The following is a 97825-nucleotide window of genomic DNA, read 5'->3' on the forward strand; positions in this document are numbered from 1 at the left end:
ACAACAACCCTCCCTCTATACCCGTCTTGGCGGCTATGACGCGATCTATCAGTTCGCCGGCGCAGTGTTGAGAAAGACAATGGGACACCCCGCCATCGGGCACATCTGGGCCCATATGTCGGAATCGACGTTCCAAAAGGAACACATCAATTTTGTCGATTTCCTTTCCGAGCACTGGGGTGGAAGCGCCAAATACAGGGGTAGAGACATGGTCACCGCGCATCGCGGGATGGGTCTGACCGAGGTGCACTGGCAAGCCGTGCTCGATTGTCTCGAGGCGTGCTACGACGACTACGGGCTGGCCCCGGATCTGCGCAAAGAGGTCAATGACTTCCTCATCAAGTTCAAACCGGCCGTGATCGGGAGCCCCTCCTATCGGGACGTCGTCCTCGCGCACCCGGAAATGGACCCCGCCAAAGGCATGAGAAGCGTTGGGGTTGTCTGGCCAAAACCCGGGAAGTCATCTCAGAAACAGGCCACGCCTGAATCCGAAGACTAATACCCTCGGCATAAGCCTAAGCCACACCAATGGAAGGCATATCCATAAGGAACCCTCCCTGCTGCCAGGGCTCGCTCTGGCCGCCGACGGCTACCGTGGTGTGGCTATAAAAAAACAGGAGCAAGCGAGTCCCGCTCAACCAAGCGACTGTCCTCCTCAGCCAAGCGCTGCTCAATCTGTGGAGATAGCTTGATACCAGCCCCGGCCACGGCTCGCCAATAGTGCACGCCGGGCCCGGGCATCCCCGAGATGACGTTTGAACAGACATTGCCAGCCCCTACGGGTTGGCACAGGACACAGGACACAGGACACCCCATGGCCATCATCCGCCCGACTCTCGAACAAGTGCAGGATCTCGCCAGCCGCCTGCACATACAGCTGACACCCGAGCAAGCCAGCGAATACCTGGCGCTTATGCAATCCAGTTTTGATGCCTACGATCTAGTCGACGAGTTGCCAGACTTCATCCCTTCAGTGCGCTACGAGCGCAGTGCTGGTTATCGCCCTTCAAGCACGGAAAATCCGCTGAACGCCTGGTACTACAGAACTGAGGTGATGGGCGCCAGCTCGGGCAAGCTTGCTGGCAAGACGGTCGCGCTCAAAGACAATATCTCTCTGGCCGGTGTCCCGATGATGAACGGTGCCGCACCACTGGAAGGTTTCGTACCGTCGTTTGATGCCACCGTGGTCACGCGTTTGCTCGACGCTGGAGCAGCGATCCTCGGCAAAGCCACCTGTGAACATTACTGCCTCTCCGGTGGTAGCCATACCTCAGACCCGGCGCCTGTGCACAACCCTTTTCGCCATGGTTTCACTACGGGCGGTTCGTCTTCGGGCAGCGCGGCGCTTGTGGCGACGGGCGCGGTCGACCTGGCTATCGGTGGCGACCAAGGCGGCTCCATCCGCATTCCTGCCGCATGGTGCGGCATTTATGGAATGAAGCCCACCTTCGGTCTGGTGCCCTATACCGGGGTCATGGCGATCGAGTCCACTTTCGACCATGTCGGCCCCATGACGAGCAACGTACGCGATAACGCGCTCATGCTCGAAGTGATGGCCGGAGCCGACGGGCTCGACCCTCGCCAGGCCGCCCCCAAGGTCGATGCCTATTGCGATTATCTGGAACGAGGCGTGACCGGACTCCGGATCGGGATCCTCCAGGAAGGCTTCCAACTCGCTAACCAGGATCCACGTATCGCAGAAAAGGTACGCAGCGCTATCGCCCGGCTCGAAGCTTTGGGCGCGCGGGTCGAGGAGGTATCGGTTGCCGAACACAACCTGGCGGGATCGTTATGGAGCCCTATCGGCTGTGAAGGCCTGACCATGCAAATGATGCACGGCAATGGAGCGGGTTTTAACTGGAAGGGGCTTTACGACGTGGGCCTGCTGGACAAACAGGCCGGTTGGCGCGATCAGGCAAACGCATTGTCGCCGTCACTCAAGCTTTGCATGTTCGTCGGCCAGTTCGGTCTGGAGCGCTACAACGGCCGCTACTACGCCAAGGCCCAGAACATAGCGCGCTTTGCCCGAGACGCCTATGACAGAGCGTTGAACACCTATGACCTGCTCGTCATGCCGACTGTGCCAATCACCGCTCAGCCGCTTCCTGAGCCGGGTTCTTCAATCACCGAGACCGTCACGCGTGCGTTGGAGATGCTTGGCAATACGGCCGCTCAGGACATTACCGGGCACCCCGCCATGTCGATCCCTTGTGGCCTGGTGGACGGACTGCCCGTGGGGCTGATGCTTGTCGGAAGACATTATGCCGAAGGCACCCTCTATCAAGCCGCAGCCGCATTCGAGGCCTCTGTCGATTGGCGGACGTTGTAAACCCGCGCATCGCATTGGCGAGCAAACACCGGCAAGTCGCACTGAACGTGAGTATCAACTTCAGAGGAGCCAATACATGAGCCACACCCACGAACATCATCACGACCACGACCACGACCACACCGAGCCCCCCGAGGCCATCGCCTTGCGGGTCAAGGCGCTCGAATCCCTGTTGATAGAAAAGGGCTTGGTCGACCCAACCGCCATGGACGCTCTGGTGGACACTTACCAGCACAAGGTCGGCCCGCGCAACGGCGCTCAGGTGGTCGCCAAGGCCTGGTTCGATCCCGATTACAAACATCGGCTGCTGGAAGATGCCACTGCGGCCATTGCCGAACTGGGTTTCTCCGGCGTGCAGGGCGAAGACATGGTGGTGGTGGAGAACACCGCGACCGTGCACAACGTGACGGTCTGCACGCTGTGCTCCTGCTACCCCTGGCCGACCCTGGGCCTGCCCCCAGCCTGGTACAAATCCGCGCCCTATCGGTCACGGATAGTCATCGATCCGCGCAGCGTGCTGGCCGAATTCGGTTTGATTATTCCCAATGACAAGGAAGTTCGCGTCTGGGACAGCAGTGCTGAGTTGCGCTACCTGGTACTGCCGGAACGTCCGGCTGGCACTGACGGCTGGAGCGAGGAACGACTGGTCGAGCTGGTGACGCGTGACGCCATGATCGGCACTGGCCTGCCCAGGACGCCGGGCGACGAAGCCTGAACCCGAGAAGGAGAAAACCATGAACGGTGTACACGACTTAGGCGGTATGCACGGTTTCGGCCCAGTGCTCACCGAAGAAAATGAACCCGTCTTCCATCACGACTGGGAGCGCAGGATCTTTCCGCTGTTCGCCTCGCTCTTCGTCGGCGGACACTTCAATGTCGACGAGTTCCGACACTCCATTGAACGCATGGAACCGGCTGAATACTTGCAGTCGAGTTACTACGAACACTGGCTTCACGCCTTCGAGACCCTGCTGCTGGAAAAAGGCGTGATCAGCGCTGCCGAACTGCAGGGCACGGTCAAGCCGACCTCACCGGCACAGCCCCCAACGGTGCTCACACCGGACATCGTCGAGGCGGTGATCCTCGGAGGCGCCTCTTCCCGGGCAAAGGAACCTGTCGGCGGCCGCTTCCGGGTCGGTGACCGGGTGCGGACCAAGAACCTCAATCCAACCACCCACACCCGACTGCCGCGCTACGCGCGCGGCAAGGTCGGGACCATCGAGATTGCACATGGCGCGTTTGCCACCCCAGACACGATGGCCCACGGTCTAGGCGAACAACCCCAACAGGTCTATGCCGTTCGCTTCAGTGCTACAGAACTGTGGGGAGTGGCGCGACCGGACAGTGTTTGCATTGATCTTTGGGACAACTATCTGGAGGCCGTATGAACGCCAACATGTCTCACATCCCCCCAATAGCCGGCCTGTCTCTCGACGATGAAGGCCCGGTATTCGACAAACCTTGGCAGGCCCAGGCTTTTTCCCTGCTGCTACACCTGCACCAAACCGGTCTGTTTCCCTGGAAAGACTGGGTGCAGGTATTCAGCGACGAGATCAAGGCGAGCCCGGCGCAACCCGGAGAAAGCGTCAACGACACTTACTACCGGCAATGGATCGCAGCCATGGAAAGAATGGTCACCACACTCGGTTTAGCGGGTATGGAAGACATCACCCAGCGCAGCGAGGAATGGCAGCAAGCTTACTTGAATACCCCCCATGGACAACCGGTAACGCTGCTCAACGCGAGTTGCCCACCGGCCCATGGAAACGGGCACGAACACCTGCCGCGGCACGAGCCAGTAGCGATCAGCCGTGCCACAAGCTGAGGACTGAGCCGTCCTGTTTTTTACTTTCGAGGTCGCGAAGCGGCCAAGGGGCAATCGTCATGCATATCGAACCTAATCTGGTGGAAGCTGGAAAACTCTGGCTGAGCTATGTCACTGCCGCAGGTGTCGGCGCCTACACCCTCAAACTCGCTGCGCAAGCCATAGGTGAGCGTGGTGTCTTCTCGCTGCTGGCTCGCACTGTCACTGCCACGGCCCTGGTATTCAGCTTCTTCGAGCTACTACCGCACTATCCAGTCGGTGTTTCCGAGGTGCATCTCATCCTGGGGTCAACCCTGTTTCTGCTGCTTGGCGCCGCACCCGCGGCAGCGGGGCTCGCCCTGGGACTGCTGATCCAGAGTCTGTTCTTCGCTCCATTCGACCTGCCGCAATACGGCATGAACGTCACCACCCTTCTGGTACCGCTGCTCGCAGTCGCCGCCCTGGCGAAACGCATCATCGCGCCAAACACACCGTATGTGGAACTGAGCTATAGACAAGCGCTGGGGCTGTCGACCGCCTTCCAGGCGGGCATTGTTGCCTGGGTTGCCTTCTGGGCCTTCTACGGGCAAGGCTTCACAGCGGAAAACGCACTGTCAATTCTGACCTTCGGCAGTGCCTACATGACCGTCGTCACCCTCGAACCGCTGTTGGACCTGGCCGTGCTGGCCGGTGCCAAGGCAACCCATCGCCTGCGTGGTAGCGCGCTGGTCGAGCGCCGTCTGTACCAGGCTGCCTGAGCCGACATACTCCAGTCCAGGTCAGACTGCCCCGGGCATTCGAAGACCGTGATGCCCGGGGCATCAAGAGCAAGAACCGCCCCGAAACCTCGTGAGTAAAACCAGAGGTATTTGATGTTTTTCAGAAATAGCACCCGCAAGGAATTGAAGCTCCTCGGCGACCGGCTGGAACAGCACGACGGCGAGAATGTATCGATAGCGGCGAAGGATTCGTCACTGCGACGGGTCTTGGCCGGCATCGAACGCCTGCTCGCCGATCGCACGGCGCTCCGGGCCAGCGTGGTCGACCTTAATGCTGAACAGCAACGCCTCAAGCTTCAGCTGGGTGAATACGAAACGCAGCTGCACGCTCAAGAACAACTTTGGCAATTGGCGGCATGCGGGTCGGGTGATTTGCTCTGGAAATTGCAGCTCGATGGCAGCCTGCAGCCCGCCCGCGACGCAGTACTGCAATGGTTCGGCAACCTGCCCATCCAAGCGGACCTCCCCGTCTATCTAGGCCCCTGGAACGATTGCCTTCACCCTGATGACCGCCAGGCCAACCTGGATGCCCTGGCTCATCACCTTGCCGATCGCAGCGGGCATGCTCCCTACCAGGTGGAGGTGCGCCTCGCGAACCACTCGGGAGAATACCGCTGGGTCCAGATCGCCGGCGAAACGCTCCGTGACAAACAGGGCATGCCACAGGTCAGCGTCGGTATTGTGCGTGACATCCACACGCAGCGTCTGCGAGACGAAGAATTCACGATGCTTTCAGCCCGCTTCGATATTTCCCGCGAATGCATTCAGGACGCACTCTGGGACATCAATATCATCGCAGGCGATCCAGCCAATCCGCACAACGTCATCTGGTTCTCGTCACAGATGCGTCGCCTGCTCGGCTACGAAACCATCGAAGAGTTTCCCAATGTGTTCGAAAGCTGGTTGTCCCGCCTGCATCCCGAAGACAGCCAGCGTGCCGTGCAGGCGTTTGTCGAACATGTCGCCGACCGCTCCGGCCAAACACCCTTCGATGTGACCTACCGCCTCAGGCACCGCAACGACGAGTACCGTTGGTTCAGAGGCAGAGGTCAGACCCAGCGAGGCAGCGATGGCACGCCCTTGCGTACTGTGGGGGCGATCACAGACGTGCACTCCTTCCGCGAGGAAAGCCAGTTGCGCCAGACTCAGGAACGGCAGCATCAAGCGATGCAGGAAAACCTCGCTCAGCTGACGCAGATAGTCGCCGCCATCCAAAGTATCGCCAAACAGACCAACCTACTGGCCCTGAACGCGGCCATAGAGGCGGCCAGGGCCGGTGAGGCCGGAAGAGGCTTCGCAGTAGTCGCCGACGAGGTCCGCAAGCTGGCGACCCGGACCAGCCAGGCGACCCAACAGGCGGCCGACATGATCGAGAGGTACTGAGTTCAAGCTGGGCCTGGACGTTAATCCAGCGGGTTGAAGGATCGGTTCATTGCTACAACATCGTCATGGCTTGGGTTTGCTCCAAGCCACTCGAAGTGTTGGGGCAGTTGATCTCGTTTCGCTGCTGCCTGCCCCTTAACTGCCGCCGCTAATGCCCTGCGCATGGTCTTGGCGTCGTAATCACAGCAGTAGCCAGGCGTGGACGGTTGTTGCCTCCAAGACTCTTCCAGAGAACCTCCGTCAACCGGATCGAAGCCAGCTTGGTTAACCAGGGACATTACCGTTTCCTTGGCCTTGTCATTATCGCCCGCTACCGCTGCCGCCAAGCGACCTTGAGTACCCTCTGGAAGACCTCGCTCTGCCAGTGTATAGGCCAGCACATTATTGAAAGCTTTGACAACAGGGCGCCCAACCTGCGTTGAAACCCAGACACTTTCCGTCATTCCTTGATCGATTTCAGCAATGCGGGGATCACGCAAACCAGGGTAGTAATTACTCGTGTCCACCACCGGGACGCTTTCGGGTACATAGCTAAACAGGTCAGAAGGGAGTGCGCTCACAGCAGGTAGAGGTATCGATAGCACGATTACGTCCACTCCATCCACCGCGCCTCGAATGTCTACAGGTTCCGCTCCAATTTCTTCGGCAAACGCTCGAACGCCATCGACACCTCCAGAGTTTGCTACACGAATTTCATGCCCAGCAGCTCCGAGCTTTCGGGCTATGGTGCCCCCGATATTACCGGTTCCGATAATGCCTATTTTCATGGGCCGGTCTCCTGAATTGATTGTCTTGCACCGATTTTAGAGTGCTCATGAGATAATGGTAAGTACACACTAAAAGGTGGGTAACCCACTTGAGGGAAAGAAATGGAACGGGAATGGAACTGCGGCGATCCTCAAAATCGACGAGCATGGGCTGAGGCAACGACCGAGACACTTCGTGTACTAGAGGGGAAATGGAAGATCATCATCCTCTGCCAGCTATTCGCGGCAAAGGGCGCGCTTCGCTTCTCGGATTTGGAAAAGCTTATCGAAGGGATCAATCAGAAAATGTTGATCCAACAGCTCAAGCAGTTGGAAAGGGACGGGATCGTGCTGCGGACGGTGTACCCGCAGGTTCCTCCCAAGGTGGAGTATCAACTGACGCCTATCGGCCATGCACTCGGGCCATCAATTCAGGCGTTGATTGAATGGGCGGAGTTGAGGCATGAGCAAAGCTGAGCGCCATCGAGTTGCGAACGGCACAATCCCGGCTTGTACGGAAAGTACAGCTGCATATCACGTAGCCTTCAGTGACCATGGCTGCAATGCGTCTTGCCTGCTTGTCGTAGCGAGTGCCGATTCTTCGGTTCTCTTCTAACCAGCCGACTCCACTTAGGCTATCGACTCACCGCCCATATCCTCTTCCGAACGACCAAGGATTTGCCAGATATGGGTTGCTCATCCCGTATGCGGAGACGCACTGAATACCAGTCACTGCCATAGCGCGATCAAGCTGGAGCACATGGCCCAGGCAGCCATGCAGAATCTAGCGCTACGTTCATTAGTGACGCTGTGTAGCCTGTGCGAAAACGCCCGGGCCACACTGCATGCAATCCTAATTTACGCGGATGTTGAGTGGCCTTAACACGTCCGGTCATTGAAACAGTAACAGTCATGGCGCACTCAACAGCAGATGACGATCTGGACCTCTCAGCATCGGAGGCTAGACCTCTGATTACTTCAGATTAAAACCTTTGTGGCATCGCACTCTGCACTCCGCAACAAGGCTCAAACCAATTCGGCTAAAGATGCCGGATTGAAACCCTTCAGATCCGCGTAATTGCCTTTTTCAACTTTGGCGGCCCAATCCTTGTCACTCAGCAGAACACGCCCTACAGCGATCAGATCAAACTCTTCGCGCTCCATGCGCTCGACAAGCCGATCCAGACTCGCAGGGGTTGAACCCTTGCCGGCGAAGGCATTAGTAACATCATTTTCTAGCCCAACCGAACCAACACTGATGGTCGCGGCCCCGGTTACTTTCTTCGCCCAGCCCGCGCAGTTCAGGCCGTTCTCACCGTCAATCTCGGGGAACTCGGGTTCCCAGAAGCGACGTTGTGAGCAGTGCAGGACGTCGACACCCGCCTCGACTAATGGCAACAACCAGTCTTCCATCACAGCTGGCGTTTCAGCGACGCGTACTCCGTAATCCTGCTGCTTCCACTGGCTGACACGCATGATGATCGGGAACTCAGGGCCAACAGCATGACGAACAGCAGACACTATCTCACTGGCAAAACGCGAACGTTCCTTGATCGTCGGGCCGCCGTAGCGGTCGGTGCGCAGATTGGTACCAGACCAGAAAAACTGATCGATCAAATAACCATGGGCTCCGTGGATCTCAACGGTATCGAAGCCCAGCCGTTTGGCATCCGCTGCGGCCTTGGCGAACGCTGCTACCGTGTCAGCAATGTCCTCTTCACTCATCGCCACACCACGCAGGTCACCTGGCGAATCAAGGCCCGACGGGCTTTCCACTGGCGCATCTGGCTCCCAGTCGTTGATGTAACGCGCGGCACCGGTGTGCCAGATCTGCGGTGCCATGCGCCCGCCAGCGTTGTGGACCGCATCGATCACGTTTTTCCACCCAGCCAGCGCCGCTTCGCCGTGAAAAAAAGGAATGCCGGAATCATTGCGCGATGCTGGGCGATCAATCACGGTGCCTTCCGACAAAATCAGCCCAACACGTCCCTCTGCCCGCCGCCGGTAGTAGGCAGTGCTCGCTTCACCCGGGATGCCTTCGGGTGAGAACAGACGCGTCATTGGCGCCATGACAATCCGGTTTTTCAGCTCAAGCGACCGGATGGAAAAAGGACGAAATAAAATGCTGGTATCAGGGTTTGACATTGGATGGACTCCGTTTGCTTTTGGAAGCCACATAAGTATATTTTGTAAACCAAATGTCAATTAGGCACCTAGAGTCGCCTAGGTATATATGAGGAAACTTCGATGCTGGAATTAAAGCCGCAATGTTTTTCGTCGGAGTGCCCAAGCCGGGCACTGTTCGACCAAATCGCAGACAAGTGGTCGATGATGGTTCTGGCGGTACTTGATGACGGGCCGCACCGTTTTAACGCCATCAGGCGTCGCCTGGAGGGCGTCACTCAGAAGGCGCTTACACAGTGCTTGCGGCGGCTGGAACGAAATGGTCTTGTCTCGCGCCAGGTCATCTCGTTTTCGCCCGTGGCAGTCCAGTATGAGATCACCCCACTGGGTCGAACACTGCAGCAGCCATTTCGCGAATTGCATAAATGGACACTCGACAAATTGCCCGAGGTTGAAGCGGCCCGGTTGAAGTTTGACGAGGCCGCGGAGGTAAGTTGACGGTGTGATTCTTTTTCATTGACTCGCCGCCACTGCTACCTGCAACGCATTACTTGATAGATCTGCTGGCGGTATTCCTAAACCCATCCTGGACGTTGAGTACGCACCAGCGGTCCTGCGACACGTCACCATCGCCAGCGTTTCGATAGCCCTGATACCGGGGCGCTCTAAGATCACAGCATTCCACCCCGACCACCACGACATCGACCTTGATGGCGTTTTCCAGCATGGGCATTTCGCCAGAATCAGGTAATCCACAGGGGTAGATACAAGCCTCGAGCGGGCGAGCGACGCGGGCGTTTTCTCCGTGCCGACGGGTGCCGATGGGCGGCCCTGTTATCGGTACGTTGGTACCCCAACCAACGCTTCTAATGATAAGCATTAGCATATAGTATGCTGCGGTTTTTCCTCCCCTCTCCTGCTCTGGATCGTCCTGTCGATGCGTCGTACGTTCGTTTCGCTTTGCCTGCTGCACGCCGTTTCCCCTGTTGTCTGGGCCGATCAATCCAGCGCTTCCTCACTCGAGTTGCAGGCCACCAGCATCACCGCCGATGCCGCTGCCGAGCGCGCCGACGGTCCGGTGCAGGGGTATCGCGCCACCCGTTCGGCCAGCGCCACGCGCACCGATACCGCCCTGCATGAAACCGCGCAGTCCGTCAGCGTCGTGCCCAAGGATGTGGTGGAAGACATCAGCGCAACGCGCTTGCAGGATGCGCTCGACTACGCAGGTGGCGTGGGCCGCGCCAACAACTTCGGCGGACAGGGCCTGACCACCTTCACCGTTCGCGGCTTTACCACCGGCGAGTTCTACCGCAACGGTTTCCCGATCAACCGCGGTTATCCCAACGCGCCGGACGCCAACACCATCGAGCGCCTGGAAGTCCTGCGCGGCCCGGCCAGTTCGCTGTACGGCCGTGGCGACCCGGGCGGAACCTTTAACGTGGTGAGTAAGCAGCCGCAGGCTGAATCCAAGGTGACCCTGGGCAGCCAGCTCGACGACCAAGGCATGCACCGCGCCACGCTCGACGCCACCGGCGCGCTGGATGAAAGCGGCGCCCTGGCCTACCGCCTGAACCTGCTGGGCGAAGGCGGCTCAAGCTTTCGCGATGATGTCAAAACCGAACGCTACGACGTCGCCCCGGTGCTGAGCTGGCAGGTCAACGACAGCACGCGCATCACCTTCGAAGGCGACTACATGCGCAACAACCATCCGCTGGACCGGGGCCTGACTCGCTACCCCAACCAGAAAGGAAGCGCCTCGCGGGACACCAACGTCTGGGAAAAGGGCCTGGACAATACCCTGCACAACGACAACAACATGACCCAGCTGCGTTTCGAGCATCTGTTGAACGAGGACTGGACCCTGGCCGGTGGCGTGCAATGGCTGGATGGCCAGCTGCAAGGCAATGCCGTGGAAGCCAATGCCCTGCAGGCCGATGGCCGCACCCTGGGGCGCAACTTCAACTACCGCAAGCTGGAGTGGAGCGACCGCGATATGCAGTTGAACCTGACCGGCTATTTCGACCTCGCTGGTTTCAGCCATACGCTGCTGACCGGTGTGGAATATGAGGACTACCACTACCAATCGCTGATCCAGCGCTCCGCCGCCGGTGCCGCTGCCTACCCGATCGACCTGTTCGACCCGGTGCTGGGCCAGCCGCGTCCGGCCCTCACCCGCACGACCACCCACGACAAGGAAAACCTCAAGACCTGGGCCCTCTTCGTGCAGGACCAAGTGGCCTTGACCGAACGCCTCAAAGCCCTGGCCGGCGTGCGTTTCGAGCGCTTCGAACACGACTATGACGACTACCTGAGCACCACCCGCGACTTCACCAAGAACCAAAATGCGGTCACCCCGCGCTTCGGCCTGATCTACGACCTTACCGACACTGTCGCGGTGTACGCCAACACCGCGCGCTCCTTCAAGCCGAACAACGGCGCCAGCCGTGAAGGGGGCGGGTTCGACGCGGAGAAAGGCAAGTCCTATGAACTGGGCGTCAAGTGGGAAGCGCTGGAGCATCAGCTGAGCGTGGATGCCGCGATCTACCACATCGTCAAACAGAATGTACTGACCGTCGACCCGGTCGACTCCAACTACAGCGTGGCGGCCGGTGAAGTCCGCAGCCGTGGCATCGATCTGAACATCGCCGGCAACATCACCCCCGAGTGGCGCATGCTCGGCGGCTACGCATACGTGGACGCCGAGGTGACCAAGGACAACACGCTGGCCGATGGCACACGCCTGGCAAACATCCCGCGCAACACCTTCAGCCTGCTCAACACCTACGAATTCCAGGACGGCGTGGCCAAAGGGCTGGGCCTGGGCATGGGCGTGAAGTACGTGGATGATCGCGCCGGCCAGACCGCCGCGACCACCTACACCATGGAGCGCTACAGCGTGGTCGACCTGTTGAGCTTCTACCGGCTCAACGAACACGTGCGCCTGAACCTGGACGTGAAGAACCTGTTCAACAAGGGCTATGACGAAGGCGCGTTCAATACCTACGTTTACCCGGGCGCGCCGCGCACGGTGCAGGCGGGGATTGCCTACACCTTCTAATTGAAAGGCTTGTTCCAAGGCGTGCACCGAAGAACTGCACGCCTGCCTGTGAGGGCTTTTGCAGATCCCCCTGCGAAGGCCCTTGCATTGGCCGCTCGCGCAGCCGCACCACCCCTGTCGACCTCCGCGCCCCTGGCGGCATTGTCCCGTCGCCCACAACCCAGCCGCCCAGCGTTCGCCATCCGTCATTCGGTCGCGGCTATTTCGCCACGCTTCACCGGGGGCGAGCCGTTCCCCAGGCTGCCGGGCGGCCCGGGCGCCTTGCGCGGCGTGCAACGCCTACCCAGCGAAAATATGCCCACTGCCGAGCAAAATCCGCTGCAGCGCCGGCCCGCGGAGCGGGTATCGTGGAGCAAAACCATCGGCCAGAGGTGCACTGTGGCGTCCTATTCCTTGCGTCAATTGAAGTATTTCGTCACCACCGTCGACTGTGGCAGCGTCGCCGAGGCGTCGCGCAAGCTGTACATCGCCCAGCCTTCGATCTCCACGGCGGTCAAGGGCCTGGAAGACAGCTTCGGCGTGCAGTTGCTGATCCGCCATCACGCCCAGGGCGTGTCCCTGACCCCGGGCGGCGCGCGTTTCTACCGCAAGGCCCAGGAACTGCTGCGCATGGCCCACGAGTTCGAGCAGAACGCCCTGGCCGACAACGATGTGGTGTGCGGGCAGATCGATATCGGTTGCTTCGAGACGGTCGCCCCGCTCTACCTGCCACGGCTGATCGCCGGCTTTCGCCAGCGTTTTCCGGGGGTGGAGATCCGCCTGCAGGACGGCGAGCAGCAGGAACTGGTGCAGGGCCTGACCGGCGGACGCTTCGACCTGGCGATCTTCTACGAACACGACCTGGACAGCACCATCGAGACCGAGGCGCTGATGGCGCCGCAACGGCCGTATGCCCTGGTGCCGGCCGGGCACCGTTTTGCCGGACAGGCCCAGGTGTCACTGCGCGACCTGGTGCTGGAGCCGATGATCCTGCTGGATGTGCAGCCCAGCCGCACCTACTTCGTGAGCATCTTCGAGGAGCTGCAACTGACGCCGAATATCGTCTTCGGCTCGCCGTCGATCGAGATGGTACGCGGCATGGTCGGCCAGGGGTTCGGCTTTGCCTTGCTGGTGACCAGGCCCCACGGCAACAGCACCTATGACGGCCAGGAAGTGGTCTGTGTGGAGATTGCCGAGGATGTCACCGGCTCGGCGCTGGTGGCCGGCTGGCTGAAACGGGCGCAGCTGACCAAGCCTGCGCAGTTGTTCGTCGATTACTGCAAGGAGCAGTTCAAGGCCTGGCTCGCCTGAGGGCCGGCGAGCAGGAGCGGATCGCCCCCCGATGCGTTGCCCACCACTGCCCCATACCGACGTCCTGGCCGCCAGGCCGCGACGCCCGGCCGGATGGCGCCAGCCAGCCGGGGCCGGCGCTGACAGGTGGGCTTAAGCTTGCGGATTGACCAGGAGTTGCGAAGCCCCAGGCCCCTGGTGCCGGACGTCGTGGGTACAGGCGACGAAGTCCTCCTTGCGCAGCACTAGCAGGGCCAGCAGCGACGCGACCCCGGTCGCCACGTAGAAGTACCAGGGCGCGGTGATGTCGCCAGTGAGCTTGATCAGCCAGGTGGAAATCAGCGGCGCGCTGCCGCCGAACACCGCCACCGGGATGTTGTAGGCCACGGCGATGCCGGTGGAGCGGATGCGGGTCGGCAGCAGCTCGCTCATCAGCGCGTAGGTCGAGGACGCATAGAGCCCGAACAGGATCGCCACGGCCATCAGCGGCCAGAACAAGGTGGCCGGGGTCGCGCTGGGCGCGGCCTTGAAGAACCAGTACATGGCCAGGGTCGCCAGGGTACCGATCACCATCAGGAACGGCTTGCGTCCGTAGCGATCGGTGAAGGCGCCGCCGAAGGGCATGACCACCGCCGCCGAGAGGCTGGCGACAAATACATAGAGCAAGGTGGTGCCGCTGTCGAACTTGAGGGTGTTGGACATATAGGTCGAGGCGAAGGTCAGCACCAGGTAAAAGATCGAGCTATGCAGGGTGATGATGAAAAACACCAAAGCGATAGGGCGCTTCCACTGCCAAACCTCGCGCAGCGGCGCCTTGGAGGTCTGCCCGGCCTGCAGCAAGGCGAGGAATTCCGGGCTGTCCTCCAGTTTCAGGCGGATATACAGCGAGATGAAGCCCAGGGGACCTGCGATCAGGAACGGGATCCGCCAGCCCCAATCCTGCATCAGCTCGGCGCCCAGGGCCCAGGTCATGCCATTGGCCACGGCGCCACCCAGGAGCAGGCCGAGCACAGCGGTGACCATCAGCCAGCAGGTGGCGAATCCCCGGCGCCCTGGGCTGGCGTATTCGGAAATGAAGCTGGTGATGGTGCCGATCTCGCCACCGGCAGAGAAACCCTGCACACAGCGGACCAGCACCAGGATCACCGGCGCGGCGATGCCGATGCTCGCGTAGGTCGGCAACAGGCCCAGCAGGCAGGTGGAGCCGGCCATCATCACCAGCACCGTGATCAGGGTCTTGCGTCGGCCGATCTTGTCGGCCAGGGGGCCGAAGAACAGGCCGCCCAAGGGCCGGATGAAGAAGCTCAGGGCAAAGGCCGCGAAGCTTGCCAGAAGGCTGCTGGTGGGATCGTCGGAAACGAAGAAGGCCTTACCGATGTACAAGGCCAGGAAACCGTAGACGCCATAGTCGTACCACTCGATCAAGTGGCCGGAAGTGGCGCCGATGAAGGCCCGGCGCCGCTGGCGCTGGGGGTTGGAAGGTGGCACGCCCATCGTGGGGACTCCTGTCGTAGTGCTATCCATGAAATGCCGCGTTTCAGAGGTTGCTCAAGGGCCCGGTGGGGTCCTGCAACCACTGACGCAAGCGGGTCTTGAGAATCTTGCCATAGCTATTCTTGGGCAGCTCGGCGCAAAACAGGTACTTCTTCGGTTTCTTGAACGAGGCCATGCGCGCCAGGAACCAAAGGTTGAGCGCCTGCGCATCGAGGTTTCCGGGCGAACGCGGGACCACGAAGGCCACCACCGACTCGCCCCACTGCGGGTCGGCCTCCCCCACCACGCACACTTCGAATACCTCGGGGTGCTGGATCAGCACTTCCTCGACTTCCCGCGGGTAGATGTTACTGCCGCCGGAGATGATCACATCCTTGCTGCGATCGGTCAGGGTCAGGTAACCCCGCTCATTCAGGAAACCGATGTCACCGGTGAGCAGCCAGCCGTCCACCAGGGCCTCCCGGGTGGCTTGCGGATTGTCCCAGTACCCCAGCATCACCACAGCCCCGCGCACGGCGATTATCCCCCTCTCCCCGGCAGCCAGGGGTTGGCCCGCAGTATCCACCACGCGCACCTCAACGCAAGCGTGGGCACGCCCTACCGAGGCAGCAAGGGTCGGCCAGTCAACATGCCCGCGGTCGGCAATGGTCTCCCTGGACAAGGCGCTGATGGTCATTGGGCATTCGCCCTGGCCGTAGATCTGCACCAGCCGCGGGCCGAAGGTGTCCAGGGCCTGGGCGAGATCCGCCAGGTACATCGGGCCGCCGCCGTAGACGATGGTCTTGATCCCTTCGCCGCAATAGCCCTGCTGCCGGGCCTGCTGCACCATGCGCTTGAGCATGGTCGGTGCGGCAAACAGGCTGACCTGGCCCAGCGCCTGCGCCAGCTCGAACAACTCCGCCGCCTGGAACCCCTGGGATGTCGGCACCACATGCCGGACGCCACAGCGCACATGGATGAAATTGTAGAGGCCGGCGCCATGGGACATCGGCGCGGCATAGACCACGGCGTCATCGCCGGCCACCGGATCCACGTCCAGCGGATAACACAAGGACATGGCGATCAGGTTGCCATGGGACAACATCACCCCCTTGGGGCGGCCAGTGGTCCCGGAGGTGTAGAACAGCCAGGCCAGGTCGCTGTCCTCCCGCAGGTGCGGCTCCACCAGTTCATCGCCCGGCACCCGGCCTTGCACGGTCAGCCCGGGCGCGGCCAGTTCACGGCAACCGGCAGGCAGGGCCACGGTGTCGAAGCTCTGGCCCTCATCGGTGTAGATCAGCCGGGCCCCGGCATTGCCGGCAATCCAGGCGGCTTCCAGTGCATGCAGCTTGCAGTTGATCGGAACCGCCACCGCCCCGCTCCACCAGATGGCGTACAACAGTTCGAGATAACCGCAGCTGTTCTTCAGCAGCAGCGCCACTCGGTCGCCAGGCTCGATGCCGTACTCATGTCGCAGTTGCAGGGCTCGTGCCCTGGCCTGCGCGGCAAACGCCTGGTAGTCGGCGACCTGGCGGCAGCCCTCGAACAGAGCTCCCCGCCGAGGCCAGCGCTGGGCTGCATCGCGCAGCCAATGGGCGATGTTCATCCTCAGACCTTGACCGCTTGCAGAACGCTGGCGTAGTTGGCCACCGCCATGCCGCCCATGTTGAACAGCAAGCCGAACTCGGCAGCGGGCACACCCAGGCCGATGGGTTTGCCGATCAGTTGGGCAAAGCCCAGGGCATGCATCGATACCCCGGTGGCCCCCACCGGATGCCCCTTGGCCTTGAGCCCGCCGGACAGGTTCACCGGCAGGCGTCCGCCCTGGCGCACGGTGCCGTCGTCGAGGGCCCGGTGCCCTTCGCCCCTGGGCGCCAGGCCCATGGCTTCGTAGATCAGCAATTCAGCGATGGTGAAGCAGTCGTGTACCTCGGCGAAACTCAGGTCGCCGAGGGTCACGCCGGCCTGGCGCAAGGCCCCGTGGATGGCCCGTCGCGGCCCCTCGAAGGCCAGCATGTCGCGGCTCGACAAGGGCAGGAAGTCGTTCACCTGGGTCATGGCACGGATCGCCACCTGGCGTCGCATCGAACGGGCGCGCTGGGGCGAGGCCAGGATGATCGCCGCCGCACCGTCACTGATCAACGAGCAGTCGGTCAGGCGCAGTGGCGGTGCGATCAGCGGGTTGCCCTGGGAAACGTTGTTGCAGTGTTCAAAATCCATCACTCGGTGCATCTGCGCCAGGGGGTTGGCCATGGCATTGGCATGGTTTTTCACCGCGATCATGGCCATCGAGGACATCGGGTTGTGGTAGCGGTCGGCGTACTGCTGCGCCACCCGGCCAAAAAGCTGGGCGAAACTCATGCCGGCCTCCTGGAGGGTGTTCTGGTAGCCGGCGCCGGCCAGGGCCCGGGTGACTTCGACGGTGCTGTTGCCGGTCATTTTCTCCGCGCCGACCACCAGTACCAGTTCGGCGGCGCCGCTGCGGATCGCGTTGATCCCGGCCTGGATCGCCGCCGAACCGGAGGCGCAGGCGTTCTCACAGCGAGTGGCGGGCTTGAAGCGCAGTTGCGGATCGGCCTGGAGCATCAGCGAGGCGGGGAAACCATCCGCCACCAGGCCGGAGTTGAAGTGCCCGAGAAACAGCGCGTCGATTTGTGCAGCCTCGATCTCAGCGTCGGCCAGGGCCTCGCGGGTAACCTGGACGATCAGGTCCTCGAGGTTCAGGCCGTCCAGGCGACCGAAAGGGCTATGGGCGGCAGCGACGATGGATACGGAATCGTGAATCATGTGATTTTCTTCTTCCTTGAAGCGGGTATTCCATACAATGATTCAACACCCGAATCACACGCTAGTTGGGGGAACTACGTACGGCAGTAAGTAGTCCCCCGCCCCCAAAAAAAAGAGACGCGCCGATAAACCCGAGGCAGGATGCCCGATGACTCTACACGCCCAGCAATTCCAGGACCTCGAGCGCCTGGCCTTCCAGGTTTCCCCCGCGCCGCAGATGATCACCGGGCATCGCCGGATGCTCGACTGCAACCAGGCCTTCGTACGCCTGTTCGGCTACGAGCGCGAACACTTGCAAGGCCACCTGACCCTGCTGTTGTACCCCTCCCAGGCCGACTACCAGAGCATCGGCGAACGCAGCGAGCACTGGCTGCGCAACGGACCCGGCACCTTCTACTCCGACGAACGCTTCATGCAGCATCGCAACGGCGAGGTGTTCTGGGCCCGCGCCCACGGTTTTTCCCTGACTGCCGAGGATCCGTTCAAGCTGATGGTCTGGCATTTCGAGCGCCTGGACCGCCAACCGGCGCCGATGATCCAGTTGACCCCGCGCGAACGGGAAATCTCGCTGCATATCGTCAATGGCCTGACCTGCAAGGAAGTGGCACGCAAGCTGGGCATTTCCCACCGTACCGTGGAAGTCCACCGCGCCCGGCTGATGAAGAAGCTTCAGGCCAAGAACAGCGCAGAGCTGGTGTCGAAGATCATCTTCATCAGCTGAGCGCCTGCCCAATCCTGTCGCGGGCACTGATGCGCAGCAGCTGCAATGGCCCGATATTCACGCCCTCCACCCTACCGCCCTCAGCCAGGATCTGGTTGACGGCATCCATCTCGACACTGCGTCTGGAGACGGTTTTGCTTCTGCAGGCCTCATCCACAAAAAAATCCGATGCCTTGCGACATCGGATTTTCATTGCTTGCCCTCAGCGATCAAGTCAACAGGCTTGACTGTCGAGCATCCGGCACGTCTGCCGGATGCCTCCTTGATCGAGCGCTAGTGGGCGGTCTGCGGGTGGGGCTCATCCTGGGTTGAGGAAGACTGCTTGCCACCGTTGATCAACGGCCCATAGCGCCGGCTGAATTCCTGGTTGTAGGGCACGTGGTCCTTGCTGAACCCATTGTCCCAGTTGACCGACCAGGTCATCAGGCCCTTGATCGACAGCCCTTTGGCGTGGAGGCGTTTGAACGCATTGGCAACGGCCGTCGGGTTGACCACGTATCCGGTGGCCGCCGCATCGACGTTGGCGGGCAGGCCAATGACGAATTTGTCAGCGGCAATCCTGGTGAAACCGCGAGTACCACTGACCAGGCTTTCGGTCAGGTAATAGAGGAAGTCCTCTTTCATGGCGTCGTTGTTCTGGGCGATCCAGGCCCCATTGCCGTTGTTGGCCTCCTGAACCCAGAGGCCATCGCCGCCCTGGTTGTAGAACTGCGGCGCGATGAAGTCGTAGTAGCCTTCCAGCGCCTTGAGGTAGTCGACGTATCGACCGGCAGCGGTCAGGTAGGGGAACTCCGGCGCCATGCTGATGATGAAATGCTTGCCTTCGGCAGCATAGTGATCCTTGACCAGCTTCAGCGCGGCCGGCAGGACGATCTTGTTGCTGGCGAAGTCAATCGCGCTCTGTTCAAGATCGATGTCCAGCCCGTCAAAACCGTAGGTTTCCACCAGGCGGATGATTTCATTGGCCAGAGGCTGTTCGTGGCCCGGGTTCAACGCGATATGAGCGTCGGCGCCCCCCAGGGACATCAGCACCGCCCTGCCCTGGCTGTTCAGCACGCCCACCTGGCGACGAAACTCGGCATCGGACAGGTTGTACGGCTTGAACGTCGGAATACCGCTGCCTTTCATGAACGCCACGGCCACCACGTTGTAGTCGCGGGGCACATCCTCCAGGTTCATATTGGCAAACTGCCCGCGCTGGTAGCCGTCCGAGGGGCCGGCCGGCCAGTTGTGCCAATAGCCCATGAGGATTTTCTTGCCATCCAGGCTCGGCATCCGCGACGCGGCATCATCGAGCGGCGCTTTCAGTTGGGTAAAGTCAATCTGTGACATGTTCTAGTCCTTCAGAACGTTTTAATGATCCGCAGACTTATTTGAAGTCGACGTCGAAGGCCTGATAGAAGGCGTTGCCGGTATTGGCCACGATCCACATCAGGACAATCACGTGACGGCCCTTTTTATTGGCCGGCAGCTTCACTTCATGATCGACCTTGGCCTTCAGTTCGCCGGCATGGCTGTAGTAAGGCACCTGCGGATAGAAGTCCTCGGCGAAAGGTTGAGCCTCCAGTTGGGCGCGGGTGATGCGCTGTTTCGGGTCCCAGCCGTCCTTGGTGATCAGCCAGCGATAGCCGCGGGTGGTATGCGGTGCGGTGTACTGCCAGGTCACCTTGAAGATCTGGCCAGGATCGACGTTGAGCGTCGGCCAGGTGAAGGCGCGGCCGAGTTTCTTGCTCATCTCCTCATCGGTGAAGTTGACGCAGTCCCGGGCATCGGTCTTGCCACCGCTGAGGATGAAGCCATCGGCCGGCGGCACGTCGCTCGGGTTGTCCGTGTTGAACGGTGCAGGGAACGGACCCGCCGCCAGGGCCGGGAAGTTCTTGCCGCCTTCCATTTCATTGACCTGCCAGCCGCCCAGCAGGCCGAGGTCGATGGCGACTGCGCCGCGGGAGGCTGGGGAGGTGACGCGACCGTGGCGAAGCGGTGATTGGGTTTGTGGTTGGTTCATGTTTATTGCTCCATTGATTTAAGAAACTCTCCCTTTCCAAAGGAGAGGTCTGCAAATTAACCGAGCTGGAATTTCTGTCCACGGGCCCATTTTTCGGTCTGCATCACGCTGGCAGAGGAATCTCCCGAGAATACTGGATATATAACCAGTACCACTAGATTTCTCCTACCCAACTTGAAGCAAAAGTCCTACCTGTCCAGGCGGCGCTTGCCGGCGATGCGGCCAATACCCAATCTGCATCTGCAGGAGTGCAGCTTGCTCGCGAAGCGTCGCATCAGGCACACCGCGTTGCCTCTATCGCCAGCAAGCTGGTTCCTACAAAGAACGGGTGCCCTCCTTTACGACGCTGGCTGCCATTGACCTCAGCGCGCCGCCCAGGCGTTGAAGCGCTGCTCCAGCTCCTCGCCATGGTCCACCCAGAACTCCGCGTCCACCGCCCGCGCGCCGGCCAGGTTGGCCTCGGCGGTGGGCAGCTGCCGTTGCACCGCCGCCGGCAGCAGCGCCAGCGCGTCACGGTGCACCGGCCCGTAGGGGATCTCCTCGGAGAACACCTTCTGGGTCTGCGGCTGGCTGGCGAAGGCGATGAAGTCTTCGGCCAGCGCCTTGTTCGGCGTGCCCTTGACCACCGCCCAGTACTCCGGGTCGTACAGGCTTTGCGGCCAGACGATGCTCAGCTTCATGCCTTCCTTCTGCGCCGAGGCGATCCGCCCGTTGTAGGCCGCGCTCATCACCACGTCCCCGGCGATCAGCCATTGCGGTGGCTGCGCGCCCGCCTCCCACCACTGGATATTGCCCTTGATCTGGTCGAGCTTGGCGAACGCCCGGGTCACGCCCTCGGGAGTCCCCAGCACCTGGTACAGCTGGTCCGGCTTGACCCCGTCGGCGAGCAAGGCGATTTCCAGGGTGTACTTGGCGCCCTTGCGCAAGCCGCGCTTGCCGGGGAAGTCGGCGACGTTCCAGAAATCCGCCCAGGAGGTCGGCGCCTTGGCCAGCTTGTCCTGGTCGTAGGCCATGACCATCGACCAGACATAGGTGGCCACCCCGCATTCGCTCAGGGTCCCCGGCACGAATTGCGCCGGGTCGCCGAAGCGCGCCGGGTCGAGGCGTTCGAACAGGCCTTCATCGCAGCCGCGCAGCAGCTCCGGGCTTTCGACTTCGACCACGTCCCAACTGGTATGGCCGACATCGACCATGGCCTTGATTTTCGACAGTTCCCCGTTGTATTCGCCGGCGACCACGCGTCCTGCGCCGCTGGCGGTGAAAGGTTGGAAGTAGGCCTTGTCCTGGGCCTGCTTGGTGGCACCGCCAAAGGAGATGACGGTGAGGCTCTGCGGCGCGGCCGCAACCGCGGTGCACAACAGGGCCAGGGTAAAGGGAACACAGCAACGCAAGGATCTGGACATGAAGCGGTTCCTCTCAATAGGCCGACGCGCCCGCGCGCGCCGGCCGCTTTGGGCTCACAGGCGACCGTATTCGCGGGCGGTCCGATCTACAGCGGTACGGGTCTTGTCGACCAGTTCATCAATGTCGGCGTGGCTGGCCACCAGGGCCGGGGCCATGATCATTCGGCCCAGGGTCGAGCGAATGATCAGGCCCTCTTCGAAGCCGATGGTGCGGCAACGCCAGGCCATGTCGTTTTCGTTGGCGAAGCGCTTGCGGCTGGCCTTGTCTTCGGCGAACTGCAAGGCGGCGACCAAACCTGCACCCTGCACTTCGCCAATCAACGGGTGGTTGTCGAAGACTTCGCGCAGGCAGCGCTGCAGGTACGGCCCGGTCTCGTGCCTGACCCGGCTGACGATGCCTTCGTCGCGCAGGGCCTTGAGGTTGGCGATGGCCACCGCCGCCGCCACCGGGTGGCCGGAATAGGTCAGGCCGTGGGCGAACACCCCGCCCTGCTCCACCAACACCTCGGCCATGCGCTTGGAGAGGATCAGCCCGCCCATGGGGATGTAGCCGCTGGTCAGGCCCTTGGCGATCGACAGGGTGTCGGGCTCGAAGCCGAAATGCTGGTGGGCGAACCACTCGCCGGTACGGCCGAAACCGCCGATCACTTCATCGGCGCACAGCAGCACGTCGTACTGGCGGCAGATGCGTTGGATTTCCGGCCAGTAACTCTCTGGCGGGAAGATCATGCCGCCGGCGCCCTGGAACGGCTCGGCGACGAAGGCCGCGACATTCTCGGCGCCCAGTTCGAGGATCTTCTCTTCCAGCTGGCGCGCAGCGCGCAGGCCGAACTCGGCCGGGGTCAGGTCGCCTTCGTGGGCGAACCAGTACGGCTCGTCGATGTGCGCCACGTCCGGGATCACCCCGCCCATGTCGTGCATGAACTTCATCCCGCCCAGCGCCGTGGCGCCGAGGGTCGAGCCGTGGTAGCCGTTCCAGCGGCCGATCATGATCTTCTTCTGCGGCTTGCCGAGGATCTGCCAGTAGCGGCGCACGGTGCGGATCAGCACCTCGTTGGCCTCGGAGCCGGAGTTGGTGTAGATCGCGTGGCTGTAGTGCGCAGGCAACAGGCTGAACAGCAGCTCCGACAGCTCGACCACCGCCGGGTGGGTGGTGTGGAAGAACATGTTGTAGTACGGCAGTTGTTCGAGCTGCTGGCTGGCGGCGGCGGCCAGGTCCTTGCGGCCGTAGCCGAGGTTGGTGCACCACAGGCCCGACATGCCGTCCAGGTAGCGCTGGCCGTCGTTGTCCCAGAGCGCCAGGCCCTCACCGCGCACGATTACCCGCGGCCCTTCGGCGTTCAGCGCCTTCTGGTCGAGGAACGCATGAATGTGGTGCGCGGCATCCGCGGCCTGGTAGTCGCCGGTGCTGCGCACGGGTTTCATCTGAACGGTCATTGCGAGTCTCCTTGCGGGTTTTTATCGAGGGTGCCGAGCACGCTGGCCAGCGGCTCCGGCTTGAACAGTGGCTTGCCCATCACGCCCTTGATCCACAGCACGGCGATGATCGAGACGATCAGCAGCACCAGGCCCGCGTAGGCAAAAATCGAGAAGGTCATCTCCGGGCTGGGCGACACGTTCCAGATCGCAAACAGCATGCCGACGATGCCGAACACCTGCGGCAAGGGGTAGAACGGCGTACGGAACGGCCGCGCCACCTGCGGGTAGCGCCGACGCAGGGCGATGACGTTGACGTGGGTGATGATGTAGGCCAGCAGCCAGGCCAGGGCCGCCGAGAGCAGCAGCTGGTTGATCGCGTCGGCATGGTCGTGCATCAGCAGCAACGGCAGGCCGGTGACCGCGGCGATGAACAGCACCGCGACCCAGGGCGCGCCGGTGCGCTTGCCCTGCAGCTTGAACACGCCGAAGGCCTGGCCATTGCGAGCCATGCCGAACAGCATGCGCGGGATCGCCGCCAGCGAACTGTTGAGGGTGCTGCAGGTGGCGGTGATCGCGGCGGTCACCAGGAACACCTTGCCCGCCTCGCCGAACACCGTGGTGGCGAACAGGTAATGCGGCAGGCCGTTACTGGCCAGTTCCGCCTGGGGCACGGTAAGCAAGGCGCCCAGGCCATACAGGCTGATGATCACGAAAATGATGGTCAGGCCGAGCATCATCGAGCCCGGGATATTTCGCTCGGGGCGCCGGGTTTCTTCCACCAGCGGGCAGACGAACTCGGCGCCGACAAAGCCCCAGACCGCCATCGCCGTCAGGGCGATTACCCCCAGGCCCAGGGGGTTCCAGTGGGCGCTGTCGAACAGCGTCGGGTTGGGCGCGACGATGTCGCTGTTCATCGCGCTCAGGCCCATCACCAGCAACACCACAGTCATCACCACCGCCAGCACCGTCTGCAGGCGGGCGAAGATGTCGATGTTGAACAGGTTGAGCACTGTGAACAGCGCCAGTACTCCCAGGGCCACGGTCAGCGGCGGCATGGCGTGCGGGTAGACCTTGTCGATGATGAACTCCATCAGCAACAGCTCGGCCGACAAGGCGAACATCGCCACCACTATGTAGCCGGAAAAGGTCGCCAGGATCGCCGGGAACTGGCCGATGGCGACCTCGGTGTAAGTGCTCAGGCTGCCGGCGCGGGGGATCATCAGCGCCAGTTCGGAGAACGAGCAGGCGTAGCTCAGGGCCAGCAGGTAGGCCAGGCCCAGGGGCACGATAAAGCCCAGGCCGGCGATGCCGACGCCTTGCAGCATCAGCACCATCACGCCTTGTGAGACCACCAGGCCGATGGCCACCGCCAACAGCGCGGTGAGGCCGAGTTTCTTGTGACTCGCGGACGGCGCCAGGGCGCCGGTTTGCACGCTTGCATTGCTGTTCATCGGTTGCTCCGTCTTGTTGTTCTATTTTTTTGAAGATCGGTGCCGCGCTCCGAGGCCTCAGCCGCGCAGTTGAATCCAGGTGGTTTTCAGCTGGGTGTACTTGTCGAACGAATGCAGCGACAGGTCGCGGCCAAAGCCCGACTGCTTGCCGCCGCCAAAGGGCACGGTGACATCCAGCGCATCGACGGTATTCACCGACACGGTCCCGGCATTCAGCCGCCGCGCCACTCGATGCGCGCGATTGAGGTCGTCGGTCCACAGCGACGCGGCCAGGCCATAGATGTGCTGGTTGGCCAACGCCACCGCCTGGTCTTCGTCGTCGAACAGCGTGACCGCCAGCACCGGGCCGAACACCTCTTCGCGGGCCAGGGTCATGTCGGCGGTCACGCCCGTGAAGAGGGTCGGCTCGATAAAGTTGTTCGAACCGTCGATGCTCAGTTGCCGACCGCCGCACACCAGCTGCGCGCCCTCGGCCTGGGCCTGCTCGATGTAGCGCTTGATGCGCTGAGTCTGCCGCGCATCGACGATGGCCCCGGCCCGGCTCGCCGGGTCCAGCGGATTGCCCGGCTGCCACTGGCGCGCCTTGGCCACCAGGCGCTCGATGAAGCCGTCGGCGATCGAGCGCTGCACCAGCAGGCGCGAGTTGGCCGAGCAGACTTCGCCCTGGTTGAAGAAGATGCCGAATGCGGCTTTCTCGGCCGCCAGGTCCAGGTCCTGGCAATCGGCGAACACCAGGTTCGGGCTCTTGCCGCCGCACTCCAGCCAGACCTGCTTGAGGTTCGATTGCGCGGCGTACTGCATGAAGTACTTGCCGACCTCGGTGGAACCGGTGAATACCAGGGCATCCACCTCCATGTGCAGGCCGAGGGCGCGACCGGCCTCCTCGCCCAGGCCCGGCACCACGTTGAGCACACCCTTGGGAAGGCCGGCTTCGATGGCCAGCTCGGCCAGGCGCAGGGCAGAGAACGGCGACTGTTCGGCCGGCTTGAGCACCACGCTGTTGCCGGCGGCCAGGGCCGGGGCCAGCTTCCAGGCGGCCATGTCCAGCGGGAAATTCCATGGCACCACCGCGCCGATCACTCCCAGCGGCACCCGGGTGATGGTCGCCAGGACATTGCTGGCGCTCGGCGCCACCTGGTCATAGAGCTTGTCGAGGCTTTCGCCGTACCAGGCAAATACATGGGCGGCGCCCGGCACATCGATATTCCAGGCATCCATCACCGGCTTGCCCATGCTCAGGGAGTCGAGCAAGGCCAGTTCGTCGCGGTGCTCCAGCATCAGCCGCGACAGGCGCAGCAGGATCGCCTTGCGCTCGCCGGGCGCCATCCTGGCCCAGGGGCCCTGCTCGAACGCACGGCGGGCGCTGCGCACCGCCCGGTCGACCTCGACCGCACCGCAGGCGGCCACTTGGGCCAAGCGTTTCTCGGTGGCCGGGTTGACCACATCGAAGCGTGCGCCGCTCTCGGCCTGGCACGCCTCACCGTCGATAAAGGCGCTGTCGATCAGGCGTTGGCGCTGCGCCAGGGCTGTCCACTCGTTGAAATCTTTCACCGCGAGTTCCTTGTTCTTATGAAGGGTCGTTTATCAGTGCTTGCAGAGGTATTCGGCCAGGCGCTCCATCAGCCGGTCGCAGGCCGCCATCTGCTCGACGCTGACGAACTCGTCCGGCTTGTGGCCCTGGTCCATGCTGCCGGGGCCGCAGACCACCGCCGGGATGCCGGCCTGCTCGAACAATCCGCCTTCGGTGCCAAAGGCCACGGTGCTGAAGTCCACGCTGCCACAGAGTTGCGCTACCAGCCGCGCGGCGGCGCTTTCAGGGGCAGTCGCCAACCCCGGATAGGCCGAGATCGCTTCGAAGCGGATCGCCGTATCGGCCTTGATTGCCTGCATCGCCGGCAACAGTTCCTGTTCGGCATAGCCTTGCAGTTCGTCCACCACCGCCCGGGGTTCGAAGGCTGGCAAGGCACGCACCTCGAAGTCGAAGCGGCAGTCGGCCGGGACGATATTCAGCGCCGTGCCGCCCTGGATCACCCCGACCTGCACGGTGGAGAACGCCGGGTCAAAACGGGCGTCGTGATGCTCGGGGGCCGCCAGGCGCCGGCCGATCTCCCCCAGCCGGCCGATCAGCCGCGCCGCCTGCTCGATGGCGTTGACCCCATAAGGCGCATAGGCCGAGTGGCATGGCGCGCCGTGCACATGGCAACGCATAGCCAGCTTGCCTTTGTGCCCGAGCACCGGTTTGAGCTCGGTGGGCTCGCCGATCAGGCACAGCATCGGCTGCGGGATGCGCTGTGGCAGCACTTCCAGCAGGCTGCGCACGCCGAGGCAACCGACCTCCTCGTCATAGGAGAACGCCAGGTACACCGGCCGGCGCAGCGGGCTTTCGAGAAACAGCGGCACCGCGGCCAGCACCGAGGCCAGGTAGCCTTTCATGTCGGCGGTGCCGCGCCCGTAGAGCTTGCCGTCGCGCTCGGTCAGGCTGAAGGGTTCAAGCGTCCAGGGCTGGCCGTCCACCGGCACCACGTCGGTGTGCCCGGACAGCACGATGCCGCCTTCCAGCGCCGGACCGATGCTGGCCAGCAGGTTGGCCTTGGTCCGTTCGGCGTTGTAGATCAGCTCGCAGCTCACGCCCAGGCCGTGCAGGTAGTCGCGCACGAACTCGATCAAGGCCAGGTTCGAATCGCGGCTGACCGTGGCAAAGCCCACCAGCCTGGCCAGCAAGGCGCGGCTGCGCAGCTCACTCATCGCCCGGCACTCCGTAGCTCGGCGCCAGGGTCGGATTGAGGGCGCGGGTCAGGTAATCCTGCAACTGCGGCTCGTAGGCGCTCCAGAGCCTGTGCAACTCGCCGATGGGGTTGGCCTCGGCCCAGTCCACCCGCAGGTCGACGATCGGCCAGACCAGCTCGCCGACCACCGACAGCGCCGCCGAATGCACCGCGCCCGCCTCGCCCCCGGCGTCCTGCCCGGCCTGCAGCGCGCTGAGCAGCCGCGCCGCCAGGCAGCCCTCGCTGCTTTCGAAGGCCTCGACCATGCGCTCGATCACCGCGCTGCTGGCCAGCAGGTTGCCGGCCGCCACGCATTGCTCACCGGCCACCGCGTTGTTAATGCCCAGCGCGTGATTGCCGCTGAACACCGCCGTGCGCCCCCGGGCATCCACCACCGCCACCTGGCGGTACTGGCTGTAGCCATTGCGGGTCAGCGCCTGGTCCAGGGCCTGCGCCGGCGCCAGGCCGTCGCCCAGGCCGTCGAGCACCTGGGGGCCGAGGGCCGGCAAGGTGATGTTCTGGCTCGACACCGCGCCCACCCCGCTGCGCAGCCAGGGACAACGGGCGCCGACGGCGATGCTCGACGAGCTGATGGCAATGCCCAGCTGGCCGGTTTCGGCGCAGCGGCCGACGATGGAAAAAGTCATGGCGCACTCCTTATTCGGGGATCACCGCGATCACGTCGATTTCCATCAGCCACTGCGGCTGGCCCAGGGCGCTGACCACCAGCCCGGTGGAGATCGGGAACACGCCCTTGAGCCACTTGCCGACCTCCTGGTAGACCGGCTCGCGGTAACGCGGGTCGATCAGGTAGGTGGTGGTCTTGACGATATGGCTGAGGTCGCTGCCAGCCTCTTCCAGCAGTTGCTTGACGTTGCGCATGGCCTGCTCGGCCTGGGCCCGCGGGTCGCCGAGGCCGACCAGCTGGCCATTGAAGTCGGTGCCGACCTGGCCGCGCACATACACGGTGTTGCCGGCACGCACGGCCTGGCACAGGTCGTTGTCCAGGCTTTGATTCGGGTAGGTGTCTTTGGTGTTGAACATGCGGATACGGGTATGCGTAGGCATCAGCGGGCTCCCATGCGGCTGGCGGGTTGAGTGGCGGATTCGCGCTCGGCTTGACGCTGCGCGGCGTCGCGGTAATCGAAGTAGAGGCGCTGTTTGACGATGTGCTCGGCGATGTGCCGGGCGTCGTGCCACACGCCCCAGATAAACGCCGAGCCACGGCGCGACAGCCACGGCAGGCCGACGAAATAGACCCCGGGCTCGCTGGACACACCGCGCTGGTGACGAGGCTTGCCGTTGTCCTTGAAAGCGTCGACCTGCAGCCAGCTGTAGTCCACCGAATAGCCGGTGGCCCAGATGATGGTGCCGACGCCAGCCTTGGCCAGGTCGAGTTCGAGGAGCGGCTGGGTCAGGCATGGCGGGTCCGGCAGCATCACCCGCGCTTCGGGCTCTTGCGGCAGGTCCAGGCCGTTGCGGGCGATGTAGGCGTCGGCGGCGTCGAGCAGCGCCAGGTAGTTTTCGTCGCCGCGGGCAATGTTCTCGGCCAGGTTGGCCTCGAAGCTGACCACACCGTTATCGAAGGCCTTGGTCAGGCCGACCAGGGTCATGCCCTGGTGGGCCAGCCGGCGGAAGTCCACGGTATGCCCGCCACGGGCGCCGCTGACGGCAATGGTCACGTGCTCCTTGCCTGGCTGCATGGTCTCGGCATCCCACTCGCCCAGTACCCCCAGCCACCAGCAGAAATCACGGTTGCGGTAGGCCCGCGGCGGACGGTCATGGGCGCCGACCGAGAGGTAGACCTGCTTGCCGGCACGTTGCAGTTCATCGGCGATCTGCACCCCCGACGAACCGGCGCCCACTACCAGCACCGCGCCTTCGGGCAGCTGTTGCGGATTGCGGTAGGCCGCCGAGTGCATTTGCAGCACACGCTGATCCTGCGGGGCGATCGGCGGGATCACCGGGCACTGGAACGGACCGGTGGCCACCACCACTTGCCGGGCTTCGATCACGCCGTCGCTGGTGTCCACGGTGAAGCCCGGGCGGTTGGCGTTACGCACCACCTTCCTGACTTCGACGCCGGTGCGGATCGGCGCATTGAACTTGCGGGCGTAGGTTTCGAAGTAGTCGGCGACCTGGTCCTTGCCCGCGAAGGCATCGGGGTCCAGTCCTTCGAATTCCAGGCCCGGAAAGCGGTCGTGCCAGGCCGGGCCGTTGGCCACCAGCGAATCCCAGCGCCCGGTGCGCCAGGCTTCGGCGATGCGGTTGCGCTCCAGCACCAGGTGCGGCACGCCCAGGCGGCTCAGGTGTTCGCTCATGGCCACGCCGGCTTGGCCGGCGCCCACTACAAGCGTGTCGATTATTGTTTTATGGGTTGTCATGTCTGCGCCCTGTTGAGTGATCCCACGTAGGCAGCCGTGGGAGGTGTAGGACGCATTCTGGGAGAAGGCGGGAAATGCCGAAATTATGATTTTTGTGGTTGCTAGAGAGTAAAAAACTGTCTGGCTATCGGGGGGCTCTGCATCAGCCCTACAACCGAATCAGCCACTGCCCAGCCTCTTGCAGAATCCTCCTAAATCCCTGCCCCAGCATTCCCGGTACGGTTTCCAGCGACCCTTTCGCTTGAACCAGGACCCGTCATGGCCAGCAACGGACCCGGGCCGATGCCCAGTGTTTTACGGCCCGCCAATCCTAACCAGAGCCCCGCCGAATGCGCCGCTGAAACCGAACAACCCAGCTACGGCGAACAGCTCTGGGCCCAGTACGAGAAGTACGCCAAGGAACCTGCGCCACCGCCTGAAAAAGTCCAGGTGGCGCTGCGCATTGGCGTGTTCTTTGACGGTACCGGAAACAATGCTGGCAACTCGGCTATGGGTGAGTTGTGTGGGGCTCAGCATCCTGTTGAAGCCAGGGATATCGATGGTAGTTGCAAGCCATATATGAGCGATCCGCAGAGCAGTTATGGGAATGGGGTGAGCAATATAAAACTGTTGAGAGAGCTGTACCACGCCCCCCAAAAAGTCGAAGGTGAAGGTCTACATAAGCAAGCCTTTCGCTCAATCTATATCGAGGGCATCGGCACAAAGACAGGCGAGAAAGACAGCGTGATTACCTCTGGAACCGGGCGTGGTGAAAGAGGTGTCTTGGGGTGTGTACAAAGGGCATTTCGGGAAATAGAGGAACTTGTCCGTGAAACCCATGAAGATAATCTCGAAAGTGAAATCACTTCACTGACCTTCGATGCCTTCGGCTTTAGCCGAGGCGCGGCAGCAGCCCGGCACTTTGCCAATGAGGTCGTGCGCTGGCTCGGACCGCTGCAACTGATTTTGCATAGCCATTCCGAGGCCCTCAGTCCCAACTTCAACCGGCAGTACGGCCACGATGTCGATATGGGTTTTATCGGTCTGTTCGACACCGTGCCTTCGATTGCCGGCTTGAGCAATCTGGGCAATGTGCGCAGTGCCATTGCTCCCGGTATCAAGCTCCACCTCGACCGCCGCTACTTTCGCTCGGTGGTGCAACTGGTCGCCCGCGACGAGTATCGGGCCAACTTCGCCCTGAGCCAGGTCAAACCTGATCATGCCGAGATCACGCTACCCGGCGCGCATTCGGATATCGGCGGCGGTTATCTGGAGGAGATGCAGGAGTGTGTACTGGTCACTCCGATGCAGGCGCTGGAAGTCTCAATCAATACCGATGTGACCCACACCTCGATTTACCGGGATGCGCTCCAGGCAAGAGCACACTGGCTGGCCAAGGGTTGGCCCGCGCAATGGCTGGAAATCGTCACACCGGAGCCGCTGTTGCTGCCCCAGGATCCACAGAATCGCCTCGGACCACGAAGAAAACGGGTATATGCCGGCCTGCAACTCAATAGGCCAATGAGCAATAAGCTGGCGGGAGTCACTTTGCGCGTCATGTATGAGCTGGCCAGGCAGAACGGTGTGCAATTCGAGGAAATCCCGGAGACACCCGAGTACGCGATTCCAACGGAGCTTCAAGCACTATGTGACAGGTTTGTCGCCGGTGACTACAGTACGACTCCAGCTGAGGAGATCATGCTCAAGCTGCGCTATATCCATCTCTCGGCCCACTGGAACCACCCGCTGGGTAAACGGGACGGCGGCAGTCTTAAAGTCGTCTACATCAATGCCCCCACGGTGGATGCCGTGCGTGTGCAACACCCTCACGTACCTGACTGGACACTTTGGTAATGAGAGCATTTATCGCACTGCTGGGCGCACTGCTGCTAAGTGGCTGCCAAGCCACTGATCCACTTTCTGGAAAGAATGACCCGAAAGCCCCCTGGTGGCAGCTTGGCTTTATCGAGCCGTTCTACATGAAAGTCTGGGTCGAAGACAGCGCCGTTGAAGACATCAATGGCCAGCTATTCACCCACACTGGCAGCGGCTCCGCGGCAGGTGGCGACCTCGGTTATGACACAGAGTGGGCCCGGGGCTGGGAAGATAAAGTTGGAGGCAATGGATGGTCAGTGGTGGGAGCCGACCTGCCCAAGCGTATTTACGTACGTTGGCAATCCATCGTGGAACCACAGACTTATCGGGCGTGGGTGGAGATCCCCGAAGAGGCCCGAAAAATCATGCGGGCCTCAACTAACCGACGCTGCTCGGAAACACCGGACCAGACCGCCCGCTATATGGCGTCCGTCTATCTGGGTTTGGCGCCGGGCGGCATTGTTCAAGTGTGGGTAAGAGATGAATGCCGCCACACAGTCAAAGTCGCTCGAGCTCAAGCTGAAGTCGAACCATTGGGACCCAGCCAAGGAAAAAACAACGGCCGTTATGCCTATAAGGTCAGCGAGAAATCCAAACGCTATATAGAGAAGTACGGCATCCCCTATGGCAGTTGGTAGACAGAGTTCTCTTGGTATCGACACCCTTTACGATGTGAACACATCCCCCACCCACCTGGCTGAACCCGTTGGTAATGAGAGTATTCATCGCCCTGCTGGGCGCACTACTGCTAACTGGCTGCCTGACCACCGATCCGCTATCCGGAAAAAACGACCCCAAAAATCCCTGGTGGGATCTAGGTTTCACCGAGCCCAATTACATGAAGGTCTGGGTTGAAGACAGCGCGGTAGAAGATATCAATGGAAAACTGTTTCGCCGCACCGGCGGCGGAACTGCAGCAGGCGGACAACCGGAGGACAACAGAGAGTCTGCAAGGGGATGGGCAGGAGTTGGTGTTGGTGGCAAATCCGTAGTCGGTGCCGACCTGCCGAAACGCATTTTCGTACGCTGGCAATCGGTGGTTGAACCGCAAACCTATCGAGCATGGATCAACATCCCGGAAGAGGCCCGACAGATCATGCGCAAGGCGACCGACCGTCGTTGCCCTGAAACGCCAAAACAAACCGCCAGCTATATGGCCTCGATCAATCTGGGCCTGGCCCCTGGCGGCATTGTCCAAGTGTGGGTAAGGGATGAATGCCGTCATCCGATCAAAGTAGCCCGGACCCAAGCCGAAGTTGAGCCTCTAGGCCCGGACCAAGGAGAAAACAACGGCCGTTACGCCTATAAGGTCAGCGAAAAATCCAAACGCTATATAGAGAAGTACGGCATCCCCTATGGCAGTTGGTAATGAAAGCACTCGCCTCCCTGCCCGGCAGACCGCAACCTGGGCGACAATCCTTGCGATAACACCTTATGCCGTCACCACCCTCGCCGTCCGACCCTTGCAATCGCGGAAACAATGAAATTCCGTTTAGGGAATTGATAGCCCCCTAACGAAAGGTGCATGCTAGAGGGCTTTCATCGCGCTTATATCATTCCGAATGATAGTTACCTTCGTCTCATTCGATTCGTGCGATACAACCCTGCCGAGCATCATCCGCCCATCTCAAATACATTGGCGGATGATCCATGGAACAGTCACTCAAACACTTACGCTTCCCTCTCGCACTCCTGGCCGTGCTGGTGATGAGCGCTTGTGGCAAGGCGCCGGAAACGGCCGCCAGCATGCCCGCCGCCAAAGTCAGCGTGGCCAAGGTGCTCGAACAGCCGGTCAACGAATGGGACGAGTTCACCGGGCGCCTCGAGGCGCCGGAAACCGTAGAGATCCGCCCACGGGTTTCCGGCCAGATCGACCAGGTGGCCTTCACCGAAGGCGCCCTGGTGAAAAAAGGCGACCTGCTGTTCCAGATCGACCCGCGGCCGTTCCAGGCCGAAGTGCGCCGCCTGGAAGCCCAGCTGCAACAAGCCCGCGCCACCGCCACCCGCAGTGCCAATGAAGCCCAGCGCGGCCAGCGCCTGCTGACCAGCAACGCGATCTCCGCCGAGCTGGCCGACACCCGCACCAGCGCCGCCCAGGAAGCCCGCGCCGGAGTCGACGCAATCCAGGCGCAACTGGACGTGGCCAAGCTCAACCTGAGTTTCACCCGGGTCAGCGCGCCCATCAGCGGTCGCGTCAGCCGTGCGCAAATCACCGCCGGCAACCTGGTGACCGCCGATGTCACCCCGCTGACCAGCGTGGTCTCCACCGACAAGGTCTACGCCTACTTCGACGCCGACGAGCGTGTGTACCTCAAGTACGCCCAGCTCGCCCGCCAGGGCCAGCGTGGCCAGACCACCCCGGTGTACCTCGGCCTGTCCAATGAAGAAGGCCACCCGCACCTGGGCCAGATGAACTTCGTCGACAACCAGGTCAACCCGCAGACCGGCACCATCCGCGGTCGCGCGGTGTTCGACAACGCCGACGGCAGCTACACCCCGGGCCTCTATGCGCGCCTGAAACTGGTGGGCAGCGGCACCTACTCCGCCGTGCTGATCAACGACGAAGCGGTGGGGACCGACCTGGGCAAGAAGTTCGTACTGGTGATGGATGCCGACAACAAGCCAGCGTACCGCGCCGTCGAGCTGGGGCCGAAGATCGAAGGCCTGCGCATCGTGCGCAACGGCCTGAACAAGGACGACACCATCATCGTCAAGGGTCTGCAGCGCGCCCGTCCGGGCGCGCCGGTCAGCCCTGAAGTGGTGCCGATGGCCAGCAAGGAAACCCTCGCCGCCCTGGCGCAACAAAGAAAGGCCCTGGAAGCCAGCAACCTGCCTCAAGTCGCCCCCGCCAAGGGCGCGTCTGAAGCGGCTGCGAAACTGGCCAGCGCTGCGACTCCACGCGGTTAAGGGAAAAGACTCAAGATGAATTTCTCCCAATTCTTCATTTCACGGCCGATCTTCGCAGCGGTGCTGTCGCTGCTGATCCTGATCGCCGGCTCCATCTCGCTGTTCCAGCTGCCCATCAGCGAATACCCGGAAGTGGTACCGCCGACCGTGGTGGTGCGCGCCAACTTCCCGGGCGCCAACCCGAAAGTCATCGGTGAAACCGTGGCCGCGCCCCTGGAGCAGGCCATCACCGGCGTCGAGAACATGCTCTACATGTCCTCGCAGTCCACCGCCGATGGCAAGATCACCCTGACCATCACCTTCGCCCTGGGTACCGACCTGGACAACGCCCAGGTGCAGGTGCAGAACCGCGTGACCCGCACCGAGCCCAAGCTGCCTGAAGAGGTGACGCGCATCGGCATCACCGTGGACAAGGCCTCGCCCGACCTGACCATGGTCGTGCACTTGACCTCGCCGGACAAACGCTACGACATGCTCTACCTGTCCAACTACGCCATCCTCAATATCAAGGATGAGCTGGCGCGCCTGGGCGGCGTCGGCGATGTGCAGCTGTTCGGCATGGGCGACTACTCGCTGCGGGTCTGGCTCGATCCGAACAAGACCGCTTCGCGCAACCTGACCGCCACCGACGTGGTCACCGCCATTCGCGAGCAGAACCGTCAGGTCGCCGCCGGTACCCTGGGCGCCCCGCCCGCGCCGAGCGCCACCAGCTTCCAGCTGTCGGTCAACACCCAGGGCCGCCTGGTGACCGAGGAAGAATTCGAGAACATCATCATCCGCTCGGGCGACAACGGCGAGATCACCCGCCTGAAAGACATCGCCCGGGTCGAGCTGGGTTCCAACCAGTACGCCCTGCGTTCGCTGCTGAACAACCAGCCGGCGGTGGCGATCCCGATCTTCCAGCGCCCTGGCTCCAACGCCATCGAGATCTCCAACGAAGTGCGGGCCAAGATGGCCGAGCTGAAACAGAGTTTCCCGCAAGGCATGGACTTCAGCATTGTCTACGACCCGACCATCTTCGTGCGTGGCTCCATCGAGGCCGTGGTGCATACCCTGTTCGAAGCACTGATCCTGGTGGTGCTGGTGGTGATCCTGTTCCTGCAGACCTGGCGCGCCTCGATCATCCCGCTGGTGGCGGTGCCGGTCTCGCTGATCGGTACCTTTGCCGTGATGCACCTGTTCGGCTTCTCGCTCAACGCCCTGTCGCTGTTCGGGCTGGTGCTGGCCATCGGTATCGTGGTGGACGACGCCATCGTGGTGGTGGAAAACGTCGAGCGTAATATCGGCCTCGGCCTGAACCCGGTGGAAGCCACCAAGCGCGCCATGCGCGAAGTGACCGGGCCGATCATCGCCACCGCCCTGGTGCTCTGCGCGGTGTTCGTGCCGGCGGCCTTCATCAGCGGCCTGACCGGGCAGTTCTACAAGCAGTTCGCCCTGACCATCGCGATCTCCACGGTGATCTCGGCCTTCAACTCCCTGACCCTGTCGCCGGCCCTGGCCGCGGTATTGCTCAAGGATCACCACGCACCAAAGGACGGCTTCTCCAAGTTCCTCGACAAGTTGCTGGGTGGCTGGCTGTTCAAACCCTTCAACCGCTTCTTCGACCGCGCCAGCCATGGTTACGTCGGCACCGTGCGCCGGGTGATTCGTGGCAGCGGCATCGCCCTGTTCCTCTACGCGGGCCTGATGGTGCTGACCTGGTTCGGCTTCGCCCACACGCCGATGGGCTTCGTCCCGGCCCAGGACAAGCAATACCTGGTGGCCTTCGCCCAACTGCCGGACGCCGCGAGCCTGGACCGCACCGAGGACGTGATCAAGCGCATGTCCGACATCGCCCTGAAGCAACCGGGCGTGGAAAGCGCGGTGGCCTTCCCGGGCCTGTCGATCAACGGTTTCACCAACAGCCCGAACAACGGCATCGTGTTCGTGACCCTCAAGCCTTTCGACGAGCGCAAGGACCCGAGCATGTCCGCCGGGGCCATCGCCGGTGCCCTGAACGGCAAGTACGCCGATATCCAGGAAGCCTACATGGCGATCTTCCCACCGCCGCCGGTACAGGGCCTGGGGACCATCGGCGGGTTCCGCCTGCAGGTCGAGGACCGCAGCGGCATGGGTTACGAAGAGCTGTATAAAGAAGTGCAGAACGTCATCGCCAAGAGTCGCAGCGTGCCGGAACTGGCCGGGCTGTTCACCAGCTATCAGGTCAACGTGCCCCAGGTCGACGCGGCTATCGACCGGGAAAAGGCCAAGACCCACGGCGTGGCCATCAGCGATATCTTCGACACCCTGCAGGTCTACCTGGGCTCGCTGTACGCCAACGACTTCAACCGTTTTGGCCGTACCTACCAGGTCAACGTCCAGGCTGAACAGCAGTTCCGTCTCGAAGCCGAGCAGATCGGCCAGCTGAAAGTGCGCAACAACAAGGGCGAGATGATCCCGCTGGCGACCTTCATCAAGGTCAGTGACACCGCCGGTCCCGACCGCGTGATGCACTACAACGGCTTCGTCACCGCGGAAATCAACGGCGCGGCCGCACCGGGCTACAGCTCCGGCCAGGCGGAAGCGGCGATCGAGAAACTGCTCAAGGAAGAACTGCCCAACGGCATGACCTACGAATGGACCGAGCTGACCTACCAGCAGATCCTGGCCGGTAACACCGCGCTGTTCGTCTTCCCGCTCTGCGTGCTGCTGGCGTTCCTGGTACTGGCCGCGCAATACGAGAGCTGGAGCCTGCCGCTGGCGGTGATCCTGATCGTGCCCATGACCCTGCTGTCGGCCATCGCCGGGGTAATCCTGTCCGGTGGCGACAACAACATCTTTACCCAGATCGGCCTGATCGTACTGGTGGGCCTGGCGTGCAAGAACGCGATCCTGATCGTCGAGTTCGCCAAGGACAAGCAGGAAGAAGGCCTCGACCCGCTGGCCGCGGTCCTGGAAGCCTGCCGCCTGCGTCTGCGGCCGATCCTGATGACCTCGTTCGCCTTCATCATGGGTGTGGTGCCCCTGGTGTTCTCCAGCGGCGCCGGCGCGGAAATGCGTCATGCCATGGGTGTCGCGGTGTTCTCCGGGATGCTCGGGGTGACCTTCTTCGGCCTGCTGCTGACCCCGGTGTTCTACGTCCTGATCCGCAACTATGTGGAGCGCAGCGAAGCCCGCAAAGCGACCCGTGCCCTGAAACTGGAGGCGCAACAATGAGCCTGAAAGTCTTCCTGCCGAGTTTGCTGGCACTGGCCCTGAGTGCCTGTGCCGTCGGCCCGGACTACCAGACCCCGACCACCGAGGCGGCCCATATCGCGGCCGCCGCCGATGGCGCCGCGGGCCAGAAGAATTTCGACCGCGCGCGCTTCGAAGGCATCTGGTGGCAGCAGTTCGACGACCCGGTGCTCAACCAGCTGGTGACAAAGTCCCTGCAGGGCAACCGTGAATTGCGCGTGGCCTTCGCCCGTCTGCGGGCCGCCCGGGCGATCCGCGACGATGCCAGCAACGATGCGATGCCGACCATCACCAGCCGCGCCAGCAGCGATCTGGCCAAGGGGCAGATCCCCGGCCAGACCACCCGCCGGGTCAACAGCGAACGCTACGACCTGGGCCTGGACATGGCCTGGGAACTGGACCTGTTCGGCCGCATCCAGCGCAACCTGGAAGCCAGCGAAGCCGACCAGCAGGCCGCCGAGGCCGACCTCTACCAGCTGCAAGTCACCATGATTGCCGAGCTGGTGGACGCCTACGGCCAACTGCGCGGCGCCCAGCTGCGGGAAAAGATCGCCCTGGCCAACCTGGACAACCAGCAGGAGTCGCGCAAGATCACCGAAAGCCTGCGTGACGCCGGCGTCGGCGACCAGCTCGACGTGGTCCGCGCCGATGCGCGCCTGGCCGCGGTAGAGGCCAGCGTGCCGCAACTGCAGGCCGAACAGGTGCGCCAGCGCAACCGTATCGCCACCCTGCTGGGCGAGCGCCCGGACAAGCTCAGTGTCGATCTCAAGCCCGCGCAGTTGCCGGCGATTGCCAAGGCCCTGCCGATCGGCGACCCGGGCGAACTGCTGCAGCGCCGCCCGGACATCCTCAGCGCCGAACGCCAGCTGGCCGCCGCCACCGCGCGGATCGGCGTGGCCAAGGCCGACCTGTTCCCACGGGTCAGCCTCAGCGGCTTCCTCGGCTTCACCGCCGGCCGTGGTTCGCAGATCGGCTCCTCGGCCGCCAATGCCTGGGCCCTGGGCCCGAGCATTACCTGGGCGGCCTTCGATCTGGGCAGCGTGCGCGCCCGCCTGCGGGGCGCCAATGCCGACGCCGACGGCGCCCTGGCGACCTACGAGCAGCAAGTGCTGCTGGCCCTGGAAGAGTCGGAAAACGCTTTCAGCGACTACGGCAAGCGCCAGCAACGCCTGATCTCGCTGATTCGCCAGAGCGAGTCGAGCCGCGCCGCGGCCGACCTGGCGGAAATCCGCTACCGCGAAGGCACCGTCGATTTCCTGGTGCTGCTCGACGCCCAGCGCGAACGCCTGGCCGCCGAGGACTCCCAGGCCCAGGCCGAGGTCGACCTGTACCGTGGCATCGTCGCCATCTACAAGGCCCTGGGTGGCGGCTGGCAGCCGGAGACGGTCGCCAGCAAATAAGGCTTCAACCGAGCTCCTTTGGTTGGCCGCAACCAACCAATTTTTTGCCCCGTGTTCTCATTCGGTCACGGGGCTTTTTTTCGCCTGGCAAAAAGCATCGCCTATTCCAGCACCGTCACCGTCGCCGTGGTGCCGGCGCGCAACCTGTCCTTGCCCGGGTAATCGGGGTCGATGGCGATCCGCACCGGCACCCGCTGCGCCAGCTTGACCCAGGTGTAGCTGGGGTTGATGTTGGCCAGCAGGCGGCTGCCCTGGGAGTTCTCGCGGTCGGTAATGGCGAAGGCGATGCTCTGCACCTTGCCGTTGAAGGTCTCGCCGCTCATCAGCTGGATGCGCACCGCGCTGCCCTCCTCGATCCGCGGCAGCTTGGTCTCCTCGAAATAACCACTGATATAGAAAGAGTCGCTGTCCACCAGGGCCAGCAAGGCCGCGCCGGCACTGGCGTAGTCGCCCTGGCGGGTCTGCAGGTTGGTCACGTAGCCGCTGACCGGGGCTTCGACCCGGGTGCGCTGCAGGTCCAGTTCGGCCTGCTTCAGCGCGGCCTGGGCCAGGTGCACGTTGGCCTGGGCCAGGCCGAGGTTGGCCTGGTCGCGCAACAGGTCGGCCTGGGCCACCGCCACATCGGTATTGGACTTCTCCCACTCCTCGCCGGAAATCGCGAAGCCCTGCTTCAGGCTGCGGCGCCGGCGTTCTTCGCTTTGCCGCTGCTTGAGCTGCGCCGCGCTGGCGGCAATCGCCGCCTCGGACTGGCCGAGGGTGGCGACCGCCACTTCCACCGAGCGTTTGGCATGCTCCACGGCCAGGGCATATTGCGCCGGGTCGATCTCCAGCAGCAGTTGGCCCTTGTCCACGTGCTGGTTGTCCTGCACCCGCAGGCTGACGATGCGCCCGGCGACGTCCGCCGACAGGGTCACCACATCGGCCCGCACCCGCGCATCGCGGGTCCAGGGCGCGCGGGTGTAATGCTCCCAGGCGAACCAGCCCAGCACGAGCGCCAGCACTACCGCCACCAGGGTGATCGAGCGGGCCAGGGTGTTTTTCAGATTCATAGGCTTCCCATCAGCAAAATGACCGTGGCGCAGACGCAGGCATACAGCGCCCCTTCGAACAGCGCTTCGTGCCAGACGAAACGCAATACACCGAGGCGCCGCAGCCCCCAGTCGAGCAGCAGGAAAATCGGCAAGGCCAGCAACAGGGCCTGGGCAATGGGCGGCAGGTAGACGCCGCCGAATTCGAAATCAATGGGCAAGGGCCGGTTCTCCTGTTTCCGTGGGTTGCAGCATGGGGCGGTAGCGCTCCAGGAAGGCGCCGACGATCAGCAGCGAGACGCGCATGCGGAACACCGACCACAGCTGTTCGTGGGCCTCTGGCCGGTCGTCGGCGTGCAACTGGTCCAGGTGGTCGCCCAGTTCCCGCAGGCGCGCCAGCAGTGGGTCCACATCCAGCCCCGGGCGCCCCGCCACATAGCGCCCGACCCGCCGCAGCAACTGCTGCAGGTCGGCGTTGGCCGCGCTGCTCAACCAGGGGTTGTCCAGGCTCTGCTGCTTGAGCTGGTTCATCGACACGCCCAGGGTCATGCAGGCCAGGCTGGTCTCGAAACGTTCGGCGGAAGCCCGGTCGCCGGCGGCGGGCAACAGCCCGAGCATCTGGGTCAGGCGGTCGACCATGCGGCTCTCGAAGACAAACTGCTCCTCATCGCTGGCCGTGGTTTTCTGTAAGGCGTACACCTGCTCGCGGGTGTCGCGGAACAAGCGGCGAATGCGCAGCACCGGGTTGAACGGGAAAATGAACGCATAGACCAGCAACGACAGCACCCCGCCGCTGACATAGGCCCCGGCGAACTCGAACCACTGAGCGGCATTGTTCTGCCAGGCGCCGATGTTCTGTGGGCCGATCATCAGCAGGCTCGACAGCCCCAGGCCCATGCCGATGCCGGCGGTCATCGGGCTGGCCAGGCCCACCGCGACCGTATACAGCAGCGGCACCAGCAACAGCGCCAGCCATTCGAAATCGCCGATCAAGGGCACCAGGGCGAAGACGTAGACCGCCGAGATCACCAGCGCCAGGGCCTGGCCGCGCATATAGTTTTGCGCCGCCGCCAGGGGCCGCGGGAAGGTCGCCATCAGCGAACAGAGAATGCCCACCAGGACCATGCTCGAACGTGCGCCGTCCCAGGCGGTTTCGATCCAGATCAGCCCGGCGACCAGCAGCGCGGTGAAGGCCCGCAGCGCATTCATCGCCGCCAGCGGCCAGTCCAGGTGCAGTGGGTTTGAGCGACCCTGGCGGTACAGGCAACTGGCCTGGCGACCGTCCTGGATGGCATCGCTGAATTCGAGAATGTCTTCGAGCTGCTTGAGCATCCGCGCCTGCTCCCAGCGCAGGGCCCAGGCCAGGGAGCGCAGGGTCGCGGGCAAGGCATCGGCCTCGCGCTCGGCGCGCCGCGCCTGTTCGTCGAAGCGCTGCTGCAAGTGCGCGAACTGCTGCCGCGAGGCGGCGGGCAAGGCACGCCCGTGCTGCGCCAGTTCGTCGAGAAACGCCAGTTCGTCGGCGCGCAGTTGCTGGATCGCCTCCGGCAGCTCGCCGACCCAGCGCGCCCGCAGCAGCTCGCGCTGGTGGCGCAGTACGGTGAGGCGCGAGGTCAGCAGCACCAGCTGGTTGCCCAGCAGCTGCACCAGGCCGTCGGCGCTGCGCAGGCGTGGCGCATCGAAGTACAGGTGGCGGCGCAAACCTTCCAGGGCGCTGATCTCGCCCAGCAACTGCATCTGCCGCTTGTGGAAGTCGGCCTCGCTTTCGTCGGTGCGGATCGCCGCCGCGGCGTGGGTCGCCAGCAACTTGAGCACCTGGTCGATCTTGGCGAAGTAACCATGGGCCACGGCCTCCGGGCGCGCCGTCAGCAGGCTGACCACGCAGACGCAGGCCACCGCCAGCAGGGTTTCGGTGACCCGGGTAATGGCCAGCATCAGGGTGTTGCCTTGATCGGGGATCGCCAGCATCGCCACCACCACCGCGGTGTAGCCACTGAGCACGAAGGCCTGGGAGCTGGTGTAGCGCAGCAAGGTGCCGCCGGCGGTGCACAACGCCAGCCACAGGCCGAGGGTGACCAGGAACGGCAGCGGCGCCTGGGGGAAGATCGCCATGATCAGCACCGCAACCGCGGCCCCCAGGGTGGTGCCGACCACCTGGCCGAAACTGCGGGCCAGGGCCATGCCGGCCAGGGGCTGGCTGACGATGATCACCGCCATCAGCGACCACTTGGGCTGGTCGAGGTCGAAGATGAACGCCAGGTACAGGGTCAAGAGGCCGGCGGCGATGGTACGCAGGGCGAAGCGCAGCACCGCGCCTCCCGGGTGGATCACGACCTTGAAGTAATTGATCAGTGGCTGCATGAGTGGGTTCTGGACAAAGGGGCACCTGCGGCTAGCGTAGTCAGTCTGCGGCCGGGAAAGCTTATCGTCCCGGCCTTCCCGGCAGGAAGGCAATTTTTCCCGAACTGTCGATCCTTCGCGCCAACCGCGTCGTCAAGCAGAGTGATTGGACCAGCCGGCGCGGCTCTTCCAGCCTTGCCCTGCCGCGAAAACCCGAGTCCTGCCCGCCGCCCCGCAAGCGGGTTTGACTCCGAGGGGAACCTGACCGAAGCTTGCGCCTTCGTAAAGCCGCCCCTGCCATGGATGCCTGCATGACCAAGCCCCGCCGCACCCTGTTGATCAGCCTCCTCGTCGTATTGGCCCTGGGCCTTGCGTGGCTGTTCCTGCGTACCACGCCCCCGGCGGTGCCGGATGCGATCAGGCACGGTTACGGCAAGGCGCTGGAACAGGCGCGCAACGGCCAGCCCGGCGCAGCGCGGGTGCTGTATCAGCAGCTGGGGCGTCCAGACCTGTCGGACAGCCGGCGCATCCGCCTGCTCGCCGAGCTGCACAACTACCCCAGCCCACAGGCGCTGAAACTGGCCGACGCCGGCCTGCACCACGCCGAGCCCGAGGTCCGCGAGGCCGCCATCCAGGCGGTGCTCGGCCTGGTCCCGGCGCGCCAGCGCAGCCTGCTGATCGGCCCGCTGCTGGACGATGAAGTGCAAGGCGTGCGCTTCGCCGCCGTCACCGCCCTGCTCGGCCTGTCGCCGGATGAACAGGGCCTGTATTTCGGGCCGCTGCAGCAAGTGATCGATGAGTACACCCAGGTGCTCAAGGCCCAGCCGGAGAACGTCGAGGCGCAATACCAGCTGGCGCGCCTGTACCTGCACAACGCCAACCTGGACCAGGCCCAGCAGACGCTGGAGCACGCCTTGAGCCTGCAACCGGACAACCTGCAAGCGGTGATCCTGCAACTGGAGGTGCTCGACCGCCAGGGCCGCAGCGAAGCCGCCCGCCAGTTGCTGGCCAAACAGCTGCAGGCGCAACAGGATTCCGCCTACCTGCAACACGCCCTGGGCATGTGGCTACTGCACCACGACCAGAGCGAGTTCGCCCTGCTCGGCCTGTCCCGCGCCGTGGAGCTGGAGCCGAACAACGCCGACTACCGCTATGACCTGGCCACCACCCTGCACAGCGAAGAGGAGCTGGAAGCGGCGCAGAAACAGCTCGAGGAAATCGTCCAGCGCCAACCCGCCAACCGCAAGGCGCGGGTGCTGCTGATCAAGTACTGGAAGGAAAGCGGCCAGCTGCAGAACGTGCAGATCCTGCTGGCCCAGCTGGAACAACAGAACCCCGACGATCCGGCCTTGCAGCAAGGCCTGTAAAGGCTATTCCCTGTAGCCGCTGCCGAGCTTGCGAGGCTGCGATCGACAACGCAGTTGTCGCAAAACCTGATTCTGCGGTGGACCAAGTGGAGTGCGCGGCCTGGATTTACGCCTGCTTTGCAGGCGAGCGCAGCCTCGCGGGCTCGGCAGCGGCTACAGGAGCGCGGCAGGCTTCATGTAGCCGCTGCCGCAGGCTGCGATCGCCTGCGCAGCAGGCGCAAGTCCTTGAACATGCATGTTGTGTGATACGGCCGCGAGGGTCGATTGACGATCTTGCGAGCGGCTACATGCCCGGTGCCGGCTGCGGGAGGTCACGCCAGCAGGCGCTGGATCTGTTCTTGCAGGCTGTCGAGGTCGAAGGGCTTGGCCAGGATCGGCGCGCTTCTCGCGATGGGGCTGCCGGACTCGAGAATCTCGGTGGGATAGCCACTGATGAAAATCACCTTGAGGTCGGGGCGCAGTTTCACCGCGGGTTCGGCGATCATCACCCCGGTAATCCCGCCCGGTAGCCGGTAGTCGGTGATCATCACATCCAGGTGCGGCTTGCTGGCGAGGATCTCGAATGCCTGCTCGCCGTTTTCCGCCTGCAGCACCCGGTAGCCCAGGCCCGACAGATAGTCGGCGAGCAACATCAGAATCACCGGTTCATCTTCGACGATCAGTACGACGTCTTGTGCATCTTCACTCATGAGAAGCCTTTGTTCGGTCAATAGCTGCTGATACGACCATCCGGTCATCCAGAAGGTTGCGTGGGAGCCGGTGTTTTCCTACAGCGGCAGACAAACGCGAAACAGGGCACCTTCGCCGATCCGGCTGTCGACTTCGATGGTGCCGCCATGGGCGGTGACGATCTGCTCGGAAATGAACAACCCCAGCCCGAGCCCGGCCACCGCATGATTGACAGAGACGCGCTCGAACTGCTGGAAGATACGCGCCTGGTTTTCCTCGCTGATGCCGATCCCGTGATCGCGCACTTCGACCCGCGCCTGCCCGTCCGCGCTGTAGACCCGTACTTCGATCGGGCTCTTGGCGCCATAGCGCAAGGCATTGGTCAGCAGGTTGGAGATCACCTGTTCGATGCGGAACTCGTCCCACTGGCCGAATACCGAGTCTTCGGCGTTCAGGGCAATCGACGACTCGGCGGCCTCGACCTGGGGCGCGAAATTCTCCAGCAGGCCGCGCACCAGTTGCACCAGGTCGACCCGGCTCGGGCGGATCGACAGCTTGCCGGTACGGATCCGCGAGATGTCCAGCATGTCCTCGATCAGGCGGATCAGGCTTTTGATCTGGCGCTCGTCGCGTTCGACCATGGCGTGCATCTTGTCCAGGGTGAACGCGGAAGCGTTGTCGCGGGCCAGGTGCATCTTGCGCAGCTGGGTTTCCAGGATCAGGCCGTTCAGCGGCGTGCGCACCTCATGGGCGACGATCGACATGAAATCGTCACGCATGCGCACCGCCTGCTCCAGTTCGTTCTGGGTCGCCTGCAACTGCTTGAGCAACGCCTCCTGCTCGCGCCGGCTCTGCTCCAGGGCTTCGACCTGCTGCTTCATGGCCTTGCTCTGCCGGTACAGGTCGACGAACACATTGACCTTGCTCTTCACCGCATGGGTATCCAGCGGCTTGTGCAAAAAGTCCACCGCGCCGCTTTCGTAGCCCTTGAAGGCATAGTCGAGCTCGCGCCCGGCGGCGCTGACGAACACGATGGGGATGTTCTTGGTCTTCTCGGTGCCGCGCATCAGTTCGGCCAGCTCGAAGCCGTTCATGCCGGGCATCTGCACATCGAGGATGGCCATGGCGAACTCATGCTGGAGCAACAGCGACAATGCCTCGTCCGCTGACAGCGCCTTGTACACCTGGCGGTCCTCGCGCTTGATCAGCGCTTCGAGGGCCAACAGGTTCTCTGGCAGATCGTCGACGATCAGCAGCTTGGCTTGGATATTACTTAACATGCGATTCGTTCCAGCTCGACAAGCAAACGGCTGATGCCGTGCAAAGGGAGAATGTAATCCGGTCGGTGCAGCGCGATGGCCGCCTCGGGCATGGTCGCCACCTGGGCCTCGGCCGGGTCCTGGACAATGCTCAGGCCACCGCGCCGCTTGACCTGGGCCAGGCCTTGCGCGCCGTCCTGGTTGGCCCCGGTCAGCAGTACTGCGGCCAGGCGCGGGCCATAGGCATCGGCGGCGGAATCGAACAGGTAATCGATGGCGGGACGCGAATGATGCACGCGCTCCTCCTGGCTCAGGGACAGGCTGCGGTCCTGCTCCACCGACAAGTGATAACCGGGCACGGCGAAATACAGGGTGCCGCGCTCGATGGTCTGCTTGTCGCGGGCCTCTTTCACGGGCAGCGCCAGGCGCTGGGCGAACAGCTCGGCCAACTGGCTGCGATGCTCTTCGGGCAGGTGCAGCACCACCACTATCGGCAGGCTGAAGCCCTCGGGAAACGCCGTGAAGATTTTCAGCAACGCCTCGACGCCGCCAGCCGACGCACCTATCACTATGGCCTCGACCCGCGGCAAGGCGGATTGCCCGTTGGCGTCATCGTTCATGATTTGCGGTAGACCCGTTCTTGTTTGACCAGCGGCTCGAAATGCTCGCCGTAGGCCGAGAAGTCCAGGGTTTCCTTGCTGCCCAGCACCAGGAATCCACGATGGCAAAGCGACTCGTGGAACAGGCCGAAGGCCCGGTCCTGCAACTTCTTGTTGAAATAGATCAGCACGTTGCGACAGGAAATCAGCTGGGTTTCGGAGAACACGCTGTCGGTCGCCAGGCTGTGATCGGCGAAGGTCACGTTGTCACGCAAGGTCTTGTCGAAGATCGCGTAGTCGTAGGCTGCCGTGTAGTAGTCGGCAAAGGAGCGCAAACCGCCGGCCTGCTGGTAGTTCTGGGTATAGGCGCGGATGTTCTCCAGGGAAAAGATGCCCTGCTTGGCCTTCTCCAGGGAGCTGGGATTGATATCGGTGGCGTAGATGATGGTGCGCTCGAGCAACCCTTCCTCGCGCAACAGGATGGCCATCGAGTAGACCTCCTCGCCGGTGCTGCAGCCGGCGATCCAGACCTTGATCGAGGGATAGGTCTTGAGCAGCGGCACCACTTCCTGGCGAATCGCCAGGAAGTGCGACGGGTCGCGAAACATCTCGCTGACCGGAATCGTCAGGAACTGCAGCAGTTGCATGAACGCGCCCGGATCGTGCAGCACCCGTTCCTGCAGGGCGGAAATGGTCTTGCATTCGAACTGGCGCAGCGCATGGTTGATCCGGCGCTTGATCGAGGCGCCGGAGTAATCGCGGAAGTCGTAGCTGTACTTGAGGTAGATAGCTTCGATCAACAGGCGCAGTTCGATCTCGGTATTGCGCTCCACTAGATTCTTTCCATCTTGGGTAACCAGACTCGAATGAGGGAAAACAGCCGGTCGAGGTCGATCGGCTTGGCCAGGTAATCGTTGGCCCCGGCCTGCAGGCAGCGCTCCTGGTCGTCCTTCATGGCCTTGGCGGTCACCGCGATGATCGGCAGCTTGCGCCAGCGCGGCTGCTTGCGGATTTCCTGGGTGGCTTCGTAGCCGTCCATCTCGGGCATCATCACGTCCATCAGCACCAGGTCGATGTCCTCGACTTCATTGAGCTTGGCGATCGCCTCATGGCCATTGCGGCCGATGACCACGATCGCGCCCTTCTGTTCCAGGGCGCTGGTGAGGGCGAAGATATTGCGCACATCGTCGTCCACCAGCAGGACCTTGCGCCCCTCGAAGACCTTGTCGCGGCTGCGGGCGGCCTTGAGCATCTTCTGCCGCTCATGGGACAGCTGGGACTCGACCTTGTGCAGGAACAGGGTCACTTCGTCCAGCAGGCGCTCGGGCGAGCGCGCGCCCTTGATGATGATCGAGCGCGAATACTTGCGCAGCTCCGCCTCTTCGTCGCGGGTCAGGTTGCGCCCGGTGTAGACGATCACCGGCGGGAACGAGCAGATATCCTCGGTGGACATGCGCTTGAGCAGGTCGTTACCGAGCATGTCCGGCAATTTCAGGTCGATGACCATGCAGTCGTAGAGGTTGTCGCGCAGCAGTTCCAGGGCCTCCTGGGCCAGGCCGACGGCGGTGATCTCGATGTCGTCGTCGCCGATCAGCCGGGCGATGCTGTCGCGCTGCAGGTCGTCGTCCTCCACCAGCAGCACACGCTTGACCTTCTGGGTGAGCTTGGCTTCCAGGCGGGCGAACACGTCCTTGAGCTCTTCGCGGGTGGTGGGCTTGACTGCATAGCCGATGGCGCCCATGTGCATGGCGGCCTCGACCCGGTCTTCCACGGAGATCACATGCACCGGGATATGCCGGGTGGTGGCATGCGCCTTGAGGCGCTGCAACACCGTCAGCCCGGAATGATCCGGCAGGCGCATGTCCAGCAGGATCGCGTCCGGCACGAACTGCTCGGCCAGGCTGTAGCCCTCGTCGGCGCCGTGGGCCACCAGGCACTGGTAACCCAGCTCGTGGGCCAGGTCATACAGAATGTGGGCAAAGTTCGGTTCGTCCTCCACCACCAGGATGCAGCGGGTGGCGAACGGCGCCTTGTCGCGATCGTCGGCGAAACGCGCAATCTCCACCTCGGGCACCGGCGGCGCAGCCGGTTTGCTCGGCGCCGGCGCCACCCGCACGGCGGCGGGCCTGGCCGCCTCTTGCGGCTCTGGTGCGCGCTCGACGTACTGTTCCGGCAGCACCAGGGTGAAGACACTGCCCTGCCCCGGCTCGCTGGCGACCGTGATCGAACCGCCGAGCAGCGCCGCCAGGTCGCGGGAAATCGACAATCCCAGGCCCGTGCCGCCGTAACGGCGATTGGTGGTGCCATCGGCCTGGCGGAAGGCTTCGAAAATGCTTTCCTGCTGTTCCGGGGCGATGCCTATCCCTGAGTCGCGCACAGCAAAGGCAATGCCCGCCTCGGGCTCGCGCGACACGCTCAGGCTGACCTGGCCCTTCTCAGTGAACTTCACCGCGTTGGACAGCAGGTTCTTGAGAATCTGCTCGACCCGCTGGCAGTCGGTGAACAGCATCGAAGGCGCGCCGGGCTGCAACTCGACACAAAATTCCAGGCCCTTGTCCGCGGTCAGCGGCTGGAACAGCCCGCGCAGGCCTTCCACCAAGCGCGCGACGCTGGCGTTTTCCGGACGCACTTCGAGCTTGCCGGCTTCTACCTTGGAAATATCGAGAATGTCGTTGATCAGGTTGAGCAGATCGTTGCCCGCCGAATAAATCGACTCGGCGAACTGCACCTGTTCGGCAGTGAGGTTTTCCTCGGCGTTTTCCGCCAGCAGCTTGGCCAGGATCAGCGAGCTGTTCAGCGGCGTGCGCAGCTCGTGGGACATATTGGCGAGGAATTCGGACTTGTACTTGCTCGAACGCTGCAGCTCCTCGGCACGCTCCTGCAGCTGCACCTGGGCCTGGTTCAGCTCGCCGTTCTTGCGGTCCATGGCGTCGCGCTGCTCCGCCAGTTGCTCGTTGGTCTGCTCCAGCTCCACCTGCTGGGCCTCCAGGTGCACCTGGGACTCCTTGAGCACCCGCGACTGTTCCTCAAGCTCCTCGTTGGCGGTCTTCAATTCTTCCTGTTGCACTTGCAGCTCTTCGTTGAGCTGCTGGGTTTCGGCCAGCACTTCCTGCAGGCGCTGGCGATAACGCGCGCCCTCGATGGCGGTGCCGATATTGCCGGCGATCAGTTCCAGCAGCTCGACGTCACGTTCGCTGAGGGCCCGCAGGAAGCCCAGCTCGATCACCCCGTTGACCCGGTCGTCGTCGCTGGTCGGCACCACCAGCACGCTGCGCGGCACGCCTTCGCCCAGGCCGGAGCTGACCTTGAAGTAATCGGCGGGCACCTCGTCCAGGCGGATCAGCCGGTCCTGCTGGGCCGCCTGGCCGACCATGCCTTCACCGAGGAAAATCGACTGTTCGCGCTCTTCCTGCTCGCGGGAGAAGCCGTAGGCGGCCACGCGCTTGAGGCCGCCGTGCTCTTCACGCACATACAGCGCCGCCACCACGCTGCCCAGGTATTGCGCGCAGAACTGCAGGAGGTTGCGCCCCAGCAGGTTCAGCGTCAGTTGCCCCAGCAACTGCTCGGCCAGTTCGGTCTGGCCACTGCGCAGCCAGGCCTGTCGCGCCAGGCTCCGAGCACTTTGCTGCTGGGCCTCGAGGTTGGCGCTGTAGCTCTTCGACAGGTTGAGCAGGTCGCGGCGCCCGATATAGGCCAGCAAGCCGCTGATCCCCACCACGAACAGCAGATACAGGACCACGCTGAGGACCGTGGTGCGCGTGACATTCTCGTTGCGATCGACCCGCAGTTGCTGCTCCATCGCCACCGCTTCGTCGTATTCCTTGCGCATCTGGTCGGTCAGGCGCTTGCCCCGGCCGGACTGTACCGAGCGGCGATAATCGCCCTCCTGGCGACGCATCTCGATCATGTTTTTCGCGTGCAGGCCCCACTCTTCCTGCAAGGCTTCCAGGCGCTTGAAGCGATCCACCTGCTGTGGGTTATCCGCCACCAGCCCCCGCAGCTCGCGCAATTCGCTGAAGATCTGCGGCTTGGCCACTTCATACGGGTCGAGAAAATGCTCGTCGCCGGTGATCAGGAAGCCGCGCATGCCGGTTTCCAGGTCGACCGTCAGCTTGGCCGCCTGGTTGATGCTGTTGATCACCCGATCGCTGTGCTGGACCCACTGGATCGCCGAGAGCAGATAGCTGATCAGGGACACGAAGACCACCGCGCTGAGCACGCCCACGCCCAGGGGAAGCGCGATGTTGCGGCTTAGCAGCTTGCGAAAACTCTGTTCATCGACCGAAGACGAAGAGATCATTGAAAGGCCTTGGTGAAGGGTAAAAACCATGGAGTTTGCCCCAAAGGAGGGCAGCGTATCTATGCTTGCGACAAGCTCGGTGGCAATTTTTCATCCTGCACTGCCCGCCCTCGATCAGACAGGTTATTCTGGCACAGCTTGTACAGGATTACTTTTTTGTACAGGTTCGGGAACTTGTCATTGCGCGTTATTTACTGATGCAAGAGACAAGCACTTTTTTCCGCTGCCGTCCTTTTTTTCCATTTTTTCGAGAGCCTTGCCATGTCCCCCACCGATTCCACCATCCTGGTCGTCGAAGACGATGCCATCGTCCGCATGCTGATTGTCGATGTGCTGGAAGAGCTGGAATTCAAGGTACTGGAAGCCGCGGGCAGCGAAGAGGCCCTGGCCCTGTTGCGGGACAGCGCGCTGCGGATCGACCTGATGATGACCGACGTCGGCCTGCCCGGTATGGACGGCAAGGAACTGGCGGCCAGCGCCCGCGCCTTGCGCCCGGAGTTGCCGGTGCTGTTCGCCAGCGGCTACGCGGAAAACATTGAGGTGCCCGCCGGCATGGCGGTGATCGGCAAGCCCTTCTCCATCGACCAGTTGCGCGACAAGGTCCGCGCCATCCTCGGCTGAACCCTCGGTAACCCACGCCGACCCGCCGAGCACCTCGGCCATGGGCGCCAGGGCGGTCGCGCCAGCGCCCTGCTGTGGTTTAATGACGCCCCCCGCAGACACCCCCGCGCTTTTCAGGAATACCCACTCATGAGTCCGACCGCCGCCACCAAAGTCCTGGTCATTGGTTACGTCTGGCCCGAACCCCGCTCATCGGCGGCCAGCGGGCACCTGATGCAGATACTCCAGGTCTTGCTCGGGCAAGGCTGGGACATCACCTTCAGCAGCCCGGCCAACCCCGGCGAGCACAAGGAAGACCTGAGCACCCTGGGCATCCGTGAATGCCCGATCGAACTGAACAACAGCAGCTTCGACCGCTTTATCGCCGAACTGGCGCCGGATATCGTGCTGTTCGACCAGTTCATGATGGAGGAACAGTTCGGTTGGCGCGTCGAGCAACAGTGCCCCGGCGCGCTGCGCGTGCTCGAGACCTCCGACCTGCAGAGCCTGCGCCACGCCCGACATCAGCGCCTCAAGGAGCGCCTCAAAGCCAGCGACGACAACGATGACTTCAGCGCCCTGTTCGCCCCCGCCGCCGCGCAGGAGTTCGCCGCCATGGCCGACACCGACCAGGCCCGGCGCGAAATCGCCGCGCTGTACCGCTGCGACCTGAGCCTGATGATCTCCGAGTTCGAGATCGAGCTGCTGGTCGGGCAATTCGGTTTGCCACCGGCCTTGCTGCACTGGTGCCCGCTGATGCCCGAGCAGATGCCGCACAGCTATGTGCCCTTCGCCGAACGGGCGCACTTCCTGAGCATCGGCAACTTCCGCCACGCGCCGAACTGGGACGCGGTGCTATGGATGAAGAACGCCGTGTGGCCGCTGATCCGCCAGCAGCTGCCGGGCGCACAGCTGCATATCTATGGCGCCTACACCCCGCCCAAGGCCGCGGCCCTGCACAACCCGGCCCAGGGTTTCCAGGTGATGAACTGGGCCGAGGATGCATTAGAAGTCATGTCCGCCGCGCGAATCTGCCTGGCCCCGCTGCGCTTCGGCGCGGGCATCAAGGGCAAGCTGCTGGATGCCATGCTCTGTGGCACGCCGAGCGTCACCACTCCGGTCGGCGCCGAAGCCATGCACGGCGACGCGCCCTGGCCGGGAGCAGTGGCCGAGTCGGCCAGCGCCATCGCCGCGGCGGCGGTGCGCCTGTACCAGGACCAGGCGCTGTGGAGCGCGGCCCAGGAACAGGGACGCCAACTGTTGCTTGCGCGCTATCGGCAGCAGGTCCACGGCCCGGCCCTGATCGAGCGCCTGCAGCACTGCCGGGCGAACCTGGCGCAACTGCGCCGCGACAACTTCACCGGCGGCATGCTGCGTCACCATCACCACAAGAGCACCCAGTACATGGCGCAGTGGATCGAAGCGAAAAACCGCCTGGCCTGAGGCACGCCCGCCGATCCCGGACACCCGCCCCTGTAGCCGCTGCCGCAGGCTGCGATCGACCCCGAAGGGGGCGCCGCTCTTGAGGGCCCGGAAGGTCCTGCGGACCTTATCGCAGGCTGCGCCAGCGGCTACAGGTGTAACGGCCGGCACTGGTGCTGAGGGGTTGAAGGAGGCATGATCGGGCGCAACAACGATAAAAAGCGCAGCGCCATGAGCCGATCAGCGAGAGTCACCGACCCTTCCTACGAATTGATGGACGACCACAACGGCCTGTCGATCATCTATCGCCAGCACGGCTTCCCCTGCCCCCTGGTGCGCTGGCACTTCCACAAGGAGTACGAGCTGCACCTGATCGTCGCCAGCTCCGGCAAGGTGTTCATCGGCGACTACATCGGCAACTTCTACCCCGAATCGCTGTTCCTCACCGGCCCCAACCTGCCCCACAACTGGATCAGCCAGGTGGCCGAGGACGAAGTGGTGGCCAAGCGCGACATGCTGGTGAACTTCACCGACGAACTGTTCGAAAGCGGTTATCAAGTGTTCGCCGAACTCAAGAGCCTGACGCCGCTGCTGGAGCGCGCGCAGTACGGCATCGAGTTTCGCTGCAAGCGCACCATCGCCCAGGCCATGGACCTGATGCAGCGCATCGCCGACTCCAGCGGCATCACCCGCCTCGGGCACTTTTTCATCCTGCTGGAACTGCTGGCCACCTGTGACTATTACCAGTTGCTGTCCGGCGCCACCAACGTGCAACTGGCCGACGAGCACAACGTCGACCGCACCAACCGCGCGGTGGACTACATCTTCGCCCACTACGCCCGCGAACTGCCGCTGGAGGAAGTCGCCGACTACCTGGGCATGAAACCCACCTACTTCTCCCGGGTGTTCAAGCAGGCCACCGGCCGCTGCTTCGTCGAGTTCGTCAACCGCCTGCGCATCAGCAAATCCTGCGAACTGCTGGCCGACGGCGACAAGCCGGTGACCGACGTGTGCTTCGAGTCCGGCTTCAACAACATCTCCAACTTCAACCGGCGCTTCCAGCAGCTCAAAGGCATGACCCCTTCCCACTACCGGCGCCTGGCCGTGCAGCGCCTGACCGAACAGAACCTCGCCTGACCTCCCCGCGCCCTATAAGAGCGAGCTTGCTCGCGATCAATCCGGTTAGCACCGCGGGCATCTGGTCTGGCGCTATCGCGAGCAAGCTCGCTCCTGCAGAAAGCCTCACCCCCAAAGACCAGAGGCCGACCTGACAAACGCGCCCTGTTCAGCTGACGTTCAGCAAATGGCAATCATAGCCATTTGTGAATACGTATCATTATGTTACAACTTAGCTCCCTATCTATCTCCCCGCCGGTGCTGAATGCTCGTTCCATTTCTGATCATGCTGCGCGAAGGGATCGAAGCCGCGCTCATCGTTGGCATCATCGCCAGTTACCTGCAACAGACCGGGCGCGGCCAGTGGATGCCGGCCGTGTGGATCGGCGTGTTTCTCGCCGCGGCCCTGGCCCTGCTGGTGGGCGGTGGCCTGGAGCTGATGAGCGCCGAGTTTCCGCAAAAGCAGCAGGAACTCTTCGAAGGCATCGTCGGCCTGGTGGCCGTGGGCATCCTCAGCTCCATGGTGTTCTGGATGCGCAAGGTCGCGCGTTCGCTCAAGCATTCCCTGCAAGCCTCGCTGGACCAGGCGCTGACCGGCTCCCGGCACCAGGTCACGGCGCTGATCGCCATGGTGTTCTTCGCCGTGGCCCGCGAAGGCCTGGAAACCGTGTTCTTCCTCCTCGCGGTGTTCCAGCAGAGCCAAGGCCCGGCCGCGCCCATCGGCGCCCTGCTCGGCCTGGTCCTGGCGATCGTCGTCGGCTGGCTGATCTACAGCGGCAGCATGCGCCTGAACCTCAGCGCGTTCTTCCGCTGGACCGGCCTGTTCATCCTGGTGGTGGCCGCCGGCATCCTCGCCAACTCGGTGCAGGCCCTGCATGAAGCCGGGGTCTGGAACCACCTGCAGGGCGTGCTGTTCGACTTCAGCGCCAGCCTGCCGATGGACGGCCCGCTGGGCTCGGTGCTGGCCGGCATGTTCGGTTACCAGGACGCGCCGACCGTCAGCACCCTGGGCGCCTATCTGATCTATCTGCTGGTGACCCTGGTGCTGTTCTTCCTGCCCGGCGCGGCACCCGCCGCCAGCCCATCGTCTTCCGTTTCCAGCCAGTAAGGCCTTTCCATGACCCAGCAAGCCTCCCCACAGCCCCCGACACCGAGCGCCCTGCGCTGGGCGCTCGCGGGCTCCGTGATGGTGATGATCGCCGCCGGCGGGCTGTTCTATTACGCCTCGCAGCTGGCCGCCAGCAAGCGCCAGGCGCATAAGGACGAAATCACCGTGACCATCCACCCCCACAGCTGCGAGCCGAACGCCCTGAGCATGCCGGCCGGACCAGCGAGCTTTCGTATCGTCAACCGCTCGGACCGCGCCGTGGAATGGGAAATCCTCGACGGCGTGCTGGTGGTCGAAGAGCGGGAAAACATCGCGCCGGGCCTGAGCCAGGTGATCAACGCCAGGCTGCAGCCCGGCGACTACGCCATCACCTGCGGCCTGCTGAGCAACCCGCGCGGCACCCTGCATGTGACCCCGACCGCCGAGTCCGACGCCCAGGCCAAGGCCCGGCCGTCGATGGTCGCCTTTATCGGCCCACTGTCGGAGTTCCGGGTCTACCTGAGCCGCCAGAGCAGCGCCCTGATCAAGGCCGTGAGCGAGCTGGAGCACGCCATCCAGGCCGGCGACCTGGCCCAGGCCCAGGCCTTGTACCTGCCGGCGCGCGCGGCCTACCAGCGCCTTGCCCCGGCTGCCCAGCGCCTGGGCGAGCTGGACAACCGCATCAACGCCCGCGCCGACTACTTCGAAAAACGCGAGCAGGACCCCGCCTTCGTCGGCTTCCACCGCCTCGAATACGCGCTGTTCCAGCAACGCGACCTGAGCGGCCTGGCGCCGATCGCCCAGCGCCTGCTCAGCGATGTCGCCAGCCTCAAGCAACAACTGCTGGCCCAGTCGCTACCACCGGAGCAACTGGTCAGCCTCGTCGCGCGCACCCAACGCAGCATCGCCGAGGTGCGCGCCGGCAGCGGCGAGGAAGAACGCTACAGCCACAGCGACCTCAACGGCTTTGCCGCCAACCTGGAGACCACGCGCAAGGTCGTCGACCTGCTGCGCCCCTTGCTGGCCAAGCCCTCCGCCCCGTTGCTGGCGCAGATCGACAGCGCCCTCCGCGCCCTCGACAGCCAGTACAGCGCCTTGCGCAACACCGAGGGCTACGCCTCCTACGACAGTGTCGGCGCCGATCAGCGCAAGCGGATCGCCGACCAGGCCAAGGTTCTGGCCGATGCACTCGATGGAATCGATCCCGCCCTTGGCCTCTCCGGCCTGTAAGCAGAAGACGCCCGCCCGATGAACGACTCAAACGCTTCCAATCCAGATTTCTCCGCCCAACGCCGTCGCGTGCTGCTGGGCATGGGCGCCGCCGGTGTGGCTCTGGCCGGCAGCAGCCTGAGCTGCCCGGCGCTAGCAGCCCAGGGCGGGAAAGCCGCCGCCCAGGTCACGCAAGCACCGAGCAGCGACCAGACCCAGGACCGCCACGACTTCCATGGCCAGCATCAAAGCGGCATCGTCACCCCGCGCCCGGCGGCCGGCATGCTGGTGGCGTTCGACGTGCTGGCCAGCGACCGCGAGGACCTGGAGCGGCTGCTGCGCACCCTGGACCAGCGCATCCGCTTCCTGATGACCGGCGGCCCGGTACCCCAGGTCGACCCGAAACTGCCGCCGCTGGACTCGGGCATCCTCGGCCCGGTGGTGACCCCGGACAACCTGACCATCACCGTCTCGGTGGGCGCCTCGCTGTTCGACGAGCGCTTCGGCCTGGCCGCGGCCAAGCCCAAGCGCCTGATACGCATGGTCGGCTTCCCCAACGATGCGCTGGAACCCGACTGCTGCCACGGCGACCTGAGCCTGCAGTTCTGCGCCAACACCGCCGACACCAATATCCACGCCCTGCGCGACATCGTGAAAAACCTCCCGGACCTGCTGCTGGTGCGCTGGAAGCAGGAAGGCAGCGTGCCGCCCCAGGCCCCGGCGCGTCCTGGCGAGCCGGCGCAGAGCGCGCGCAACTTCCTGGGTTTTCGCGACGGCTCGGCCAACCCCGACTCCAACGACCGCAAGGCCATGGAGCGGATCGTCTGGGTCCAGCCAGGCGGCGACGAACCGGCCTGGGCCGCCCACGGCAGCTATCAGGCGGTGCGCATCATCCGCAACTTCGTCGAACGCTGGGACCGCACACCCTTGCAGGAACAGCAAAGCATCATCGGCCGGGTCAAGGCCTCGGGCGCGCCCATGGACGGCCAGCAGGAACATCAGGTGCCGGATTACCGCAAGGACCCGCACGGCCAGCTGACCAAGCTCGACGCCCACATCCGCCTGGCCAACCCGCGTACCGCCGAAACCCAGCGCAACCTGATCCTGCGCCGGCCGTTCAATTACTCCAACGGGGTGAACAAGAACGGCCAGCTGGATATGGGCCTGCTGTTCATCTGCTACCAGGCCGACCTGGAGCAAGGCTTCATCGCGGTGCAGACCCGCCTCAACGGCGAGCCCCTGGAGGAATACCTCAAGCCGGTGGGCGGCGGTTATTTCTTCAGCCTGCCCGGCGTCAGCGGCGACCAGGACTTCCTCGGCCGCACGCTGCTCGAGGCCACCCAAGCGAAAACCAGCGCCTGACCATCACCCACACCCCCACGGAAACGTCCCATGAAAAAGTCGCCCCTCGCTGTGTTGCTGACCCTTGGCTTGCTGCATGTTCCGCTGTCGGCGGTTGCCGCCACCTCGCCGCTGGAGCTGGTGGGGCCGATTTCCGACTACAAGATCTACGTCACCGAGCAGCTCGACGAGCTGGCGAGCCACACCCAGACCTTTACCGACGCGGTAAAGAAAGGTGATTTGGCTACGGCTAAAAAACTCTACGCACCGACCCGGGTGTACTACGAGTCGATCGAGCCGATCGCCGAACTGTTCAGCGACCTCGACGCGGCCATCGACTCGCGGGTCGACGACCACGAAAAAGGCGTCGAGGCCGAGGACTTCACTGGCTTCCATCGCATCGAGTATTCGTTGTTCGCGCAGAACTCCACCCAAGGCCTGGACGCCCTGGCCGACCGCCTGAACAAGGACGTCAAGGACCTGCAGGCCCGCGTCGCCGGCCTGACCTTCCCGCCGGAAAAAGTCGTCGGTGGCGCCGCCGCCCTGCTCGAGGAAGTGGCCGCGACCAAGGTCTCCGGCGAGGAAGACCGCTACAGCCATACCGACCTCTACGACTTCCAGGGCAACATCGACGGGGCGAAGAAAATCGTCGACCTGTTCCGTGCGCAGATCGAGCAGCAGGACCCGGCCTTCGTCGCCAAGGTCGACAAGAACTTCGCCACGGTGAACAAGATCCTGGTCAAGTACAAAACCACCGACGGCGGCTTCGAGACCTACGACAAGGTCAAGGACAACGACCGCAAGGCGCTGGTGGGCCCGGTCAATACCCTGGCCGAAGACCTCTCGACCCTGCGCGGCAAGCTGGGGCTGGACTGAATTCCAAGTATCCAAGCCGATTCTGTAGGAGCGAAGCTTGCTCGCGATAAGTTCGCCAGGACAACATGGTGAAATTTGACGACCGCCGCTGCGCGGCTATCGCGAGCAAGCTTCGCTCCTACAGACAAGCGTCCGGCCGGCGTGCCGATGACTCGCCGCATCACCCAGGCTGCTGATCTACCCTCACCTGCGCCGATAACCCTGGGCGGCGGCGCGTTTTAGCGATAACGTCCCGCGCACTCCTGACTTTCATGGAAGATTTTGTATGCCAACTGCCACGGCCCAACCGCCGCAGACCGCCGCGCCGTTCAAACTGCTGCCGCTGATGCTCGCCTACATGGCCTGCACCATGTCGATGATGGCCTTCGTCTCGTTGATCGGCCCGATCGTGCGCGTGCTCGGCCTGGCCACCTGGCAGGCCGGCGCGGCGGTGACCGTCTCCGGGGTGATCTGGATGCTCCTGGCGCGCCCCTGGGGCCAGGCCAGCGACCGCTTCGGGCGCCGTCGGGTGCTGCTACTCGGCACGGCCGGCTTCACCCTCGCCTACTGGGCGCTGTGCCTGTTCATCGATGTTTCGCTGCACCTGTTGCCGGGCATGTGGCTGGCCTTTATCGGCCTGATGCTCGGGCGCGGCCTGATCGGGGTGTTCTACGCGGCCATCCCGGTGGGCGGCTTTGCCCTGATCGCCGACAACGTCGAACCCGAGCATCGGGCCCGCGCCATGGCCACCCTGGGCGCCGCCAACGCCGTCGGCCTGGTGCTGGGGCCGGCCGCGGCCGCGCTGCTGGCCCGGGTCAGCCTGAGCCTGCCGCTGTACGCCATGGCCGTGCTGCCGCTGGCGGCGTTCCTGGTGCTGCTGTACAAGCTGCCGCGCCAGGAACTGCACCTCAAGCAGGCACCGCGCTCAGTACGCCTGAGCGACCCACGGCTGCGCCGGCCGATGGCAGTGGCCTTCGTCGCCATGCTCTGTGTGTCCATCGCGCAGATCACCGTAAGCTTCTACGCCCTCGACCGCCTGGGCCTGGACAGCGCCGACGCCGCCCAGGCCGCCGGTATCGCCCTGGCCATGGTCGGCGTGGCGCTGATCTGCTCGCAACTGGTGGTGCGCAAACTCGAATGGCCGCCGCTGCGGATGATCCGCGCCGGCGCGCTGCTGGCCGCCAGCGGTTTTGCCGGCTGCATGCTGGTGGAGAGCGCCTGGGGACTGTGGCTGGGGTTCTTTGTCTCGGCGGCGGGCATGGGCGCGATCTTCCCGTCCTTCTCCGCCCTGGCGGCCAACGCCGTGGACGCCTCCGAACAAGGCGCCACCGCCGGCTCCATCGGCGCGGCCCAGGGGTTCGGCGTGGTCATCGGCCCCCTGGCCGGCTCGCTGATCTACGCCCTCGAACCGCGCCTGCCCTACCTGATTGCCACGCTGTTGCTGCTGTTGGTGGCGGTCTGGCCAGCGGCGAAAAGCCCCAACTGATCCGACCGCCGATACCCCTGTAGCCGCTACCGCAGGCTGCGTACGTCCCAAAGGGGCGCGGCGATCTCGAGACCGATGAAGGCCCTGCGGGCCTTGTCGCAGCCTCGCGGGCTCGGCAGCGGCTACAGAATCTGTGCCTGGCTTCGTGTAGCCGCTGCCGCAGGCTGCGATAAGCCCCGCAGGGGCTTCAGGGCCAGCAAGAACGAACCCATCGTGGATCGTTCGCCGTGGACCTCAGAGGATGCGGTAGAGCAACCGCTCGATACGCACCCGGCTGACCCGACGCAGGAACTTGCCGACGGCTGCCGGGTAGTCCACCAGGGTTTCCAGGCGCTGGAAGTGCTCGATGCGCCGGGTGTGGCGGAAGATCGTTTCCAGCTCCTGGCGCCGCGGTTCCAGCAACTCGCCCTTGGGGTCGTCGAGCAGCAAGGCGTTTTCCAGGTCGAGGCGGAAGGCCCGCGGGTTGAGGTTGTTGCCGGTAAGCAAGGTGTAGCGCTGGTCCACCCACATGCCCTTGAGGTGGTAGGTGTTGTCGCCGTCGCGCCACAGGTGCAGGTTCAGGCGACCGCTGTCGATGGCCTTCTGATGCCGCTTGGCGAAGCGCCGCAGGCTGATCTCGTAGAGGTACGGCAGCGCGGCGATGACCTTGAACGGCTCGCTCGGCGGAATGTAGAAGTCGTTGGCGGTCTTGTCGCCGACGATGATGTCGATCTTCACCCCGCGCGCCAGGGCGCGGTTGATTTCCCGGGTCACCGCCAGCGGCAGGTTGAAGTACGGCGTGCAGATGGTCAGTTGTTGCTGGGCGCTGGCGATCAGTTCGCAGATGACCCGGCTCAGCGGGTTGTTCTTGCCCACCCCGAGCAGCGGGCTGACCGACAACTGGTCCTTGAGCACCCCGCCGGCACTGGTGTCGTAGGCCGCGTGCTTGAGGCGGCTGCGCAGGTCGCCGATGTCGTTGCGCAGGCTGCGGGTGGTTGGCAGGTTCGGCAGGTCCAGGCGATGCACCGCCCGCGACGCCACCAGGCCATGCTGGACCAGGTGCTGCATGGAGTCGGCCAGCTCGCGGTTGTGCAGCAGGTGGTAGCGGTCGAAGCGGTATTTGTCGAACTTGTGCAGGTACACGTTGTTCAGGCTGGCGCCGCTGTAGATCACGCAATCGTCGATCACGAAACCCTTCAGGTGCAGCACGCCGAACAGCTCGCGGGTCTGCACCGGCACGCCGTACACCGGCACTACGCTTTCGTGGGTGCGGGTCATTTCCTGGTACCAGGCCGAGTTGCCCGGCTGCTTGCCGGCGCCGATCAGCCCGCGCTGGGCGCGCAGCCAGTCGACCACGACCACCACATCCAGCTCCGGACGCGCGGCCTTGGCGGCGTGCAAGGCATCGAGAATTTCCTGGCCGGCCTCGTCCTGTTGCAGGTACAGCGCGACGATATAGATGCGCCGGGTGGCCTGGGCGATCTTCTCCAGCAGGCAACGGCGGAATTCGGCGGCGCCATTGAGGATGGACAGGTCATCGGCAGCCAGCGGGAAGCTGCGCAATTTTGGCAGCAGGGAACGTTTGAAAAGCGACGGCATAGGGCTCGCAGAAGGTCGAATCCAAAAGAGCGCAAGAGCTTACACCAAGGTGCCGGCCCGGGTCTTGCGGGGCGCTGTGAAGATTTGTCGCCTGCCCTCTCGCGCCTGCCGCGCAAGCGCGGGTGACGGGATCGGCCGCGACCATGAATCCATCTATTGAAAATAACTTATTGACCAAGGAGAACGATCGTTCTACTGTACGCCACATGAACGAAATCACTAGCAACGACACACGCGACATCATTCTGGATGTCACCGAAAAGTTGATCTATAAAAGTGGCATCGCCGCCACGGGCATGGATCTTCTGGTGAAGACCGCCGGCGTCTCCAGAAAGAGCATCTACCGCTACTTCACCACCAAGGACGAACTGGTGGTGGCCGCCCTGCAACGCCGCGACCTGCGCTGGATGCACTGGTTTCGCAGCGAAGTGGACAAGGCCCCGACCGCGGCCGCGCGCCTGCTCAACCTGTTCACGGTACTGGGCGGCTGGTTTGCCTCGGAGGACTTTCGCGGCTGCGCCTTCATCAATACCAGCGGCGAGACCGGCGACCCGCAGGACCCGGTACGGGTGGTGGCCAGGGCGCACAAACAGAAACTGTTCGACTACGTGTTCGAGCTCTGCAAGGAACACGCCTCGGAAAAACCCGGCACCGAAGATCCGCAGGAGCAAGCCAGACAGCTGCTGATCCTGATCGACGGCGCCATTACCGTTGCACTTGTGATGGGTGATCGCAGTGCCGCCGATAATGCGCAATGCATGGCGCGAAAGTTATTGGACCTGTAATCGTTTAAAACAAGTTCGACACTGCTGAACCTCAACTTTCATTGGAGACTTTAAATGTCATCTAACGCTGAAGTTCGTCCGCCACTTCCCCCTTTCACCCGCGAATCGGCCATTGAAAAGGTCCGCCTGGCCGAAGACGGTTGGAACTCCCGCGACCCGCAGCGGGTGTCCCTGGCCTACACCCTGGACACCCAGTGGCGTAACCGCGCCGAGTTCGCCCACAACCGCGAAGAAGCCAAGGGCTTTTTGACCCGCAAATGGGCCAAGGAGCTGGACTATCGCCTGATCAAGGAACTCTGGGCCTTTACCGACAACCGCATCGCCGTGCGTTATGCCTACGAATGGCACGACGACTCGGGCAACTGGTTCCGTTCCTACGGCAACGAGAACTGGGAATTCGACGAGCACGGCCTGATGTCCAACCGCTACGCCTGCATCAACGACATGCCGATCAAGGAAAGCGAGCGCAAGTTCCACTGGCCGCTGGGCCGGCGCCCGGATGACCATCCGGGGCTATCCGACCTGGGCCTGTAACCCCTTGTAGGAGCGAGCTTGCTCGCGATGCCGGCACTGCGGTCTGCCCGACAGACCGCTATCGCGAGCACGCTGCGCTCCTGCAATTATCCCTCTCAAGCCGCGGCATCCTCGCGCTTCAGCGCCGCCTTGGCTTCCAGCTCGCGCACCAGTGGCAACACCCGCTTGCCGAAGTACTCCACCTCTTCCTGGAAATGCAGGAACCCCGCCAGCACCAGGTCCACACCCACCGCCTTCAAGGCGACGATGCGCTCGGCGATTTGCTGCGGCGTGCCGATCAGGTTGGTCTTGAACCCGTCGTTGTACTGCACCAGGTCCTCGAAGGTGGACTTGGCCCAGTTGCCCTCGCCTTCCGGCGACGCCTTGCCCGCCTGTTTCGCCGCGTCGCCAAAGGCGTTCACCGCTTCCGGATCGGCCTGGTCGATGATCTCGGCCAGCACCGCGCGTGCTTCCTCCTCGGTGTCGCGGGCAATCACGAAGGCATTGACCCCGACCTTCACCGAATGCTTGTTCGCCGCGGCCTTGGCGCGGATGTCGTCAACCTGGGCCTTGATGCCTTCCGGCGTGTTGCCGTTGGTGAAATACCAGTCGGATACCCGCGCGGCCATGTCCCGCGCGGCGCGGGAACTGCCGCCCTGGAACACTTCCGGCTGCCCCAGCGGCTTGGGCTTGAGGCTGTAGTTGTCGAAGCGATAGAAGTCGCCACGAAAAGTGAAGTTGTCCTGGCTCCAGATGCCCTTGAGGGAACGGATGAATTCTTCGGAACGCCGATAACGCTCGTCGTGTTCCAGCCAGTGTTCGCCGATAGCCTGGAATTCGCCCTTGAACCAGCCGCTGACGATGTTCACCGCGATCCGGCCATTAGTCAGCTGGTCGATGGTCGCCAGCTGCTTGGCCGCCAGCGCCGGCTGCCAGGGGCCGGGCAGGATCGCGGCGATCACCTTGAGCTTGTCGGTGGCGGCCAGCAGCGCATGGCTGAATGCCACGGACTCATGCTGGAACTCGGCGCCGTAACCGGCGGTGAAACGGATCTGGGTCAGGGCGTACTCGAAACCGGCGGCTTCGGCCAGCTGCGCCAGCTTGCGGTTGTAGTCGATGCCCCAGTGGGTGCGCTGCTCGATCTTGCTGACCACCAGCCCGCCGCTGACGTTCGGTACCCAGTAGGCAAATTTGACGGCTTGCTGACTCATTGGCTTGTCCTCGCGACTGAAGTGTTCGAATAACAGTGTCCGGGGAACAGAGCAGCAACCGTGCCAGCCGGAAAACTCCGGGGCCGCGCGCCCCCTATAGCCGCTGCCGCAGGCTGCGCAAAGGCCCGAAGGGCCTTCCTGCGCCGGCAAAGGCAGCGTCTGCTGCGCAGCCGATCGCAGCCTGCGGCAGCGGCTACAGGTAGACCGTCGAACCCTGCGTGAACAGGTCGATTTGTTGATGCGCTGTTGGCTGGGCAACAGTTGACGACCAGCCACCCTGCGCCCGGCCCGCTGATTACGGCCACCCGCCTCCCGGCACGGACCGTGCAATCCCGTCCGCAGAAACCACGTTTTCACTGCCGAGCCAATTTATTGCCGAGAAGGAGCTGTGCCCATGACCGAACACCAGGTAATCAACCCATTGTCCGTAGGCGTCGACTACGAAGCCCTGGCCGGGCGCTTCCGCCCGATCTTCAAGCGGATCGCCGCCGGCGCGGTGGAGCGCGAGCAATCGCGCAGCCTGCCGTACGAGGCGATCGGGTGGCTCAAGGAAGCCGGTTTTGGCGCGGTGCGGGTGCCCGTGGAATACGGTGGCGGCGGCGCCTCCCTGCCGCAGTTGTTCCAGTTGCTGATTGAACTGGCCGAGGCCGACTCCAACGTGCCGCAAGCCTTGCGCGGGCATTTCGCCTTTGCCGAGGACCGCCTCAACGCTGCCCCAGGGCCGGCACGGGACCTGTGGTTCAAGCGGTTCGTCGAGGGCGACATCGTCGGTTGCGCCTGGACCGAGATCGGTAGCGTGGCCATTGGCGAGGTGATCACCCAGGTCTCGCCGGCCGGCGACAAGTGGCGGCTCAATGGCGAGAAGTTCTACAGCACCGGGAGCATTTTCTCCGACTGGATCGATGTCTACGCCCGACGCAGCGACACCGGTGGCGACGTGATCGCCGCGGTGCGCACCCGCCAACCGGGCATCGTGCAGAGCGACGACTGGGACGGCTTCGGCCAGCGCACCACGGGCAGCGGCACCTCGCGCTTTGTCGATGCCGAAGTGGAGGCCGAGAACCTTATCGACTTCGCCACCCGCTTCAAATACCAGACCGCCTTCTACCAGTTGGTGCTGCTGGCGACACTGGCGGGCGTCGGCCGCGCCGCGGTGCGCGATGTGGCTCACGAGGTGCGCACCCGCAAGCGCATCTACAGCCACGGCAACGCGCCCCGGGTCAGCGAGGACGCCCAGGTGCAGCAGGTGGTCGGGGAAATCTCGGCCCTGGTGTACGCCGCCGAGGCCAGCGCGGTGCGCGCGGCGGAACCGGCGCAACAAGCGTATCTGGCGCGTTTTGCCGGTAACGACGAGGCGGAGCGGGCAGCCAATGTCGCGGCGGAAATCCAGTCGGCCACGGCCCAGGTGGTGGTCAGCGAGCTGATCCAGCGCGCCACCAGCGAGCTGTTCAATGCCCTGGGCGCTTCGGATATCCGCCAGGGCAAGGCCCTCGACCGCCACTGGCGCAACGCCCGTACCCTGTCGTCGCACAACCCGGTGATCTACAAGGCACGCATCGTCGGCGATTGGCTGATCAATGGCAGCGAACCGCCGTTCGTGTGGCAGATCGGCAACGGGCCGGAGCGCAAACAAGCCTGAGGGGCTGGGAAGACTGAGGGATCTTTCGCGAGCAAGTTCGCTCCTACAGGAGTCAGGCCATTCTGTAGGCGCGAGCTTGCTCGCGATAAGGCTCTGGCACGGTCGCAGGCATCCGAGCTTACGGGTAAGATACCGACCTTTCGCGCAGCTCTTCTGCGCCCCGCCGAAATAAGTCGATCCCATGCCTTTCGAACTCAGCGTAGATTTGACCACCCTCGCCATTCTGGCCCTCGTCGCCTTCATTGCCGGCTTTATCGATGCCATTGCCGGCGGCGGCGGCCTGCTCACCACCCCGGCGCTGCTCACCGCCGGCCTGCCGCCGCACCTGGTGCTGGGCACCAACAAGCTGAGTTCGACCTTCGGCTCGGCCACCGCCAGCTTCACCTTCTACCGGCGCAAGCTGTTCCACCCGCGGCAATGGACCCACGCCATCGTCGGCACCCTGGTGGGCGCGTTGACCGGCGCGGTGGTGGCCCATTACCTGCCGGCCGAGTGGCTGAACAAGATGCTGCCGGTGATCGTCTTCGCCTGTGGCGTGTACCTGCTGTTCGGCGGCACGCCGAAAGCGCCGCTGGACAGCGAAGCGCCGATCAAGAAAAAGTGGCAATCGACCCAGGGCTTCAGCCTCGGCTTCTACGACGGCGTGGCCGGCCCCGGCACGGGCGCCTTCTGGACCGTCAGCAGCCTGCTGCTCTACCCCATCGACCTGGTCAAGGCCAGCGGCGTGGCGCGCAGCATGAACTTCGTCAGCAACGCCGCGGCGCTGTCGATCTTCATTTTCTCCGGCCAGGTGGATTGGGCCATCGGCCTGAGCATGGGCCTGTCGCTGATGGTCGGCGCCTTCTTCGGCGCCCGTACCGCGATCAGCGGTGGCGCGAAATTCATTCGCCCGGTGTTCATCACCGTGGTCCTGGGCCTGACCGTGCGCCTGGCCTGGCAGCACTGGTTCAGCGCCGTTTGACCCACTGAAACGACAGCGGGCGAACCCAATGGATTCGCCCGCGCTGTTTGTTTCCAACTCCTTCCAGCTTGCTTCCTGCCGGGGCTCAACCCGGCAATACAGGCTCCGCCAAGCCCAGGCGCCGCGCCACATACAGATCGATCAGGTAACGGGCAATCGAGCGTGACGCCGGCAGCGGCGGCAACGCATGCACGTTGAACCACTGCGCATCCTCGATCTCGTCTTCCTGCGGCACGATCTCGCCGCCGGCGTACTCGGCATGGAAACCCAGCATCATCGAATGCGGGAACGGCCAGCACTGGCTGCCGATGTACTGGATATTCTTGACCTCGATCTGCACCTCTTCGCGCACCTCGCGCACCAGGCAGTCCTCGGCCGATTCGCCCGGTTCGGCGAAGCCGGCCAGGGTGCTGTAGACCCCGGGGACGAAACGCGGCGAGCGCGCCAGCAACACCTCGTCGCCACGGGTGATCAGCACGATCATGCTCGGCGAAATCCGCGGGTAGCTGCGCAGGTCGCAGGGCTCGCAGTACATCGCCCGCTCGCGCATCACCTGGGTCATGGGCTGGCCGCAGTTGCCGCAGAAGCGGTGCTCGCGGGCCCAAGTGCCGATCTGCGCGGCATAGCCCAGGACCTTGTACAGGGTGTGATCGCCGTCGAGCATGAACGCCCGCAGGCCTTTCCAGTTGCACCCCGGCACCTCGGAAACGCTCTTGAGCTCCAGCAGGTAGACCGGCTCGCCATCCAGGTGGCCGATGCCGTGCTCGGCGAGGATCGGCAGGTCCTGGCGCTTGAGCCATTCGCGGGGGAACAGCGCGCCGTTGTCGTCGAACAGAAAGCCCTGCGGGCCGCGGGCCACGGCCCAGCCGCCGGGAAGGTCGATATCCAGTACTGCGGTGGTCCAGCGTGAAGTCATGTTCAATCAGTCCAGAAATTCAGGTTTCTGTTTGCTCATATGGGCGGCCATGGCCACGCGCAGGTCGGTGGATTGCAGCATGGCGGCGTTCCAGGTAGCGATGTATTCCAGGCCGTCGTCGATACGATGGTCGCGCATGTAGCCGATCATTTCCTTGGTACCGCTGACGGCGATCGGCGACTTGCTGGCGATTTCCCAGGCAATGCTCATCACGCCGTCGAGCAGGCTTTCGCTGTCGGCGTAGGTGCGATTGACCAGGCCGATGCTGCGCGCCTCCTCGGCGCCGAAGGTGCGCCCAGTGTAAGCCAGTTCGCGCAGCATGCCGTCACCGATGATACGCGGCAAACGTTGCAACGTGCCGACATCGGCGGCCATGCCGATATCGATTTCCTTGATCGAGAATTGCGCGTCCGCGGCGGCGTAGCGCATGTCGCAGGCGGCGATCAGGTCGATGGCGCCGCCCAGGCAGTAGCCCTGAATCGCCGCCAGCACCGGCTTGCGGCAGTTGTCGACGGCATTGAAGGACGCCTGCAACTGCAGGATCTTGCGCCGCAGCAGGCGCGCGTTGCGCCCGACGTCCTTGCCCAGTTCGTTGGCCACGCCGGCCAGCATCATCAGGTCGATGCCCGAGGAAAAGTGCTTGCCGGCGCCGCTCAGCACCACCACGCGGACCGCGTCGGTGTCGTCGATCCAGCGGAAGATCTCGATGATCTCGCTCCAGAACGCGGCGTTCATCGAGTTGATCTTTTCCGGCCGGTTGATCTGCACATGGGCGATGTTGTCAGCAAGTTCGACGCGAAAGGCTTGATATTCGGACATGGCAGCAATCCTTAGCGGAGAAAAAATGAGGCCCGAACTATAGCAAGGGCCCATGCCGTGCAGTAAGGCAGCGCATCGGCCAAAACCGGGACTGCTCTCTCCTGCAAAAGCAATCAGGGGATTTTGTGGGCCCAGAACGCCGCGGTTTCGTAAGGCACGCTGACCACGCATTTATCCCGCAGCTCCGGTTCTTCGGCGATCAAGGCGGCGATCTGCCGGTCGACCTCCGCCCTCTGCGCATCCGGCAAGGCCGCAATAAAGCTGGTGGAGCGCACCCGGTCGAAAATCACGTTCTGCGGCGCGCCGCTGTGGCTGTTGCGAAAGTGCTGCTCCTGCAAAGGCGTGAAACTCGGATGGGGAAAGGCCTGGCGCCAGGCCCCGGTGTAATAGCGCGGCGTGTCGCCTTGCAGGGCGTTGACGATCCGGTCCAGGCGCTGCACCCACGGCACCCGCGCATCGCGCAGGTTCCACACCAGGCCCAGGCGGCCGCCCGGCTTGAGCACCCGGGCGATTTCGCTCAACGCCTCATGACTGGCGAACCAGTGAAAGGCCTGGGCGCAGACCACGGCGTCCACCGATTCGTCGGCCAGCGCAATAGAAGTGGCGGTGCCGCCCAGGGCTTCGGCCTGGGGATAGCGGGCGGCGAGCCTGGCGCGCATCTGCGCCACCGGCTCCACGGCGATCACCCGTGCCCCGGTGGCCAGCAGGCGCCCGGTGAACTTGCCGGTGCCGGCGCCGAGATCGACCGCCACCTGCCCGGCCTGCAAGCCCAGGCTTGTGCGCAGCCACTGATCCAGCGCCGGCGGGTAGTCCGGGCGGCCACGCACGTAGGTGTCAGCCGCGCCCTTGTAGCCGTCGGCGGCAGCGTGATGGATCGCAGGTTGCGGGTCTTTCATCGGTTGGCTCCAGATCATTGCCCAGTGCTGCCCAGCATAGCCCCGCCCAGGTGACTGGCGGCATGAAAAATCTGTCAGTTTGGGCGGCGCGGCCAGGGCGATGGACCTTTAATGGGGGGGACCGCTATCCCCATGGAGACCGCGCGATGAACATCCCAGCCCTCGTCTTCGGCGCCCCGCTGCTGCTCGCCGGCAGCCTGCTGACGACCTTGCTGGCGGTCGCCGCCAACTGCCCGGACGGCCAGGTCTGGGACAGCAAGAACCAGCGCTGCGTCAGCCAGCGCACCACCCGGCTACCGGACGCCGCCCGCACCAACCAGGCCAATGGCCTGCTCCCTCATGACCGCTACGAAGAAGCCATCGCCGCTGGCGGCAAGACCCGAGGTCAGTCGCTTCCCACGCCCTGACCGGTGGAACGGCGCCATGGAACGGGCACGCTATGCTCTGGGAGAATGGACTCATTGCTCAACCCAGGGAGCTTGCACATGCCTACTGCCAAAACCGCCAGCCGCCGCTCACGCAAGGCGCTGCTGGTGATCGACGTACAGAACGACTTCATCCCCGGTGGCGCGCTGGCCGTGCCCGGAGGCGAGCAGATCGTGCCCTTGATCAATCGCCTGGGCGGCCACTTCAAGCAGGTGGTGATCGCCCAGGACTGGCACCCGGCCGGGCATATCTCGTTCGCCTCCAGCCACGACGGCCACGCGCCGAACGACATCATCCAATTGCCCTATGGTCCGCAGGTGCTCTGGCCGGACCATTGCGTGCAGGCCAGCCGTGGCGCCGAACTGCACCCCAAGCTCAACCTGCCCCACGCCCAGTTGATCCTGCGCAAGGGCTGCAATCCGGATATCGACAGTTACTCGGCCTTCGTCGAGGCGGACCGCAGCACCACGACCGGCCTGGCCGGCTACCTGAGCCAGCGCGGCATCGACACGGTGTATCTGGTGGGGCTGGCCCTGGATTATTGCGTGGCCTGGTCGGCGCTGGACGCGCGGGCGGCGGGGTTCAATACCTTCGTGATCGTCGATGCCTGCCGGGCGATCGATATGGACGGCTCGCTGGACAAGGCCACCCGGCAGATGCGCGCGGCGGGGGTGAACCTGATCAAGGCCAGCGAACTGCAGCCGACCGCCTTGTGCTGATGCAACACCTTCCCTAAACGCCGGTTTGCCGGGCATTCCCCGTCGCCGGGGGGGCCCGGCAAGGCTCAGGCCGGTGTCGGCAGCCACAGGCGGAAACGCGCGCCGCCCAGCGGTGAGGCTTCGACGGTCAGGGTCCCGCCCTGGGCTTCCAGGGCCCGGCGGCTGATGGCCAGGCCGAGGCCGAAGCCGCCGGTGGCGCGATCGCGGCTGCGGTCCAGGCGGTAGAAGGGTTCGAACACCCGCTCGCGCTCGTCGTCGGGAATGCCGATGCCATCGTCGTCGACCCAGATTTCACAGCCGCGCTCGCTGACGTGCACCCCCACCTGGATACGCTTTTCGCAATAGCGCGTGGCGTTGCGCAGCAGGTTCTGGATCGCCCGGGCGGTCAGCCGCGGGTCGAGACTGAAGCGTTCCAGGCTGCCGTGCAGCAGCACATCGATGACGATGTCCGGGGATTCCAGCTCGTCGTCGACGCTGCCAAGGATGCTGTCGATGAATTCGTCCAGCGACACCTCCACCTGTTCCGGCAACTGCGCCGGGTTCTGCAAGCGGCTGTAGGACAGCAGCTCGAGCACCAGTTCGTCCAGCTCGCGAATATGCGCCACCAGCCCTTGCAGGCGCTCGCGACTGGTCGCCGGCAGGTCGTCGGAGAGCGCCAGCGCCAGGCCGAAGTCGAGCCGGGTCAAGGGTGTGCGCAGCTCGTGGGACACCGCATTGAGCAGGTCGCGTTGCTGGTTCAGCAGGTTCTCGATGTCGCCGGCCATGGTGTCGAAGACATTGGCCAGGCTGCCGATATTGGAGCTCGAGGGGATCTGCGTGCGCTCGCTCAAATGGCCCTTGCCGAAGCGCTCGGCAGCGTGCTTCAGACGCTCCAGGTCACGCCAGTGCGGCCGCAGCCAGAGCAAGAGGCAGGCGAGCATGGTCGCGCCGATCAGCACGTTGATGCTCCAGTACAGCAGGCTGACGTCGATCGGGTCCGGCGGCACCACCATCTGCACCGCCATCTGCTCGTCCAGCGGCGCCACCGCGAGGGTGCGCCAGCCCCAGTCGCCGACCCGCACCACGTTCTCGCCGCGCTGCAGGCGTTCGCGCTCGTACAGGGTGAAATCGGCATCGTCGTTGCGGGTCAGGACGATGTGCAGCGGCTGGAACTCCTGGTCCATTTCCGCGGCCAGGGCCGGCCACTGCTCTGAGGGCAGGCCGCGAAACTGTTTGACGATCAGGGTCTGCAGGCCCCGGGAATAATCCAGGTTGTAAGTGACGAAACGCTCGTGGAAGACCTTCACCACCAGCTCCGGTACCAGGTAGATCGCCGCGCTGAACGAGACGATGGTCACCAGGTACAGGCGAATCAGGATTCTCAGCATCGATTCAGCATTCCCATTCGGAACGGCTGAACAGGTAACCCTTGCCCCACACGGTCTTGATCTTGCGCGCCTCGCCGGCGTGGTCGTCGAACTTGCGCCGCAGCTTGGAGATCGCCACGTCCACCGAGCGGTCGGTGCCATTGAACTCGATGCCCCGCAAGCGTTGCAGGATCTGGTCGCGGCTCAGCACCTCGCCGGCATGCCGGGCCAGCACCACCAGCAGGTTGTATTCGCCGCTGGACAGCTCCACCAGCTGGTCGCGCCAGCTCACGGTGCGCTCCGACAGGTCGATGCACAGGTTGCCCATGAGGATCCGGTCGCTGGCGGTCTGCGGCTCGCCGAGGCTGCTGCGGCGCAACAGGGTGCGCACTCGCGCCAACAGTACGCGCGGCTCGCAAGGCTTTGTCACATAATCGTCGGCGCCCATTTCCAGACCCAGCACCTGATCATGGCTATCATCACGGGCGGTCAGCATCAGGATCGGCAGCGACGCCGAATCGGCCCGCAGCAGGCGGCAGACCTGCAGGCCGTCCAGGCCGGGCAGCATCAGGTCGAGAATCACCAGGTCCGGCGGATTGACCCGCGCCCGTTCGCGCACCTGGTCGCCGCGGCTGATGACATTGACCTGATAGCCGTTGCGCTCCAGGTAACTGGCGATCAGTTCGGAGAGCGCGGAGTCGTCTTCGACCAGAAGGATGTTGGGCATGGGGATTGAAGTCTTTGAGTGAATAAAAACACAGCGACAACGTTCCTTAGAATGTTCCCTGGGAAGCCGTCGCCCGATCAGCGAGGCACAAAGGATATACAACCTCGCGCACACCCGAGCATTCGTTTCACACTTTTTCACACAGCACCTACACAGCTTCACAGCGGTCCTGGCGGCATGCCCTTAGCATGCCGCAGTCATCATTGGGGTATCAGCATGTCGAAAAACCTGTTTGCGCCGTTCTGCCTGTTGTTGCTGGCAGCCGCGCTGAGCGCTTGCGACCGGGCCTCCACTGCCGAAGAGCAGGCGCCGTTGGCCAAGGTCCGGATCGAAACCGTCGAGACTCGCCCGTTGTCGATCAGCAGCGAACTGAGCGGGCGCATCGCCGCGCCGCGTATCGCCGAGGTGCGTGCACGGGTGGCCGGGGTGGTGCTGCAGCGGACCTTCCGCGAAGGCACCGACGTCAAGCAGGGCGACGTGCTGTTTCGCATCGATCCGGCGCCGTTCAAGGCCGACCTCGACAGCGCCCTGGCCAGCCTGCGCAAGGCCGAGGCCAACGCCTTCCAGGCTCGCTTGCAGGAGCAGCGCTACGCCCAGTTGATCGAAGACCAGGCCATCAGCGCCCAGGAATACGACAACGCCCGGGCCAACGCGCGCCAGACCGCCGCCGACGTAGCCGCCAACCAGGCCGCCGTGCAGCGCGCCCGGCTGAACCTGGGCTATGCCACCGTCACCGCGCCGATTTCCGGGCGCGTCGGCCGCGCCCTGGTCACCGAAGGCGCGCTGGTGGGCCAGAACGAGACCACGCCGCTGGCGCTGATCCAGCAGTTGGACCCAATCCACGCCGACCTCACCCAGTCGACCCGCGAGCTCAACGACCTGCGCCGCGCCTTCCGCGCCGGCCAGTTGCAGCAGGTCGGCCAGGACCAGGCCAAGGCCACGCTGATCCAGGACGACGGCAGCCTCTACCCGCTGCCGGGCAAGCTGCTGTTCGCCGACCTCAGCGTCGACCCGAGCACCGGCCAGATCATCCTGCGCAGCGAGTTCCCCAACCCGGACCTCGACCTGCTGCCCGGCAGCTTCATTCGCGTACGCCTGGAGCAGGCGGTGAACCGCCAGGGCATCAGCGTGCCGCAGCGGGCCATCCAGCGCGACAGCGCCGGCATCGCCCAGGTGCTGCTGGTGGATGCCGAGCAGCGGGTGGTGCAGCGTCCGGTGCAACTGGGCGCCGTGCAACAGGACCGCTGGATCGTCAGCGAAGGCCTCAAGGCCGGCGACCGTATCGTCGTCGAGGGCCTGCAGCACGCCCGTCCGGGCGAAAAGGTGCAGATCGACGACAGCCCTCTTCCCCTTGCCCAGACCACTGGACAGTAGGTAGGAACCCTCATGCCGCAATTCTTTATCGACCGTCCGGTGTTCGCCTGGGTGGTCGCCCTGTTTATCCTGCTGGCCGGCGCCCTCTCCATCCCGCAGTTGCCGGTGGCGCAGTACCCCAACGTCGCCCCGCCGAGCATCGAGATCTACGCCGTGTACCCGGGCGCCTCGGCGCAGACCGTGGACGAAAGCGTGGTCAGCCTGATCGAGGAAGAGCTCAACGGCGCCGACCACCTGCTGTACTTCTCGTCCCAGAGCAGCCTGGGCAGCGCCACCATCACCGCCACCTTCCAGCCGGGCACCAACCCGGAAATGGCCCAGGTCGACGTGCAAAACCGCCTCAAGGTGGTCGAGCCGCGCCTGCCGCAAGCGGTGACCCAACAGGGCTTGCAGGTGGAGAAGGTCTCGGCCGGCTTCCTGCTGCTGATCACCCTCACCTCCAGCGACGGCAAGCTCGACGACACCGCGCTCAGCGATTACCTGGCGCGCAACGTGATGAACGAGATCCGCCGCCTGGACGGGGTCGGCAAGGCCCAGCTGTACGGCGCCGAGCGCGCCATGCGGGTATGGATCGACCCGCAGAAGCTGATCGGCTTCAACCTGACCCCGGCCGACGTCAACGCGGCGATCGTCGCGCAGAACGCCCAGGTCTCGGCCGGCAGCATCGGCGACCTGCCGAGCCACTCGAGCCAGGAAATCACCGCCACGGTCTTGGTCAAGGGCCAGCTGTCGACCCCGCAAGAGTTCGCCGACATTGTCCTGCGGGCCAATCCGGACGGCTCCACCGTGCGCATCGGCGACGTCGCCCGGGTGGAAGTCGGCAGCCAGGAATACCAGTTCTCCACGCGCCTCAACGGCAAGCCTTCCACCGCGGTCGGCGTGCAGCTGTCGCCGGGGGCCAACGCCCTGAGCACCGCGACCCTGATCCGGGCGAAGATGGACGAGCTGTCGCGCTACTTCCCGGCCGGCGTGGAATACAAGATCCCCTACGATACCTCGCCCTTCGTCAAGGTCTCGATCACCAAGGTGGTCTACACCCTAGGCGAAGCCATGTTGCTGGTGTTCGCGGTGATGTTCCTGTTCCTGCAGAACATCCGCTACACCCTGATCCCGACCCTGGTGGTGCCCGTGGCGCTGATGGGCACCTTCGCCACCATGCTGGCGCTGGGTTTCTCGATCAACGTGCTGACCATGTTCGGCATGGTCCTGGCCATCGGCATCCTGGTGGACGACGCCATTGTGGTGGTGGAGAACGTCGAACGGATCATGGCCAGCGAGGGCCTGTCGCCCCGGGAGGCGACGCGCAAGGCAATGCAGCAGATCACCGGCGCCATCGTCGGCATCACCCTGGTGCTGGTGGCGGTGTTCCTGCCGATGGCCTTCATGCCCGGTTCGGTGGGCGTCATCTACCAGCAGTTCTCGCTGTCGATGGCCACCTCGATCCTGTTCTCGGCCTTCCTCGCCCTGACCCTGACCCCGGCCCTGTGCGCCACCCTGCTCAAGCCGATCGCCAAGGGCGAGCACCATGAAAAAGGCGGCTTCTTCGGCTGGTTCAACCGGCGCTTCGAAAACCTCAGCGACGGCTACCAGCGCTGGGTCGCCTACGCGCTGAAACGCTGCGGCCGCTACCTGCTGGTGTACGGCGTGCTGCTGGTGGCCCTGGGGCTGCTGTTCAGCCGCCTGCCCTCTTCGTTCCTGCCGGTGGAAGACCAGGGCTACACCATCACCGACATCCAGCTGCCACCGGGCGCGAGCAAGAACCGCACGATCCAGGTGGTGGAACAGATCGAGGCGCACAATGCCAGCGAGCCGGGGGTCGGCGACAGCACGGTGATTCTCGGCTTCAGCTTCTCCGGCAGCGGGCAGAACGCCGCGCTGACCTTCACCACCCTCAAGGACTGGTCGCAGCGCGGCAGCGACGACTCGGCGCAATCCATCGCCGACCGCGCCAACGCCGCCTTCAGCGAAATCAAGGACGCGGTGTCCTACGCCGTGCTGCCACCGCCGGTGGACGGCCTGGGCACCTCCAGCGGCTTCGAGTTCCGCCTGCAGGACCGCGGCGGCCTCGGCCATGCCGCGCTGATGCAGGCCCGCACCGACTTGCTGGCCGCCGCGGAAAAGAGCCCGATCCTCGCCAACGTGCGCGAAAGCGCCCTGGCCGAGGCGCCGCAGGTGCACCTGGAAGTCGACCGCAAGCAGGCCAATGCCCTGGGCGTGTCCTTTGCCGACATCGGCAATGTGCTGTCCACCGCGGTCGGTTCCAGCTACATCAACGACTTCCCCAACCAGGGGCGGATGCAGCGGGTGGTGGTCCAGGCCGAGGGCGATCGACGCAGCCAGGTGGAAGACCTGCTGAAGATCAACGTGCGCAACAACCTCGGCAAGATGGTGCCGCTGTCGGCCTTTGCCCAGGCGCGCTGGACCCAGGGCCCGACCCAGTTGACCCGCTACAACGGCTACCCGGCCATCAGCATTTCCGGCGAGCCGAGCGCGGGCCACAGCACCGGCGAGGCCATGGCGGAAATCGAGCGCCTGGTCAGCCTGCTGCCCACCGGCCTGGGCCAGGAATGGACCGGCCTGTCATTGCAGGAACGCCTGTCCGGCAGCCAGGCGCCGCTGTTGCTCGGGCTGTCGCTGCTGATCGTGTTCCTGTGCCTGGCGGCGCTGTACGAGAGCTGGTCGATTCCGACCTCGGTGCTGCTGGTGGTGCCCCTGGGCGTGCTCGGCGCGGTGCTCGCGGTGACCCTGCGCGGCATGCCCAACGACGTGTTCTTCAAGGTCGGGCTGATCACCATCATCGGCCTGTCGGCGAAAAACGCGATCCTGATCATCGAGTTCGCCAAGAGCCTGTACGACGAAGGCCACGACCTGGTGGACGCCACGGTGCAGGCCGCGCGCCTGCGCCTGCGGCCGATCGTCATGACCTCGCTGGCCTTCATCCTCGGCGTGGTGCCCCTGGCCATCGCCAGCGGCGCCAGTTCGGCCAGCCAGCAGGCCATCGGCACCGGGGTGATCGGCGGCATGATCACCGCGACCCTGGCGGTGGTATTCGTGCCGGTGTTCTTCGTGGTGGTGATGAGGCTGGTCAGGCGCAACGGCAAAAAAGCGGTGAGCGTCACGGCGCCAGGAGCGGCCGAATAGTCATGCGGCGGCGGGTCTTCAGCGTATCGCGTGATCGCTGAAGACTTATCGAGCGATCGTTGAAGGCTTATCGAGTCATCGTTAAAGACTCATCGCGAGCAAGCTTCGCTCCTCCACAAGAGCCATGTAACCGCAGGGGCCACCGCCCCTGCGGCGACGGCATGCTAAGGTTTGCGGCAAATCCGCCACTGCGAGCCGCCATGTCCCTTCTTGTACGTACCCACCCTCGCCTGACCATCGGCGCCCTTATCGGCCTGGCCGCAGGCGTCCTGGTGCCGGCCGACACCCTGATCAGCAAGATTCTCATCGGCTGGAACGCCGGGGTCTGGAGCTACCTGGCGCTGATGTGCTGGCTCACCGCGCAGTCCAAGGCCGACGATGTGAAACGCATTGCCGAGGTCGAGGACGAAAACGCCGGGCTGGTGTTGTTCATGGTCTGCATCGCGGCCATCGCCAGCCTCGCCGCCATCACCCTCTCGCTGTCCGGCAGCAAGGACCTGGAAACCGGCCGGCGCCTGCTGCATTACGCCTTTACCGGCCTCACGGTGATCGGCTCCTGGCTGCTGATCGGGGTGATCTTCAGCGTGCACTACGCCCGCCTCTACTACACCTGGGGCGGCAAGGACCCGGCGCTGCGTTTTCCCGAAGGCCTGACCACCCCCAATTACTGGGACTTCCTGTACTTCTCCTTCACCATCGGCGTGGCGGTGCAGACTTCCGACGTCGGCGTCGCCACCCGCGAGCTGCGCAAGATCGTCCTGGCCCAGTCGCTGATCGGTTTTCTGTTCAACACCGCGATCCTCGGGTTTTCCATCAACATCGCCGCCGGGCTGTTCGGTTGAAGCCGCACAAATCTTCTAGACCCGCCCTGGCCGGCGGGTGCTAACTGTCACGCTCGCCCTTGCCACGGACACTTCATGAACGCGCACAACTGGATCGATCTGGCCCAGGACGCCGACACCGGCATCGAAACCCTGCGCGCCCATTTCACCGGCCATGCCTACGACCCTCACTGGCATGACAGCTACCTGGTGGGCGTGACCGAAGAAGGCGTGCAGCAGTTCCACTGCCGGCGCGAGCGTTTTCACAGCACCCCGGGCAAGGTGTTCCTGCTTGAGCCCGGGGAAATCCATGACGGCGATGCCCCTACCGAAAGCGGCTTCACCTACCGCATGCTGTACCTCGACCCGCACTGGCTGGAGCGTGAACTGAGCGCGCTGTTCGAAGAGGCGCCGGCCGACAGCCAACTGAGTTTCGCCACCACCCTGGCCAGCGACCAGCGCCTGGCCCTGGCCACCAGCAATGCCTTCCAGAGCCTGCACCACGGCGAGCTGCGCATCGTCCGCCAGAGCGCCATGGACCAGTTGCTCGACCAGCTCACCGGCCACCTGCACTGGCGCAAGCGCTACCACGCAGACCCGCGCCTGCCCCTGGTGGCGCACAAGGCCCGGGATTATCTGCATGCCCACGCCCAGCAGGACATCAGCCTGGACGAGCTGGGCGCGGTCTGCGGCGTCGATCGCTTCCGCCTGACCCGCGCCTTCAAGGCCGCCTATGGCCTGCCGCCCCACGCCTACCTGGTGCAATTACGCCTGGCCAAGGCCCGGCGCCTGCTGGCCCGCGGCGAACAGCCGGCCGAGGTGGCCATGGCCCTGGGGTTCGCCGACCAGAGCCATATGGGCCGCTGGTTCGTCCGCGCCTATGGCCTGACCCCGGCGGCCTACCGCAAGCGCTGCTCAAACCTTCCAGACGCCTGAACCCGCACCGGCGAAGATCGCCTCCCTCGATCTTCACTGGAGCCTGCCCACGATGTTCTCCTTCTTGCCTTCCCTGCCTAGCCTGCTGCCCTTCCTGCTGTTCGCCTTCGTCGCCTCGATCACCCCGGGGCCGACCAATATCCTGGTGCTGAGCAACAGCGCCCGCTACGGCTTCAAGGCCGCGCTGCCGATCGTTCTCGGCGCCTGCCTGGCCGCCTCCGGCATAGTCGTGCTGGTGGGCAGCGGCCTCGGCCGCACGCTGATGGAAGTGCCCGGCCTGCCGAGCGCCATGCGCTGGGCCGGGGTGATCTGGTTGAGCTACCTGGCCTGGCAGATCTTCCGTGCCCCGGCCGCGTCCCTCGACCCACAAGCGAACACCCACCACCAGCGCCTGGGCCTGCTTGGTGCCGCCAGCCTGCAACTGGTCAACCCGAAAACCTGGATGATGGCCCTGGCCGTGATCAGTGTGTTCGCCGGCAACGGCAGCGAACGCCAGGACCAGGTGTTGTACCTGTCGCTGGTGTTTTTCCTGGTGTCCCTGCCCTGCCTGGGCGCCTGGGCGCTGCTCGGCGCCGGCTCCGCCCGGCTGCTGCGTTCGCCCCTGGCGTTGCAGCGTTTCAACCAGGGCATGGCGCTGTTGTTGCTGGTCTCGGCCTGGGCGAGCCTGTGGGCCTGAGGCCAGCGAGTCGCCCCAGTGCAAGAGCCGGTCGCCTGAGGGCGCGTTCATAACGGTCTGCGTTACCTAAAGTGGTGGGCACGGCGCAACAAGACGCCGCCTCTGACAATAACGACCTGCCGGACGAGACCCTGTGATGAAAACCCTGTTCAAGCCTTGTCTCCCGCTGCTCTGCGGCGCCCTGCTCCTGAGTGCCAATGCCTGGGCCAGCGAGCCCGCTTCCTGCAAGACCGTGCGCATGGGCGTGGTCAACTGGACCGACGTCATCGCCACCAGCGGCATGGCCGACGTGCTGCTGACCGGCCTCGGTTACGACAGCAAACAGACCAGCGCCGTGCAGCAGATCATCTTCGCCGGCATCCGCGACAAGCGCCTGGACATCTTCCTCGGCTACTGGCAACCGGCGATGGACAAGAACATCGCGCCGTTCCTCGAGGCCGGGCAGGTCAAGGTCCTGGACCAGCCGAGCCTGGCCGACGCCCAGGCCACCCTCGCCGTGCCGGATTATGTCGCCGCCGCGGGCCTGAAGACCTTCGCCGACATCGCCCGCTTCAAGGAGCAACTGGGCGGCAAGATCTATGGCATCGAGCCCGGCAGCGGCGCCAACACCACCCTCAAGACGATGATCGATAGCGACCGCTTCGGCCTCAAGGGCTTCAAGCTGGTGGAGTCCGGCGAGGCCGGCATGCTCGCGGCGGTGCAACGGGCGATCAACCGCAAGGAGTTCGTGGTCTTCGTCGGCTGGACCCCGCACCCGATGAACATCAACATGCGGATCGCCTACCTGACCGGCAGCGAAGACGTCTACGGCCCCAACGAAGGCGCGGCCAGGGTGTCCACCGTCACCGCGCCGGACTACGCCGAGCGCTGCCCCAACGTCCAGCGCCTGCTGCAAAACCTGACCTTCAGCGCGGCCCAGGAAAGCCAGCTGATGGTGCCGATCATGGAACGCAGGACGCCCCAGGACGTGGCGCGGCAATGGCTGCGCGAGCACCCCGAAGACCTGCAACGCTGGCTGGCCGGGGTCAGCAGCTTCGAAGGCAAGGACGGCGTGGCGGCGGTGCAGGCCAGCTTGAAATAGTGGCGTCCTGCCGGTCTCATCGCGAGCCAGCTCGCGATGGCCCTCTTCCAGACAACGGACACTCCCGCCCATGCGCCACTACCCGCTCTCTCGCCAACTCGCCGCCTTCGTCGAGCGCACCCTGAGCTTCACCAGCCCCGACAACAGCCCCCAGCGCCTGCGCGACAACTACAGCCGCATGTGCCAGGCATTCACCCCGCCCCGTCCCGAGGGCCTGCGGGTCAGCGAATTGCAACTGGCCGGGGTGCCGGCGCGCGCCTATTGCCCCGCCATTCCGATGCCCGCGGACGGCTGGCCTTGCCTGTTGTACCTGCACGGTGGCGGCTGGGTGGTGGGCGACCTGGATTCCCACGACTTCATCACCGCCTACCTGGCGGCGCAGTTGCAGGTGCTGGTGATTGCCGTGGATTACCGCCTGGCGCCGGAGCATCCGTTTCCCGCCGCCTTCGACGATTGCCTCGCGGCCTGGCGCGCCTTGCAGGCCGGCGCCAGCCCCTTTGCCCTGGATGCCCGGCGGCAGCTGGTGATCGGCGACAGCGCCGGCGGCAATCTCGCCGCGGCCTTGTGCCTGGCCCTGCGCGATGCCGGCGAACAACTGCCCGCCGCCCAGGTGCTGCTGTACCCCGGCCTCGGTGGCGCCGCCGACCTGCCCTCGCGCAGCCAGTGCGCCGACGCGCCGCTGCTCGGCAGCAATGACCTGGACACCTACCAGGCCCTGTACCTGCCCGGCCCGGAACGGCATTCGCCCTATGCCCGGCCCTTGCTGGCCACGGATTTCAGTGGCCTGCCCGCTGCCTTTATCGCCCTGGCGCAGTTCGACCCGCTGCGCGACGACGGCGCGCTGTATCACCAGCGGCTGCTGGCCGCCGACGGCCACAGCCAGCTGTACCCGGGCCTCGGCCTGGTGCATGGCTGCCTGCGCGCCCGGGGCCTGGCGCCGGAGGTGGATGCGCTGTACCGCGCCTTGCTCGACTACCTGCAGGCCTGTCTCGAATAGTCTTTCTTCAGCGAAACCGCGTGGTCCTTTCGCGGGCTAGCCGGATCGCCGCCCGCTCGCTCCTACAGACAACTCGCAACCCCGTAGGCGCGAGGCTTGCCCGCGATCACCTGCAACGCCGGTGCCAGACACCTCCTCTGCCAAAGAAGACCGCCCGCAATCGACTGCATGACATTTTTTTCATGCCGCTGGCGCTGATCGCGCTTGACGGCGAAAGCGCTTTGTTGTTTCCTGAAACCGGTTTCAGCAATGCGGCAGAACGTCGCACCTGGAGCGGATACACCCCATAACAAGAACGCTAAAGACAGGTCGCCGCCCGTGAACAGTTTTTCCGCCGCCCAGCGCAGCCGCGTCACCATGCTCGATGTCGCCGAACGCGCCGGGGTCTCCAAGGCCAGCGTGTCGCGCTTTATCGGCGAAGACCGCGCCCTGCTCTCCGATGCCATCGCCCTGCGCATCGAACAGGCCATCAGCGAGCTGGGCTACCGCCCGAACCAGATGGCCCGTGGCCTGAAACGCGGGCGCACGCGCCTGATCGGCATGCTGGTGGCCGATATCCGCAACCCCTATTCGATTGCCGTGATGCATGGCGTGGAAACCGCCTGCCGCCAGCACGGCTACAGCCTGGTGGTGTGCAACACCGACCGCGACGACGAGCAGGAGCGCCAGCACCTGGCCAACCTGCGCTCGTACAACATCGAAGGCCTGATCGTGAACACCCTGGGCCATCATCTGGACGAACTGCGCGAACTGCATCGGGAAATGCCCATGGTCCTGGTGGACCGCAAGGTCGAGCAGCTGCACAGCGACCTGGTTGGCCTGGACAACCCGCAAGCCGTGCGCAGCGCCATCGAACACCTGCAAGAACGCGGCTACCGCGACCTGCTGCTGGTCAGCGAACCCCATGACGGCACCAGCTCGCGGATCGAGCGCAGCAACAGTTTCAAGGCGCAGATCGAGCAACGCCCGGCGTTGCAAGGCGCGGCGGTGGAAACCGGCGCCGCGCTGAGCCAGCAGCTGCAACAGTTCCTCGCCGCCCCCGGCCCCGGTCCGAAAGCGCTGTTCTGCGCCAACGGCGTCGCCGCCCTGGCCGCGACCCGGGCCTTGCGCGAGCTGGGCTGCCCGTTGTTCGACGAGATCGGCCTGATCGCCCTCGACGACCTCGACTGGTACCCGCTGGTGGGCAGCGGCATCACCGCCCTCGCCCAACCCACCGAACGCATCGGCGCCAGCGCCTTCGAGTGCCTGCTCAAGCGTTTGCGCGGCGATGTCGAGCCGCTGCGGGTGCTGGACTTCCCGGCCGAGCTGATCGTCCGCGGCTCCACCCGTCAACGAGGCCCCCTGTAACCACTGATCGACTGGGGAATCGCGCTGCCGGTGTAGCCGCTGCCGAGCCTGCGAGGCTGCGATCGGCAACGCAGTTGCCACAAAACCTGCGTCGGCGATCTGCCTGGAAAACGCTTCGGCCGGGTTACCACGGCTACGCCGCCGATCGCAGCCTGCGGCAGCGGCTACAGGGAACGGCGCAGGCATGAAGATAGGGAAATGAGCTTCTTTTTGGGGGCTTTTTTTGAGCAGAAAATGAAACCGGTTTCAGAGGCCATGACCATGAATAAATCGCCTGTCTCCATCAGCCTGTCCAGCTACGGCGCCGACCGCGTTCGTGAGCAGGGCCAGGGCAGTTTCATCGAGGTGCTGGCCGCCGCCGGCGCGTCGCGCATCGAATGGCGCGAAGAGCTGCTGACCGTCGAAGACCCGTCCCAGCTGGCCCGGGCCACCCGCGAGCGGCAACTGGAAAGCGTGTTTTCTTCGCCGCTGGAACTCTGGGTGGCCGGGCGTTCCCGGGCCAACCCGCTGCTGGAACAGGCGCTGCAACGGGCCGAGGCCTTCGGCGCAAAAAGCCTCAAGGTGTCCCTGGGGTATTTCACCGAGCACAACGACCTGTCCCAGCTGGCCCTGCTGCTGGCGCAGTCCCCGGTGCATTTGCTGGTGGAAAACGACCAGACCCTGCACGGCGGGCGCATCGAACCCTTCCAGCGCTTCTTCGCCGAGGTCGAGCGCCATCGCCTGCCGGTGCAGATGACCTTCGACATCGGCAACTGGCAGTGGCAGGACCAGTCCGCCTCCGTCGCCGCGCGCCTGCTCGGCCGACATGTCGGCTACGTGCACTGCAAGGCCGTGGCCCGGCGCGCCGACGGCAAGCTGGTAGCGATACCGCCGGGCATGGCCGACCTGCACCTGTGGGAACAATTGCTGCGGCACATGACTCAAGGCGTGACCCGGGCCGTGGAATACCCGCTGCAAGGCGAAGACCTGGTGCAGCTGACCCGCGAACACGTCGCCACCCTCGCCCGCCTCGGCCAGTCCCGCCTGGAGCACGCCCATGTCTGAGCTCGATATCCTGTCGTTCGGTGAAACCATGGCGATGTTCGTCGCCGAACAGAGCGGCGACCTGGCCCAGGTCGGCCACTTCCACAAACGCATCGCCGGCGCCGACAGCAACGTGGCCATCGGCCTGTCACGCCTGGGCTTCAAGGTCGGCTGGCTGAGCCGGGTCGGCGCCGACTCCCTGGGGCGCTTCGTCGTCGACAGCCTGCAGGCCGAAGGCGTGGACTGCCGCTACGTCGCCACCGACCGGCAACACCCCACCGGTTTCCAGCTCAAGTCCCTGGAAGAACACGGCGACGATCCGCGGGTGGAGTACTTCCGCCGCGGTTCGGCGGCCAGCCACCTGAGCGTCGCCGACATCGCCCCCCAGCTGCTGCGCGCCCGGCACCTGCACGCCACCGGCATTCCCCCGGCGCTCTCGGCCTCGGCCCGGGAGCTGTCCCACAGCCTGATGAGCAAGATGCGCGCGGCCGGCCGCAGCGTGTCCTTCGACCCCAACCTGCGGCCCGGCCTGTGGGGCAGCGAACAACTGATGATCGACGAAATCAACCGCCTGGCCGTGCTCGCCCATTGGGTGCTGCCGGGCTTGAGCGAAGGCCGCCTGCTGACCGGCTATGAAGACCCGGCCGATATCGCCGCGTTTTACCTGGGCCAGGGCGTCGAGGTCGTGGCGATCAAGCTCGGTGCCCATGGCGCCTATTACCGCACCCCGTTGCACGAAGGTTTCGTCGAAGCCGTGCCGGTGACCCAGGTGGTCGACACCGTGGGCGCCGGCGACGGTTTCGCCGTCGGCCTGATCAGCGCCCTGCTGGAAAACCACAGCGTCGCCGAAGCGGTGCAGCGCGCCAACTGGATCGGCAGCCGCGCGGTGCAGAGCCGCGGCGACATGGAAGGTTTGCCGAGCCGCGATGAATTACCGACGGTCGCTGCGCGACCGATCGCGAGCAAGCTCGCTCCTACAGGGGCTGCGCAAGTTCTGTAGGAGCGAGCTTGCTCGCGATAAAACCGTGAAAACAACACCGCCTGATTGAACCAACGCGTTACCTGTTGCGACAAAAACAACAAGCTCAGGAGCACCCTTATGCAAACGCTGAAACTCGCCACCCGCCGCTGGTGGTACATCATGCCCATCGTGTTCATCACCTACAGCCTGGCGTACCTGGACCGCGCCAACTATGGGTTCGCCGCCGCCTCCGGGATGGCCGCCGACCTGATGATCACCCCGGGCCTGTCGTCCCTGCTCGGCGCCTTGTTCTTCCTCGGTTACTTTTTCTTCCAGGTACCGGGGGCGATCTACGCGCAAAAACACAGCGTCAAGAAGCTGATCTTCGTCAGCCTGATCCTCTGGGGCGGCCTGGCCACCCTCACCGGCGTGGTGTCCAACGCCTACTGGCTGATCGCCATCCGCTTCATGCTCGGGGTGGTCGAAGCCGCGGTGATGCCGGCGATGCTGGTCTACCTGTGCCACTGGTTCACCCGGGCCGAACGCTCGCGGGCCAACACCTTCCTGATCCTCGGCAACCCGGTGACCATGCTCTGGATGTCGGTGGTCTCGGGGTACCTGGTGGAGCATTTCAGCTGGCGCTGGATGTTCATCATCGAAGGCCTGCCGGCGGTGCTCTGGGCCTTTATCTGGTGGCGCCTGGCCGATGACCGCCCAAGCGCGGCAAAGTGGCTCAGCGACCAGGAAAAACACGACCTGGAAAGCGCCCTGGCCGCCGAACAGGTGGGCATCAAGGCGGTGAAGAACTACGCCGAAGCCTTCCGCTCGCCCAAGGTGATCATCCTCGCCCTGCAGTTCTTCTGCTGGAGCATCGGTGTCTACGGCTTCGTCCTGTGGCTACCGTCGATCCTCAAGCACGGCGCGCAGATGGACATGGTCGAGGCCGGCTGGCTGTCGGCGCTGCCTTACCTGGCCGCGGTGATCGCCATGCTCGGGGTGTCCTGGGGCTCGGACCGGATCCAGAAGCGCAAGCGTTTCGTCTGGCCGCCGCTGCTGATCGCCTCCTTCGCCTTCTACGGCTCGTACCTGCTGGGCGCCGAGCACTTCTGGTGGTCCTACAGCCTGCTGGTGATCGCCGGCGCCTGCATGTACGCGCCTTACGGTCCGTTCTTCGCCATCGTCCCGGAGATCCTCCCGGCCAACGTCGCCGGCGGCGCCATGGCGCTGATCAACAGCATGGGCGCCCTGGGCTCGTTCGGCGGCTCCTACCTGGTGGGCTACCTGAACAGCGCCACCGGCTCGCCCGGCGCCTCCTACCTGCTGATGAGCGGTGCGCTGCTGCTGTCGGTGCTGCTGACCCTCTTTCTCAACCCGGGCGCCAGCGACCGCCAGCGCAGCGCGCTGCCGGTACGTCGCCGCCTGGCGCATTCCTGAATCGAACAAGGTGAACCCCATGAAAAAACAGGTCGTGCTGTACAAGAAACTCTCGCCGCCGCTGATGGCCCGCCTGCACGAGCAGGCCCAAGTGACCCTGATCGAAGACCTCAGCGCCCAGGGCCTGGCCAAGCTGCGCAGCGCCCTGCCCACCGCCCAGGGCCTGCTCGGCGCCAGCCTGCGCCTGGACGCCGAACTGCTGGACCTGGCGCCACGCCTGGAAGCGGTGGCCAGCGTGTCGGTGGGCGTCGACAACTACGACATCGACTACCTGACCCGGCGCCACATTCTGCTCAGCAACACCCCGGATGTGCTCACCGAAACCACCGCCGACACTGGTTTCGCCCTGATCCTGGCCAGCGCCCGGCGCGTGGTGGAGCTGACCAACCTGGTGCGCGCCGGCCAGTGGAGCCGCAATATCGGCCCGCTGCATTTCGGCAGTGACGTGCACGGCAAGACCCTGGGCATCATCGGCATGGGGCGGATCGGCGAAGCCCTGGCCCAGCGCGGTCATTTCGGCTTCGGCATGCCGGTGATCTACCACAGCAACAGCCCGAAGCCGGCGGTGGAACAACGTTTCGGCGCCCGCTACTGCAGCCTGCCGGAGCTGCTGCAACAGGCCGACTTCATCTGCCTGACCCTGCCGCTGACGGAGCACACCCAGGGCCTGATCGGCCGCGAAGAGTTCGCCCTGATGCGCCCGGAAAGCATCTTCATCAATATTTCCCGGGGCAAGGTGGTGGACGAACAGGCGCTGATCGAAGCCTTGCAGCAACGGCGGATTCGCGCGGCCGGGCTGGATGTGTTCGAGCGCGAACCCCTGGGCCACGACTCGCCGCTGTTGCAGCTGAACAATGTGGTGGCCACCCCGCACATCGGCTCGGCGACCTTCGAGACCCGCGAGGCCATGGCCCGCTGCGCGGTCGACAACCTGCTGGCGGCCCTGGCCGGCCAGCGCCCGGCCAACCTGGTCAACCCCCAGGCCTGGGAGCGCCGCAAGGCCGCGGTGTGACGCGGTGACCGTGCGATCCACCCTGTAGCCGCTGCCGCAGGCTGCGACAGGTCCGCAGGACCTCGGCGTCCTGAAGATCGCCACGACCGTTCCGGTCGATCGCAGCCTACGGCAGCGGCTACAGGGGCGGCGGCGTTTCGACGATCGCAGCCTGCGGCAGCGGCTACAGGCTCAGCGGCGTTTTGAGGTTCGGCCTTCGAGCAGGTCCTGGGTGCAACGCACGATCCGCTGGCAGGCGTCCGCCAGACGCTGTTGATCCACCACCAGGCCGATACGGATATGCCCCGCCGCGCTGGGGCCGAAGGCCTCGCCGGCGAGCACCGAGACGCCGTGCCCTTCCAGCAGCAGCTCGGCGAATTGCTGGGCGCCCAGGCCGGTTTCCCGCACATCGACCATGACGAACATGCCGCCATCGGGCTTGACCGGCTTCAACCCCGGGCATTGGCTCAGTTGCGCACACACCAGGTCGCGGCGCTGGCGATATTCCTCGCGCATCTGTTCCAGTTCCGGCAGGTCGGCGTCCAGCGCCACCACCGCGGCGTTCTGCACGAAATCCGGCAACCCGTACAGCATGCACAGCGCCAGATGGCTCAAGTGCCCGGCCAGGGCCTGGGGCGCTACCACCCAGCCGACTCGCCAGCCGGTCATGGCATGGGACTTGGACAGGCTGTTGATGGTCGCCGTGCGTTCGGCCATGCCCGGCAGGCTGCCGGGGCTGATGTGTTCGCCGTCGAACAGCAGGTCGCTGTAGACCTCGTCGGAGATCAGCCACAGGTCATGCTCGACGCACAGGCGCGCCAGGGCCTGCCAGGTTTCCCGGGACAGGCTGGCGCCGGAGGGGTTGTTCGGGCTGTTGAGCATCAGCGCGCGGGTCTTGGGCGTGATACGCGCGGCGACCGCGGAGGGCTCGACGCGAAAACCGTTCTCCGGGCGCACCGGAATCGGCAGCACCTTGGCCCCGCAGGCACCGAACACCCCTTCGTAGGTGACGTACATCGGCTCGGCCACCAGCACCTCGTCGCCGGGGTCGAGCAGGCACTGGGCCACGGAAAACACCGCGCACTGCGCCCCCGGCAACACCACCACATGCTCGGCGTCCACCGCCTGGCCGCTGCGGGAGGCATGGCGGTGGGCGATGCGGGTGCGCAGCGAACGATTGCCGCGCACCTCCGAATAGTGAGTGTCGCCCGCCAGCAGGCTATCGATGGCGGCCTGGACGATCGGCCGCGGGGTGTCGAAATCCGGGTCGCCGATGGTCAGCAGCAGCACATCGACGCCCTCCTCGCGCAGCTCCAGGGCACGGTAGTGAATCTGCCAGGCCGCGGCACCTTCGCCGGCGATCCGTTGGGTCAAGGCTGAATAGCGCATCTCGCTCTCCTTGGGCACGCATTCCAACAACCCTAACTCAAATCACAAAGCGCGCCACCATCGCATTCAAATCCACCGCCAGGCGCGACAGCTCATGGCTGGCGGCGCTGGTCTGGTTGGCCCCGGCGGCCGACTGGGTGGCCAGGTCGCGGATATTCACCAGGTTGCGATCGACCTCGCGGGACACCTGGGCCTGCTCTTCCGAGGCGCTGGCGATCACCAGGTTGCGCTCGTTGATCAGGTTGATCGATTCGGCGATCTGCTCCAGGGCCACGCCGGCGGCGCGGGCCATTTCCAGGGTGCTCTGGGTACGCTGGTTGCTTTGCTGCATCGACTGCACCGCCTCGCCGGTGCCGTTCTGGATGCCGGCGACCATCTTTTCGATTTCCTGGGTCGATTGCGCGGTGCGATGAGCCAGAGCCCGCACCTCGTCGGCCACCACCGCGAACCCGCGCCCGGCCTCGCCGGCGCGAGCCGCCTCGATGGCCGCGTTGAGGGCCAGCAGGTTGGTCTGCTCGGCGATGGCACGGATCACGTCAAGCACCTTGCCGATGTCGCGGCCCTGGGTGGCCAGGCCTTCGATCATCACCGAAGTGCTCTGCACGTCGTGGGTCATGGTCTGGATCGCGTCGACGGTTTCTACCACCCGGTCGCGGCCTTCGCGGGCGGCCTGGGTCGACTGGTGCGAGGCTTCGGAGGTCGACACGGCGTTGCGCGCCACCTCTTCCACGGCGGCGGTCATTTCGTTGACGGCGGTGGCCGCCTGTTCGATTTCGTTGTTCTGCTGCTGCAAGCCACGGGAGGCTTCCTCGGTGACCGCGCTGAGTTCTTCCGAGGCCGAGGCCAGCTGGGTGGCCGAGCCGGAGATCTGCTCGATGGTCTTGCGCAGGTTGCCCTGCATCTCGTTCAGCGCCACCAGCAGGCGGGCCGGCTCGTCCTTGCCGTCGACCTCGATGGCCTGGGTCAGGTTGCCCCCGGCGATGGTCTGCGCGGCCAGCAGCGCGCGGTTCAACGGGGTGACGATGCTGCGGGTCAGCAGCAGGGCCAGTATTACCGTGAGCAGGGCCGCGACCACCGCCACGGCGATGATGCCGGTGATGGCGCCGCGGTAATGCTCACCGGCCATATCCGAGGCCTGGGTGGCCCCGGCGTTGTTGATCGCCACCAGCTTGTTCAACTGCTCGCCCATCTGGTCGGTGCCGTCCTTGATCCGCGTGTTGATCAGGGTGCGCAGCTCCTCGAGCTTGTTCTGTCGCGACAGCTCCAGCATGTCGTTCTGCGCTTGCAGGTACTTGTCCAGGGTGGCCGCGAAGGTCTTGTACAGGGCCACTTCCTCTTCCCCCGCCGGCAAGGCGGCGTAGCTGGCCTGGGCCTGCTTGAGCTTGTCCACCAGCACGCCGATGCGCGTCTGCGCTTCCTGCAGGCCGGCCGGCTCGCGGTTGACCAGTACCCGGAACGAGAGAATCCGCAGGCGCAGCACGTTTTCGGTGACGTTGCCGAGGAACCCTACGCTGGGCAGCTGGTTGCTTTCCATTTCCAGGGAGGCCTGTCGGATGATCGACATGCGGTTGACGGCGAACACACCCAGCGCGATGACCAGCAACGCGATGAACGCAAAACCGAGGAAAGCTCGAGGCGCGATATTCATATTACGTAGGGACATAGGATGACTCTCGGGAATTGAGGACTGCGAGCATCCATGCACTGAACCCTGTCACCAGCGGCGGCTGGCGGCCTGACAGGTGGGCGCCACTGTTGTAGTTGGTCTGTGGGCCTAATAGCGATATCGGCCGGGCTTTAGGTTTTTTGCAGGCCCCGGCGAAAATATTTTTCGTCGCCCGGGAGTGTTTCACCGCTGAGACAGATCGCCTGGCAAGCTCGCTGCCAGCCTCCATGACCGGCCTCCATGCCCCCATGACCACCCCATGACCACCCCATGAAAAGTGCAATTCATTCGCCGGAAAAGCCATTCAGTCGCCGCCCCGTCCTGCCCATCATGGGCCCCAGCTCGCAATGGCAATTCATAACAACAACGACTGGAGTGGATGATGAAACCCGAAGACTTCCGTGCCGAGACCAACCGCCCGCTGACCGGCGCCGAATACCTGGCCAGCCTGCGCGACGATCGCGAAATCTACATTTATGGCGACCGGGTCAAGGACGTGACCCGCCACCCGGCGTTTCGCAACTCCGCCGCCTCCATGGCGCGCCTGTATGACGCCCTGCACGACCCCGAGACCAAGGACAAGCTGTGCTGGGCCACCGACACCGGCAACGGCGGCTACACCCACAAGTTCTTCCGCTCGGCGAAAAGCGCCGACGACCTGCGCCAGCAGCGCGACGCCATCGCCGAGTGGTCGCGCCTGACCTACGGCTGGATGGGCCGCAGCCCGGACTACAAGGCCGCCTTCGGCAGCGCCCTGGGCGCCAACCCGGAGTTCTATGGCAAGTTCGCGGACAACGCCCGCACCTGGTACAAGCGCATCCAGGAAGCCTGCCTATACCTCAACCACGCCATCGTCAACCCGCCGATCGACCGCGACAAGCCGGTGGACCAGGTCAAGGACGTGTTCATCTCGGTGGACGAGGAAGTCGAAGGCGGGATCATCGTCAGCGGCGCCAAGGTGGTGGCCACCAACTCGGCCCTGACCCACTACAACTTCGTCGGCCAGGGTTCGGCGCAGCTGTTGGGCGACAACACCGACTTCGCCCTGATGTTCATCGCGCCGATGAACACCCGCGGCATGAAGCTGATCTGCCGCCCGTCCTATGAACTGCAGGCCGGCATGACCGGCTCGCCGTTCGACTACCCGCTGTCCAGCCGCTTCGACGAGAACGACGCGATCCTGATCATGGACAAGGTGTTCATCCCCTGGGAAAACGTGCTGATCTACCGCGACTTCGAGCGCTGCCGGCAGTGGTTCCCACAGGGCGGTTTCGGCCGGCTGTTCCCGATGCAGGGCTGCACCCGGCTGGCGGTCAAGCTCGACTTCATCACCGGGCTGCTGGTCAAGGCCTTGCAGTGCACCGGTTCCCTGGAGTTTCGCGGGGTGCAGGCGCAGGTTGGCGAAGTGGTGGCCTGGCGCAACCTGTTCTGGTCGCTGACCGACGCCATGCACGGCAACGCCAGCGAATGGCTCAATGGCGCCTTCCTGCCCAGCGCCCAGGCCTTGCAGGCCTACCGGGTACTGGCGCCCCAGGCCTACACCGACATCAAGAAGATCATCGAGCAGGTGGTGGCCAGCGGCCTGATCTACCTGCCGTCCGGCTCCCGCGACCTCAAGGACCCGATGCTCAACCAGTACCTGAGCACTTATTGCCGGGGTTCGGCGGGCATGGGCCACGAGGAGCGGATCAAGATCCTCAAGCTGCTGTGGGATGCCATCGGCACCGAGTTCGGCGGCCGCCACGAGCTGTACGAAATCAACTACGCCGGCAGCCAGGACGAAATCCGCATGCAATGCCTGCGCCATGCCCAGGCCACCGGCTCGATGAAAGCCATGACCGACCTGGTGGACCAATGCCTGGGCGACTACAATCTCGACGGCTGGACGGTGCCACACCTGACCAATCCGGACGACATCAACATGCTCGACCGCATCCGCCAGTAACCACTGCCTCGCTTCTGTAGGAGCGAAGCTTGCTCGCGATAAGACGTGAACGATGACGCGCGGCATCTGCGACTCCACGTTGGCTTGAGGTTTTTCGCGGCAATCGAGCGTCGAGCGACGGCTCCTGCAAATACCGTGGTTCAATCCCGAGGAAAGGAATCTCTCATGACTCAACTTGATCCCAAGCAACAAGCCTTTCGCAACGCCATGGCGCACATGACCGCGGCGGTCAACGTCATCACCAGCAACGGCCCGGCCGGACGCTGCGGCATCACCGCCACCGCGGTCTGCTCGGTCACCGACAGCCCGCCCAGCCTGATGGTCTGCGTCAACCGCAACAGCGCCCTGAACCCGGTGTTCAAGCGCAACGGCCAGCTCTGCATCAACGTGCTCTGCGGCGAACACGAAGAGGTCGCCCGGCACTTCGCCGGCATGACCGGGGTGGAGATGGAGCAGCGCTTCAGCCTGCACCCCTGGCGCGACGGCCAGGGCGCCCTGCCGGTGCTCGACGGCGCCCTGGCCAGCCTGCAGGGACGCATCACCGAGGTGCAGGAAGTCGGCACCCACTCGGTGATGCTGGTGCAGCTGGATGAGATCTGCGTGGGCGAACACGGCGATTCGCTGGTGTATTTCAGCCGTGGTTTCCATCGTTTGCAGCGGGCTGTCCAGGCGGCCTGATCTTCTGATCTTCTGTAGGAGCGGCCGGTCGACGTTCGATTGCTCGCGATAGCCGCGCAGCGGCAATGGACCTGCCAACGCGCGTTATCGTTGCAGATTGATCGCGAGCAAGCCTCGCTCCTACAGAAACCAATATCCCCGCCAGCCCCCTTCATCCTGCATCTGTAGGATAGCGATCCCCCACCAACCCGACGATACTCGTGCCCAGGCCCTGCCCACGTCCCTGGACGTTCCGGTCCTTACTGACTCCGTGACGAAAACAATAAGAACGTCGCACAGAGGAACACCCCCATGAGCCGTCATGAACATGGTCACGCCAGCCTGCTGCAAGCCTTCAGCTCGCTGACCCTGGAGTTGCAGCGCCTGGCGCAGCACAAGGACATCGAACATTTCCATGGCCATGCGCTGAACCGCATCGGCCAGTTGCTGCCCTTCGACAGCGCCTGGTGGGGCCGCGCCGCGTTGATCGACGGCCTGCCGGAAGAACACAGCTCCTACCTCCATCACTTGCCCCCCAGCTACCTGCCGGACTGGCAATCGATCAAGCACGTCGACGTCACCGTCGGCCGGGTCCATGCACACCCGGGCCGGGCGGTGATCGTCGACATGCGCGACCCGGCCAACGGCCCCGGCCTGAACTGGCTGGGCACAACCTATGGCATCGGCGAGCTGCTGTGCGTGGTGTACATCGACCCGCAGACCCACCTCAGCGACCACCTGGCGCTGTACCGCGCCCCCGGCGCCAAACGCTTCGACGCCGACGACTGCCTGCTGCTGAACAACCTGATGCTGCACCTGGTGGCCGCGGTGTCGGCCAACCAGATCCGCACCCTGGTGGCCATGCGCGAAACCCTCACCAGCCCGCGCAACCTGGCGCTGGCGGTGTGCGACCAGCGCGGCACCCTGCACTGCGCCGAACGCGGCTTCGTCGACCTGCTGCTCGGCGAGTGGCCGGACTGGAGCGGCCCCTGCCTGCCCGTGCCCATGGCCGATGGCGGTTACGAAGGCCGGCACCTGCAATACGAGGCCTCGCCGGTGGGCGACCTGTTCCTGCTCGCCGCCCGCGGCCGCACGCTGCTGACCCAGCTCAGCCCACGGGAAAACGACGTGGCCCTGGGCTTCGGCGAAGGCAAGACCTACAAGGAAATCGCCCGCGAGCTGGGCCTGTCGCCGAACACCGTGCGCCATCACATCCGCGCCATCTACAACAAGCTCGGGGTCAAGGACAAGACCCGCATCGCCCATCTGCTGCACGCCCCACCCGACTGACGTTTACCTCCCTCGCTGACTGACTTTCGCGCTGTCGTTTTGACGGCCACGGGCCGCTTTTGCCCTTTTTCCAGCCACTGCCGCGTACCGGCGAGCGCTTCGCCGCACAACAACTCAAAGAAGAGAGGTTACGCCCATGACCAGAACGCTTGCGCACCACACCGCCCTGGCCGTCACCGGCGCCCTGCTGAACCTGGACGCCAGCGCCGCCGACCTTAACGCCCGCGACTTCTTCGGCGCGCCCTCGGGCACCAGCCTGGGCGTGCTGTACCTGCCGGCGACCCGCGCCGACGACTTCCACGGCCCTGCCGACAGCACCGGCAAGGCCGAGCTGAAGGTCAACGCCCTGGCCTATCGCCAGGTATTTTTCACCGACATCTGCGGCACCCTGTGCACCCCGCAATTCATCGTGCCTTTCGCCGATATCGACGCGCGCCTGCCCGGTGCCAATCGCCACACCGGGGAAAGCGGCTTCGGCGACCCACAGGTCGGCGGCACCCTGTTTTTCATCAACGACCCGGCCAGCCGAACCTACAGCGGCCTGCTGACCCTGATCACCCTGCCGGTGGGCGAATACCACGGCGACAACCCGGATGTCTCGCCGGGCGCCAACCGCTGGGGCGCGACCTTCGTTTACAACTACACCCAGGGCGTCGGCGAGAAGTGGGTGCTGGAAGCCAACCTCGAAGCCCAGCTCTACGGCAAGAACGACGATTACTTCGGCAGCGACCTGAAGCAGGACCCGCTGTACCGCCTGCAAGCCTTCGCCTCCTATGACTTCACCAGCAGCACCTATGGCGCCCTGCGGCTGATCCACGCCGACGGTGGCGAGCTGCGGATCAATGACCAGCGCATCGACGACACCCACAAGCGCTACACCCAGGTCGGCTTCGAGGTCGGCCACTGGCTGGACCAGCAGAACCAGCTGATGTTCGGCCTCTCGCAAAACGTCGCCACCCGTAACGGCTACCACGGCACCGACGCCTTGCTGCGTCTGGTCCACGTGTTCTGAAGCGTTTTTCCGGAGCTACCCACCATGACGCCCCCCATGATCGACAAGAGCCAGGCGCTCACCGGCGAGCAGCCGCACACCACGTCATCCCTGGCTTTGCTGGCGGCCATCGTGCTGTTCGCCGCCATCACCCCGACCATCCTCATGACCGCCCCGGCGGTGGCCGCGCAACTGGCCAGCCAATGGCAACTGAGCCCGTCGCAGATCGGCGACCTGTTTTCCACCGAACTGGGGGCCATGAGCCTGGCCACCCTGCCCGCCTTCTGGTGGCTCAAGCGCGTCGACTGGCGCCGCGCGGCGCTACTGGCCGGGGCGCTGTTCATAGTCACCAACCTGCTGTCGATCTGGGCCCAGGGTTATGGCGCGCTGCTGGCCCTGCGTTTCTGCAGCGCCCTGGCCGGCGGTTCGCTGATGATCATCTGCCTGTCCAGCGCCGCCTCCACCGCCAACCCCAGCCGGACCTACGGCCTGTGGGTCATGGGCCAACTGGTGGTTGGGGCAATCGGCCTGAGCATTCTGCCGCGGTTGTTCGAGCATTACGGCCTGGCGGCCTGCTACCTGCTGCTGGCGCTGCTGATGAGCCTGTGCCTGCCCCTGGCGCGTTACTTTCCCCAGGGCGCGCCGCCCCCGGAAAAAACCGCGGGGCAGGCCGCCGCCGCGCCGAAGTGGCAGGCGCTGTGCGGCATTCTCGGCATCCTCGGCTTCTATATCAGCCTCAGCGGGGTCTGGACCTTTATCGGTTCGATCAGCGCCAAGGCCGGCATCTCCGCGCAAGCCAGCGGCGAGCTGCTGGCCGTCGCCACGGTCATGGGTATCGTCGGCGCCGGCTGCGCCTCGCTGATCGGCAATCGCCTGCCGCGCCTGCTGTTGCTGCTGTTCGGCTACAGCCTGATGGCCGGCTCGGTGCTATTGCTGCTGGGCGCGCCGCCCCTGGCGCGCTTCGCCCTCGCCGCCCTGGTCTTCAAGTTCACCTGGACCTTCATCCTGCCGCTGATCCTCGCCTGCCTGGCCGACCTCGACCGCTCCGGCAAGCTGATGAACGCCTCCAACCTGGTGATCGGCGGCGGCCTGGCCATCGGCCCCGCGCTGGCCGGGCGGCTGATCGAAAGCACCGGCGGCTTCCAGCCCCTGCTGATCGGCGGGGCCGGCCTGACCCTGCTGTCGCTGGCGCTGATCCTCGGCTGCCGGCGCGGCACCTGAACCCCTGCCCCCCTGTAGCCGCTGCCGAAGGCTGCGATCGGCCCGCAGGGCCGTTGCGGTTTCCAGATCGCTGAAGGCCTTCGGCCTTATCGCAGCCTTCGGCAGCGGCTACAAATTTTCGCCCCATAGATGGATATGCCCATGACCCGTAAAACCGCGTTTTTCTTCGATGAACTCAGCCTCTGGCACAGCGCCGGGCTGCATGCGCTGACGCTGCCGGTGGGCGGCTGGGTGCAACCGCCCGCCGCGGCCGGGCACGCCGAATCGCCGGAAACCAAGCGCCGCCTGAAAAGCCTGCTGGACGTCTCCGGCCTGACCCGCCACCTGCAGGTGCGCAGCGCCACGGCTGCCAGTGAGGAAGATTTGCTGCGGGTACACAGCGCCGAGTACCTGCAACGCTTCAGGGCCCTGAGCGAGGCCGGTGGCGGCGAACTCGGCCCGCAAGCGCCGATCGGCCCGGGCAGCTACGACATCGCCCGGCTCTCCGCCGGCCTGGCCATCGCCGCGGTGGACACGGTGCTCGGCGGCGAAGCCGACAACGCCTACTCGCTGTCGCGTCCGCCGGGGCACCATTGCCTGGCCGACGGCGCCATGGGCTTCTGCTTCCTGGCCAATATCGCCATCGCCATCGAGGCGGCCAAGGCCAGGCGCGGCCTGGGCAAGGTCGCGGTGATCGACTGGGACGTGCACCACGGCAACGGTACCCAGTCGATCTTCGAGGAGCGCGGCGACGTGCTGACCCTTTCCCTGCACCAGGACGGCTGCTTCCCGCCCGGCTATAGCGGCGAACAGGACCGTGGCCGCGGCGCCGGGCTGGGGGCCAACATCAATATCCCGCTGCTGCCCGGCAGCGGTCACGACGCCTACCTGCATGCCCTGCAACGCATCGTGATCCCGGCCCTGGAGCGCTTCGAGCCGGAGCTGATCATCGTTGCCTGCGGCTACGACGCCAACGCGGTCGACCCGCTGGCGCGGATGCTGCTGCACAGCGACTCGTTCCGCGCCATGACCCGCCAGGTGCGCGAAGCCGCCGAGCGCCTGTGCCAGGGCCGCCTGGTGCTGGTGCATGAAGGCGGTTATTCCGAGGCCTATGTGCCCTTCTGCGGGCTGGCGACGGTCGAGGAGCTGGCCGGCATCAGGACCGCGGTGACCGACCCGATGCTGGAGTTCGTGCAGCTGCAACAGCCGAATCCAGGGTTCCAGGCCTTTCAACGCCAACTGATCGACGATCTGGCGCAAACCTTCTTCAACGACCACTGACCGTAGCCGCTGCCGAAGGCTGCGATCGACCGGAACGGGCGTAACGATCTCCCGACCGCAGGAGGTCCTTCGGACCTATCGCAGCCTGCGGCAGCGGCTGCATGGGTTTGCGAATCTCGCTTGAGGCTGGCCGTAACGG

The 97825-nt window shown here is 64.4% G+C and carries 84 protein-coding genes (1 of these 84 only partly in view); 51 read left to right on the top strand and 33 right to left on the bottom strand.

Annotated elements, in window-relative coordinates:
* From BM019_RS21415 to BM019_RS21445, 7 genes are all read left to right on the top strand, one after another.
* A protein-coding gene (locus BM019_RS21415) for a group I truncated hemoglobin (protein WP_009044111.1) crosses the window boundary here: on the top strand, window positions 1-499 show its 3' portion. 26 nt of this gene lie to the left of the window's left edge; the window shows 499 of its 525 coding nt (coding positions 27-525); its start codon lies beyond the left edge, outside the window; its stop codon occupies window positions 497-499.
* Between the two features lie 315 nt (window positions 500-814).
* Window positions 815-2329, top strand: a complete 1515-nt coding sequence (locus tag BM019_RS21420) for an amidase (RefSeq protein ID WP_092420068.1) — start codon at window positions 815-817, stop codon at window positions 2327-2329.
* 76 nt (window positions 2330-2405) lie between these two features.
* On the top strand, window positions 2406-3044 hold the full coding sequence (gene nthA, locus BM019_RS21425; protein WP_053261402.1) for a nitrile hydratase subunit alpha: 639 nt from the start codon (window positions 2406-2408) through the stop codon (window positions 3042-3044).
* Between the two features lie 19 nt (window positions 3045-3063).
* The gene (gene nthB, locus BM019_RS21430; RefSeq protein WP_092420071.1) at window positions 3064-3717 is read left to right on the top strand and encodes a nitrile hydratase subunit beta; all 654 of its coding nucleotides are present in this window, start codon (window positions 3064-3066) and stop codon (window positions 3715-3717) included.
* Window positions 3714-4154 carry a nitrile hydratase accessory protein gene (locus tag BM019_RS21435; RefSeq protein ID WP_092420074.1) on the top strand — a complete coding sequence of 147 codons (441 nt, stop codon included), beginning with the start codon at window positions 3714-3716 and terminating at the stop codon, window positions 4152-4154. The genes nthB and BM019_RS21435 overlap by 4 nt, the downstream gene beginning before the upstream one ends.
* A gap of 59 nt (window positions 4155-4213) precedes the next feature.
* On the top strand, window positions 4214-4891 hold the full coding sequence (locus BM019_RS21440; RefSeq protein WP_092420077.1) for an energy-coupling factor ABC transporter permease: 678 nt from the start codon (window positions 4214-4216) through the stop codon (window positions 4889-4891).
* Between the two features lie 111 nt (window positions 4892-5002).
* A complete protein-coding gene (locus tag BM019_RS21445; RefSeq protein WP_175510704.1) occupies window positions 5003-6295 on the top strand; it encodes a PAS domain-containing protein in 1293 nt (430 codons plus the stop codon).
* A gap of 20 nt (window positions 6296-6315) precedes the next feature.
* On the opposite strand, the gene BM019_RS21450 is transcribed toward BM019_RS21445, so the two are convergent.
* A complete protein-coding gene (locus BM019_RS21450; RefSeq protein WP_092420083.1) occupies window positions 6316-7062 on the bottom strand; it encodes an NADPH-dependent F420 reductase in 747 nt (248 codons plus the stop codon).
* A gap of 102 nt (window positions 7063-7164) precedes the next feature.
* On the opposite strand from BM019_RS21450, the gene BM019_RS21455 reads away from it, so the two are divergent.
* Window positions 7165-7518, top strand: coding sequence for a winged helix-turn-helix transcriptional regulator (locus BM019_RS21455; protein ID WP_009044118.1), 354 nt, complete (start codon window positions 7165-7167; stop codon window positions 7516-7518).
* Window positions 7519-8067: 549 nt separating this feature from the next.
* Here BM019_RS21455 and BM019_RS21460 read toward each other — a convergent pair.
* Window positions 8068-9186: an NADH:flavin oxidoreductase gene (locus BM019_RS21460; RefSeq protein WP_053261408.1), complete on the bottom strand. Its 1119-nt coding sequence runs from the start codon at window positions 9184-9186 to the stop codon at window positions 8068-8070.
* Between the two features lie 102 nt (window positions 9187-9288).
* Between BM019_RS21460 and BM019_RS21465 the strand changes: the two genes are divergently transcribed.
* The 3 genes from BM019_RS21465 (at window position 9289) to BM019_RS21480 (ending at window position 13513) form a co-directional block, all read left to right on the top strand.
* The gene (locus tag BM019_RS21465) at window positions 9289-9663 is read left to right on the top strand and encodes a winged helix-turn-helix transcriptional regulator (protein ID WP_037004770.1); all 375 of its coding nucleotides are present in this window, start codon (window positions 9289-9291) and stop codon (window positions 9661-9663) included.
* A gap of 439 nt (window positions 9664-10102) precedes the next feature.
* Window positions 10103-12223, top strand: coding sequence for a TonB-dependent siderophore receptor (locus BM019_RS21475; RefSeq protein ID WP_009044120.1), 2121 nt, complete (start codon window positions 10103-10105; stop codon window positions 12221-12223).
* 378 nt (window positions 12224-12601) lie between these two features.
* Complete coding sequence (locus tag BM019_RS21480) at window positions 12602-13513, top strand: LysR substrate-binding domain-containing protein (RefSeq protein WP_009044121.1); 912 nt, start codon at window positions 12602-12604, stop codon at window positions 13511-13513.
* A 132-nt stretch (window positions 13514-13645) separates the two neighbouring features.
* Here the strand turns inward: BM019_RS21480 and BM019_RS21485 are convergent, their stop codons facing one another.
* Genes BM019_RS21485 through BM019_RS21495 form a run of 3 tightly spaced genes read right to left on the bottom strand, consistent with a single transcriptional unit; the run spans window position 13646 to window position 17752 of the window.
* Window positions 13646-14986: an MFS transporter gene (locus tag BM019_RS21485; protein WP_092420089.1), complete on the bottom strand. Its 1341-nt coding sequence runs from the start codon at window positions 14984-14986 to the stop codon at window positions 13646-13648.
* A gap of 43 nt (window positions 14987-15029) precedes the next feature.
* On the bottom strand, window positions 15030-16571 hold the full coding sequence (locus BM019_RS21490; RefSeq protein ID WP_092420092.1) for a class I adenylate-forming enzyme family protein: 1542 nt from the start codon (window positions 16569-16571) through the stop codon (window positions 15030-15032).
* A 2-nt stretch (window positions 16572-16573) separates the two neighbouring features.
* Window positions 16574-17752, bottom strand: coding sequence for an acetyl-CoA acetyltransferase (locus BM019_RS21495; RefSeq protein WP_062826023.1), 1179 nt, complete (start codon window positions 17750-17752; stop codon window positions 16574-16576).
* A gap of 148 nt (window positions 17753-17900) precedes the next feature.
* Between BM019_RS21495 and BM019_RS21500 the strand changes: the two genes are divergently transcribed.
* Window positions 17901-18473 (top strand): LuxR C-terminal-related transcriptional regulator, encoded by a 573-nt coding sequence (locus BM019_RS21500; RefSeq protein ID WP_007924818.1) that lies wholly within the window; start codon window positions 17901-17903, stop codon window positions 18471-18473.
* On the opposite strand, the gene BM019_RS21505 is transcribed toward BM019_RS21500, so the two are convergent.
* The 11 genes from BM019_RS21505 to BM019_RS21555 form a co-directional block, all read right to left on the bottom strand.
* Window positions 18466-18666: a hypothetical protein gene (locus tag BM019_RS21505; protein WP_092420095.1), complete on the bottom strand. Its 201-nt coding sequence runs from the start codon at window positions 18664-18666 to the stop codon at window positions 18466-18468. The genes BM019_RS21500 and BM019_RS21505 overlap by 8 nt on opposite strands.
* An 80-nt stretch (window positions 18667-18746) precedes the next feature.
* Complete coding sequence (locus BM019_RS21510; protein ID WP_092420098.1) at window positions 18747-19805, bottom strand: chitinase; 1059 nt, start codon at window positions 19803-19805, stop codon at window positions 18747-18749.
* Window positions 19806-19842: 37 nt separating this feature from the next.
* A complete protein-coding gene (locus tag BM019_RS21515; RefSeq protein ID WP_092420101.1) occupies window positions 19843-20478 on the bottom strand; it encodes a lytic polysaccharide monooxygenase auxiliary activity family 9 protein in 636 nt (211 codons plus the stop codon).
* Window positions 20479-20840: 362 nt separating this feature from the next.
* On the bottom strand, window positions 20841-21881 hold the full coding sequence (locus BM019_RS21520) for an ABC transporter substrate-binding protein (protein WP_009044127.1): 1041 nt from the start codon (window positions 21879-21881) through the stop codon (window positions 20841-20843).
* Window positions 21882-21935: 54 nt separating this feature from the next.
* The gene (locus tag BM019_RS21525; RefSeq protein WP_092420104.1) at window positions 21936-23318 is read right to left on the bottom strand and encodes an aspartate aminotransferase family protein; all 1383 of its coding nucleotides are present in this window, start codon (window positions 23316-23318) and stop codon (window positions 21936-21938) included.
* On the bottom strand, window positions 23315-24751 hold the full coding sequence (locus BM019_RS21530) for an APC family permease (RefSeq protein WP_092420108.1): 1437 nt from the start codon (window positions 24749-24751) through the stop codon (window positions 23315-23317). The genes BM019_RS21525 and BM019_RS21530 overlap by 4 nt, the downstream gene beginning before the upstream one ends.
* A gap of 57 nt (window positions 24752-24808) precedes the next feature.
* On the bottom strand, window positions 24809-26275 hold the full coding sequence (locus BM019_RS21535; protein WP_239691096.1) for an aldehyde dehydrogenase: 1467 nt from the start codon (window positions 26273-26275) through the stop codon (window positions 24809-24811).
* A gap of 60 nt (window positions 26276-26335) precedes the next feature.
* Complete coding sequence (argE, locus tag BM019_RS21540) at window positions 26336-27496, bottom strand: acetylornithine deacetylase (RefSeq protein WP_092420114.1); 1161 nt, start codon at window positions 27494-27496, stop codon at window positions 26336-26338.
* Entirely contained in the window at window positions 27489-28163 is a 675-nt protein-coding gene (locus BM019_RS21545; RefSeq protein ID WP_085530686.1) for a DUF1028 domain-containing protein, read from the bottom strand. The genes argE and BM019_RS21545 overlap by 8 nt, the downstream gene beginning before the upstream one ends.
* A gap of 10 nt (window positions 28164-28173) precedes the next feature.
* Window positions 28174-28584: a RidA family protein gene (locus tag BM019_RS21550; protein WP_007924833.1), complete on the bottom strand. Its 411-nt coding sequence runs from the start codon at window positions 28582-28584 to the stop codon at window positions 28174-28176.
* Complete coding sequence (locus tag BM019_RS21555; protein ID WP_092420117.1) at window positions 28584-29900, bottom strand: flavin-containing monooxygenase; 1317 nt, start codon at window positions 29898-29900, stop codon at window positions 28584-28586. The genes BM019_RS21550 and BM019_RS21555 overlap by 1 nt, the downstream gene beginning before the upstream one ends.
* Window positions 29901-30158: 258 nt before the next feature.
* On the opposite strand from BM019_RS21555, the gene BM019_RS21560 reads away from it, so the two are divergent.
* The 6 genes from BM019_RS21560 (at window position 30159) to BM019_RS21585 (ending at window position 39274) form a co-directional block, all read left to right on the top strand.
* The gene (locus tag BM019_RS21560) at window positions 30159-31733 is read left to right on the top strand and encodes a phospholipase effector Tle1 domain-containing protein (RefSeq protein ID WP_092420120.1); all 1575 of its coding nucleotides are present in this window, start codon (window positions 30159-30161) and stop codon (window positions 31731-31733) included.
* Window positions 31733-32392, top strand: a complete 660-nt coding sequence (locus tag BM019_RS21565; protein ID WP_092420123.1) for a DUF2931 family protein — start codon at window positions 31733-31735, stop codon at window positions 32390-32392. Before BM019_RS21560 ends, BM019_RS21565 begins: the two co-directional genes overlap by 1 nt.
* 74 nt (window positions 32393-32466) lie before the next feature.
* Window positions 32467-33123: a DUF2931 family protein gene (locus BM019_RS21570; RefSeq protein WP_092420126.1), complete on the top strand. Its 657-nt coding sequence runs from the start codon at window positions 32467-32469 to the stop codon at window positions 33121-33123.
* A gap of 281 nt (window positions 33124-33404) precedes the next feature.
* The gene (gene mexE, locus BM019_RS21575; RefSeq protein WP_009044137.1) at window positions 33405-34661 is read left to right on the top strand and encodes a multidrug efflux RND transporter periplasmic adaptor subunit MexE; all 1257 of its coding nucleotides are present in this window, start codon (window positions 33405-33407) and stop codon (window positions 34659-34661) included.
* A gap of 15 nt (window positions 34662-34676) precedes the next feature.
* Window positions 34677-37856, top strand: coding sequence for an efflux RND transporter permease subunit (locus tag BM019_RS21580; RefSeq protein ID WP_009044138.1), 3180 nt, complete (start codon window positions 34677-34679; stop codon window positions 37854-37856).
* Window positions 37853-39274 carry an efflux transporter outer membrane subunit gene (locus tag BM019_RS21585; RefSeq protein ID WP_053261425.1) on the top strand — a complete coding sequence of 474 codons (1422 nt, stop codon included), beginning with the start codon at window positions 37853-37855 and terminating at the stop codon, window positions 39272-39274. Before BM019_RS21580 ends, BM019_RS21585 begins: the two co-directional genes overlap by 4 nt.
* Window positions 39275-39375: 101 nt before the next feature.
* Here BM019_RS21585 and BM019_RS21590 read toward each other — a convergent pair whose 3' ends face one another.
* The 3 genes from BM019_RS21590 to BM019_RS21600 are packed head-to-tail and all read right to left on the bottom strand — an operon-like array spanning window position 39376 to window position 42660.
* Entirely contained in the window at window positions 39376-40323 is a 948-nt protein-coding gene (locus tag BM019_RS21590) for an HlyD family secretion protein (protein WP_009044140.1), read from the bottom strand.
* Window positions 40320-40523: a DUF1656 domain-containing protein gene (locus BM019_RS21595; protein ID WP_007924845.1), complete on the bottom strand. Its 204-nt coding sequence runs from the start codon at window positions 40521-40523 to the stop codon at window positions 40320-40322. Before BM019_RS21595 ends, BM019_RS21590 begins: the two co-directional genes overlap by 4 nt.
* Window positions 40513-42660 carry an FUSC family protein gene (locus BM019_RS21600; protein WP_092420129.1) on the bottom strand — a complete coding sequence of 716 codons (2148 nt, stop codon included), beginning with the start codon at window positions 42658-42660 and terminating at the stop codon, window positions 40513-40515. Before BM019_RS21600 ends, BM019_RS21595 begins: the two co-directional genes overlap by 11 nt.
* Window positions 42661-42950: 290 nt before the next feature.
* Between BM019_RS21600 and BM019_RS21605 the strand changes: the two genes are divergently transcribed.
* Window positions 42951-44006, top strand: a complete 1056-nt coding sequence (locus BM019_RS21605; RefSeq protein WP_062826040.1) for a tetratricopeptide repeat protein — start codon at window positions 42951-42953, stop codon at window positions 44004-44006.
* Window positions 44007-44317: 311 nt separating this feature from the next.
* On the opposite strand, the gene BM019_RS21610 is transcribed toward BM019_RS21605, so the two are convergent.
* The 5 genes from BM019_RS21610 to BM019_RS21630 form a co-directional block, all read right to left on the bottom strand.
* A complete protein-coding gene (locus BM019_RS21610) occupies window positions 44318-44695 on the bottom strand; it encodes a response regulator (protein ID WP_007924849.1) in 378 nt (125 codons plus the stop codon).
* Window positions 44696-44773: 78 nt separating this feature from the next.
* Window positions 44774-45955: a hybrid sensor histidine kinase/response regulator gene (locus BM019_RS21615; protein WP_062826041.1), complete on the bottom strand. Its 1182-nt coding sequence runs from the start codon at window positions 45953-45955 to the stop codon at window positions 44774-44776.
* Window positions 45949-46554, bottom strand: coding sequence for a chemotaxis protein CheB (locus tag BM019_RS21620; protein ID WP_007924855.1), 606 nt, complete (start codon window positions 46552-46554; stop codon window positions 45949-45951). Before BM019_RS21620 ends, BM019_RS21615 begins: the two co-directional genes overlap by 7 nt.
* Window positions 46551-47366: a CheR family methyltransferase gene (locus tag BM019_RS21625; protein WP_092420131.1), complete on the bottom strand. Its 816-nt coding sequence runs from the start codon at window positions 47364-47366 to the stop codon at window positions 46551-46553. Before BM019_RS21625 ends, BM019_RS21620 begins: the two co-directional genes overlap by 4 nt.
* Window positions 47366-50833 (bottom strand): response regulator, encoded by a 3468-nt coding sequence (locus tag BM019_RS21630; protein WP_009044146.1) that lies wholly within the window; start codon window positions 50831-50833, stop codon window positions 47366-47368. Before BM019_RS21630 ends, BM019_RS21625 begins: the two co-directional genes overlap by 1 nt.
* A 261-nt stretch (window positions 50834-51094) precedes the next feature.
* On the opposite strand from BM019_RS21630, the gene BM019_RS21635 reads away from it, so the two are divergent.
* From BM019_RS21635 to BM019_RS21670, 8 genes are all read left to right on the top strand, one after another.
* The gene (locus tag BM019_RS21635) at window positions 51095-51454 is read left to right on the top strand and encodes a response regulator (protein WP_085530676.1); all 360 of its coding nucleotides are present in this window, start codon (window positions 51095-51097) and stop codon (window positions 51452-51454) included.
* Between the two features lie 129 nt (window positions 51455-51583).
* A complete protein-coding gene (locus BM019_RS21640) occupies window positions 51584-52876 on the top strand; it encodes a glycosyltransferase (protein ID WP_092420134.1) in 1293 nt (430 codons plus the stop codon).
* Between the two features lie 210 nt (window positions 52877-53086).
* Window positions 53087-53992, top strand: a complete 906-nt coding sequence (locus BM019_RS21645) for an AraC family transcriptional regulator (protein ID WP_092420458.1) — start codon at window positions 53087-53089, stop codon at window positions 53990-53992.
* A 244-nt stretch (window positions 53993-54236) separates the two neighbouring features.
* Complete coding sequence (gene efeU, locus BM019_RS21650) at window positions 54237-55079, top strand: iron uptake transporter permease EfeU (protein WP_009044150.1); 843 nt, start codon at window positions 54237-54239, stop codon at window positions 55077-55079.
* 9 nt (window positions 55080-55088) lie between these two features.
* Window positions 55089-56288, top strand: coding sequence for an iron uptake system protein EfeO (gene efeO / locus BM019_RS21655; protein WP_092420137.1), 1200 nt, complete (start codon window positions 55089-55091; stop codon window positions 56286-56288).
* Between the two features lie 18 nt (window positions 56289-56306).
* Window positions 56307-57629, top strand: coding sequence for an iron uptake transporter deferrochelatase/peroxidase subunit (gene efeB / locus BM019_RS21660; RefSeq protein ID WP_092420140.1), 1323 nt, complete (start codon window positions 56307-56309; stop codon window positions 57627-57629).
* 30 nt (window positions 57630-57659) lie between these two features.
* Entirely contained in the window at window positions 57660-58484 is an 825-nt protein-coding gene (efeO, locus tag BM019_RS21665) for an iron uptake system protein EfeO (RefSeq protein ID WP_092420143.1), read from the top strand.
* Between the two features lie 265 nt (window positions 58485-58749).
* The gene (locus BM019_RS21670; protein ID WP_092420146.1) at window positions 58750-59949 is read left to right on the top strand and encodes an MFS transporter; all 1200 of its coding nucleotides are present in this window, start codon (window positions 58750-58752) and stop codon (window positions 59947-59949) included.
* Between the two features lie 234 nt (window positions 59950-60183).
* Here BM019_RS21670 and pssA read toward each other — a convergent pair whose 3' ends face one another.
* Window positions 60184-61527 (bottom strand): CDP-diacylglycerol--serine O-phosphatidyltransferase, encoded by a 1344-nt coding sequence (gene pssA / locus BM019_RS21675; RefSeq protein WP_007932925.1) that lies wholly within the window; start codon window positions 61525-61527, stop codon window positions 60184-60186.
* Window positions 61528-61733: 206 nt separating this feature from the next.
* On the opposite strand from pssA, the gene BM019_RS21680 reads away from it, so the two are divergent.
* Complete coding sequence (locus BM019_RS21680; RefSeq protein WP_009044156.1) at window positions 61734-62312, top strand: TetR/AcrR family transcriptional regulator; 579 nt, start codon at window positions 61734-61736, stop codon at window positions 62310-62312.
* Window positions 62313-62366: 54 nt separating this feature from the next.
* Window positions 62367-62846 carry a nuclear transport factor 2 family protein gene (locus BM019_RS21685; protein ID WP_007932923.1) on the top strand — a complete coding sequence of 160 codons (480 nt, stop codon included), beginning with the start codon at window positions 62367-62369 and terminating at the stop codon, window positions 62844-62846.
* A 95-nt stretch (window positions 62847-62941) separates the two neighbouring features.
* On the opposite strand, the gene sfnG is transcribed toward BM019_RS21685, so the two are convergent.
* A complete protein-coding gene (sfnG, locus tag BM019_RS21690) occupies window positions 62942-64036 on the bottom strand; it encodes a dimethylsulfone monooxygenase SfnG (RefSeq protein ID WP_062826051.1) in 1095 nt (364 codons plus the stop codon).
* 394 nt (window positions 64037-64430) lie between these two features.
* On the opposite strand from sfnG, the gene BM019_RS21695 reads away from it, so the two are divergent.
* Entirely contained in the window at window positions 64431-65675 is a 1245-nt protein-coding gene (locus tag BM019_RS21695) for an acyl-CoA dehydrogenase family protein (RefSeq protein WP_092420149.1), read from the top strand.
* A gap of 181 nt (window positions 65676-65856) precedes the next feature.
* Entirely contained in the window at window positions 65857-66636 is a 780-nt protein-coding gene (locus tag BM019_RS21700; protein ID WP_009044159.1) for a TSUP family transporter, read from the top strand.
* A gap of 85 nt (window positions 66637-66721) precedes the next feature.
* Here the strand turns inward: BM019_RS21700 and nudC are convergent, their stop codons facing one another.
* From nudC to BM019_RS21715, 3 genes are all read right to left on the bottom strand, one after another.
* Complete coding sequence (gene nudC, locus BM019_RS21705) at window positions 66722-67552, bottom strand: NAD(+) diphosphatase (RefSeq protein WP_009049279.1); 831 nt, start codon at window positions 67550-67552, stop codon at window positions 66722-66724.
* Between the two features lie 6 nt (window positions 67553-67558).
* Window positions 67559-68371 carry a crotonase/enoyl-CoA hydratase family protein gene (locus tag BM019_RS21710; protein ID WP_009044161.1) on the bottom strand — a complete coding sequence of 271 codons (813 nt, stop codon included), beginning with the start codon at window positions 68369-68371 and terminating at the stop codon, window positions 67559-67561.
* 113 nt (window positions 68372-68484) lie between these two features.
* The gene (locus tag BM019_RS21715; protein WP_092420152.1) at window positions 68485-69267 is read right to left on the bottom strand and encodes a class I SAM-dependent methyltransferase; all 783 of its coding nucleotides are present in this window, start codon (window positions 69265-69267) and stop codon (window positions 68485-68487) included.
* Between the two features lie 146 nt (window positions 69268-69413).
* On the opposite strand from BM019_RS21715, the gene BM019_RS21720 reads away from it, so the two are divergent.
* Window positions 69414-69674, top strand: coding sequence for a hypothetical protein (locus BM019_RS21720; RefSeq protein ID WP_092420155.1), 261 nt, complete (start codon window positions 69414-69416; stop codon window positions 69672-69674).
* 78 nt (window positions 69675-69752) lie between these two features.
* On the top strand, window positions 69753-70412 hold the full coding sequence (gene pncA / locus BM019_RS21725) for a bifunctional nicotinamidase/pyrazinamidase (RefSeq protein ID WP_062826056.1): 660 nt from the start codon (window positions 69753-69755) through the stop codon (window positions 70410-70412).
* 65 nt (window positions 70413-70477) lie between these two features.
* On the opposite strand, the gene BM019_RS21730 is transcribed toward pncA, so the two are convergent.
* Together BM019_RS21730 and BM019_RS21735 are read right to left on the bottom strand one after the other, a co-directional pair.
* Window positions 70478-71779 (bottom strand): ATP-binding protein, encoded by a 1302-nt coding sequence (locus BM019_RS21730; RefSeq protein ID WP_009044165.1) that lies wholly within the window; start codon window positions 71777-71779, stop codon window positions 70478-70480.
* Between the two features lie 4 nt (window positions 71780-71783).
* A complete protein-coding gene (locus tag BM019_RS21735) occupies window positions 71784-72485 on the bottom strand; it encodes a response regulator (RefSeq protein WP_009044166.1) in 702 nt (233 codons plus the stop codon).
* A gap of 216 nt (window positions 72486-72701) precedes the next feature.
* On the opposite strand from BM019_RS21735, the gene BM019_RS21740 reads away from it, so the two are divergent.
* The 12 genes from BM019_RS21740 (at window position 72702) to BM019_RS21795 (ending at window position 87288) form a co-directional block, all read left to right on the top strand.
* Window positions 72702-73859 carry an efflux RND transporter periplasmic adaptor subunit gene (locus BM019_RS21740; RefSeq protein ID WP_009044167.1) on the top strand — a complete coding sequence of 386 codons (1158 nt, stop codon included), beginning with the start codon at window positions 72702-72704 and terminating at the stop codon, window positions 73857-73859.
* A gap of 12 nt (window positions 73860-73871) precedes the next feature.
* Window positions 73872-77000 (top strand): efflux RND transporter permease subunit, encoded by a 3129-nt coding sequence (locus tag BM019_RS21745; protein ID WP_092420158.1) that lies wholly within the window; start codon window positions 73872-73874, stop codon window positions 76998-77000.
* A gap of 200 nt (window positions 77001-77200) precedes the next feature.
* Window positions 77201-77842, top strand: a complete 642-nt coding sequence (locus BM019_RS21750; protein ID WP_092420161.1) for a DUF1345 domain-containing protein — start codon at window positions 77201-77203, stop codon at window positions 77840-77842.
* Window positions 77843-77917: 75 nt separating this feature from the next.
* Window positions 77918-78757 (top strand): AraC family transcriptional regulator, encoded by an 840-nt coding sequence (locus BM019_RS21755; RefSeq protein ID WP_009044170.1) that lies wholly within the window; start codon window positions 77918-77920, stop codon window positions 78755-78757.
* 52 nt (window positions 78758-78809) lie between these two features.
* Window positions 78810-79433 carry a LysE family translocator gene (locus BM019_RS21760; RefSeq protein WP_092420164.1) on the top strand — a complete coding sequence of 208 codons (624 nt, stop codon included), beginning with the start codon at window positions 78810-78812 and terminating at the stop codon, window positions 79431-79433.
* Window positions 79434-79569: 136 nt separating this feature from the next.
* Complete coding sequence (locus BM019_RS21765; RefSeq protein WP_085530663.1) at window positions 79570-80514, top strand: choline ABC transporter substrate-binding protein; 945 nt, start codon at window positions 79570-79572, stop codon at window positions 80512-80514.
* Between the two features lie 70 nt (window positions 80515-80584).
* Window positions 80585-81511 (top strand): alpha/beta hydrolase, encoded by a 927-nt coding sequence (locus tag BM019_RS21770; RefSeq protein ID WP_092420167.1) that lies wholly within the window; start codon window positions 80585-80587, stop codon window positions 81509-81511.
* Between the two features lie 318 nt (window positions 81512-81829).
* Entirely contained in the window at window positions 81830-82858 is a 1029-nt protein-coding gene (locus tag BM019_RS21775) for a LacI family DNA-binding transcriptional regulator (RefSeq protein WP_092420171.1), read from the top strand.
* Window positions 82859-83119: 261 nt separating this feature from the next.
* A complete protein-coding gene (locus BM019_RS21780) occupies window positions 83120-83902 on the top strand; it encodes a sugar phosphate isomerase/epimerase family protein (protein WP_092420461.1) in 783 nt (260 codons plus the stop codon).
* The gene (locus BM019_RS21785; RefSeq protein WP_092420174.1) at window positions 83895-84881 is read left to right on the top strand and encodes a sugar kinase; all 987 of its coding nucleotides are present in this window, start codon (window positions 83895-83897) and stop codon (window positions 84879-84881) included. Before BM019_RS21780 ends, BM019_RS21785 begins: the two co-directional genes overlap by 8 nt.
* A gap of 99 nt (window positions 84882-84980) precedes the next feature.
* Entirely contained in the window at window positions 84981-86276 is a 1296-nt protein-coding gene (locus BM019_RS21790) for an MFS transporter (protein WP_009044177.1), read from the top strand.
* 19 nt (window positions 86277-86295) lie between these two features.
* Window positions 86296-87288, top strand: a complete 993-nt coding sequence (locus tag BM019_RS21795) for a 2-hydroxyacid dehydrogenase (RefSeq protein ID WP_092420177.1) — start codon at window positions 86296-86298, stop codon at window positions 87286-87288.
* A 171-nt stretch (window positions 87289-87459) separates the two neighbouring features.
* Here BM019_RS21795 and BM019_RS21800 read toward each other — a convergent pair whose 3' ends face one another.
* Together BM019_RS21800 and BM019_RS21805 are read right to left on the bottom strand one after the other, a co-directional pair.
* Entirely contained in the window at window positions 87460-88656 is a 1197-nt protein-coding gene (locus BM019_RS21800) for a pyridoxal phosphate-dependent aminotransferase (protein WP_092420180.1), read from the bottom strand.
* Window positions 88657-88693: 37 nt separating this feature from the next.
* Window positions 88694-90319, bottom strand: a complete 1626-nt coding sequence (locus BM019_RS21805; RefSeq protein ID WP_092420183.1) for a methyl-accepting chemotaxis protein — start codon at window positions 90317-90319, stop codon at window positions 88694-88696.
* A 385-nt stretch (window positions 90320-90704) separates the two neighbouring features.
* Between BM019_RS21805 and hpaB the strand changes: the two genes are divergently transcribed.
* The 6 genes from hpaB to BM019_RS21835 all read left to right on the top strand — a co-directional run bounded on the left by hpaB (window position 90705) and on the right by BM019_RS21835 (window position 97686).
* Window positions 90705-92267 carry a 4-hydroxyphenylacetate 3-monooxygenase, oxygenase component gene (gene hpaB, locus BM019_RS21810; RefSeq protein WP_009044181.1) on the top strand — a complete coding sequence of 521 codons (1563 nt, stop codon included), beginning with the start codon at window positions 90705-90707 and terminating at the stop codon, window positions 92265-92267.
* 165 nt (window positions 92268-92432) lie between these two features.
* Entirely contained in the window at window positions 92433-92945 is a 513-nt protein-coding gene (gene hpaC / locus BM019_RS21815) for a 4-hydroxyphenylacetate 3-monooxygenase, reductase component (RefSeq protein ID WP_092420186.1), read from the top strand.
* 291 nt (window positions 92946-93236) lie between these two features.
* Entirely contained in the window at window positions 93237-94214 is a 978-nt protein-coding gene (locus BM019_RS21820) for a helix-turn-helix transcriptional regulator (RefSeq protein ID WP_009044183.1), read from the top strand.
* Window positions 94215-94350: 136 nt separating this feature from the next.
* Complete coding sequence (locus BM019_RS21825; RefSeq protein WP_092420189.1) at window positions 94351-95226, top strand: transporter; 876 nt, start codon at window positions 94351-94353, stop codon at window positions 95224-95226.
* A gap of 36 nt (window positions 95227-95262) precedes the next feature.
* Window positions 95263-96426, top strand: a complete 1164-nt coding sequence (locus BM019_RS21830; protein ID WP_092420192.1) for an MFS transporter — start codon at window positions 95263-95265, stop codon at window positions 96424-96426.
* Window positions 96427-96567: 141 nt separating this feature from the next.
* Window positions 96568-97686 carry a class II histone deacetylase gene (locus tag BM019_RS21835; RefSeq protein ID WP_092420195.1) on the top strand — a complete coding sequence of 373 codons (1119 nt, stop codon included), beginning with the start codon at window positions 96568-96570 and terminating at the stop codon, window positions 97684-97686.
* Window positions 97687-97825 lie beyond the last annotated feature (139 nt).

This window comes from Pseudomonas sp. NFPP07 (assembly GCF_900115645.1).
Lineage (GTDB): Bacteria > Pseudomonadota > Gammaproteobacteria > Pseudomonadales > Pseudomonadaceae > Aquipseudomonas > Aquipseudomonas chlororaphis.

Bases quoted from the DNA above. Each gene is read 5' to 3' on its own strand.
- BM019_RS21475 (WP_009044120.1), top strand. From the start codon at position 10,103: ATGCGTCGTACGTTCGTTTCGCTTTGCCTGCTGCACGCCGTTTCCCCT.
- BM019_RS21800 (WP_092420180.1), bottom strand. From the start codon at position 88,656: ATGCGCTATTCAGCCTTGACCCAACGGATCGCCGGCGAAGGTGCCGCG.
- BM019_RS21570 (WP_092420126.1), top strand. From the start codon at position 32,467: ATGAGAGTATTCATCGCCCTGCTGGGCGCACTACTGCTAACTGGCTGC.
- BM019_RS21420 (WP_092420068.1), top strand. From the start codon at position 815: ATGGCCATCATCCGCCCGACTCTCGAACAAGTGCAGGATCTCGCCAGC.
- BM019_RS21730 (WP_009044165.1), bottom strand. From the start codon at position 71,779: ATGCTGAGAATCCTGATTCGCCTGTACCTGGTGACCATCGTCTCGTTC.
- BM019_RS21600 (WP_092420129.1), bottom strand. From the start codon at position 42,660: ATGCAGCCACTGATCAATTACTTCAAGGTCGTGATCCACCCGGGAGGC.
- BM019_RS21565 (WP_092420123.1), top strand. From the start codon at position 31,733: ATGAGAGCATTTATCGCACTGCTGGGCGCACTGCTGCTAAGTGGCTGC.
- BM019_RS21805 (WP_092420183.1), bottom strand. From the start codon at position 90,319: ATGTCCCTACGTAATATGAATATCGCGCCTCGAGCTTTCCTCGGTTTT.
- BM019_RS21450 (WP_092420083.1), bottom strand. From the start codon at position 7,062: ATGAAAATAGGCATTATCGGAACCGGTAATATCGGGGGCACCATAGCC.
- BM019_RS21790 (WP_009044177.1), top strand. From the start codon at position 84,981: ATGCAAACGCTGAAACTCGCCACCCGCCGCTGGTGGTACATCATGCCC.
- BM019_RS21720 (WP_092420155.1), top strand. From the start codon at position 69,414: ATGAACATCCCAGCCCTCGTCTTCGGCGCCCCGCTGCTGCTCGCCGGC.
- BM019_RS21495 (WP_062826023.1), bottom strand. From the start codon at position 17,752: ATGATTCACGATTCCGTATCCATCGTCGCTGCCGCCCATAGCCCTTTC.
- mexE (WP_009044137.1), top strand. From the start codon at position 33,405: ATGGAACAGTCACTCAAACACTTACGCTTCCCTCTCGCACTCCTGGCC.
- BM019_RS21585 (WP_053261425.1), top strand. From the start codon at position 37,853: ATGAGCCTGAAAGTCTTCCTGCCGAGTTTGCTGGCACTGGCCCTGAGT.
- BM019_RS21780 (WP_092420461.1), top strand. From the start codon at position 83,120: ATGAATAAATCGCCTGTCTCCATCAGCCTGTCCAGCTACGGCGCCGAC.
- efeU (WP_009044150.1), top strand. From the start codon at position 54,237: ATGCTCGTTCCATTTCTGATCATGCTGCGCGAAGGGATCGAAGCCGCG.
- BM019_RS21695 (WP_092420149.1), top strand. From the start codon at position 64,431: ATGACCGAACACCAGGTAATCAACCCATTGTCCGTAGGCGTCGACTAC.
- BM019_RS21715 (WP_092420152.1), bottom strand. From the start codon at position 69,267: ATGAAAGACCCGCAACCTGCGATCCATCACGCTGCCGCCGACGGCTAC.
- BM019_RS21755 (WP_009044170.1), top strand. From the start codon at position 77,918: ATGAACGCGCACAACTGGATCGATCTGGCCCAGGACGCCGACACCGGC.
- BM019_RS21520 (WP_009044127.1), bottom strand. From the start codon at position 21,881: ATGTCCAGATCCTTGCGTTGCTGTGTTCCCTTTACCCTGGCCCTGTTG.
- BM019_RS21765 (WP_085530663.1), top strand. From the start codon at position 79,570: ATGAAAACCCTGTTCAAGCCTTGTCTCCCGCTGCTCTGCGGCGCCCTG.
- BM019_RS21525 (WP_092420104.1), bottom strand. From the start codon at position 23,318: ATGACCGTTCAGATGAAACCCGTGCGCAGCACCGGCGACTACCAGGCC.
- BM019_RS21545 (WP_085530686.1), bottom strand. From the start codon at position 28,163: ATGACTTTTTCCATCGTCGGCCGCTGCGCCGAAACCGGCCAGCTGGGC.
- BM019_RS21745 (WP_092420158.1), top strand. From the start codon at position 73,872: ATGCCGCAATTCTTTATCGACCGTCCGGTGTTCGCCTGGGTGGTCGCC.
- BM019_RS21750 (WP_092420161.1), top strand. From the start codon at position 77,201: ATGTCCCTTCTTGTACGTACCCACCCTCGCCTGACCATCGGCGCCCTT.
- pssA (WP_007932925.1), bottom strand. From the start codon at position 61,527: ATGCCGTCGCTTTTCAAACGTTCCCTGCTGCCAAAATTGCGCAGCTTC.
- pncA (WP_062826056.1), top strand. From the start codon at position 69,753: ATGCCTACTGCCAAAACCGCCAGCCGCCGCTCACGCAAGGCGCTGCTG.
- efeB (WP_092420140.1), top strand. From the start codon at position 56,307: ATGAACGACTCAAACGCTTCCAATCCAGATTTCTCCGCCCAACGCCGT.
- BM019_RS21610 (WP_007924849.1), bottom strand. From the start codon at position 44,695: ATGAGTGAAGATGCACAAGACGTCGTACTGATCGTCGAAGATGAACCG.
- BM019_RS21630 (WP_009044146.1), bottom strand. From the start codon at position 50,833: ATGATCTCTTCGTCTTCGGTCGATGAACAGAGTTTTCGCAAGCTGCTA.
- BM019_RS21485 (WP_092420089.1), bottom strand. From the start codon at position 14,986: ATGGGCGTGCCACCTTCCAACCCCCAGCGCCAGCGGCGCCGGGCCTTC.
- hpaC (WP_092420186.1), top strand. From the start codon at position 92,433: ATGACTCAACTTGATCCCAAGCAACAAGCCTTTCGCAACGCCATGGCG.
- BM019_RS21760 (WP_092420164.1), top strand. From the start codon at position 78,810: ATGTTCTCCTTCTTGCCTTCCCTGCCTAGCCTGCTGCCCTTCCTGCTG.
- hpaB (WP_009044181.1), top strand. From the start codon at position 90,705: ATGAAACCCGAAGACTTCCGTGCCGAGACCAACCGCCCGCTGACCGGC.
- BM019_RS21835 (WP_092420195.1), top strand. From the start codon at position 96,568: ATGACCCGTAAAACCGCGTTTTTCTTCGATGAACTCAGCCTCTGGCAC.
- BM019_RS21635 (WP_085530676.1), top strand. From the start codon at position 51,095: ATGTCCCCCACCGATTCCACCATCCTGGTCGTCGAAGACGATGCCATC.
- BM019_RS21785 (WP_092420174.1), top strand. From the start codon at position 83,895: ATGTCTGAGCTCGATATCCTGTCGTTCGGTGAAACCATGGCGATGTTC.
- BM019_RS21710 (WP_009044161.1), bottom strand. From the start codon at position 68,371: ATGTCCGAATATCAAGCCTTTCGCGTCGAACTTGCTGACAACATCGCC.
- BM019_RS21560 (WP_092420120.1), top strand. From the start codon at position 30,159: ATGGCCAGCAACGGACCCGGGCCGATGCCCAGTGTTTTACGGCCCGCC.
- BM019_RS21515 (WP_092420101.1), bottom strand. From the start codon at position 20,478: ATGAACCAACCACAAACCCAATCACCGCTTCGCCACGGTCGCGTCACC.
- BM019_RS21770 (WP_092420167.1), top strand. From the start codon at position 80,585: ATGCGCCACTACCCGCTCTCTCGCCAACTCGCCGCCTTCGTCGAGCGC.
- argE (WP_092420114.1), bottom strand. From the start codon at position 27,496: ATGAGTGAGCTGCGCAGCCGCGCCTTGCTGGCCAGGCTGGTGGGCTTT.
- BM019_RS21640 (WP_092420134.1), top strand. From the start codon at position 51,584: ATGAGTCCGACCGCCGCCACCAAAGTCCTGGTCATTGGTTACGTCTGG.
- BM019_RS21510 (WP_092420098.1), bottom strand. From the start codon at position 19,805: ATGTCACAGATTGACTTTACCCAACTGAAAGCGCCGCTCGATGATGCC.
- BM019_RS21505 (WP_092420095.1), bottom strand. From the start codon at position 18,666: ATGAAAATCCGATGTCGCAAGGCATCGGATTTTTTTGTGGATGAGGCC.
- BM019_RS21580 (WP_009044138.1), top strand. From the start codon at position 34,677: ATGAATTTCTCCCAATTCTTCATTTCACGGCCGATCTTCGCAGCGGTG.
- efeO (WP_092420137.1), top strand. From the start codon at position 55,089: ATGACCCAGCAAGCCTCCCCACAGCCCCCGACACCGAGCGCCCTGCGC.
- sfnG (WP_062826051.1), bottom strand. From the start codon at position 64,036: ATGAGTCAGCAAGCCGTCAAATTTGCCTACTGGGTACCGAACGTCAGC.
- BM019_RS21680 (WP_009044156.1), top strand. From the start codon at position 61,734: ATGAACGAAATCACTAGCAACGACACACGCGACATCATTCTGGATGTC.
- BM019_RS21670 (WP_092420146.1), top strand. From the start codon at position 58,750: ATGCCAACTGCCACGGCCCAACCGCCGCAGACCGCCGCGCCGTTCAAA.
- BM019_RS21555 (WP_092420117.1), bottom strand. From the start codon at position 29,900: ATGACAACCCATAAAACAATAATCGACACGCTTGTAGTGGGCGCCGGC.
- BM019_RS21590 (WP_009044140.1), bottom strand. From the start codon at position 40,323: ATGAATCTGAAAAACACCCTGGCCCGCTCGATCACCCTGGTGGCGGTA.
- BM019_RS21735 (WP_009044166.1), bottom strand. From the start codon at position 72,485: ATGCCCAACATCCTTCTGGTCGAAGACGACTCCGCGCTCTCCGAACTG.
- BM019_RS21795 (WP_092420177.1), top strand. From the start codon at position 86,296: ATGAAAAAACAGGTCGTGCTGTACAAGAAACTCTCGCCGCCGCTGATG.
- BM019_RS21460 (WP_053261408.1), bottom strand. From the start codon at position 9,186: ATGTCAAACCCTGATACCAGCATTTTATTTCGTCCTTTTTCCATCCGG.
- BM019_RS21620 (WP_007924855.1), bottom strand. From the start codon at position 46,554: ATGAACGATGACGCCAACGGGCAATCCGCCTTGCCGCGGGTCGAGGCC.
- BM019_RS21605 (WP_062826040.1), top strand. From the start codon at position 42,951: ATGACCAAGCCCCGCCGCACCCTGTTGATCAGCCTCCTCGTCGTATTG.
- BM019_RS21645 (WP_092420458.1), top strand. From the start codon at position 53,087: ATGAGCCGATCAGCGAGAGTCACCGACCCTTCCTACGAATTGATGGAC.
- BM019_RS21440 (WP_092420077.1), top strand. From the start codon at position 4,214: ATGCATATCGAACCTAATCTGGTGGAAGCTGGAAAACTCTGGCTGAGC.
- BM019_RS21820 (WP_009044183.1), top strand. From the start codon at position 93,237: ATGAGCCGTCATGAACATGGTCACGCCAGCCTGCTGCAAGCCTTCAGC.
- BM019_RS21740 (WP_009044167.1), top strand. From the start codon at position 72,702: ATGTCGAAAAACCTGTTTGCGCCGTTCTGCCTGTTGTTGCTGGCAGCC.
- BM019_RS21550 (WP_007924833.1), bottom strand. From the start codon at position 28,584: ATGCCTACGCATACCCGTATCCGCATGTTCAACACCAAAGACACCTAC.
- BM019_RS21465 (WP_037004770.1), top strand. From the start codon at position 9,289: ATGCTGGAATTAAAGCCGCAATGTTTTTCGTCGGAGTGCCCAAGCCGG.
- BM019_RS21500 (WP_007924818.1), top strand. From the start codon at position 17,901: ATGACTCTACACGCCCAGCAATTCCAGGACCTCGAGCGCCTGGCCTTC.
- BM019_RS21685 (WP_007932923.1), top strand. From the start codon at position 62,367: ATGTCATCTAACGCTGAAGTTCGTCCGCCACTTCCCCCTTTCACCCGC.
- nthA (WP_053261402.1), top strand. From the start codon at position 2,406: ATGAGCCACACCCACGAACATCATCACGACCACGACCACGACCACACC.
- nudC (WP_009049279.1), bottom strand. From the start codon at position 67,552: ATGACTTCACGCTGGACCACCGCAGTACTGGATATCGACCTTCCCGGC.
- efeO (WP_092420143.1), top strand. From the start codon at position 57,660: ATGAAAAAGTCGCCCCTCGCTGTGTTGCTGACCCTTGGCTTGCTGCAT.
- BM019_RS21830 (WP_092420192.1), top strand. From the start codon at position 95,263: ATGATCGACAAGAGCCAGGCGCTCACCGGCGAGCAGCCGCACACCACG.
- BM019_RS21700 (WP_009044159.1), top strand. From the start codon at position 65,857: ATGCCTTTCGAACTCAGCGTAGATTTGACCACCCTCGCCATTCTGGCC.
- BM019_RS21530 (WP_092420108.1), bottom strand. From the start codon at position 24,751: ATGAACAGCAATGCAAGCGTGCAAACCGGCGCCCTGGCGCCGTCCGCG.
- BM019_RS21490 (WP_092420092.1), bottom strand. From the start codon at position 16,571: ATGAACATCGCCCATTGGCTGCGCGATGCAGCCCAGCGCTGGCCTCGG.
- BM019_RS21455 (WP_009044118.1), top strand. From the start codon at position 7,165: ATGGAACGGGAATGGAACTGCGGCGATCCTCAAAATCGACGAGCATGG.
- nthB (WP_092420071.1), top strand. From the start codon at position 3,064: ATGAACGGTGTACACGACTTAGGCGGTATGCACGGTTTCGGCCCAGTG.
- BM019_RS21435 (WP_092420074.1), top strand. From the start codon at position 3,714: ATGAACGCCAACATGTCTCACATCCCCCCAATAGCCGGCCTGTCTCTC.
- BM019_RS21615 (WP_062826041.1), bottom strand. From the start codon at position 45,955: ATGTTAAGTAATATCCAAGCCAAGCTGCTGATCGTCGACGATCTGCCA.
- BM019_RS21825 (WP_092420189.1), top strand. From the start codon at position 94,351: ATGACCAGAACGCTTGCGCACCACACCGCCCTGGCCGTCACCGGCGCC.